Origin of the sequence: Pseudomonas japonica (genome assembly GCF_013522925.1) — a bacterium.
Lineage (GTDB): Bacteria > Pseudomonadota > Gammaproteobacteria > Pseudomonadales > Pseudomonadaceae > Aquipseudomonas > Aquipseudomonas japonica_A.
This window is the reverse complement of sequence record NZ_JAAMQU010000012.1, coordinates 114,159-210,540: the sequence shown is the minus strand read 5'-3', so window position 1 is coordinate 210,540 and position 96,382 is coordinate 114,159. Positions and strand designations below refer to the sequence as shown.

Annotated in this window: 93 protein-coding genes, 5 tRNA genes and 4 pseudogenes (1 of these 102 running past the window's edge); 42 read left to right on the top strand and 60 right to left on the bottom strand. The window is 61.0% G+C overall.

The annotated features are described in order from the left end of the window. Nucleotides 1-280 precede the first annotated feature (280 nt). Nucleotides 281-544 (top strand): hypothetical protein, encoded by a 264-nt coding sequence (locus tag G7016_RS19580; RefSeq protein WP_181117382.1) that lies wholly within the window; start codon nucleotides 281-283, stop codon nucleotides 542-544. Between the two features lie 260 nt (nucleotides 545-804). Here G7016_RS19580 and G7016_RS19575 read toward each other — a convergent pair whose 3' ends face one another. From G7016_RS19575 to G7016_RS19560, 4 genes are all read right to left on the bottom strand, one after another. Continuing rightward, on the bottom strand, nucleotides 805-1,083 hold the full coding sequence (locus G7016_RS19575; protein ID WP_181117381.1) for a hypothetical protein: 279 nt from the start codon (nucleotides 1,081-1,083) through the stop codon (nucleotides 805-807). 28 nt (nucleotides 1,084-1,111) lie between these two features. After that, nucleotides 1,112-1,495: a hypothetical protein gene (locus G7016_RS19570; protein WP_181117380.1), complete on the bottom strand. Its 384-nt coding sequence runs from the start codon at nucleotides 1,493-1,495 to the stop codon at nucleotides 1,112-1,114. Nucleotides 1,496-1,585: 90 nt separating this feature from the next. Then, complete coding sequence (locus G7016_RS19565; RefSeq protein ID WP_181117379.1) at nucleotides 1,586-2,032, bottom strand: hypothetical protein; 447 nt, start codon at nucleotides 2,030-2,032, stop codon at nucleotides 1,586-1,588. Nucleotides 2,033-2,092: 60 nt separating this feature from the next. Continuing rightward, a complete protein-coding gene (locus G7016_RS19560; protein WP_181117378.1) occupies nucleotides 2,093-2,488 on the bottom strand; it encodes a DUF6957 family protein in 396 nt (131 codons plus the stop codon). A 128-nt stretch (nucleotides 2,489-2,616) separates the two neighbouring features. Here G7016_RS19560 and G7016_RS19555 point away from each other — a divergent pair, with 128 nt between their 5' ends. Then, the gene (locus G7016_RS19555; protein ID WP_181117377.1) at nucleotides 2,617-3,087 is read left to right on the top strand and encodes a helix-turn-helix domain-containing protein; all 471 of its coding nucleotides are present in this window, start codon (nucleotides 2,617-2,619) and stop codon (nucleotides 3,085-3,087) included. Between the two features lie 296 nt (nucleotides 3,088-3,383). On the opposite strand, the pseudogene tmk reads toward G7016_RS19555, so the two are convergent. From tmk to G7016_RS19505, 10 genes and pseudogenes are all read right to left on the bottom strand, one after another. Then, nucleotides 3,384-3,710, bottom strand: a pseudogene (gene tmk, locus G7016_RS19550) (dTMP kinase); the annotation flags it as partial. A gap of 10 nt (nucleotides 3,711-3,720) precedes the next feature. Continuing rightward, on the bottom strand, nucleotides 3,721-4,851 hold the full coding sequence (gene mltG, locus G7016_RS19545; protein ID WP_181117376.1) for an endolytic transglycosylase MltG: 1,131 nt from the start codon (nucleotides 4,849-4,851) through the stop codon (nucleotides 3,721-3,723). 2 nt (nucleotides 4,852-4,853) lie between these two features. Further along, complete coding sequence (gene pabC, locus G7016_RS19540; RefSeq protein WP_181117375.1) at nucleotides 4,854-5,669, bottom strand: aminodeoxychorismate lyase; 816 nt, start codon at nucleotides 5,667-5,669, stop codon at nucleotides 4,854-4,856. Next, a complete protein-coding gene (gene fabF / locus G7016_RS19535) occupies nucleotides 5,669-6,913 on the bottom strand; it encodes a beta-ketoacyl-ACP synthase II (protein WP_181117374.1) in 1,245 nt (414 codons plus the stop codon). The genes pabC and fabF overlap by 1 nt, the downstream gene beginning before the upstream one ends. Before the next feature lie 110 nt (nucleotides 6,914-7,023). Then, nucleotides 7,024-7,260 (bottom strand): acyl carrier protein, encoded by a 237-nt coding sequence (gene acpP, locus G7016_RS19530; RefSeq protein WP_004884578.1) that lies wholly within the window; start codon nucleotides 7,258-7,260, stop codon nucleotides 7,024-7,026. Nucleotides 7,261-7,453: 193 nt separating this feature from the next. Continuing rightward, nucleotides 7,454-8,194 (bottom strand): 3-oxoacyl-ACP reductase FabG, encoded by a 741-nt coding sequence (gene fabG, locus G7016_RS19525; RefSeq protein WP_181117373.1) that lies wholly within the window; start codon nucleotides 8,192-8,194, stop codon nucleotides 7,454-7,456. A 16-nt stretch (nucleotides 8,195-8,210) separates the two neighbouring features. Next, nucleotides 8,211-9,149 (bottom strand): ACP S-malonyltransferase, encoded by a 939-nt coding sequence (gene fabD, locus G7016_RS19520; protein ID WP_181117372.1) that lies wholly within the window; start codon nucleotides 9,147-9,149, stop codon nucleotides 8,211-8,213. A gap of 93 nt (nucleotides 9,150-9,242) precedes the next feature. Further along, the gene (gene plsX, locus G7016_RS19515; RefSeq protein ID WP_181117371.1) at nucleotides 9,243-10,277 is read right to left on the bottom strand and encodes a phosphate acyltransferase PlsX; all 1,035 of its coding nucleotides are present in this window, start codon (nucleotides 10,275-10,277) and stop codon (nucleotides 9,243-9,245) included. A 3-nt stretch (nucleotides 10,278-10,280) separates the two neighbouring features. Further along, the gene (gene rpmF / locus G7016_RS19510; protein WP_168081858.1) at nucleotides 10,281-10,463 is read right to left on the bottom strand and encodes a 50S ribosomal protein L32; all 183 of its coding nucleotides are present in this window, start codon (nucleotides 10,461-10,463) and stop codon (nucleotides 10,281-10,283) included. Nucleotides 10,464-10,476: 13 nt separating this feature from the next. Next, nucleotides 10,477-11,004 (bottom strand): YceD family protein, encoded by a 528-nt coding sequence (locus tag G7016_RS19505; RefSeq protein ID WP_181117370.1) that lies wholly within the window; start codon nucleotides 11,002-11,004, stop codon nucleotides 10,477-10,479. A gap of 109 nt (nucleotides 11,005-11,113) precedes the next feature. Here G7016_RS19505 and G7016_RS19500 point away from each other — a divergent pair, with 109 nt between their 5' ends. Beyond that, nucleotides 11,114-11,692 (top strand): Maf family protein, encoded by a 579-nt coding sequence (locus G7016_RS19500; RefSeq protein ID WP_181117369.1) that lies wholly within the window; start codon nucleotides 11,114-11,116, stop codon nucleotides 11,690-11,692. Between the two features lie 81 nt (nucleotides 11,693-11,773). Here the strand turns inward: G7016_RS19500 and G7016_RS19495 are convergent, their stop codons facing one another. From G7016_RS19495 to rluC, 3 genes are read right to left on the bottom strand one after another with little or no spacing between them, the layout of a single operon-like run. Next, nucleotides 11,774-12,772, bottom strand: coding sequence for a S49 family peptidase (locus G7016_RS19495; RefSeq protein ID WP_181117368.1), 999 nt, complete (start codon nucleotides 12,770-12,772; stop codon nucleotides 11,774-11,776). 4 nt (nucleotides 12,773-12,776) lie between these two features. After that, nucleotides 12,777-13,454 (bottom strand): HAD-IA family hydrolase, encoded by a 678-nt coding sequence (locus G7016_RS19490; protein ID WP_308812194.1) that lies wholly within the window; start codon nucleotides 13,452-13,454, stop codon nucleotides 12,777-12,779. Then, nucleotides 13,447-14,403 (bottom strand): 23S rRNA pseudouridine(955/2504/2580) synthase RluC, encoded by a 957-nt coding sequence (rluC, locus tag G7016_RS19485; RefSeq protein ID WP_181117366.1) that lies wholly within the window; start codon nucleotides 14,401-14,403, stop codon nucleotides 13,447-13,449. Before rluC ends, G7016_RS19490 begins: the two co-directional genes overlap by 8 nt. A 766-nt stretch (nucleotides 14,404-15,169) precedes the next feature. On the opposite strand from rluC, the gene rne reads away from it, so the two are divergent. Next, nucleotides 15,170-18,574: a ribonuclease E gene (gene rne / locus G7016_RS19480; protein ID WP_181117365.1), complete on the top strand. Its 3,405-nt coding sequence runs from the start codon at nucleotides 15,170-15,172 to the stop codon at nucleotides 18,572-18,574. Nucleotides 18,575-18,691: 117 nt separating this feature from the next. On the opposite strand, the gene G7016_RS19475 is transcribed toward rne, so the two are convergent. The 11 genes from G7016_RS19475 to G7016_RS19425 form a co-directional block, all read right to left on the bottom strand. Further along, nucleotides 18,692-19,285 (bottom strand): nucleotidyltransferase family protein, encoded by a 594-nt coding sequence (locus G7016_RS19475; RefSeq protein WP_181117364.1) that lies wholly within the window; start codon nucleotides 19,283-19,285, stop codon nucleotides 18,692-18,694. Beyond that, nucleotides 19,282-20,232 (bottom strand): XdhC family protein, encoded by a 951-nt coding sequence (locus tag G7016_RS19470; protein WP_181117363.1) that lies wholly within the window; start codon nucleotides 20,230-20,232, stop codon nucleotides 19,282-19,284. Before G7016_RS19470 ends, G7016_RS19475 begins: the two co-directional genes overlap by 4 nt. Nucleotides 20,233-20,311: 79 nt before the next feature. After that, nucleotides 20,312-21,340, bottom strand: a complete 1,029-nt coding sequence (murB, locus tag G7016_RS19465; RefSeq protein WP_181117362.1) for a UDP-N-acetylmuramate dehydrogenase — start codon at nucleotides 21,338-21,340, stop codon at nucleotides 20,312-20,314. Further along, nucleotides 21,337-22,104, bottom strand: coding sequence for a 3-deoxy-manno-octulosonate cytidylyltransferase (gene kdsB, locus G7016_RS19460; RefSeq protein WP_181117361.1), 768 nt, complete (start codon nucleotides 22,102-22,104; stop codon nucleotides 21,337-21,339). Before kdsB ends, murB begins: the two co-directional genes overlap by 4 nt. After that, nucleotides 22,101-22,286, bottom strand: a complete 186-nt coding sequence (locus G7016_RS19455; protein WP_181117360.1) for a Trm112 family protein — start codon at nucleotides 22,284-22,286, stop codon at nucleotides 22,101-22,103. The genes kdsB and G7016_RS19455 overlap by 4 nt, the downstream gene beginning before the upstream one ends. Before the next feature lie 27 nt (nucleotides 22,287-22,313). Beyond that, nucleotides 22,314-23,321 (bottom strand): tetraacyldisaccharide 4'-kinase, encoded by a 1,008-nt coding sequence (lpxK, locus tag G7016_RS19450; RefSeq protein ID WP_181117359.1) that lies wholly within the window; start codon nucleotides 23,319-23,321, stop codon nucleotides 22,314-22,316. Continuing rightward, complete coding sequence (locus G7016_RS19445) at nucleotides 23,321-23,752, bottom strand: ExbD/TolR family protein (RefSeq protein WP_181117358.1); 432 nt, start codon at nucleotides 23,750-23,752, stop codon at nucleotides 23,321-23,323. The genes lpxK and G7016_RS19445 overlap by 1 nt, the downstream gene beginning before the upstream one ends. Then, nucleotides 23,749-24,384: a MotA/TolQ/ExbB proton channel family protein gene (locus G7016_RS19440; protein ID WP_181117357.1), complete on the bottom strand. Its 636-nt coding sequence runs from the start codon at nucleotides 24,382-24,384 to the stop codon at nucleotides 23,749-23,751. The genes G7016_RS19445 and G7016_RS19440 overlap by 4 nt, the downstream gene beginning before the upstream one ends. A gap of 64 nt (nucleotides 24,385-24,448) precedes the next feature. Continuing rightward, entirely contained in the window at nucleotides 24,449-26,695 is a 2,247-nt protein-coding gene (locus tag G7016_RS19435; protein ID WP_181117356.1) for a DNA internalization-related competence protein ComEC/Rec2, read from the bottom strand. 81 nt (nucleotides 26,696-26,776) lie between these two features. Then, nucleotides 26,777-27,556, bottom strand: a complete 780-nt coding sequence (locus G7016_RS19430; protein WP_181117355.1) for an ABC transporter permease — start codon at nucleotides 27,554-27,556, stop codon at nucleotides 26,777-26,779. After that, nucleotides 27,553-28,485: an ABC transporter ATP-binding protein gene (locus tag G7016_RS19425; protein ID WP_181117354.1), complete on the bottom strand. Its 933-nt coding sequence runs from the start codon at nucleotides 28,483-28,485 to the stop codon at nucleotides 27,553-27,555. Before G7016_RS19425 ends, G7016_RS19430 begins: the two co-directional genes overlap by 4 nt. Before the next feature lie 356 nt (nucleotides 28,486-28,841). Between G7016_RS19425 and G7016_RS19420 the strand changes: the two genes are divergently transcribed. Both G7016_RS19420 and G7016_RS19415 read left to right on the top strand, forming a co-directional pair. Further along, on the top strand, nucleotides 28,842-31,289 hold the full coding sequence (locus G7016_RS19420) for an acyl-CoA dehydrogenase (protein ID WP_181117353.1): 2,448 nt from the start codon (nucleotides 28,842-28,844) through the stop codon (nucleotides 31,287-31,289). A 66-nt stretch (nucleotides 31,290-31,355) separates the two neighbouring features. After that, nucleotides 31,356-31,766, top strand: coding sequence for a PA2817 family protein (locus tag G7016_RS19415; RefSeq protein WP_181117352.1), 411 nt, complete (start codon nucleotides 31,356-31,358; stop codon nucleotides 31,764-31,766). Between the two features lie 68 nt (nucleotides 31,767-31,834). Here G7016_RS19415 and G7016_RS19410 read toward each other — a convergent pair whose 3' ends face one another. The 5 genes from G7016_RS19410 to G7016_RS19390 form a co-directional block, all read right to left on the bottom strand. Further along, nucleotides 31,835-32,821, bottom strand: coding sequence for a zeta toxin family protein (locus G7016_RS19410; protein ID WP_181117351.1), 987 nt, complete (start codon nucleotides 32,819-32,821; stop codon nucleotides 31,835-31,837). 177 nt (nucleotides 32,822-32,998) lie between these two features. Then, nucleotides 32,999-33,074, bottom strand: a tRNA-Gly gene (locus tag G7016_RS19405). Nucleotides 33,075-33,077: 3 nt separating this feature from the next. Beyond that, nucleotides 33,078-33,153 (bottom strand) — tRNA-Glu (locus G7016_RS19400). A 92-nt stretch (nucleotides 33,154-33,245) separates the two neighbouring features. Beyond that, nucleotides 33,246-33,321, bottom strand: a tRNA-Gly gene (locus G7016_RS19395). Nucleotides 33,322-33,323: 2 nt separating this feature from the next. Beyond that, nucleotides 33,324-33,399 (bottom strand) — tRNA-Glu (locus G7016_RS19390). A gap of 306 nt (nucleotides 33,400-33,705) precedes the next feature. Between G7016_RS19390 and G7016_RS19385 the strand changes: the two genes are divergently transcribed. Then, nucleotides 33,706-34,473, top strand: coding sequence for a hypothetical protein (locus G7016_RS19385; RefSeq protein WP_181117350.1), 768 nt, complete (start codon nucleotides 33,706-33,708; stop codon nucleotides 34,471-34,473). A 33-nt stretch (nucleotides 34,474-34,506) separates the two neighbouring features. Here the strand turns inward: G7016_RS19385 and G7016_RS19380 are convergent, their stop codons facing one another. Beyond that, nucleotides 34,507-34,989 (bottom strand): GAF domain-containing protein, encoded by a 483-nt coding sequence (locus tag G7016_RS19380; RefSeq protein ID WP_181117349.1) that lies wholly within the window; start codon nucleotides 34,987-34,989, stop codon nucleotides 34,507-34,509. Continuing rightward, nucleotides 34,986-35,876: an ATP-binding protein gene (locus G7016_RS19375; protein WP_181117348.1), complete on the bottom strand. Its 891-nt coding sequence runs from the start codon at nucleotides 35,874-35,876 to the stop codon at nucleotides 34,986-34,988. The genes G7016_RS19380 and G7016_RS19375 overlap by 4 nt, the downstream gene beginning before the upstream one ends. 124 nt (nucleotides 35,877-36,000) lie before the next feature. On the opposite strand from G7016_RS19375, the gene G7016_RS19370 reads away from it, so the two are divergent. Beyond that, the gene (locus G7016_RS19370) at nucleotides 36,001-38,331 is read left to right on the top strand and encodes an ATP-binding protein (RefSeq protein ID WP_181117393.1); all 2,331 of its coding nucleotides are present in this window, start codon (nucleotides 36,001-36,003) and stop codon (nucleotides 38,329-38,331) included. On the opposite strand, the gene G7016_RS19365 is transcribed toward G7016_RS19370, so the two are convergent. Together G7016_RS19365 and msrB are read right to left on the bottom strand one after the other, a co-directional pair. Beyond that, a complete protein-coding gene (locus tag G7016_RS19365; RefSeq protein WP_181117347.1) occupies nucleotides 38,318-38,809 on the bottom strand; it encodes a glutathione peroxidase in 492 nt (163 codons plus the stop codon). The two genes, G7016_RS19370 and G7016_RS19365, sit on opposite strands and share 14 nt — an antisense overlap. Next, entirely contained in the window at nucleotides 38,809-39,216 is a 408-nt protein-coding gene (gene msrB / locus G7016_RS19360) for a peptide-methionine (R)-S-oxide reductase MsrB (protein WP_181117346.1), read from the bottom strand. Before msrB ends, G7016_RS19365 begins: the two co-directional genes overlap by 1 nt. Nucleotides 39,217-39,372: 156 nt before the next feature. Here msrB and G7016_RS19355 point away from each other — a divergent pair, with 156 nt between their 5' ends. From G7016_RS19355 to G7016_RS19345, 3 genes are all read left to right on the top strand, one after another. Next, on the top strand, nucleotides 39,373-40,584 hold the full coding sequence (locus G7016_RS19355) for a pyridoxal phosphate-dependent aminotransferase (protein WP_181117345.1): 1,212 nt from the start codon (nucleotides 39,373-39,375) through the stop codon (nucleotides 40,582-40,584). 212 nt (nucleotides 40,585-40,796) lie between these two features. Beyond that, the gene (htpX, locus tag G7016_RS19350; RefSeq protein ID WP_181117344.1) at nucleotides 40,797-41,684 is read left to right on the top strand and encodes a protease HtpX; all 888 of its coding nucleotides are present in this window, start codon (nucleotides 40,797-40,799) and stop codon (nucleotides 41,682-41,684) included. 155 nt (nucleotides 41,685-41,839) lie between these two features. After that, nucleotides 41,840-42,607: a DODA-type extradiol aromatic ring-opening family dioxygenase gene (locus G7016_RS19345; protein WP_181117343.1), complete on the top strand. Its 768-nt coding sequence runs from the start codon at nucleotides 41,840-41,842 to the stop codon at nucleotides 42,605-42,607. A 104-nt stretch (nucleotides 42,608-42,711) separates the two neighbouring features. Here G7016_RS19345 and G7016_RS19340 read toward each other — a convergent pair. Together G7016_RS19340 and G7016_RS19335 are read right to left on the bottom strand one after the other, a co-directional pair. Continuing rightward, nucleotides 42,712-44,407 (bottom strand): annotated as a pseudogene (locus G7016_RS19340) (DEAD/DEAH box helicase). A 257-nt stretch (nucleotides 44,408-44,664) separates the two neighbouring features. Next, nucleotides 44,665-45,441 carry a spermidine synthase gene (locus tag G7016_RS19335; RefSeq protein ID WP_225775012.1) on the bottom strand — a complete coding sequence of 259 codons (777 nt, stop codon included), beginning with the start codon at nucleotides 45,439-45,441 and terminating at the stop codon, nucleotides 44,665-44,667. Between the two features lie 126 nt (nucleotides 45,442-45,567). On the opposite strand from G7016_RS19335, the gene G7016_RS19330 reads away from it, so the two are divergent. Next, complete coding sequence (locus tag G7016_RS19330) at nucleotides 45,568-46,914, top strand: class II 3-deoxy-7-phosphoheptulonate synthase (RefSeq protein ID WP_181117341.1); 1,347 nt, start codon at nucleotides 45,568-45,570, stop codon at nucleotides 46,912-46,914. Here G7016_RS19330 and G7016_RS19325 read toward each other — a convergent pair. After that, nucleotides 46,895-48,121, bottom strand: coding sequence for a winged helix-turn-helix domain-containing protein (locus G7016_RS19325; protein ID WP_181117391.1), 1,227 nt, complete (start codon nucleotides 48,119-48,121; stop codon nucleotides 46,895-46,897). The two genes, G7016_RS19330 and G7016_RS19325, sit on opposite strands and share 20 nt — an antisense overlap. Nucleotides 48,122-48,235: 114 nt before the next feature. Continuing rightward, the gene (locus G7016_RS19320; RefSeq protein WP_181117340.1) at nucleotides 48,236-48,469 is read right to left on the bottom strand and encodes a DUF1127 domain-containing protein; all 234 of its coding nucleotides are present in this window, start codon (nucleotides 48,467-48,469) and stop codon (nucleotides 48,236-48,238) included. 96 nt (nucleotides 48,470-48,565) lie between these two features. Between G7016_RS19320 and G7016_RS19315 the strand changes: the two genes are divergently transcribed. Continuing rightward, entirely contained in the window at nucleotides 48,566-49,420 is an 855-nt protein-coding gene (locus tag G7016_RS19315; RefSeq protein ID WP_181117339.1) for a LysR substrate-binding domain-containing protein, read from the top strand. On the opposite strand, the gene G7016_RS19310 is transcribed toward G7016_RS19315, so the two are convergent. Further along, on the bottom strand, nucleotides 49,421-50,170 hold the full coding sequence (locus G7016_RS19310) for a sulfite exporter TauE/SafE family protein (RefSeq protein WP_181117338.1): 750 nt from the start codon (nucleotides 50,168-50,170) through the stop codon (nucleotides 49,421-49,423). 180 nt (nucleotides 50,171-50,350) lie between these two features. Here G7016_RS19310 and G7016_RS19305 point away from each other — a divergent pair, with 180 nt between their 5' ends. Next, nucleotides 50,351-50,821: a MarR family winged helix-turn-helix transcriptional regulator gene (locus G7016_RS19305; protein WP_181117337.1), complete on the top strand. Its 471-nt coding sequence runs from the start codon at nucleotides 50,351-50,353 to the stop codon at nucleotides 50,819-50,821. Between the two features lie 70 nt (nucleotides 50,822-50,891). On the opposite strand, the gene G7016_RS19300 is transcribed toward G7016_RS19305, so the two are convergent. Then, nucleotides 50,892-51,461 carry an elongation factor P gene (locus tag G7016_RS19300; RefSeq protein WP_181117336.1) on the bottom strand — a complete coding sequence of 190 codons (570 nt, stop codon included), beginning with the start codon at nucleotides 51,459-51,461 and terminating at the stop codon, nucleotides 50,892-50,894. 41 nt (nucleotides 51,462-51,502) lie between these two features. Then, nucleotides 51,503-52,633, bottom strand: coding sequence for an elongation factor P maturation arginine rhamnosyltransferase EarP (gene earP / locus G7016_RS19295; protein WP_181117335.1), 1,131 nt, complete (start codon nucleotides 52,631-52,633; stop codon nucleotides 51,503-51,505). A 132-nt stretch (nucleotides 52,634-52,765) separates the two neighbouring features. Here earP and G7016_RS19290 point away from each other — a divergent pair, with 132 nt between their 5' ends. The 3 genes from G7016_RS19290 (at nucleotide 52,766) to G7016_RS19280 (ending at nucleotide 54,199) form a co-directional block, all read left to right on the top strand. Further along, nucleotides 52,766-53,242: a hypothetical protein gene (locus G7016_RS19290; RefSeq protein WP_181117334.1), complete on the top strand. Its 477-nt coding sequence runs from the start codon at nucleotides 52,766-52,768 to the stop codon at nucleotides 53,240-53,242. After that, nucleotides 53,242-53,724 (top strand): GreA/GreB family elongation factor, encoded by a 483-nt coding sequence (locus G7016_RS19285; RefSeq protein ID WP_181117333.1) that lies wholly within the window; start codon nucleotides 53,242-53,244, stop codon nucleotides 53,722-53,724. Before G7016_RS19290 ends, G7016_RS19285 begins: the two co-directional genes overlap by 1 nt. Nucleotides 53,725-53,818: 94 nt before the next feature. Continuing rightward, nucleotides 53,819-54,199: a hypothetical protein gene (locus G7016_RS19280; protein ID WP_181117332.1), complete on the top strand. Its 381-nt coding sequence runs from the start codon at nucleotides 53,819-53,821 to the stop codon at nucleotides 54,197-54,199. 55 nt (nucleotides 54,200-54,254) lie between these two features. Here the strand turns inward: G7016_RS19280 and G7016_RS19275 are convergent. Then, a tRNA-Ser gene (locus G7016_RS19275) sits at nucleotides 54,255-54,344 on the bottom strand. Nucleotides 54,345-54,541: 197 nt separating this feature from the next. Between G7016_RS19275 and G7016_RS19270 the strand changes: the two genes are divergently transcribed. The 3 genes from G7016_RS19270 to G7016_RS19260 all read left to right on the top strand — a co-directional run bounded on the left by G7016_RS19270 (nucleotide 54,542) and on the right by G7016_RS19260 (nucleotide 57,058). Then, on the top strand, nucleotides 54,542-55,237 hold the full coding sequence (locus tag G7016_RS19270) for a crotonase/enoyl-CoA hydratase family protein (protein WP_181117331.1): 696 nt from the start codon (nucleotides 54,542-54,544) through the stop codon (nucleotides 55,235-55,237). 81 nt (nucleotides 55,238-55,318) lie between these two features. After that, on the top strand, nucleotides 55,319-56,056 hold the full coding sequence (locus G7016_RS19265; RefSeq protein WP_181117330.1) for a lysophospholipid acyltransferase family protein: 738 nt from the start codon (nucleotides 55,319-55,321) through the stop codon (nucleotides 56,054-56,056). 30 nt (nucleotides 56,057-56,086) lie between these two features. After that, entirely contained in the window at nucleotides 56,087-57,058 is a 972-nt protein-coding gene (locus G7016_RS19260) for a magnesium and cobalt transport protein CorA (RefSeq protein ID WP_181117329.1), read from the top strand. Nucleotides 57,059-57,140: 82 nt separating this feature from the next. Here the strand turns inward: G7016_RS19260 and G7016_RS19255 are convergent, their stop codons facing one another. From G7016_RS19255 to G7016_RS19230, 6 genes are all read right to left on the bottom strand, one after another. Further along, a complete protein-coding gene (locus G7016_RS19255) occupies nucleotides 57,141-57,875 on the bottom strand; it encodes an amidotransferase (RefSeq protein ID WP_181117328.1) in 735 nt (244 codons plus the stop codon). A 496-nt stretch (nucleotides 57,876-58,371) separates the two neighbouring features. Then, on the bottom strand, nucleotides 58,372-59,193 hold the full coding sequence (locus G7016_RS19250) for a transglutaminase family protein (protein WP_181117327.1): 822 nt from the start codon (nucleotides 59,191-59,193) through the stop codon (nucleotides 58,372-58,374). Continuing rightward, nucleotides 59,190-60,140 (bottom strand): alpha-E domain-containing protein, encoded by a 951-nt coding sequence (locus G7016_RS19245; protein ID WP_181117326.1) that lies wholly within the window; start codon nucleotides 60,138-60,140, stop codon nucleotides 59,190-59,192. The genes G7016_RS19250 and G7016_RS19245 overlap by 4 nt, the downstream gene beginning before the upstream one ends. After that, a complete protein-coding gene (locus tag G7016_RS19240; RefSeq protein WP_181117325.1) occupies nucleotides 60,130-61,563 on the bottom strand; it encodes a circularly permuted type 2 ATP-grasp protein in 1,434 nt (477 codons plus the stop codon). Before G7016_RS19240 ends, G7016_RS19245 begins: the two co-directional genes overlap by 11 nt. Nucleotides 61,564-61,896: 333 nt before the next feature. Next, nucleotides 61,897-62,238 (bottom strand): ribonuclease E inhibitor RraB, encoded by a 342-nt coding sequence (locus G7016_RS19235; RefSeq protein ID WP_181117324.1) that lies wholly within the window; start codon nucleotides 62,236-62,238, stop codon nucleotides 61,897-61,899. A gap of 99 nt (nucleotides 62,239-62,337) precedes the next feature. Then, nucleotides 62,338-62,574, bottom strand: a complete 237-nt coding sequence (locus tag G7016_RS19230; RefSeq protein WP_181117323.1) for a hypothetical protein — start codon at nucleotides 62,572-62,574, stop codon at nucleotides 62,338-62,340. 184 nt (nucleotides 62,575-62,758) lie between these two features. Here G7016_RS19230 and G7016_RS19225 point away from each other — a divergent pair, with 184 nt between their 5' ends. The 4 genes from G7016_RS19225 (at nucleotide 62,759) to G7016_RS19210 (ending at nucleotide 69,456) form a co-directional block, all read left to right on the top strand. Then, on the top strand, nucleotides 62,759-65,290 hold the full coding sequence (locus tag G7016_RS19225; protein ID WP_181117322.1) for a penicillin acylase family protein: 2,532 nt from the start codon (nucleotides 62,759-62,761) through the stop codon (nucleotides 65,288-65,290). 306 nt (nucleotides 65,291-65,596) lie between these two features. Beyond that, a complete protein-coding gene (locus G7016_RS19220; protein ID WP_181117321.1) occupies nucleotides 65,597-66,343 on the top strand; it encodes a gluconate 2-dehydrogenase subunit 3 family protein in 747 nt (248 codons plus the stop codon). A gap of 2 nt (nucleotides 66,344-66,345) precedes the next feature. Next, the gene (locus G7016_RS19215) at nucleotides 66,346-68,133 is read left to right on the top strand and encodes a GMC family oxidoreductase (protein WP_181117320.1); all 1,788 of its coding nucleotides are present in this window, start codon (nucleotides 66,346-66,348) and stop codon (nucleotides 68,131-68,133) included. A gap of 6 nt (nucleotides 68,134-68,139) precedes the next feature. Beyond that, a complete protein-coding gene (locus tag G7016_RS19210; RefSeq protein ID WP_181117319.1) occupies nucleotides 68,140-69,456 on the top strand; it encodes a cytochrome c in 1,317 nt (438 codons plus the stop codon). A 60-nt stretch (nucleotides 69,457-69,516) separates the two neighbouring features. On the opposite strand, the pseudogene G7016_RS19205 reads toward G7016_RS19210, so the two are convergent. Beyond that, nucleotides 69,517-70,903, bottom strand: a pseudogene (locus G7016_RS19205) (IS3 family transposase). 275 nt (nucleotides 70,904-71,178) lie between these two features. On the opposite strand from G7016_RS19205, the pseudogene G7016_RS19200 reads away from it, so the two are divergent. After that, nucleotides 71,179-71,358, top strand: a pseudogene (locus G7016_RS19200) (ligase-associated DNA damage response exonuclease); the annotation flags it as partial. Here the strand turns inward: G7016_RS19200 and G7016_RS19195 are convergent. Then, nucleotides 71,343-72,452 carry a DegT/DnrJ/EryC1/StrS family aminotransferase gene (locus tag G7016_RS19195; protein WP_181117318.1) on the bottom strand — a complete coding sequence of 370 codons (1,110 nt, stop codon included), beginning with the start codon at nucleotides 72,450-72,452 and terminating at the stop codon, nucleotides 71,343-71,345. The pseudogene G7016_RS19200 and the gene G7016_RS19195 overlap by 16 nt on opposite strands. Beyond that, on the bottom strand, nucleotides 72,449-73,720 hold the full coding sequence (locus tag G7016_RS19190) for a hypothetical protein (protein ID WP_181117317.1): 1,272 nt from the start codon (nucleotides 73,718-73,720) through the stop codon (nucleotides 72,449-72,451). The genes G7016_RS19195 and G7016_RS19190 overlap by 4 nt, the downstream gene beginning before the upstream one ends. A gap of 537 nt (nucleotides 73,721-74,257) precedes the next feature. Between G7016_RS19190 and G7016_RS19185 the strand changes: the two genes are divergently transcribed. From G7016_RS19185 to pdeM, 12 genes are all read left to right on the top strand, one after another. Beyond that, complete coding sequence (locus G7016_RS19185; protein WP_181117316.1) at nucleotides 74,258-75,355, top strand: nucleotidyltransferase domain-containing protein; 1,098 nt, start codon at nucleotides 74,258-74,260, stop codon at nucleotides 75,353-75,355. Then, on the top strand, nucleotides 75,349-76,026 hold the full coding sequence (locus G7016_RS19180; protein ID WP_181117315.1) for a dTMP kinase: 678 nt from the start codon (nucleotides 75,349-75,351) through the stop codon (nucleotides 76,024-76,026). Before G7016_RS19185 ends, G7016_RS19180 begins: the two co-directional genes overlap by 7 nt. Beyond that, complete coding sequence (locus G7016_RS19175) at nucleotides 76,016-77,299, top strand: hypothetical protein (RefSeq protein ID WP_181117314.1); 1,284 nt, start codon at nucleotides 76,016-76,018, stop codon at nucleotides 77,297-77,299. The genes G7016_RS19180 and G7016_RS19175 overlap by 11 nt, the downstream gene beginning before the upstream one ends. Before the next feature lie 255 nt (nucleotides 77,300-77,554). Continuing rightward, the gene (locus G7016_RS19170) at nucleotides 77,555-78,571 is read left to right on the top strand and encodes a ligase-associated DNA damage response exonuclease (RefSeq protein ID WP_181117313.1); all 1,017 of its coding nucleotides are present in this window, start codon (nucleotides 77,555-77,557) and stop codon (nucleotides 78,569-78,571) included. Continuing rightward, complete coding sequence (locus G7016_RS19165; protein ID WP_181117312.1) at nucleotides 78,568-80,226, top strand: ATP-dependent DNA ligase; 1,659 nt, start codon at nucleotides 78,568-78,570, stop codon at nucleotides 80,224-80,226. Before G7016_RS19170 ends, G7016_RS19165 begins: the two co-directional genes overlap by 4 nt. A 235-nt stretch (nucleotides 80,227-80,461) precedes the next feature. Then, nucleotides 80,462-81,241 (top strand): transporter substrate-binding domain-containing protein, encoded by a 780-nt coding sequence (locus G7016_RS19160; protein ID WP_181117311.1) that lies wholly within the window; start codon nucleotides 80,462-80,464, stop codon nucleotides 81,239-81,241. A gap of 97 nt (nucleotides 81,242-81,338) precedes the next feature. Beyond that, entirely contained in the window at nucleotides 81,339-82,067 is a 729-nt protein-coding gene (locus tag G7016_RS19155) for an ABC transporter permease (RefSeq protein ID WP_181117310.1), read from the top strand. Next, nucleotides 82,064-82,807: an ABC transporter permease gene (locus tag G7016_RS19150; RefSeq protein ID WP_375139707.1), complete on the top strand. Its 744-nt coding sequence runs from the start codon at nucleotides 82,064-82,066 to the stop codon at nucleotides 82,805-82,807. The genes G7016_RS19155 and G7016_RS19150 overlap by 4 nt, the downstream gene beginning before the upstream one ends. 9 nt (nucleotides 82,808-82,816) lie before the next feature. After that, a complete protein-coding gene (locus G7016_RS19145) occupies nucleotides 82,817-83,932 on the top strand; it encodes a succinylglutamate desuccinylase/aspartoacylase family protein (protein ID WP_181117309.1) in 1,116 nt (371 codons plus the stop codon). A gap of 13 nt (nucleotides 83,933-83,945) precedes the next feature. Then, nucleotides 83,946-84,710, top strand: a complete 765-nt coding sequence (locus G7016_RS19140; RefSeq protein ID WP_181117308.1) for an ABC transporter ATP-binding protein — start codon at nucleotides 83,946-83,948, stop codon at nucleotides 84,708-84,710. A gap of 64 nt (nucleotides 84,711-84,774) precedes the next feature. Then, on the top strand, nucleotides 84,775-87,255 hold the full coding sequence (locus G7016_RS19135) for a ligase-associated DNA damage response DEXH box helicase (RefSeq protein WP_181117307.1): 2,481 nt from the start codon (nucleotides 84,775-84,777) through the stop codon (nucleotides 87,253-87,255). Then, on the top strand, nucleotides 87,252-87,911 hold the full coding sequence (gene pdeM, locus G7016_RS19130; RefSeq protein WP_181117306.1) for a ligase-associated DNA damage response endonuclease PdeM: 660 nt from the start codon (nucleotides 87,252-87,254) through the stop codon (nucleotides 87,909-87,911). Before G7016_RS19135 ends, pdeM begins: the two co-directional genes overlap by 4 nt. A gap of 22 nt (nucleotides 87,912-87,933) precedes the next feature. On the opposite strand, the gene G7016_RS19125 is transcribed toward pdeM, so the two are convergent. From G7016_RS19125 to dcd, 3 genes are all read right to left on the bottom strand, one after another. Further along, complete coding sequence (locus tag G7016_RS19125; protein WP_375139185.1) at nucleotides 87,934-88,737, bottom strand: transporter substrate-binding domain-containing protein; 804 nt, start codon at nucleotides 88,735-88,737, stop codon at nucleotides 87,934-87,936. Between the two features lie 92 nt (nucleotides 88,738-88,829). Then, complete coding sequence (locus G7016_RS19120; RefSeq protein WP_181117304.1) at nucleotides 88,830-89,039, bottom strand: hypothetical protein; 210 nt, start codon at nucleotides 89,037-89,039, stop codon at nucleotides 88,830-88,832. Between the two features lie 109 nt (nucleotides 89,040-89,148). After that, the gene (gene dcd / locus G7016_RS19115; RefSeq protein WP_181117303.1) at nucleotides 89,149-89,715 is read right to left on the bottom strand and encodes a dCTP deaminase; all 567 of its coding nucleotides are present in this window, start codon (nucleotides 89,713-89,715) and stop codon (nucleotides 89,149-89,151) included. 303 nt (nucleotides 89,716-90,018) lie between these two features. Here dcd and G7016_RS19110 point away from each other — a divergent pair, with 303 nt between their 5' ends. Next, nucleotides 90,019-90,228 (top strand): cold-shock protein, encoded by a 210-nt coding sequence (locus G7016_RS19110; RefSeq protein WP_181117302.1) that lies wholly within the window; start codon nucleotides 90,019-90,021, stop codon nucleotides 90,226-90,228. An 83-nt stretch (nucleotides 90,229-90,311) separates the two neighbouring features. On the opposite strand, the gene apbC is transcribed toward G7016_RS19110, so the two are convergent. Further along, nucleotides 90,312-91,406, bottom strand: a complete 1,095-nt coding sequence (gene apbC, locus G7016_RS19105) for an iron-sulfur cluster carrier protein ApbC (protein ID WP_181117301.1) — start codon at nucleotides 91,404-91,406, stop codon at nucleotides 90,312-90,314. Between the two features lie 125 nt (nucleotides 91,407-91,531). Here apbC and metG point away from each other — a divergent pair, with 125 nt between their 5' ends. The 3 genes from metG to G7016_RS19090 all read left to right on the top strand — a co-directional run bounded on the left by metG (nucleotide 91,532) and on the right by G7016_RS19090 (nucleotide 94,532). Then, complete coding sequence (gene metG / locus G7016_RS19100) at nucleotides 91,532-93,571, top strand: methionine--tRNA ligase (RefSeq protein ID WP_181117300.1); 2,040 nt, start codon at nucleotides 91,532-91,534, stop codon at nucleotides 93,569-93,571. Between the two features lie 21 nt (nucleotides 93,572-93,592). After that, on the top strand, nucleotides 93,593-94,231 hold the full coding sequence (nth, locus tag G7016_RS19095) for an endonuclease III (protein ID WP_181117299.1): 639 nt from the start codon (nucleotides 93,593-93,595) through the stop codon (nucleotides 94,229-94,231). Nucleotides 94,232-94,349: 118 nt separating this feature from the next. Further along, the gene (locus G7016_RS19090) at nucleotides 94,350-94,532 is read left to right on the top strand and encodes a PA3496 family putative envelope integrity protein (RefSeq protein WP_181117298.1); all 183 of its coding nucleotides are present in this window, start codon (nucleotides 94,350-94,352) and stop codon (nucleotides 94,530-94,532) included. Nucleotides 94,533-94,606: 74 nt separating this feature from the next. On the opposite strand, the gene G7016_RS19085 is transcribed toward G7016_RS19090, so the two are convergent. Then, complete coding sequence (locus G7016_RS19085; protein WP_181117297.1) at nucleotides 94,607-95,239, bottom strand: response regulator transcription factor; 633 nt, start codon at nucleotides 95,237-95,239, stop codon at nucleotides 94,607-94,609. A 382-nt stretch (nucleotides 95,240-95,621) separates the two neighbouring features. On the opposite strand from G7016_RS19085, the gene G7016_RS19080 reads away from it, so the two are divergent. Beyond that, nucleotides 95,622-96,143 carry a hypothetical protein gene (locus tag G7016_RS19080; RefSeq protein WP_181117296.1) on the top strand — a complete coding sequence of 174 codons (522 nt, stop codon included), beginning with the start codon at nucleotides 95,622-95,624 and terminating at the stop codon, nucleotides 96,141-96,143. Nucleotides 96,144-96,191: 48 nt separating this feature from the next. Here G7016_RS19080 and G7016_RS19075 read toward each other — a convergent pair whose 3' ends face one another. Further along, nucleotides 96,192-96,382: the 3' end of an argininosuccinate synthase gene (locus G7016_RS19075; RefSeq protein ID WP_181117295.1), read on the bottom strand. Its footprint extends 1,027 nt past the window's final position; the window shows 191 of its 1,218 coding nt (coding positions 1,028-1,218); the start codon falls outside the window, past its right edge; the stop codon is at nucleotides 96,192-96,194.

The window sequence follows — 96,382 nt, the reverse complement described above, 5'->3', positions numbered from 1 at the left end:
CTCCCCCCCTAACCCATCTTATCCTGCGAAACTTGCAAGGTTTGAATCGACAGCCTAAGCGATCAGGGGTTGGATAAACTAAAAGCGGGCTAACTCACTACTGGCTTTTCACGTTGCGACCATTCCTCACCAGTGAGATTTCAAAAGTCTCACTGGTGAGGAATGACTCAAGGATTATTCTTGCTGGCCTCTTGAACTCTTTCCAAAATTCGTTAAGAATCATTGCGCGCACGACGCCCACGATTATCGAAATAGGAAAACACTTTGCTTTGGGGCAGTCATGAGATTTCTTGTAAGTTACGTCAGCTTTGATATCACTGTGAAGTCAATGGATCTGGGCGACAGTTCGACAATGAGTATGATCAAACACGAAATCATCGACACCCGCGCCTACGCATACATTGGATGCAGCTCCATCAGGGATATCGAGGCTGCTTATGAAGGGTGGCGAAATTACGTGGAAAGCGATGATGAAATTACGTCGCCGAAGCAGAAAATCAAGGTATTAATGGTTGAACCCATCAAGATACCCTGGGCTGCCTGAGGGCATGAAGAATATCCACCGCCCGCTGTGACGCGCAGCGGTGGATGCCGTACCTTAATTTATTGAGAATACCTGAACTCCTCCCCTATATATTCACTCATCCTCAGGTAACAACGGCTTATCAATGTCGTATTCGACGTCCTTGACCAAATCTAGAGCGCGCATAACCAGCGCCTGATTTATCGGCTTGACTATCCCTAACCGAACGAGGTCTTCGCAGCTGAAACATCCCAGGATATCGAGATGAATATTGCTCGGGATCATGGGAAATCTTCCTCTTCTTCACCGAGCTCAAGATCCGTCCAACCTAGATATATTCTGCGGCAAGGCTTCATGACAACAAGGCCCTGTGCGAAGAGCATCCTTGGTATCTGATACATTAAACCCGCATTCTCCCAGGCCTCGTCGACCGTATCCTTTGCGGACGCGACGAATACGGCGAGATCAAAATCTTGAGTAGCAACGAACGGGCCTGCTCGGTCATACCCCTCGTAAATACCTGAGGCAATCGTCAGAACCTCGCCTTTTTTGATGAGCATGTCTTTATCCTAAGCTGCGACTAGGGCGTCATTGGAGCTTGTGCGGGGACAAATGGTGCTGCCCATTCGACAGGTGCAGGAATTCACGCAGGCTCGCCCGGCCATTTTCGCGCTGAAATGTAGCAATGACATAGCGCGAATTCTCGGTAGTCATCACCCAGAAACGCCCTTCTTTCTCGATTGACACTACGTCTGATGTACGGATCAAATGGCCATCTTCAAAAAAGCCATTTGCCTTGCGGCGCACATGACCAAACACAACGCCAACACCAGTGCGCGAGGTAATGAACACCCCGCAGAGGTAAGCAGTGATGGGAGCAGAGAATGTCTGTTCTTTGGCCTTGACCAGGCGTCTGAGGTCGAACCATGAGTGGCGCTTGCTGTAAAACATCAAATCGATGACGTTATCCATGTCTTACTCCTTGTGAAGCTCTAGCGGCTAATACCAGGATTTCGCCACGGCACCATCGATTCTGGTAGCGTGGCGAAAATGTGGTATGAGTCAGCTCCCTCGAATCATGCTGGAGAGGAAAATCGGTCGTAAATTTGCTAGCAAATCGGGCCGGAAGCCAGGCTGATGAGAGTTGTGATACACCGCGCCACCCTCGACCTCAAGCAAACACGCTGTGCACCCATTGACGTCTTCGCCGATGGTGATCTTCGTGACCGTCTCCATATTCCAGCGTCCACGCTTATTCATCCAGGAAGGCGTGACAACACAGATCTCAGTGATAGCGATGTTGGCGTCCTGGGAGATCAACATGCGTTGGAGCTCCTGTTCTCCCTCGACCATCCACGCAAGCTCGGCGCTTCGACCATTCTCTTCACCACGGACAGTAAGATGGTACCAATGTGTTTTCAGCAGACGTGAAACGGCACGCCACTGCGCTACCCCTTCTCCAAACATGCCAGGAATGCCGATGAGATCGCCGTCTTGTGTTCTGAACATTTGGTGCCCCAAATTTCCTAAGCCGATACACCGGCCCAGAAGTTAACCAATGAGTGATTCTTAGGAGATGGAAAATATCGCTCCGATGGACGCAGGTTTGCGTTGACCTGGCCCAAGCAATACGTAAACCGTGTTCCGCGTGGCGAATAGGAAGCCTTCTTTGAACGTGGTGCCCATACTTGAGCGCACCCAGTGACCGGCCTCGAATCTTCTCTGCTCGTCGTGCACGACTTTGTGGGCAAACAGGAACATGGGTTGGCAGCCAGCGGCGATCACCTTGGCTCGCTCGGCGTCGGTGACGATGGCGTCCAGGATGATCCATTCTTGAACGGCGCATAGGGGCAACCACTTATACCGTCGCCGAGCCGCAACAAGCACCTCATCGAGAGACAGTTCGGAGCCAGCCAGGGCAATCCCCTCTTGCCCGAAAAGCCCAGCTTCGACCCCTCTTTCCATCCGTTGCATCCCCGCAAATAATTACGCATGAATTGACAATCCAACCCTGGAGCGCCACCAATATAACTATAGCTCTTTGCATGGCGGCAGGCAAACGCGGCATATCGTTCGCTTTTAGGGAGCTTTCGATGTCGCTGCGTCATTCCTTTGCAGCATGCCTCCAGTTGCTACGCACTCGTAAAGGGCTGTTCCAGGAGGACATCGCCAATTTCGGCGATTCTGTCTCTCAGCCCTACGTGAGTAAGTTAGAACTTGGTAAGAGTGTGGTGAGCCTAGACACGAGCTATCAGATAGCAGCCGCGTTGAAGGTGGAGCCGATCACCCTCCTAGCCCTGGCGGTTGCCTCTTATGATCAAAAAACAGCTAGGGAAATGCTCCTAGCTTCTCTTGCAGAGCTGGACGCCCTGGAGCTCGCGGATGCAACTCTGCCAAGAGAGCCGGCGGAATTGACGCGGCCAGGCACAGAGTCCGCCAGAGTGAAATGGAAAGCCGTTCAGGACTTGAAGAAAAGAGGATTTACCCCGGCTCAGGCAGTGAGGGAGCTGGGAATACCAGAAAGCACCCTGCGGCGGCTGTGGCACCAAACGAATCAGGGCTGAAATCAAACCTGTGGCGCAGCTGAAAATAGGGCGAAGCAGGGATGATGTAAACCGGTAAATGCCCGTTTTCATTGGATTTCCACTGATTTTGCTTCTAGCGAGATACCCAGGGCGCCCTGCAGGATGCTTTAAGGTTTACATTTTGAAGTTGATGGTCGATTGCTGCCTTGGGTTTACATTTTTAGCTTCCAAGGTCGGGAAAAAGAATCGAGAAAGGTGCGCGAATTGAGCTACAGCCCTTGTGAAATGGGCTACGCTGTAAAAAGGCCGTAGATCGTAGAAACGAGTGCTGCAGGTTTACCTAGACTTGGCACCCTAAATAATGAAGCGGTGAAGCGATCACACAGCACCACCGCGCCCCGCGCCAACGCCGGGCGGATGACCTGCTCGATATGCTGGGCCCGTGCGGCGAACATCAGCAGCAGCTCGGTATCCACCGCCATGGGTTCTTCGCTGGGCGCCAGCAATAGCTCACGGATGCGTTCGGCAAGCGGGGTGCCACCGGGCTCGCGGGTAAGCTGCACGTCTTTTGCGGCGTCACGCAGGCGGGCGGCAATATAATCGCGGTTGGTGCTTTTGCCGGCACCTTCCGGCCCTTCCAGGGTGATGAACAGACCGCTCACTCAGGCTTCCTCATGGTTGTTGCGTTTCTTCGGCGGGGGCAGCCATCGCTGGGGCGGCCGGGGCGTCGGCGCCCGGAACACCCTCCCCTGCTCCTGCAGGAACGGCCGTGGGACCGGGGCTGGAGCGATAGTCTGCACGCCGCTTGAGCTGGTATTGGCGCACAGCCTGGTTGTGCGCTTCGATATCATCGGAGAACACGTGGCTACCGTCGCCTTTGGCGACGAAATACAGGCTGCTCCCGGCCGTGGGGTTCAGCGCGGCGCGAATGGCTTCGCGACCCACCATCGAAATCGGCGTTGGCGGCAGCCCGGGATTCAGGTACGTGTTGTAGGGGCTGGGTTCGCGCAGGTCGGCGCGGGTGATCCGCCCCGTGTAGCGCTCGCCCATGCCGTAGATGACCGTGGGGTCGGTTTGCAGCAGCATGCCAGCGGCCAGCCTGCGCACAAACACGCCGGCTATTTCCCCGCGCTCTTGAGGCACGCCTGTTTCCTTTTCGATCAGCGATGCCATGACCAGCGCCTGGTAAGGCTCGGTGTAGGGCAAGTCGCCTGCGCGGGCCTGCCACTCCTGAGCCAGTACCGTATCGAGGCGATCGAACGCCTGCTCCAGCAGTTGGGCGTCGCTCATCCCCTTCACGTATTTGTAGGTGTCCGGAAAGAACCGCCCCTCGGGAAACACGCCGGGGTGGCCGAGTTTGGCCATCACCTGCTCATCGGTAAGCCCTTCCAGCGTTTGCTTGAGCTTTTCCTGGCGATCCAGCGCGGCGCGCACCTGGCGGAACGTCCAGCCTTCGACAAGCGTAAGGCTGTACTGCACCACCTCGCCACGCTGCCACAGGCTGAGCATTTCCCGCACCGTGGTGGTGGGCCCCAGGCGGTATTCGCCGGTGTGCAGCGGTTGGCTATCCAGGTTGAACCGCCAGTACAGCCGAGCCCAGAACGCGCCCTTGAGCGCGCCCTGATCTTCGAGGCGGTTGAGCATGCCGCCTGGCGATGCGCCAAGGGGTACGTCGATCAACTGTTCCGCCGGCAATGACAGCGGTTGGTCCAGCACGGCCTGGACACGCCAGACGGCCAGCCCCATGGCGATGCCAGCGAGGATGACCAGGGTTTCGATCAGCAGCAGGAGTTTGCGTAGCACTGTCAGATATCCAGAAGTTCGCAGGCCATCTGCTGAAGTTTACGGGTGCGGGGCCCTGCCGGCCAAGCAAGCTGTGCATAGCGGCGGACCGGCCAGATGCCATAGACGCTGTTACACATGAACACTTCGCTGGCACTTGCCAGGCGCTCGAGGGGAATGTCCTCGACAACCACTGGCCGGTCGCTCGCCATGGCCTGGGCAATCAGCTCCGCCCGCAGGGTGCCAGCAACGCCGCAACGGGTGAGGCCTGGAGTAACCAGCCGCCCCTCGCACACCATGAACAGGTTACTGAACACGCCTTCGATCAGCCGGCCACTGGTATCGCGCATCAAACCCTCGGCGTAATTGGTGCCTTGCCATTCGGCGCGGGCCAGTACCTGCTCCAGGCGGTTGAGGTGCTTGAGGCCAGCCAGCAAGGGCTGTTCGGCCAGCCGAGTGTTGCACGGGTACAGTGCGATACCCTCGGCTTGCCGTTGCACGGGGTACTCCGGGAGCGGGCTGCTCTGGAGAATACGCCGCGCTGGCGCATCAGGGTCGCCCGCATAGCCGCGTGCGCTATCGCCTCGGGTAATGATGAGCTTGAGTACGCCATCGCCCAGTTGGCCGCCATAGGCGTGCAGCTCAGCGCGCAGCGTTGGCTCATCAAAAGGTAGCCCCAGGCGCGCGCAGCCATGGGCCAGGCGCTCCAGGTGCCGCTCCAGCAGTTTCGGCCGGCCGGCCCGCACCCGAAGGGTTTCGAACAGGCCGTCGCCGTATGCCAGGCCACGGTTGCCCAGGCCGATCGCACTGGCTGGCCGGCCATCGACCCAGGCTTCCATTACTCGCTGAACCGGCGGAACACCAGAGAGCCGTTGGTACCGCCAAAGCCGAAGGAGTTCGACAGCACGACATCGATCGGCATTTCCCGCGCTTCGTGCGGCACGAAGTCCAGATCGCAATCGTCGTCCGGCTCATCGAGGTTGATGGTCGGCGGCGCCACCTGATCACGAATCGCGAGCACGCTGAAGATGGCCTCGACCGCACCCGCCGCGCCCAGCAAATGGCCGGTCATGGACTTGGTGGAACTGACCGCCAGCTTGTAGGCGTGCCCGCCGAACACCGACTTGATCGCCCGTACTTCGGCGAGGTCGCCGGCGGAGGTAGAGGTGCCGTGGGCATTGATGTATTGCACTGCGTCGGGCGCCAGGCCGGCGTCCTTGAGGGCATTGACCATGCAACGGGCCGCGCCCGCGCCGTCTTCGGGTGGGGAGGTCATATGGAAGGCGTCGCCACTGGTGCCGAAGCCAACCAGTTCGGCATAGATCCGCGCCCCGCGCGCCCGGGCATGCTCAAGCTCTTCGAGCACGAGCGCACCGGCACCGTCGGACAGCACAAAACCATCCCGCCCCTTGTCCCACGGCCGGCTGGCGCGCGTGGGCTCATCGTTGCGCGTGGACAGTGCCCGCGCCGCGCCGAAGCCACCCATGCCCAGGCCGCAGGCGGCCATTTCGGCGCCGCCGGCGATCATTACGTCCGCTTCGCCATAGGCGATGTTGCGGGCCGCCATGCCAATGCAGTGGGTACCCGTGGTGCACGCCGTGGACACGGCGTAGTTTGGCCCCTGAACGCCCAGGTGGATCGACAGGAAGCCTGAAATCATGTTGATGATCGAGCCAGGCACGAAGAACGGAGAAATCCGCCGCGGCCCCTGCTCGTGAAGCGTACGGCTGGTGTCCTCGATGTTGGTGAGGCCACCGATACCCGAGCCCATGGCAACGCCAATGCGCTCACGGTTGCTGTCGTCGATGTTCAGCCCCGCATCGCGCACAGCCTGAAAGCCAGCGGCCAGACCATACTGAATGAACAGGTCAAGCTTGCGGGCCTCTTTGGGCGAGAGATACTGCGCCACATCGAATGCCTTGACCGAGCCGCCAAACCGAGTGGAAAACGCTGACAGGTCGGTATGCTCGATCGGACCGATGCCGCTTTGGCCGGCCAGAATGCCTTGCCAGGTACTTGGCACGTCAACGCCCAATGGCGACAACATGCCCATTCCAGTGACCACGACGCGTCTACGCGACACAGTGTTCTCCTTAATACTTTGTTTCAACCTCTTGCCCTATTTAAAGAAAAAACCGCACGCCCATTGAAGGCAGTGCGGTTTTCTCTGACAAGAAGCGTCGAATACGGCAATCAGGCCTGGTGGCTGTTGACGTAGTCGATGGCTGCTTGAACGGTGGTGATCTTCTCGGCTTCTTCGTCTGGAATCTCGGTTTCGAATTCTTCTTCCAGTGCCATTACCAGCTCAACGGTGTCAAGAGAATCAGCGCCCAGGTCTTCAACGAAGCTGGCGGTGTTAACGACTTCTTCTTCTTTGACGCCCAGCTGCTCGGCAACGATTTTCTTGACGCGTTCTTCGATGGTGCTCATACCTGGTTTTCACTCCTAGTGGATAGTCTGGCAACTGGCCGGTGTGTAAGTTTATAGGAAGGCACTCGCATTTCAAGTTGAATGCGACCCCACCAAACGCCGGCCGGCGACCTCTATAATCTGGATGCAGCTTTATAACGGATTTTGGGGCATTACGTATGACATTTTTTCCGCGGTGCCCCATTGAGCTGGATCACATGTACATGCCGCCGTTGACCGGAACGGTCGCGCCGGTGACATAAGCAGCGCCATCGGAAGCCAGGAAGCTGACCACCTTGGCGATTTCCTCAGCCTGGCCCAAACGGCCCAGGGGGATCTGAGTCAACAGGCCTTCACGCTGCGCCTCTGGAAGCTCGCGGGTCATGTCGGTATCGATGAAGCCCGGGGTGACCGAGTTCACCGTAATGCCCCGAGAGCCCACTTCACGCGCCAGCGCTCGGCTGAAACCTTCCAGGCCAGCCTTGGCTGCGGCATAGTTTACTTGCCCGGCGTTGCCCATGGCACCCACCACCGAGCCGATGCTGATGATGCGGCCCCAGCGAGCCTTGGTCATGCCACGCAGCACTGCCTTGGACAGGCGGAACAGACTGTTCAGGTTGGTATCGACCACGTCGAACCATTCGTCGTCTTTCATGCGCAACATCAGGTTGTCGCGGGTGATCCCGGCATTGTTGACCAGGATGGCCGGCGCGCCGAAACGCTCCGAAATGGTGGCCAGCGCGGCAGCGACCGATTCGTCGTTGCACACGTTGAGCTCCAGGCCCACGCCTTCGATATTGTGTTCCTTGAGGGTGGCGCTGATGCGCTCGGCCCCCGAGGCACTGGTTGCAGTGCCGATGACCACGGCGCCCTGGCGGCCCAACTCGAGGGCGATCGCCTGGCCAATGCCACGACTCGCACCGGTCACCAGTGCCACTTTACCTTGCAGGCTCATGCCAGCTTCTCCTGTTTCAAGCCAAGGCCGCGCGAGCGGCGGCGAAGGCATCGGGGGTATCCAGATTGTAGGTTTCTATGCCGTCGGCGCAGCGCTTGTTCAGGCCGGACAACACCTTGCCCGGGCCGCACTCAACCAGTTGCCTGGCACCTTGCTGAGCCAGCAGCGCAACGGATTCCACCCAGCGAACCGGCATGTACAGCTGAGCCAGGAGGTTGTGCTTCAGATCCTCCAGCGTAGCCGGAACGGTAGCGGTCACGTTTTGTACCAGCGAAATCTTCGGCGCCTGCCAGTTGATGGCGGCCACGGATTCGGCGAAGCGCTCGGCCGCAGGCTTCATCAATGCGCAGTGCGATGGCACGCTCACGGGCAGCGGCAGGGCACGCTTGGCTCCGCGTGCCTTGCAGGCTTCGATGGCACGCGCGACAGCGGCCGCGCTACCGGCAATCACGACCTGGCCCGGCGAGTTGAAATTCACCGCGCTTACCACGTCACCGTTCGCCGCTTCGGCGCACGCCGCGATAACGTCTTCGTCTTTGAGGCCCAGCACAGCGGCCATACCGCCCTGCCCGGCCGGCACGGCTTCCTGCATGAGCTGGCCCCGACGCTCGACCAGCCGAACCGCGTCGGCCAGGCCCACGCTACCAGCTGCCACCAATGCGCTGTACTCGCCCAGGCTATGGCCGGCCACGTAGGCCGGCAGTGCGCCGCCTTCAGCCTGCCATACGCGCCACAGCGCGATGGATGCGGTAAGGATCGCCGGCTGGGTTTTGTCGGTCTGGTTCAGTTGCTCGGCGGGCCCCTGCTGGGTCAACGCCCAGAGGTCATAGCCAAGGGCCTCGGACGCCTCCTTGAAGGTTTCGCCAATCAACGGGTGCTGCCCGGCCTGGTCGGCGAGCATGCCGAGTGACTGGGAGCCCTGCCCAGGAAAGACGAATGCGAGGGTTGCAGACATTGAACGCGCCCTTATCGATGCAGTGGTCGAAAATGCTCCCGGCCATGGCCGGAAACGAAAATCCAGTGTTGGATGATAACCGGAACCGCCCGGTCACATTCTATCGCCGTCTTCCTGCTTGGGTGAAAGTACAGCGGCGAGCCCCTGGCCGAGCTGACGTGGCAGGTTGCTTTCCACTTGCTGCAGGGCGCGCTCGATTGCGGCTTTCAAGCCCTGTACACCGGCCGCGCCATGGCTTTTTACGACAATGCCTTGCAAGCCCAGGAAACTGGCGCCGTTGTGCCGCGCCGGAACCAGCTCTTCGCGTAACCGCCGCAGGGCCGGGAGGGCGACCGCGCCCGCCAGCCTGGCAAACAGCCCGCCACTGAACTGTGCTTCGATACGCTCGCCGATCATGCTGGCCAGCCCCTCGCTGGCCTTGAGCAATACATTGCCAACGAAGCCGTCGCACACCACCACATCGGCCTCACCGCGGTACACGCCGTCACCTTCAATGTAACCAATGTAGTTGAGCCCGGCCTTTTGCAATAGCCGCGCTGCTGCCTTGACCTGCTGGTTGCCCTTGATGTCCTCGGTGCCCACATTGAGCAATGCCACCCGAGGGCGTATCACGCCTTGGGCCTGGGCAGCCAATGCCCCCATATGGGCGAACTGGTACAGGTGCTCGGCGTCGCAATCCACGTTGGCGCCCAGGTCCAGCACCTGGCAATGGCCTGTGCGCGTGGGGATTGCCGCAACCATGGCGGGGCGGGTCACGCCGGGCAGTGTTTTAAGCACATGGCAGGACAGCGCCATGAGCGCACCGGTATTGCCGGCGCTTACCACTGCGTGCACACGGTCGTCCCGCAGCGCTTGCAGCGCAATGCGCATGGAAGCGTCCGGCTTGCCGCGCAACGCCTGGGACGGCTTGTCACTCATGCCGATCACTTCGGTAGCAGGCAGAATCTGAAGGCGAGAACGATCGACACCCCGATGGGTGGTGAGGATTTCTTCAAGGAGCTTGGGTTGACCAACGAGGGTCAGGTACAGCGAGGGGTGTTCGGACAGGCAGGCGACACAGGCCTGAACAATGCTGCGGGGACCGAAGTCCCCGCCCATTGCGTCGATCGCGATGATCTGAGCGGACAAGGATTACTCGTCAGCGCCCTTGTCGATCACTTTGCGGCCACGGTAAACGCCTTCAGGCGAAACGTGGTGGCGCAGGTGAACTTCACCGGTGGTTTTTTCAACGGACAGTGCGTTCGGCTCGAGAGCGTCGTGCGAACGGCGCATGTCGCGGGCAGAGCGGGATTTTTTGTTCTGCTGAACAGCCATAATTGATTAACTCCTAAACGTTTGGGTCACGCTTTAACTGCGCCAATACACTGAACGGGTTGGACCGCGTTACCTCGTCCTCGCTCGGCTCGGGCTCTTCGAGACCCGCCGGCTGCTGGCATTCTTCCGGATGATGAGCGGGAATGATCGGCAGCGCGAGAAGAAGCTCCTCTTCGATCACATCCCGCAGGTCCAGAGGACCTTCGCCCAGTTCCAGCACGTCATAACCTTTCGGTAACGATTGGGTATTCGCACCCTCCTTCACCACGGCGTATGTACATTCGCTGTGGATCGGGAGGGTGACCAGCTCAAGACAGCGCTGGCAAACCATCTTGACCTCGACACTCAGATCACTGCGCATGAGCACGGTGTGATCTTCGTCTCGCTCGAAGATGAATTTACCCTGGACCGTACCGACATCATCGGAAAGCAGGTCGCAAAGTCTCTCCAAACTGGCAAGAGGCAGGCTACCGTTTAAGGCAGCGCCGCGATCGGCCAATTTGCGCGGGTCAACGTGAGGTGGAATCGGGTCATTCAACATAGGCGCGACATTCTAGGGATGCCCCCTTGCTGTGTCAAAGGAAATTAGGCCATCGGCAGCGCAGCGGCGCAGGCGTAGAATCACGGCCTTTATTATGGAGAGACCACCCGTGCGGCCATTGATTCTGGCGTCCAGCTCCACCTACCGACACGCCCTGCTGAGCCGCCTGGGCCTGCCTTTCGAGAGCGAGGCACCCAACCTCGACGAACGGCGCCTGGACGGCGAGCCTGCTCGCGAGCTGGTGCGGCGGCTGGCCGAGGCCAAGGCCAGGGCGCTAGCCACGCGACACCCCGCACACCTGATCATCGGCTCCGATCAGGTGGCCGTACTGGGTGACCGGATACTGGGCAAGCCGGGCGGTTTTGAACAGGCACTGGAACAACTGACCGCCGCCAGCGGCCGGCGAGTGACCTTCCTGACCGGCCTGGCCCTGCTCGATAGCCATACCGGCCAATGCCAGGTGGACGTGGTGCCGTTCTCGGTCAACATGCGCCAGCTGGACCGAAGCGCCCTTACCCGCTACCTCCAGGCCGAGCAACCCTACGATTGCGCCGGCAGCTTCAAGGCAGAGGGCCTTGGCGTGAGCCTGTTCGAAAGCACCGAAGGGCCGGACGCCACCAGCCTGGTTGGCCTGCCGCTGATCCGCCTGGTGGCGATGCTGGCGCAGGCTGGGGTGGTGGTGCCTTAACAAGCTACAAGCTACAAGCTACAAGCATGCTGCGTTCAGCTTGCGGCTTGCGGCTTGCAGCTTAAAGCTTGCCGCTTACGGCTAGCGAAGCGTCGGGCCGGCGAAGCCCATCCAGAGGGCCATCTCGCTGGCCACGCTGGCGCCGAGCTTTTTCGAGAAACGGTCCAGCGGGGATTCTTCGACGGTGAAGTCCACCAGGTCCTTGGCGTGTACGATTTCCCGCGCCACGTAGCTGCTGCTGGCCAGGCCGTCGATCAGCCCCAGTTCCAGTGCCTGTTCGCCGGACCAGATCAGCCCTGAGAACAGTTCCGGGTGATCCTTGTCTTTCAGGCGGTCGCCCCGCCCGGCCTTCACCTGAGCGATGAACTGCCGATGGGTGGTATCCAGCACGCCCTGCCAGAAGCGGGTCTCCGACTCCTTGGCCGGCTGGAAGGGATCGAGGAAGGCTTTATGCTCGCCGGAGCTGTACGGCCGGCGCTCCACGCCGAGCTTCTCCATGGTGCCAACAAAGCCATAGCCCGCCGCCGTAACGCCGATGGAACCCACCAGGCTTGCCTTGTCGGCATAGATTTCGTCCGCGGCGCTGGCAATGTAATAGGCCCCGGATGCACCGAGGTCAGCGATCACCGCGTACACCTTGATATCAGGGTGCAAGCCACGCAACCGGCGGATTTCGTCGTACACGTAGCCGCTTTGCACAGGGCTGCCGCCCGGGCTGTTGATGCGCAGCACCACGCCTTTCACCTTCGAGTCTTCAAAGGCAGCGCGCAGGCTGGTCACGATGTTGTCAGCGCTGGCGTCTTCCTTGTCGGCGATCATGCCCTTGATGTCGATCAGTGCGGTGTAACTGCTGGCGGTACCGGCGCTTTTCTCCAGCTTGGCGAGCGGCGAGAAAAGAAACAGCATGCCCAGCAAATAAAGGAAGGTCAGGCTTTTGAAGAAGATACCCCAGCGCCTGGCGCGCCGCTGTTCCTGCACACTGGCGAGCAGGGTTTTCTCCAGCAGCTTCCAGCTACGGTCGTCGGAACTGCGAGGGCCCGGCTCTTCTTCGGCGGAGGGCGCTTTCCATTGGTCTGACATCCGTTCATTCACCTTTCGAGGACAAGGGTTCGCCAGGGCTCAGCCAGGCGGTCAATTGAGCAAAGCGTTCCACGGCCAGCACCGGTTCGTACGCCATCAGCGCATCGAGCTCGATGGCGCCATAGCCTACCGCGACACACGGCATACCCGCGTTGCGAGCCATCTGCAGGTCGAATGCCGAGTCGCCGATCATCAACGCACGCTCAGGCCGCACGCCGCAGTAAGTGAGGATTTCTTCGAGCATCAGCGGGTGGGGCTTGCTTCGCGTTTCGTCGGCTGCCCGGGTAATGTCGAAGAAGCTCTCCAGCGAATGCCCCTTCAATACCCGGTCAAGGCCGCGGCGCGCCTTCCCTGTGGCCACGGCCAGCCGGTAGCCCGCCTGCCGAAACAGTTCCAGCCCCTCAGCCACCCCGGGAAAGAGCGGCGACGGGGAGGCTTCGAGGGCAATGTAACGTTGGGCATATTGATCGCGAAAGGCGAGCACTTCAGCCTCGCCAAGGCGGGGATACAAGGCCTGAATCGCCTCCGGCAGCCCCAGCCCGATGATGCCTTTGACCTGCGTGGCGTCTCGCGGCAAGAGCCCGCAGGCGACGGCCGCATGCTGCATGGCATCGACGATGCGGCCAATGGAATCAGCTAGCGTTCCATCCCAATCGAAAATCAGCAGATCGTAATCAGGCACTGGCCAGGCGCTCCACCGCGGCGGCCCACAACTCGTCCACGGGGGCTTGTACGTCCAGGCGGCTGCCATCAGGAAGGGTCAGAGACAGCGCATAGGCATGCAGGAACAGCCGCTTGCCGCCCAGATCGCGCAATTCCCGGGTGAAATCCTCGTCGCCGTATTTGGCGTCCCCGGCGATGCAGTGGCCGGCATGCAGCGCGTGCACGCGAATCTGGTGAGTGCGCCCGGTCACCGGCCGCGCCTCCACTAACGTAGCGAATTCGCCGAAGCGGCGCAGCACCTTGAACAACGTCAAGGCCTCCTTGCCCTCGGGATTGACCTCCACCATGCGCTCGCCGGAGCGCAGGTTGCTTTTGAGCAACGGCGCATTCACTTGCTTCTTGCTGGTAGGCCAGTGGCCGCGCACCAGCGCCATGTAGCGCTTGTCCACGCCATCGCCGCGCAGCGCCTCGTGCAGATGGCGCAACATGCTGCGCTTCTTGGCGATCATCAGCAGCCCGGAGGTGTCCCGGTCCAGCCGGTGCACCAGTTCGAGCTCCTTGGCGTCCGGGCGCAGCTGACGGAAGGCCTCGATTACCCCGAAGCTGAGCCCGCTGCCGCCATGAACGGCAATGCCGGCAGGCTTGTTGAGGATGATCAGGCCCTTGTCTTCGTGCACGATGGCGGCCTCGAGGCGCTGCAGCAGCCCCTGGGCAACTGGCACCGGGGCGTCACGCTCGGGCAGCCGGAGCGGCGGCACACGCACGATATCGCCGGCCTGCAGCTTGTATTCGGGCTTGATACGGCCTTTATTGACGCGTACTTCGCCCTTGCGCAGGATGCGATAAACCAGCGTGCGAGGTACGCCCTTGAGCGCCGTGATAAGAAAATTGTCGATGCGTTGGCCGGCAAGTTCCGGCGCAACTTCAAGCAACTGAACGCCCGAAGTTGGAGGAGAGGTCGTGGTCATGGCGCGGATAATATCAATTTTTCAGCCATTTGAAGCACTTAATGTTTGCTGCTATAGTCCCGAGCGCCGCCATAAGCGGCCGGGGAGTGACAGACGGTAAACGACCGCCGCTTACCCAGATGTTCACCGAGGACGCGAGGCCGTCCGACGGGGCTTACACCGCGCGACGAACCTACGGTTCGCACAAGGCGCAGCCTGGCAAGAACGAGTTGAATCCAACAGGGCGGTCTTATCGTGCCCTGGGTGTTCGAATCCTGCGGCTTATATACGAGCGCAGCCGTTTTATCGGGCAATGGTGCAGGCTTCGGAAATACAAGCCTTGATTTTTTTAGCGTGCGACAGCCAACCGGCGTCGTGATAAATGCCAACCCGTTGCGGATTCAGCGCGCGGCAGCACCCGAATTATCAGGGATACGTGTAGGGTGGAGATGCACAGGTAGCGTGCCGTGTGGCACCGAGCCCGCCAGTGGCAGCCAGAGTGTCAGCGTTCATACGGGTACTTTCCGTACGGGCCTGGCCAGAACTGGCCCGCGGCACGGCCGGCCCAGATGCCCTCGAGGGCGTCCACGACGCACTACCCGATTCCTCCTCCTGACTGAGTGCTTTTGACACCACACAAAGGCAGGACGCGGCGCCATGACACAGGCAAAAAGCCTGAGCGCTGGCAGGGAAGCCCCCTCAGGCCTCTCTCGCACCTGAACACCGACCGTGAGAAGTCGTGTGTGCCGAACGCCGTTTCCGGCAGCCCGGAAACCGACGGTACTACATGAAAAGAATGCTGATTAACGCAACTCAACCCGAAGAGTTGCGTGTAGCCCTGGTAGATGGCCAACGCCTCTATGACCTGGATATCGAATCCGGCGCGCGCGAGCAGAAAAAGGCCAACATCTACAAAGGCCGCATCACCCGTATCGAGCCCAGCCTCGAAGCCGCCTTCGTGGACTTCGGCTCCGAGCGCCACGGCTTCCTGCCCCTCAAGGAAATCTCCCGCGAATACTTCAAGAAGGCTCCCGAAGGGCGAGTCAATATCAAGGAAGTATTGAGCGAAGGCCAGGAAGTCATCGTTCAGGTCGAAAAGGAAGAGCGTGGCAACAAGGGCGCCGCCCTCACCACATTCATCAGCCTGGCCGGTCGCTATCTGGTGCTGATGCCCAACAACCCCCGCGCCGGTGGCATCTCGCGCCGCATCGAGGGTGAAGAGCGCAACGAACTGCGCGAGGCCCTCAACGGCCTGGTCGCCCCCGCCGACATGGGCCTGATCGTTCGCACCGCCGGCCTTGGCCGCAGCAGCGAAGAAATGCAGTGGGACCTCGACTACCTGCTGCAACTGTGGACCGCGATCAAGGAAGCTTCCCTGGACCGCTCCGCGCCTTTCCTGATCTACCAGGAAAGCAACGTGATCATCCGTGCCATCCGCGATTACCTGCGCCAGGACATCGGCGAAGTGCTGATCGACAGCGTTGAAGCGCAGGAAGAAGCCCTGACCTTCATCCGCCAGGTGATGCCGCAGTACGCCAGCAAGATCAAGCTCTACGAAGACAGCGTGCCGTTGTTCAACCGCTTCCAGATCGAAAGCCAGATCGAGACCGCCTTCCAGCGCGTGGTCGACCTGCCTTCCGGCGGCTCCATCGTGATCGACCCGACCGAAGCCCTGGTGTCCATCGACATCAACTCCGCTCGCGCGACCAAGGGTAGCGATATCGAAGAAACCGCCCTGCAGACCAACCTGGAAGCGGCCGAAGAAATCGCCCGCCAGCTGCGCCTGCGTGATATCGGCGGCCTGATCGTCATCGACTTCATCGACATGACCCCGGCCAAGAACCAGCGCGCCGTTGAAGAGCGTGTACGCGAATGCCTCGAAGCCGACCGCGCGCGCGTTCAGGTAGGCCGCATCTCCCGTTTCGGCCTGCTGGAAATGTCCCGCCAGCGCCTGCGCCCTTCCCTGGGTGAAAGCAGCGGCATCGTTTGCCCACGGTGCAGCGGTACCGGCATCATCCGCGACGTGGAATCGCTGTCCCTGGCCATCCTGCGCCTGATCGAGGAAGAAGCCCTCAAGGACCGCACCGCCGAAGTACGTGCCCAGGTGCCGATCCCGGTGGCGGCCTTCCTGCTCAACGAAAAACGCAACTCGATCACCAAGATCGAACTGCGCACCCGTGCCCGGATCATCATCCTGCCGAACGATCACCTCGAAACGCCGCACTTTGAAGTGCAGCGCCTGCGTGACGACAACCCGGAAGTGCTGAACGCGCAGTCGAGCTACGAGATTGCCGCCGCCGAAACCGAGGAAGTGCAACCGGTTGCCGCTACCCGCACCCTCGTTCGCCAGGAAGCTGCAGTCAAAACCGCCCCAGCCCGTGCCAACGCGCCGATGCCAGCCAGCGAAGAGCCCGCCCCTGCGGCTGCGGCTGTGGCACCTCAGCCAAGCACTGCGCCGGCCACCGCCGAACCGAGCCTGTTCAAGGGCCTGGTGAAGTCGTTGGTAAGCCTGTTCGCTGGCAAGGAGGAGCCTGCTGCCCCGGTAGCCGCCGTTGCCGCGCCCAAGCCTGCTACCGAGCGTGGCGGGCGTAACGAAGAGCGCCGTAACGGGCGCCAGCAGAGCCGCAACCGCAACGGCCGCCGCGACGAAGAGCGCAAGCCACGCGAGGAGCGTGCACCACGTGAAGAACGCGCCCCCCGTGAGGAACGCGCACCGCGCGAACTGCGTGAAGATACCCCTGCCGTAGCGCGCGAAGAGCGCCCGGCCCGCCCGCCACGCGAAGCACGCGCCCCGCGTGAGGATCGCCGCCCGCGCGAAGATCGCCCGGTACGTGAGCTTCGCGAAGCCCTGGACGCACCAGCTGCACCTCGTGAAGAGCGCCCGGCCCGTGAAGAACGCGCCGAACGCCCCGCTCGCGAAGAACGCGCCCCACGCGAACTGCGTGAACCGCGTGAAGAACGCGCCCCGCGCGAAGAACGTGCGCCACGTGAAGAACGTGCGCCACGTGAAGAGCGTGCCCCACGTGAGGAACGCGCCCCACGTGAAGAGCGCCAACCGCGCCCTGCCCGTGAGGAGCAACCTGCTCAGGAGCCGACTACGGCCGAAGACGCGGTATTGAACGAAGAACTGCAAGACGACAACCAGGAAGGCAACGACGGTGAGCGTCCGCGCCGCCGTTCGCGTGGCCAGCGCCGCCGTAGCAACCGCCGTGAGCGTCAGCGTGACGCCAACGGCGAACTGATCGGCGGTGAAGGCGACGACGCCGAAGGCAACGAAACCTCGGCATCGACCGAAACCAACGAAGCCACCGGTGTTACCGCCGCAGTTGCGGCAGCCGTGGTTGTGGAGGGCGTGATCAGCCAGGCGGCCGAGGCCCAGGCCCATCACCAGGCCGAACAAGCCACCGCCAGCGTTGCACCGGAAGCCGCAACAGCTGCCCCGGAAATCGTTGCCACCCCGACCGAACAGGCAGCGTCCATCGTGCCTGAGCCGTTGGAGCGCCTGGTAGAAGCACCTGCGGTCGAAGCCGCTGTTGAAACGGCGCCCGAGCCGCTTCCTGAGGCAGAGGCAGCACCGATTGTGGAGCAACCGGTTCAACACGTAGAGGTGCCAACGGCGACCGAAGCGGCTGAACTGCCTGTGCCGCCAGTCGCTGACGAACCCGTGCATGTAGCGCCTGTCCAGGCCCCGGCTGCGCCAGAAGCCTTCACTGAGGCTACCCCTGCCGCCGAAGCGCCTGTAGTCGAAGCGCCTGCCCCGGCTCCGGTGGTGCTGTCCAATGGCCGCGCGCCGAATGACCCGCGTGAAGTGCGCCGTCGCAAGCGCGAAGCCGAACTGGCCGCTGCGGCTGCTCGTGAAGCCGAAGAAGCCGCGCAGCTGGCCAACGCCAATGCGCTGGCCCAGGCCGAAGCACCGGTTGAAGTTGAAGTATCGGCACCGGTAGTGGTCGAGCCTGCGCCAGCAGCCGAAACCGAAACCGAAACCGCGACCGCTGCTCAAGCAACGCCGGCAGCAGAGCCCGCTACGGCACCCGCTACGGCTCCCGCTACGGCGCCTCAGGCCGAGCCTGAAGCCGCCAGCGAGCCAGTGCCAGCTCCGGTAATCGATGAAAACGTGCAAAGCGCTGAAGAAGTGGCTGGTACGGTCGAGGAAACCGAAGCGCAGAACAAGGAGCCCAAGCCTCTGGCCTGAGCCCCTTGACTAAAAAAGCCCCTGTCATCGCAAGGTGACAGGGGCTTTTTTTTATGACGTAGGGACGGTACAACCGAGCATGTGCGCTGGCTATGGTTGGGGGCTGTCGCCGCCCTCCTACAGGGCCAGATCCTCGGGAAGGTCTACATCTCGCAGCACGCCGGGATCGTCCACCTCTATCAGCGTCACCCTGCCCTGCTGCAGCAAACCTCGCCCGCCCTGGTCTCCGCTCAGAGCCATCAGCGCCTGGGCATACGTCGCGTCGAAGCCCACGGGATGGCCCCGCTTGCCCTCATGCAAAGGAACCACAGCATGGCCGGCGGTCATGGCGTCAGCGACGCGGGAATGAGTTTGAGCACGTATCCATGGCATGTCACCGAGGGCTACCAGCCAGCCAGCGGCACCGGCACGGGCACGCACGGCGGCACTGAGGCTGTCGCCCATACCGGCCGAGGGCACCACAAGGGTATCGAAGCCATGGTTGGCAGCCAGCGCTGCCATCTCGCCAAGGCGTTCGCTGCCTTGGCGCAGCACCAGCAATCGCTCACCGGCCCATTGGCTGAACGCCGACAAACTGTGTGCCAATACCGCCTGCTCACTGCCATCCAGCCCGATGCAGGGGGCCAGCAGCTTGTTGGCTTCACGCCCCGCTTGCTCGGCAAAGCGGCGACCGTAGCCCGCGGCGAGCACCACGGCACATACCCCCCTCATGCGGCCTGGTTCTTGATGGCAACAACTTGAGCCATCAGCGACAGCGCGATTTCCGCCGGTGTGTGGCTACCGATGGGCAAGCCGATCGGGCCATGCAGGCGGGCCAGGGAAGCGCTGCTTACGCCAAGGCAGGCAAGGTTTTGCTTGCGCTTCTCACTGTTCACCCGCGAGCCCAACGCGCCCACGTAGAAGGCTTTGGAATCCAATGCCGTCAGCAACGCCATGTCATCCAGGCGCGGGTCATGGGTCAGCGCCACGATCGCGGTGCGTTCGTCGGGGTGAATCGCCAATACCGCGTCGTCAGGCATGCCCGGGACGAAGCGCGCCTGCGACGCCTCCCATCCTTGGCTGAATTCGGTGCGGGGGTCGCAGATAAGTACTTCGAAATCCAGCAGGCCAGCAATGTCAGCCACGCAACGAGATAGCTGGCCAGCCCCGATCAGCAGCATGCGCCAGCGTGGCCCGTAAACGGCGCGTAGCAGTTGACCGTCGAAGTGCTGGGACGTTTCACGGTCGGCCGTTTCAAGGCGAACAGCGCCGCTGGCCAGGTCCAGTTCGCGGGCAACTATCTCATGGTTGGCACAGCGCGCCAGCAGCTCGTCGACCCATCCTGCATCCTGTACCCACTCCTCGGTAAGGCGCAGCGTGCCGCCGCAAGGCAGGCCAAAGCGCGCTGCTTCCTCCTTGGTAACACCATAGGTAACCAGCTGGACCTCGGGCCCTTCGCGCTGCAGGCGCCCGTCATGCAGGCGGCCAATCAGGTCGTCCTCGATACAGCCGCCGGACACCGAACCGCTGACAACACCATCATCGCGCAGGGCAAGCATGGCGCCCGGTGGGCGTGGCGCGCTGCCCCAGGTTTGTACCACGGTATAGAGCACTACGGCCCGGCCTTCCGCCAGCCAGCCCTGCATGTCCCGCAACACGCCAAGATCGACGCTGTTCATTGCTTACCCCTTCACCGCTACCATTACCTGTGCGCTCGCGAACGAGTACAGGTATCGGACGGCAACGCAGCGGCGTGGTTCAGGTGGCAGGGAGCACATTAGGCTCCATTTCCAACGTAACGCCAAAGCGATCGTGAATGTCAGCCTGGATATCGCGGGCCAGGGCCAATAGCTCTTGGCCCGTCGCGGCGCCATGATTGACCAGCACCAGGGCCTGATCCTTGTGCACTGCGGCGTCGCCACGCCGATAGCCCTTCCAGCCAGCCTGCTCGATCAGCCATCCGGCCGCCAGTTTCACCTGGCCATCGGGCTGAGGGTAACCGACCATCGCGGGCCAGCGTTGCTGCAAGGCTGCCGCCTGCGCCTGGGCCACTACAGGGTTTTTGAAGAAGCTGCCGGCATTGCCAAGCACGGCCGGGTCCGGGAGTTTTTCCCGGCGGATCGCGCAGATTGCGTCACTGACGGCTTGCGGGCTGGGCGCCGTGATGCCCTGCTCGGCCAGGCGCTTGCGAACCGGCCCGTATTCGAGATGTAACGGCGCCTCGCGATCCAGCCAAAAGCGTACCCGCAAGATCACCCAACGCCCGGGTTGCTGCTTGAACACGCTGTCCCGGTAGCCGAAACGGCAGGCTTCCACGCTGAAATCCTGCAGCTGGCCAGTATGGCGGTCCAGCGCGGTGAGCCCGGCGAAGACGTCCTTCACTTCTACGCCATAGGCGCCCACGTTCTGCATCGGCGCGGCGCCTACAGTGCCAGGGATAAGGCTGAGGTTTTCCATCCCACCCAGGCCCTGCTGGAGGGTCCAGCACACGAAGTCGTGCCAAGGTTCGCCCGCCTCGGCCTCGATCATCACCCGGCTGCCGTGTGTTTCGAGCAACCGTCGGCCGCGGGTGGCCATGCGCACTACCAGCCCGGGTACGTCCTGAAGCAGCAGTACATTACTGCCGCCCCCCAGCAGGTGAACGGGCAGGTGTCGTTGCTCGGCGTACGCCAGCGCGGCGATCAAGCCAGCATCGTCGGCCACCTCCGCAAACTGTGCTGCGCGCACGTCCACACCAAAGGTGTTGTAAGGCTTGAGCGATACGGCTTCGCGAATCGCCGGGGTCATCCGGCCTCCAGCAGGCGTCGCACCCGCTCCAGGTCTTCGGGGGTGTCTACACCTGGCGGCGGCGCGATGGACGCCTCCTCCACGTGGATACGCACGCCATGCCAAAGCGCCCGGAGCTGTTCCAGGGATTCGGTCTTCTCCAGCCAGCAGGGGCCCCACTGCACGAAATCCTGGAGGAAGCCGGCGCGGTACGCATAGATGCCGATATGCCGCTGATACGGTACGCCTTCAGGCAGCTCGTTGGGCCGCTGGGCCAGCGCATCCCGTGCCCAAGGCAAGGGTGCCCGGCTGAAGGTGAGGGCCAGGCCAGTAATGTCGGCCACCACTTTCACCACATTGGGGTTGAACAGCTGGGCCGCTTCGAGCAGCGGCTCGCTGAGCGTGGCCATGCGTGCCTGGGTGTTGGCCGCAAGGTTGCCAGCCACCTGATTGATCACCACCGGCGGGATCAGCGGTTCGTCACCCTGCACGTTCACCACGATAGCGTCGTCGGCCAGCCCCAGACGGGCAGCCACTTCGGCCAGGCGATCGGTGCCCGACTCATGGTCGGAGCGGGTCATGACCACTTCTGCGCCAAAGGCTTCACAGGCTGCCTGGATACGCGCGTCGTCGGTAGCGACCACCACCCGCGCCGCCTTGCTTTGCCTGGCCTGTTCCCATACGTGCCGGATCATCGGCTTGCCGGCGATCTCCTGCAACGGCTTGCCGGGGAAACGGGTAGAGGCGTAACGGGCAGGAATGACAACCGTGAACGCCGTGGTCATTTTTCGAGGCGCTCGTCGTCGGTAAGGGTGCGGGCCTCGCTTTCGAGCATTACCGGGATACCGTCGCGAATGGGATACGCCACGCCGGCGCCCTTGCTGATCAGTTCGGTCTTGTCCTCGCTCAGCTTGAGCGGGCCCTTGCAGATAGGGCAGGCGAGAATGTCGAGCAGTTTGGTGTCCATAAGGGTCCTTGCATCAAGGGGCAGGCTTCAGGCGCCTGGCTGGCCCACCAGGCGAGCCAGGCAGGCATCGAACCAGGCCACGAAGGCTGGAGAAGGTTGCGCATCCACCGCCAGGTACCACCAGTTACTGCGGGCGAAACCCTGGCATTTTACCGCGTCCTTTTCGGTCATCAGTACCGGCAGGGAAGGTTCGAATGTCAGTTGCTCGGCACTGTAGGTGGCATGGTCGGCGAAGGCATGCTCGGTCGGGCGCCAGTTTAGCGCTTCGAGGGTAGAGAAGAAACGCCGGGGGTTGCCGATGCCGGCGACCGCGTGCACGGCCTGCCCCGGCGGGAAATGATCGAGGCCAACCCGCTCGCCGGACGCCACGTTGACCAGCGCGGTGGGCTGCAAGGTCATGCCATAGCCGAGGCTTGAATCCCCTTGTTGACCGTTGCACAGCACCGCGTCTACCTCAGCGAGCCGCTCGGGTGGCTCACGCAGGGGCCCCGCCGGAAGGCAGCGACGATTGCCCAGGCCGCGGGCGGCGTCGATCAATACCAGTTCAAGGTCGCGGGCCAGGCGGTAGTGCTGCAACCCGTCGTCACACAGGATCAGGTCCAGCGGGTGCTCGGCGAGCAGGGCCCGGGCCGCCTGAGCGCGGTCTGGATCGATGGCCAGCGGTACCCCGCTGCGCTGCACGATAAGCAGCGGTTCATCCCCTGCCACGGCTGCTGCATCGCCAGCCCTTACCTGCCAGGGAAACTGTGGCGGGCGCGCACCGTACCCGCGGCTGATCACCCCCACGCGCAGGCCTGCCTGGCGGCAATGGTCGATCAACCAGAGGATCATCGGCGTTTTACCGGTACCCCCTACGGTGATATTGCCCACTACCACCACGGGAACGGGGGCTTTCCACCCCGGGCGGGTGCCGTCCTTGAACGCTTGGCGGCGGCGACCGGCCACTCGCCGGTAAAGCGCTTCCAGCGGCGCGAGCAGCGATAGCCCGGGATGGCCTTCGTACCACGCCGCGAGCAGGCGATCAGACAATGCCATCAGTGAGCCGCCTGCGCCTCGACCGTAGTCATGCTGAGGCGGCTGAAGCCAAGCTTGCCCGCAGCGTCCATCGCGGTGATCACCGCCTGATGGGGGGTTTTCCCATCGGCGCTGATAGACAACGGTAGGCTGGTATCGCCGCCGGATTCTGCCTGCAGCGCCGTCAGCAAGGTGTCCAGGTCACTTTTTGGCAGCACGTGTTTATTGATGGCGTAGTTGCCGTCAGCGCTGATCGCGATGTCCAGCCGCTTGGGTGGGTTCTCTTCCGGCGCGCCGTTCACGGCCTGTGGAAGCTCCACATGCAGGGCTGTCTCGCGGGTGAAGGTGGTGGTCACCACAAAGAACAGCAGCAGGATGAACACCACATCGATCAGTGACGTGAGGTTGATCTCGATGTCTTCGCGGCGCCGGCGGCTTCGGCGGAACTTCACGCCCGGGCCCCCTCGATGTCAACTTCGCGGTCGCCGTGCAACACCTCCACCAGCTTGATGGCGTCCTGCTCCATGCGTACCACCAATTCGTCGATCCGGCGTTGCAACAAGCGGTGGAAGAATACCGCCGGGATCGCTACGAACAGCCCGGAAGCGGTGGTGATCAGGGCCTTGGAGATACCGCCTGCCAGCACCGTGGCGTTAGTGGCGTTACCGCTGGCATTGAACGCGCTGAAAATATCGATCATCCCCAGCACTGTGCCCAGCAAACCGAGCAGCGGCGCCATGGCGGCGATGGTACCGAGCGCGCCCACATACCGTTCCAGCTCGTGGATTACGCTATTGGCGGCTTCCTCGATGCATTCTTTCATGATGTCCCGGCCGTGGCGGGAATTGGCCAGCCCGGCAGCAAGCACTTCGCCCAAGGGAGAATTGGCGCGCAACTCCTTGAGCTTTTCGCTGTTGAGTTGCTTGTCCTTGATCCACTTCCATACCTGCGCCACCAGATTGGGCGGGGTGACCCTGCTGGTGCGCAGTGTCCAAAGGCGCTCGGCAACGATCGCAAGCGCCGCGACGGAGCTCAGAATAATCGGCAACATCATCCAGCCACCGGCTTTTACCAATTCCCACACAGTGCGGCACCTCTCGAACAAATTCGGCAACTCTATCACAACCGCCCGCACACAGGCCGGCAGCCTATCGCCCATCCTCAGCAGCGTCACTGCGCCACAAACGCGGCCGCGCGCGCCACGTTACAGGCGTGGCATCCCGCCCCAGTACCCACTCGACAGCGCCTGCGCGGGCACTGTCGAACGGTACGATGCCCCGCTGCGCCAGCCGCTCGGACACTTCCGGGTGGGGATGACCGAAGCGGTTGTTCCAGCCCCGGGAGATCAATACGCCCGCTGGTGTCAGTGCATCGAGGAACGCAGCCGAGCTCGACGTGCGGCTACCGTGATGGGGCGCCTGAAGCCACTTCACATTTAGCCCGGGCCAGGCCGCAAGCAGTGCCCGCTCGGCCTGGCTGTCGATATCGCCGGTGAGCAGCAGCCGCTCGCCGTTGGCTTCGATCAACAACACACAGGACGCCGGGTTGGGGCTTTGGGCACGGGGCCAGCGCCAGGGTTCGAAACGTACCCCATCCCACTCCCAAGGCTGCGCGCCTTCGCAGGGTTGACCTTGCCAGCGCCGAGGGGCGGCGCTGGGCTCGCCAACCAGCACGCGTGTTGGCAGCAGCTCGCGGATGACGGACTCCGCGCCGCCGCTGTGGTCGGCATGGTCGTGGCTGATGATCAGGGTATCCAGCCGGCGCACCCCGAGGCGGCGCACACTCGGTACCACGATGCGTTCGCCGGCATCTCCCGCGCGGTAGGCCGGCCCGGCATCGAACAGCAGGGCGTGGTGGCGGGTGCGTACCAGGATGGACAAGCCCTGCCCCACATCAAGCTGCACCACCTGCGCCTGCCCCCAGGAGGGCCTTGGCAGTGGTGCGAAAGCCAGCTGCAGAATGAGCGGCGCCCCAAGCCAGCGCAGGGGACCCCCAGCCGGCAACAAAAGCAGCACCGCACCGCACGCTGCCAGCAGCCAGGCCCATGACGGCACGCGAGGCGCAAGCCAGGGCGGCGACATTTCAGCCGCCACGGCCAGAACGCCGAGCAACCCTTCAAGCGCGCCAGCCGCGCACCACAACAGGAACTCGCCCACCCCTGGCAACCACACCCCGAGGGTGCCGGCCAACGCCAACGGCAACACGATAAAGCTGATCCAGGGCACGGCAAGCAAGTTGACCAGAGGCCCACTGAAGCTGATGCCCAAGCCCAGCGCACTCATGACCACGGCTAGCCCCAGCGCCACCAGCCACTGCGCGCGCCACCATGCTCGCCACCAGGGCCAGCCCCCCAGCCGCCCGGAGAACCCGAGCAGCAGTACCGCCACCGCGGCGAACGACAACCAGAAACCAGGCGTGAGGCTGGCCATGGGGTTGATCAGCAGGACGGCTACCAATGCCAACAGCAGCGGCGTGAAAACCCCCATATGCCGGTAACGCCAGCGCCAAAGCAACGTGATACAGATCATCACGCAAGCGCGCTGCACCGGCACCTCGAACCCAGCGAGCAGGCCGTAGCACAGGCCGGCGCCCGCCGCGCCAACGCACGCACATGGCAACCAGGGCAACGGGCGCGGCCACGCACCCAGCCGAGCCAGCCCCGCCACCAGCCCGTATACCAGCCCGGCGAGCAAGCCTACGTGTTGCCCGGATATAACGAACAGGTGGACGGTACCGGTGGCCTGCAGCACCCGCCATTGCTGTGGGCGCAACCCGGAATCGTCTCCGAGCACCAACGCTACCAACAATGGCGCCAGCGCATGGCCCGACGACGACAACATCTTCTCCCGGACCACCTCACGGAAGCTTGGGCTGGCGGCCTCCATACGGTGACCGTCCTTTGCATGGGCGGTGGCGCCAATGCCTTGGGCGAACAGCCAGGCTTCGTAATCGAAACCGCCAGGGTTGACCACCCCGCGAGGGCGATCCAGCGACAACGCCAGCCGCCAGCGATCCCCGCTGCGCACGTCCGCGCCGTCGGGCCAGTTCACCCGGATAAGCCCGGGCAACTCACCACGGCGTGAAACCGCATCGCGCAGCTCGAAGCGAACGCCTGTTGCGGTGGATACCGGCAGGCCCACGACCCGCCCCTCGACCCAGACTGTTCGGCCGTCAAGACGTGGATCGAGTTGATCGGCGCTGATGCGCAAGGCACAGAACAGTGCCCACGCCAGCCCGGCGAGTGACAGCCCGGCATATCGGCCAGCCCGCCCGGGGTGGAACGCGAGCACTAAACCCGCCACGGCCAGGCTCGCCACCAGCCAACCCGGCGGCACACCAGGCCACCAGCGGGCCCCTAGCACACCTGTTACAAAAGCCAACAGCGCTGCTCGCATACCCCCCTCCCTGGCGGCCCGGCGCAGTATGGCCGGGCAAGGCTACCAGGGGGGAAATGGACCGTTACCGGGTATTTGGCGTCAGGTGCGCATGCCTCGGCCGCTGACCAGCAAACGGGCGCAGCAGAGGTAAAGCACAACTGTGGCCACGCACATGAAGGTCAACGCAGTGCCAATCTGGATGTCCGACACGCCCAATATGCCGTAGCGGAACGAGTTCACCATGTGCAGCACCGGGTTGGCCAGCGACAGGGTCTGCCAGATCGGCGGCAGCAGGTTGATGGAGTAGAACACCCCGCCCAGGTAGGTCAGGGGTGTGAGCACGAAGGTTGGGATGATCGAGATATCGTCGAAGTTGCGAGCGAACACTGCGTTGACGAAGCCCAGCAAGGAGAAGATGGTCGCGGTCAGCACCACTACCACGATGGTCACGCCAAGGTGATGCACGTGCAAGTCGGTAAAGAACAGCGACAGCAGTGTGACGATCAACCCTACCGCCAGCCCTCGCAGCACGCCGCCGAGGGTATAGCCCACGAGGATGGTATGAGGGGACACCGGCGACACCATCAGCTCTTCGATGGAGCGCTGGAACTTGGCGCCGAAGAAACTCGATACCACGTTGCCATAGGAGTTGGTGATCACCGACATCATGATCAACCCGGGAACGATGTATTGCATGTAGGTAAACCCGCCCATGCCGCCAATCTGGCGGCCGATCAGGTTTCCGAAGATCACGAAGTACAACACCATGGTAATCGCTGGCGGCAGCAGGGTTTGTGGCCAGATCCGCATGAAGCGGCGAACTTCCCTGTAAACGATGGTATTGAGGGCAACCAGGTTGGGCGACAGTTCGGTACTCATACGGCCACCTTCGCCAGGTTCTTTTCAACCAGGGACACGAACAACTCCTCTAGCCGGTTGGTCTTGTTACGCAGGCTCAGCACTTCGATCTGGCGCAGGGCAAGTTGGCCGAACAGCGCGGTAATACCTGCCTTTTTATCGACCTGCACTTCCAGGGTATGGGGATCAAGCAGGCGGCACGGGTAACCGACGAGTTCCGGCGCTTTATCCAGGTTCTGCCCTAGGTCCAGCACGAAGGTTTCGACGGTGAGCTTGCCCAGCAACTTGCGCATGCTGGTGTTCTCGGCAATGGTCCCGTGATCGATGATGCCGATGTGACGGCAGAGCTGCTCAGCCTCTTCAAGGTAGTGCGTGGTAAGAATGATGGTGATGCCCTTGCGGTTGAGCTCGGTGAGGAACGTCCACATGGACCGGCGCAGCTCGATGTCCACACCCGCGGTGGGCTCATCGAGGATCAACAGGCGAGGTTCATGAATCAACGCCCGGGCAATCATCAGCCGGCGCTTCATGCCGCCCGACAGCGAACGCGACGGCGCGTCCCGCTTCTCCCACAACCCCAGTTGGGTCAGGTACTGCTCGGCACGCTCCTTGGCGACCTTCGGCGCAATGCCGTAATAGCCGGCCTGGGTCACCACGATGTCGAAGGTTTTCTCGAACTGGTTGAAGTTGAATTCCTGTGGCACCACGCCAATGGAGCGCTTCAGCCGTGCCGGATCACGGTCCAGGTCGTGACCGAACACATTCACCGTGCCGCTGGTTTTGTTCACCAGGGTGGACAGGATGCCGATGGTGGTGGATTTACCCGCGCCGTTGGGGCCGAGCAATGCGAAAAAGTCGCCTTCGGCAACATCCAGATCGATCCCCTTGAGGGCCTGGAAGCCGTTGCCATAGGTCTTGGTTAGCTGCCGGATGGACAGTGCGGAACTCATGACAGATCAATACCGATAATAAGGTGGCCGGAAAGTTAAGGGCCACCGAGGTGAATTACAATGTCTGGCGTTCGCTTTCATGCTGCCGACGTGCGGTGCATGCGTACAGTGAAGCGCGTCGATAGTCATTATCAGGGCAGGTCATTGCCCTGCCCATCTGCTTCAACCGACCGGCCACACCGCCGTTAAGTTTCGCCGGCGCGCCGGGCGCCTACTACGAACTCAGCGTTCACAGCAGGGTCACTACAGGCACAGCCCGGCAGCGAAGCGGCCCGGCAAGATCGAGGCCGTGCCGGCTTCATCGCGCGGATCGCGCGGTGCGCTCAAGCCCGGCCCCACCATCCGGAGAGAAACGTATGTGGGTGTTCGGTGTGTTGATTCTGTTGTGCGGCATCATCTGGCTTTGCCATAGGCGAGTGTCGCCCTTGCCCGTTCTGGGCATTGCCGCCGTTTATGTGCTGGGGCTTGGCCTGTTTACCGATACGCCTGGCGTTATGTTGGCTGTTCTGTGGCTGCTGCTGGCGGCGGTCACGGCGTTTGTCATCTTGCATGGCCTGCGCCGCCAATGGTTCACCAAGCCCATGTTCGCCTGGGTGAAGCGCACCCTGCCGCCCATGTCCAGCACCGAGCGGGAGGCCATCGAAGCTGGCACCGTATGGTGGGACGGGGAGTTGTTCAGCGGCCGGCCCGACTGGCATACCCTGCTCAACTACTCGCCTTCCGTGCTCACCGCCGAGGAACAAGCTTTTATCGATGGGCCGACCGAGGCCTTGTGCGCCATGGTCAACGACTGGCAGGTGGGCCAAGACATGGACCTCTCGCCCGAAGCATGGGCCTATATCAAGCAGAACGGGTTCTTTGCCCTGATCATTCCCAAGGAATACGGCGGCAAGGGCTTTTCGGCCTATGCGCACTCGCAGGTGGCGATGAAGCTGGCGACCCGAAGTGGCGACCTCGCCTCCACCGTGATGGTGCCCAACTCGCTTGGCCCGGCAGAGTTGCTGCTGCATTACGGCACCGAGGAGCAGCGCAACCATTACTTGCCGCGCCTGGCCAAGGGTGAAGAGATCCCCTGCTTCGCCCTCACCGGCCCCCTTGCCGGCTCGGATGCTGGCGCCATGCCGGACGTTGGCATCGTTTGCCGGGGGCATTGGCAAGGCGAGGAAGTGTTGGGCCTGCGCCTGACCTGGGAAAAGCGCTACATCACCCTCGGCCCGGTCGCCACCTTGCTGGGCCTGGCGTTCAAGGCCTACGACCCCGACCATTTGTTGGGCGACAAGGAGGAACTGGGCATCAGCCTGGCGCTGATCCCCACCGACACGCCCGGCGTGAATATCGGCCGACGGCATGTGCCACTGGGCGCTGCCTTTATGAACGGCCCCAACAGCGGCAAGGACGTGTTTGTGCCACTGAGCGCGCTGATCGGCGGCCCGGCCATGCTGGGCAAAGGCTGGATGATGCTGATGAACTGCCTGTCGGTGGGCCGCTCCATCTCGCTGCCTGCCGTAGGTACTGGCGTGGCGAAATACAGCAGCCTGGTCACGGGGCGCTATGCAAGCATTCGCGAGCAATTCAATGTGCCACTGGCCGCGTTCGAAGGTATTCAGGAATCGCTCGCGCGCATTGGCGGCAACGCCTGGCTGATGGACAGCGCCCGCATCCTCACCGCCCGCGCGGTAGACCTTGGCGAAAAGCCCTCGGTGCTCTCGGCGATTCTTAAGTACCACCTCACCGAACGCGGCCGCGAATCCCTCACCCACGCCATGGACGTGCACGGCGGCAAGGGCATCATTGCCGGCCCGAGCAATTACCTGGCGCGTAACTGGGCCGGCGCGCCTATCTATATCACCGTGGAAGGGGCCAACATCCTCTCCCGTAACCTGATGATCTTCGGCCAGGGCGCCATCCGCTGCCATCCGTTCGTGCTCAAGGAAATGGCGCTGGCCAGCCAGGGCGATAGCCATCAGGCACTCGAAGCGTTCGACCGCGTCTTGCTTGATCACTTGGGCTTTGCGGTGGGCAATGCCGCCAGCACACTCATGCTAGGCCTGGGTGTTGGGCATTTGGAACGCCACCCTGGCGATCGCCTGAGCCAAGGCTACTTCCGCGCGCTGGATCGGCTTGCCGCAGCCTTCGCCATGCTGGCGGACCTTAGCATGATGCTGCTGGGCGGCAGCCTCAAGCGCAAAGAGCGCCTCTCCGCGCGGCTGGGTGACGTGTTGAGCTACCTCTACCTCGGCTCGGCCGCGCTCAAGCGCTACCACGATGAGCAATCCCCCGAGCACCTGCAGCCGCTACTGCGTTGGGCCATGGAAGAAAGCCTGGGCAAGGCCGAAGCCGCGCTCGCCGGCGTGCTGGCGAATTTCCCCAACCGCCTGCTGGGTAACCTGCTTACGCTGGTGGTATTCCCGCTCGGCCGCCGCCACCCCGGCCCGGATGATCGACTGGAAGCCGAAGTGGCCGGCATTCTTGGGCGCAGCGAAGAGGACCCGGCCCTGGCCGCCCTGCTCGAGGGCTGCTACCGCCCCGAAAACCCGAGCGACCCCGTGGGCGGCTTGCGTGCCACATGGCAACTGCTGGCCAAGGCAGCACCCGTGCAGCGCAAACTGCATGCGGCGCTAAAAGGTGGGCAAGTGTCGGCGGCGCCAGGCCAGACAGCCATAGAGGCTGCGGTGGAACAGGGCGTGCTCCAATTGGCCGAAGGCGAAGTGTTACGCCAGGCCGAAGCTGCTCGCCGGAAAGTGATCGACGTGGATGACTTCGCCCCTGAAGCCCTCAGTCGCACCGACCGGCAGGTGCGCTGAACCGCCCCGGGACAACAGGCGCGGCGGCGCTTATACTGCCGCGCTTTTCCAGACAGGAGCCCTCCCGTGGCCAATCCGATCATCGAGCATCATCTGGCACTGCTGCGCCACCTGCGTGGAATCCTCGTGGCCCTGGGCGAAGCCGAGCAAGTGCCTGAAGAAAGCCATGCCCTTTTCGTGGAACGGTTCGATGAACTGATCGAAGCCCTCATCGACGAGGCACCGGAGAATTTCTACCTGGGCCAGGACCTGCTCTGCCAGGTGTTCACCCGCTATCCGCAGATTGCCCACTTGGTGCCACGCGACTTGCTGTGGTTCTTCGGTGGGGACTGCCTGCACTACATGCCTGATGACGAGATCGACTTGTATCAGCAGTTGGAAGACCGCCGCCACGAAGCGGACGCGAACGATGAACCGTTCGACTGGAATCAGGAAAAGCAGTTGCTGGCAATGTCGGAGAACGGCCCGAAGCACTGACAACCACCAGGCGCAGGGACCCGGGGCGAGCCTCTGACCGCCCCAGTTCTGGCCTGGTAATGCCCTGGTTATGGGTAGATGTACTTCATCACATACAAGCTCAACTCCCGGAACACCTCGCTGGGCACATTGGGCATCAGTGCCTGCGCGCGCTCCATTGTCTTGCAATTGTATTTGACCATTTCCTCACGCACCTGCGCATCGATCATCCCGGCATTCACCACCTGCGCATACTGAAGATAGGAGCATGGGAAGTTCGCCGAGGCGTTTCGGCGGATCTCGAAATATGGATTAAGGCGCGGCAAGCTGGTGAAGGGCTGGTCGTAGTATTGCGCTTGGGGGGTAAGCTCCGTGGGGGATGTACATTCGCTATGGCAGAGCGGCTTGCTCTCCATCCCGGTCTCGATGCCACGGTGATACAGCGTGATCTCGGAGCCAGGCACCTGCGTACAGGCGTTTTCGAATGCATCAAGGATGGCCCGGGCATTGAGTTGAGAGGCTTCTATCGCTGACAGCGTCAAAACCCGCTCGACTTCATCGCTTGCAACGCTGTTCACAAAGCGATCCAAGGTCGCCCAATGGCTGAATTCTTTCTGGCAAGCGATCATATGCACTTCAAACTGGTAACCCGCCTTGACCGCATCAGCCGGAAAATCAGCAAATTTGGCACTATCGAGAGCAGTTTCCATAATGATGTTGTAGCGATTTTCAAGGGCATGGTCTAACACCCTATTGCCCAAGTCCCACACAAATTTATTGGTATGCTCGTACACATGGCGAATACCATGATCTTTCATACGCTCATATTGAGGATGGTGTTTGCGAAATGAGGGAAGGTAGAGGCTTACATGGTTTTCGTAGCGGCCGCTGGGTAACAGCTTGTTTTCGAGCAGATACGTCTTACCCGAGCCTTGAGTGCCCGCCACGACCAGAATCTTCGGGCTAGGCTCACACTCCAGGCACTCGGCGTCACGCGCTTTAGCGAACAATGATTCGCTAAGGGTGGCGAATGCCTTGTCCAGGTCAGCTTTGGTATGGGAGTAAAGAGAGTTCATGCTGCCGGTCCTTGATAGCGCCGAAAGTGGCGAACCGACAACTTAAGGGGGGTGCCAGCGGGTTTGGCGGTAGTTACGTATGCCCCAATTGGCATCGACCAAAAATCGCAGGCATGAAAAAAGGGCCCGAAGGCCCTTTTTCTGTAGGTCAGCCCATGAACATGGCCAACCTGAATTTGGAGCGGGAAACGAGACTCGAACTCGCGACCCCGACCTTGGCAAGGTCGTGCTCTACCAACTGAGCTATTCCCGCAAATGGCGTCCCCTAGGGGACTCGAACCCCTGTTACCGCCGTGAAAGGGCGGTGTCCTAGGCCACTAGACGAAGGGGACAACTGCCCGAAACAACCTTCGGTCATTTCAGCAACCGCGACCACAAGGGCCTCGGATTTTACTGATACCGCCTGAGCCGTATCAAAGTAAACTGGAGCGGGAAACGAGACTCGAACTCGCGACCCCGACCTTGGCAAGGTCGTGCTCTACCAACTGAGCTATTCCCGCAATGGCGTCCCCTAGGGGACTCGAACCCCTGTTACCGCCGTGAAAGGGCGGTGTCCTAGGCCACTAGACGAAGGGGACACACTACAACATTCACTCCCTGCTGCGGTTGGCTAAGTGCTTTACGCTGCAAGTGGCGCGCATTCTAGGGGCGGTTTTGATACCCGTCAACCCCTCCGGAAAAAATTATTCAAATCAAAGGGTTCGACTCGGTTGCCGGGCCCTTGTTGCTCGTCGTACGGCGCTTTCACCCTCTTGGCGGGGCTATGCCGGGCAATGCGCCACGCGCATAATCGACGCCTCGGCAAAGCTCGTGGGGGGGCAGCCCTGTCACCCCTCCCAGGCAGCCACTACACTCAAGCCATTGCTTTAGACGAGGTTAGCCCCGTGACACACATGATGATCGCCGCGATTGTGATAGCGGGCATTGCGATACTCATTGCCATTGGCTTCCTTAACAACATGGTAGAAGCCAACAAGGCAGAGAAGGTACGCCTGGGCCATGAGTTCAAGGACCGCTTGCGCCGCTGCGCGGAAATCAACGAACGCTTCCCCGGCCAGCTCACCACGCCAGAGCTGAAGATGCTGATGCTCCGGCTCGAACATAACGTGGTCAAGCGGGCACTTGCACTGAACAAGGGCAACCTTGACCTGAAAGAACGGCTTGCCGAGCTTGACCTCGATATGGGCAAGGAAGAACTCGAGATCAAGAACCCCGTGATCTCGATCACCACCGAATCCCAGGCCAAGGATGTGAGCTTCCTGATCGAGGCGTTGCATCATCAAATCCTGCGCGCGGCTCAGGAAGGCATTTTCAAACCGGGCGAATCCCGTCATTGGGCAGGGGTGATCCGCGGGTTGCTGGTGAAGCTGCACCTGGAGTTCTTCAATAACCTGGGGCAGCAAGCCTTTCAGGACGGCGACCCCGGCCATGCCCGCCTGGCCTACGAGCGCGCCGTGCAGTACCTGAAAAAACAGCCCGATCCTTCCCTGTACAGCGAAGAACTGGCCTATGCGCAGAAAATGGTAGCGCGCGCCGATGCACTGGTATTGAACAAGATCCAGGCCCATGACGGTGACGTGAACGAGCTCACCGCCGGGCTGAAGGAAACCGAAGAACAGACCGAGTGGAAGAAAAAGGCCCTCTACGACTGAGAAGGCCATGAGCGGGCTGCCGCCCCCTGAGTATCAGAGGTCGGTAGCCTGCAGGAAAATTTCCGCCAGCCGCTCGATACCCGCTTGATCCTCTACGCTGAAACGCCCCACCGAGGGGCTGTCCAGGTCCAGCACCCCAATCAGCCTGCCCTCCTTCACGAGCGGAACCACCAGCTCGCTGTTCGACGCGCTGTCGCAGGCAATATGGCCAGGGAATGCATGCACATCCTCCACGCGCTGGGTGATACGCGTGGTCGCAGCGGCGCCGCAGACACCTTTGCTGAAGGGTATACGCACGCAGGCGACCTTGCCCTGGAACGGGCCGAGTACGAGCTCCTCGTTACGGTTGAGGTAGAACCCTGCCCAGTTCAGGTCGCCCAACTCGCTGTACAGGAATGCCGACATTTGCGCGGCGTTGGCGATGAAATCCCGTTCCCCGGCCAACAGCGCCTCAAGTTGCGCGCATAACAAGGCATAGCCGTGAAGGCCATCTCCGGTGGATTGCAGATCGATCATTGCTCAGGCTCCAGCATTTGCAGGCCCACCCACTGGCGGGCAAATTGATAGGCGCAACGCCCGTTTCGGTTGCCCCGCGAGGTGGCAAAGCGGACCGCGAGCACGTCGAACGCCGCATCTCGCTGCCAGCTCAGCCCCGCGCGGGCGGCCAATTGATTGACCCAATGCTCTACCACGTTCAGGTAGTGCTCCTGGGTGAAGGGGTAGAACGACAGCCACAGGCCGAAACGGTCGGACAGTGCGATCTTGTCCTCCACGGCTTCGCTGGGATGCAGCTCGCCTTCCACCCGTGTCCAGTTATCGTTGTCGCTCTGTTTTTCCGGCACCAGGTGCCGCCGGTTCGACGTGGCGTACAGCAGCACGTTTTCAGGCGCCTGTTCGAGCGAACCATCAAGCACGCTCTTGAGCACACGATAATCACCTTCGCCGGCTTCGAACGACAGGTCGTCGCAGAACAGTACGAAGCGCTGCGGTGGTTTGCGCAGCTGCTCGACCACGCGCGGCAGGTCTGCCAGGTGATCGCGCTCGATCTCGATCAGCCGCAACCCATGGCCGGCAAACTCCGCCAGCAAGGCCCTCACCAACGAAGACTTGCCGGTGCCGCGCGAGCCCCACAGCAACGCATGGTTGGCTGGCAGCCCTTCAAGCAACTGGCGCGTGTTGCGTTCCAACTGGTTGCGCTGGTTGTCCACCCCTTGCAGGTCGCTCAAGCGGATATCCAGGCTCACCTCTAGGGGCAGCAAATAGCCTTCGCGGCCGTCCCGTTGCCAGCGCGCCGCGAGCGTGTTCGCCCAATCGATGTGCGGCCGTGGGGCCGGCAACAAGGGTTCCAGGCGGGCCAGCACCCCTTCGGCGCGTTCCAGGAACGCAGATAAACGTGAGTCCACAGCTTCACCTCGGCGCTTACAAGCGCTATACAGGATGCAGGATGCGCCCATGTGCCACAGGGCCGGGGACCGACCCATTGACTATGCTGGGGGATGCATCATCAAGGAAAACAGCCCGATGCCCATGAGCATCAAGTTCAACCAGCGACTGTCCTATAAACAGGCCCGGCTTACGGTGTTGCTGGGCCTGATACTGGGCACGCTCTTGAGCGTGGTGCAAATTTCCCTCGATTATGCCAGCAGCCGCGACCTGCTCAAACGCCAGATCGCCTCCTTGCTGGAGGTGAGCCAGAACCCTGCCTCGCGAATCGCCTACAACATCGACCGGGAACTTGCCCTGGAGTTGACCCGCGGGCTGTTGCGATCCGAGTCGATCGTCGGTGCGCGCATCACCGACAACGAAGGCATATTGCTGGCGGCCGTCGAGCGTCCGAAGGCCCAAACCCCCCACCGGTTCATCACCGATGCTTTGTTCGGGCGAAGCCTGGAGATTGATACCACCCTGTTTCTCGAGCACCTGCCCGAAGAAAAGCTGGGCACCCTGAGCGTAGCCATTGACACCGCCGCATTGGGGGGTCGATTCATCGACCGGGCAGAGGTCACGCTCATCAGTGGTTTTTTGCGGACCATGCTGTTCACCGCCATTTTGTTGGTGGTGTTTTATTTCATGCTCACCAAACCACTGGTAACAGTAGTGGGCCACCTGAGCCGCGCCAGCCCAGGGGCGGCGGACCCGCAACACTTGCCCTGCCCCCGCGGCCACGAGCGCGACGAAATTGGCGTACTGGTGAGGGTGGCCAACCAGCAGCTGGATCGCACGGCGGTGGAAATTCGGCAACGGCGGGCGGCCGAGGATCGGCTGACCGCCTACCTGGATGAGCTCGAGAGCATTGTGGCCGCGCGTACCACCGAACTGGAAGCCAGCAACCAGCGCCTCAGCCAATCGAACCGGGAACTGGACGAGGCTCGGCGTACGGCGTTGGAAATGGCCCAGGCCCGCTCGGCATTCCTGGCCAATATGAGCCACGAAATCCGCACCCCGCTCAATGGCCTGCTGGGCATGATCGCGCTTACGCTGGACAGCCCGCTCACGGCGGAACAACGTCAGCAGCTGGCTATCGCCCATGATTCGGGAAAAGTACTGGTAGAGCTGCTTAACGATATTCTCGACTTGTCAAAGTTCGATGCCGGGCAACTGGAGCTGGAGGAACTACCGTTCGACCTGTCGGTGCTGGCCGAAGACACCGCCAACCTGTTCAGCCAGAACGCCGCGCCTGAGGTGGAGCTTACCTGCCTGGTGCAGCCGGGCTTTCCCGCCATGGTGTTGGGCGACCCGATGCGCATTCGCCAGATCATCAGCAACCTGCTCTCGAACGCGCTCAAGTTCACTCGCCACGGGCGGGTCGACGTACGCCTGCAGACGGTGGGCGAGTACATCCGTATCGAGGTTCGAGATACCGGGATCGGTATTGCGCCAGAAGCTCAGCACAAGATTTTCAAGCCGTTCACCCAGGCGGGCGCCGCGATCACTCGGCAGTTCGGCGGCACCGGCCTGGGGCTGGCGCTCACCAGCAACCTTTGTAAGGCCATGCAGGGCCGGCTGAGTATCAGCTCCAGGGCGGGCGTGGGCAGCCGCTTTTACGCCGACCTCCCGCTGACGATACACACCGCCGCCTACCCCGCTCCACAGTTGCGGGGGAAAGTGTGGGCCGTATGTGATGCCGGCACCGGGCTGGCTGAGCTGTTGGATGAATACCTCCCGCGGTGGGGGCTGGAGTATCAGCGCTTCAACAGCCATGAAAGCCTGGAGAACATACAGCCGGACCTGCTGATCACCGACTGCCTGGAATGTCTCTCCAGGCTTCGCCCTGCCGTGGCGGCGCCGTTGCTGCTGGTAACGGCTTATGGGAATTTCCTGCCGATGGAACAGGCTGCGGCCCTTATGCCCATACAACAGCTGGCCCGCCCGCTGGCACGTCAGGGGCTGCTGGAGATCATGCGCAGCCATCTGGACGAGCAACCTCCCGGCTTGCCGGGCCCCGCCACCCCTGAGGGGAGCGCACCGCGTCAGGCGCGGATACTTCTGGTGGAGGACAACCCCGTCAACCAACTGGTGGCCAAGGGAATGTTGAGCAAGCTGGGCTGCGAAGTGGAGGTAGCGATCAATGGCGCCGAAGGGTTGAGCGCGCTGGAGCGACAACCGTTCGACCTGGTGTTGATGGACTGCAACATGCCGGTGATGGACGGCTATGAGGCGAGCCGGCGCATCCGTGAAAGCGGCCGGTGGCCGGGCCTGCCGATCATTGCACTCACCGCCAACGCCATGCCCGAGGAACGGGAACGCTGCAAGGCGGCGGGAATGTCGGACTACCTCTCCAAGCCCTTCCGACGGGAAGAGCTGATCGGCCTGATCGACCACTGGGTCTCGGCGCCGCACGCTCCTACGAACGGCTGAGCAATGCCTGAATATCTGCCTCGAGCTTATCCGGCCGGGTGGCCGGGGCGTAGCGCTTTACCTGCTGGCCGGAGGCGCCCACCAGGAACTTGGTGAAATTCCACTTGATGGCCTTGCTCCCCAGAAGGCCAGGGGCCTGTTGCTTCAGCGCAAGGAACAACGGATGTGCCTGAGGGCCGTTCACGTCAACCTTGCGGAACAACGGAAAGGTCACGCCGAAGTTAAGCTCGCAGAACTGTGAAATCTCCGCTTCGGCGCCCGGCTCCTGGCCGCCGAACTGGTTACAAGGGAACCCCAGCACCATCAGCCCTTGATCCTTGTAGCGCTGCCACAGCTGCTCCAGCCCCTGATATTGCGGAGTGAAGCCACACTTGCTAGCGGTATTGACCACCAGCCAGGCCCGCGCAGGAAGGTCCGCGAGCGTTTTCGTGCCTCCGGCAATCAGTTCGCAAGGAACGTTCAGCAGCGGCGAGCCCATTACACCCGCTCCCCTTCAGTGGTCACCAACTGCAGGCATACGGAGTTGATGCAGTAGCGCAGGCCGGTAGGCGGCGGGCCATCGGGGAACACATGGCCCAGGTGGGCATCGCAGGTGGAGCAACGCACTTCGGTGCGAATCATCCCGTGGGTGGTATCGCGCAGCTCGACCATCGCCTGGTCGCCGATGGGCTCATAGAAGCTGGGCCAGCCGCAGCCTGAGTCGAACTTGGTGCTTGAGTCGAACAGAGGCGCTTCACAGCAGATGCAGTGGTAGATGCCGGCCGTTTTAGTGGCATTGTACTTGCCCGTGAACGGGCGCTCGGTACCGGCCAGGCGGCATACGCGGTATTGCTCTGGGTCGAGCATCTCGCGCCATTCTTCCAGGGTTTTATCAATCTTTTGCATGGCTTTACCTCGGCTACGGAAAATCCGCCGGAGGTGGCTTTTCCGTGATGGGGACGGCACGTATCATTGCGCCTTCAATCGTTGTCAGTCTGTCACCGGCGCTTCGCGCATTCAAACTCATTTCGGCGCCGCCCGGCCACTCTTCGGGATCTCATCATGCAGTTCAGCAAATCGAACAAACTCGCCAATGTCTGCTATGACATCCGTGGGCCGGTGCTCAAGCACGCCAAGCGGCTGGAAGAAGAAGGCCATCGCATCCTGAAGCTGAATATCGGCAACCCGGCGCCGTTCGGCTTCGAAGCGCCTGAGGAAATCCTCCAGGACGTGATCCGCAACCTCCCTACCGCCCAAGGGTACAGCGACTCCAAGGGCCTGTTCAGCGCGCGCAAGGCGGTGATGCAGTACTACCAGCAAAAGCAGGTAGAAGGCGTGGGGATCGAGGACATCTACCTGGGCAATGGTGTGTCCGAGCTGATCGTGATGTCCATGCAGGCCCTGCTGAACAATGGCGATGAGGTGCTGATACCGGCGCCGGATTACCCGCTCTGGACCGCCGCCGTGAGCCTGGCCGGTGGCCACGCCGTGCATTACCTGTGCGACGAACAGGCCAACTGGTGGCCAGACCTGGAAGACATCAAGGCCAAGATCACCCCGAACACCAAGGCCATGGTGATCATCAACCCCAACAACCCCACCGGGGCCGTGTATTCGAAAGAAGTGCTGCTGGGCATGCTGGAACTGGCTCGCCAGCACAACCTGGTGGTGTTCTCGGACGAGATCTACGACAAAATCCTTTACGACGAAGCCGTGCATATCAGCAGCGCTTCGCTGGCCCCGGACCTGCTGTGCCTGACCTTCAATGGCCTGTCCAAATCCTACCGGGTAGCAGGCTTCCGCTCGGGCTGGATGGCCATTTCCGGGCCCAAGCAGCACGCTCAGAGCTACATCGAGGGCCTGGACATCCTTGCGAACATGCGCCTGTGTGCCAACGTGCCCAGCCAGCATGCCATCCAGACCGCACTGGGGGGTTACCAGAGCATCAACGACCTGGTGCTGCCGCCGGGCCGCCTGCTCGAGCAACGCAACCGCACGTGGGAATTGCTCAATGACATCCCAGGCGTGAGCTGCGTGAAGCCCATGGGCGCGCTTTATGCCTTCCCGCGGATCGACCCCAAGGTATGCCCGATCCTCAACGATGAAAAGTTCGTGCTGGACCTGCTGCTGTCAGAGAAATTGCTCGTGGTTCAGGGCACGGCCTTCAACTGGCCATGGCCTGATCACTTCCGTGTGGTCACCCTGCCGAGGGTAGACGATCTCGAACAAGCCATTGGCCGCATCGGCAGCTTCCTGCGCACCTACCGCCAGTGACAGCGCCGGGGGTGGGCGGCCACTCACCCCCGTGCCAGAGCCCGCGCCCTCCCCCCGCTTCGCTGGCCTACCGAGTGTCGAGGAAGTCGACGCAACGTGTAGGAAACTTCTGAAGACACAGTTTGAAATAGTCGTTCTGTTGAATCGCCGGAGGGGGCGCCTTATATAGCCGACTACGCTTCACTTCAATCCGTCAGGAGTAACTCGACACCATGATGCGCATTCTGCTGTTTGTGGCCACCAACCTTGCGGTGGTGCTGATTGCCAGCATCACCCTGAGCCTTTTCGGCTTCAACGGCTTCATGGCGGCAAACGGGGTAGACCTCAACCTCGGCCAGCTGCTGATCTTCTGCGCGGTCTTCGGCTTTGCCGGCTCGCTGTTCTCGCTGTTCATTTCCAAATGGATGGCGCGCACCAGCACTGGCACCCAGGTGATTACCCAACCGCGCACTCGCCACGAACAGTGGCTGTTGCAAACCGTGGAGCAGCTGTCCCGCGAAGCCGGCATCAAAATGCCCGAAGTGGGGATTTTTCCCGCCTACGAGGCCAACGCCTTCGCTACCGGCTGGAACCGCAACGATGCCCTGGTCGCGGTAAGCCAAGGCCTGCTCGAGCGGTTTTCCCCGGACGAAGTGCGCGCGGTACTGGCCCACGAGATCGGCCATGTGGCAAACGGCGACATGGTCACCCTCGCATTGGTACAGGGCGTGGTGAACACCTTCGTGATGTTCTTCGCGCGGATCATCGGCAACTTCGTCGACAAGGTCATCTTCAAGAACGAAGAAGGCCAAGGCATGGCGTACTACATCGCAACCATCTTCGCCGAGCTGGTACTGGGTATCCTGGCCAGCATCATCGTGATGTGGTTCTCGCGGCGCCGGGAGTTCCGCGCCGATGACGCCGGTGCCCGCCTCGCCGGCACCGGTGCGATGATCAATGCGCTGCACCGCCTGCGGGCCGAGCAGGGCGTGGCGGTCACCATGCCAAGCACCCTCACGGCCTTTGGTATCAATGGCGGCCTCAAGCATGGCCTGGCCGGCCTGTTCATGAGCCACCCGCCTCTCGAGGAACGGATCGACGCCTTGCGTCGGCGCGGGTAACCCACCAGAGGGCGACGAAAGTCGCCCTCTTCGTTTGTGCCGCGCACGTCGCGCATGCGCCTATGAATTCGATTGATTCATGCGAAAAAACCCGTTGGATTTCTACCCCTGGGCTCGATGAAGATAGCGCATTACTGATTATCCACGAGGCCGCCATGCTGCCCAGTCTGTTCATCTCCCACGGTTCCCCCATGCTGGCGCTCGAGCCTGGCGCCAGCGGGCCGGCCCTGCGCAAGCTTGCCGCCGCGCTGCCAAGGCCCAAGGCCATAGTGGTGGTATCCGCCCACTGGGAGAGCCCTACCCTGCAGGTAAGCAGCCACCCTGCTCCGCCTACGTGGCACGACTTCGGAGGCTTTCCCCGCCCGCTCTACGAGCTGCAATACCCCGCTGCCGGAGAACCGGAGCTTGCAGCCAAGATAATGGCTCAACTTATCGAGAAAGGGCTGCCTGCCACCCTGGACCCACAACGGCCATTCGACCACGGTGTATGGGTGCCGCTGCGGCTGATGTACCCGGAAGCAGACATCCCCGTGGTGCAGGTTTCACTGCCGAGCGAGTACGGGCCTGCGCTGCAGGTCGCGGTAGGTAAGGCGTTGGCCTCGCTTCGAGAGCAGGGCCTGCTGCTGATCGGTTCGGGCAGCATTACCCATAACCTTCGTGAGTTGGACCGTCAGGCAGAGGACGAAGCCGCTACACCTTGGGCATTGGCGTTCAGGGACTGGATTGCGGGCAAGCTCGGCAGCGGAGAGACAGAAGCATTGCTGGATTACCGCCGCCAGGCACCGCATGCCGTGCGCAACCACCCGAGCGAGGAACACCTGTTACCGCTGTACTTCGCGCTGGGGGCGGGCGAGCGCTTCAGCATCGTGCATCAGGGCTTTACCCTTGGGGCGTTGGGGATGGATGTGTATCGGTTTGATTGAAGCGTCGCCTGCCCCTTCGCGAGCTTCGCCTATCTCCTACGACCGGGCTCTGAAAACAAAAACCCCCGCACTCAGGCGGGGGTTTTTGTTACAGCAGGCGCGGCTCAGTCTTCGCGATAACGGCGCAGTTTCAGCTGCTTGCCGGCAACGCGGGTGTCCTTGAGCTTGGCCAGCAGGCGGTCGAGGCCGTCTTCCGGCAGCTCAACCAGGCTGAAGCTGTCACGCACCTGAATGCGGCCGATGGTTTCGCGCACCAGGCCGCCCTCGTTGAGGATGGCGCCCAGCAGGTTTTTCGCGGCGATACCGTCGCGAGCACCCAGTGCGGTACGGCAGCGAACGCGGCCTTCGCCCAGTGGCATCGGGGCGCGGCGCTCGTGGCGCTCACCGCTACGTTCACCGGTGCGCTCGCGCTGTGCGGCTGCGGTCGGCACCAGCGGCTGGTCACGCTCAACGGTCGCCAGGTCCAGTGCCTGGCCATTGGTGGCCTTGCTCAGGAGTGCGGCGGCCAGGGCGCGCGGGCTGCAACCGATATCCGCGGTAAGGCGGTCGAGCAGGTCGCCATGGCTAGCTTCGGCGTCGGCCACCAGCGGCGCGATGCTGTTGGTCAGCTTCTTGATGCGGGCATCCAGTACCGCCTGGGCGCCTGGCAGGCGCACTTCGGTAACCTTCTGGCCGGTCACACGCTCGATCACCTGCAGCATGCGACGCTCGCGTGGGGTAACCAGCAGCAGCGCGCGGCCTTCGCGACCGGCGCGGCCAGTACGGCCGATACGGTGAACGTAGGACTCGGGGTCGTACGGCATGTCCACGTTGAACACGTGGGTGATGCGCGGTACGTCCAGGCCACGGGCAGCGACGTCGGTGGCGACGACGATGTCCAGACGGCCATCCTTGAGCGAGTCGATCACGCGCTCACGCTGGTTCTGGGCGATGTCACCGTTAAGCGCAGCAGCCTTGTAGCCTTTGGCTTCCAACGCGCTGGCCAGGTCCAGAGTGGCCTGTTTGGTACGAACGAAGGCGATCAGCGCATCGAACTCTTCCACTTCCAGCAGGCGCAGCACGGCGGCTGCCTTCTGATCGGCATGAACCAGCAGGTAAGCCTGCTCGATCGCCGAAACGGTCTGGGTCTTGGTCTGGATCTTGACGTGCTTGGGGTCTTTGAGGTGACGCTCGGCGATGGCCCGGATGGAGGCCGGCAGCGTTGCCGAGAACAGCACGGTCTGGCGGGTTTCCGGCATGGCATCGAAGATCACTTCGAGGTCATCCATGAAGCCCAGCTTGAGCATTTCGTCAGCTTCGTCGAGCACCAGGTGGTTGACGGTGGCCAACACTTTTTCGTCGCGGCGCAGGTGGTCGCACAGGCGGCCAGGGGTCGCTACAACGATTTGAGCGCCGTTGCGAATGGCTTTGAGCTGCGGGCCCATCGGGGCACCGCCATATACTGCTACAACGTTCACGCCAGGCATTTGCTTGGCATAGGTTTCGAACGCTGTAGCCACTTGCAGCGCCAACTCACGGGTTGGCGCCAGGATCAGGGCTTGCGGCTCGCGTTTGCTCGGGTCGATACGGGACAGGATCGGCAGAGCGAACGCGGCGGTTTTGCCGGTACCGGTCTGCGCCTGGCCGATCATGTCATGACCGGCGAGGATGATCGGAATCGATTGCTGCTGGATCGCGGAGGGTTCTTCGTACCCTGTGGCGATAACGGCTGCAACGATGCTTGGATGGAGTTCGAGCGCGGCGAAGCCGCCGGATTCCTGGGTCATGGGTCTGCCTCTAAGTGCATCCGCAAAGACCCATGCTCCAAAGTTGCGCATGCCGTAAGACTTCGAGAGTCACCCTGGCAACTTTGGCGGCGGGGATTTGCGAAAACGATTGATGAATGAATCGTCAGGAGAGCCCGCTAGCGCGGACGTCAGCCGAAGCTGTCTTCGGAGAATGCTACCTAAACGTGGCCCGTTAAAAGGCCGGCGCGCATCATACCTGAAAAGCGCCCTTGCGGGGGAGTTTTTTCTCAGGCAAGACAGCGCTGCCTCGCCTGTGGCCATTGGCTTTGCTCAAGAGGCCGGTCGTAGCGCCTTCAAGAGGCTTTCAAGCGAGTAACCCAGGCGCGGCGCCAGGGTTGCGCAGCGCTGGTGCAGGGCGTCGAAATCCAGTTGCTGGTCCAGGTCGGCAGGTACCAGCAGGATCACGTTCCCTTCCTTTACCGGCAGCTCCCAATAGTGGCGGTGGTACAGGCCCCGCAACAGGGCGGCGCCTAGCGGCTTGCCGTCATCGCTGGCCCACTGGTTGATCACCAGCCAGCCGCCGGGGTTGAGCCGTTGCTGGCATTGCTCGAGAAACCGCCAGGCGAGATGAGCCACGCCCGGGCCCTGATCCGTATAAAGGTCGACGAACACAAGGTCGGCCGACTCGGCGGTAGGCAGCAGTTCGAGGGCATCGCCGATCCGGATGTACAGCCGCGGGTCGTCTGCCAGGCCCATGTACTCCATGGCAAGGCGCGGCACATCCGGGCGCAGCTCGATGCACTCCACATCCTCCAGCGGCAGGTGCGCCAGGCAGGCCTGCGTGAGGTTGCCGGCACCGAGACCAAGGAACAGCGCGGTTTCCGGAGCGTCATGACACAACGCGCCAATCAGCATGGCACGGGTGTAGTCATACTCGAGCCAGGCGGGGTCGGGCATGAACACGCAGCTTTGTTCGATGGCCGCGCCGAACTCCAGGAAGCGGTAGTCACCCACCTCCCACACGCGGACCACGCCGAAGGCGTCCTCCACTTCGGCAAGCAGGCGCTCCTCGGAAGGAGGCGGCGTGGGTTGGATCGGTTCGTCCACGGCGAGGCGTTCTTCAGGCGGAAACCGGCCATTCTCCCTGAGTCCCGGGCAATTCGCCAGCGCAGCGAACCCGGGCACTTGTGGGGTAATATCCAGCCCCCCTGTCCTTCAACCCGCGAGGTCACCATGTCCGCCCCCTGGAGCCCAGACAGCTGGCGCTCACTGCCGATCAAGCAGCAGCCCAGTTACCCTGACGCCGATCACCTGGCCAAGGTGGAACGTACCCTCGCTGGCTTCCCGCCACTGGTGTTCGCTGGCGAGGCGCGTGAATTGCGCCGACAGTTCGCTGAAGTCACCCAGGGCCGCGCGTTCCTGCTGCAAGGCGGCGATTGCGCCGAGAGCTTCGCGGAATTTTCCGCCGCCAAGATCCGCGACACCTTCAAGGTATTGCTGCAAATGGCGATCGTGATGACCTTCGCCGCTGGCTGCCCAGTGGTGAAGGTGGGGCGCATGGCCGGGCAGTTTGCCAAGCCTCGCTCGGGCAACGACGAAACCCAGGGGCTGGTGACGCTACCGGCGTACCGCGGGGACATCGTCAACGGCATCGGCTTCGATGAGCAGAGCCGCACCCCGGACCCTGAGCGGCTGATGCAGGCGTACCACCAGTCCACCGCCAGCCTTAACCTGCTGCGGGCCTTCGCCCAGGGTGGCTTTGCCGACCTGCATCAGGTGCACAAGTGGAACCTGGATTTCATCGCCAACTCCGCGCTGGCAGACAAATACCACCGCCTGGCGGACCGCATCGACGAAACCCTGGGGTTCATGCGCGCCTGCGGCCTGCACGAGTTGCCTCAGTTGCGGGAAACCAGCTTCTTCACCGCCCACGAAGCGCTGCTGCTCAACTACGAGCAAGCCTTCGTGCGCCGCGACAGCCTCACCAACGATTGGTACGACTGCTCGGCCCACATGCTGTGGATCGGCGACCGCACCCGCCAGCTGGACGGCGCCCATGTTGAATTCCTGCGGGGCGTGAACAACCCCATCGGAGTGAAAGTCGGCCCCACCATGGACCCGGACGAACTGGTACGCCTGATCGACGTGCTAAACCCGGACAACGACCCCGGCCGCTTGAACCTGATCGTGCGCATGGGCGCCGGCAAGGTGGGCGATCACTTGCCTCGCCTGCTACGGGCTGTGCAGCGCGAGGGGCGGCAGGTGCTGTGGAGCAGCGACCCGATGCACGGCAACACCATCAAGGCGAGCACAGGTTACAAGACCCGGGATTTCGCGCAAATCCTCGGCGAGGTGAAGGATTTCTTCCAAGTGCACCAGGCCGAAGGTACTTACGCGGGCGGTATCCATATCGAGATGACCGGGCAGAACGTCACCGAATGCATTGGCGGGTCACGGCCGATCACCGAAGACGCTCTGTCCGATCGCTATCACACCCATTGCGACCCCCGCTTGAACGCCGACCAGTCGCTGGAACTGGCCTTCATGATCGCCGAAACGCTCAAAGGGGTTCGTCGCTGAGTTCAAGCGCAGCCAGCAGCGCCAGCCCTTCGGGGCGTGGGCATTGGATATCCAGCGCCGCCAGGCCCAGCCAGGCGGCCAGGGCTTTCAAGGCAGCCGCCAGCGCCTGCATGGCATCATCGCCCAGCGCCGGGCCTTCCTGGTGCAAGGCGTGTACCCGCAAGCATCCATTGGCACGGTCGGCGCGAATGTCCACCCGCGCCACCAGGGCTTCCCGGTGTAAAAACGGCATCACGTAGTAGCCGTATACCCGGCGGGCCGGCGGCGTGTAGAACTCCAGCCGGTAGCGAAAGGCAAACAGCCGCTCGGCGCGGTCGCGCTCCCATATCAGCGAATCGAACGGGGATAACAGCGCGCTGACATCCACCTTGCGAGGTATTCGCGAAACCGGCAGGCACCAGGCCGGCTGCGCCCAGCCTTCCACTTCGCAACGTAACAGGCCGCCCTCTTCCTCCAGCTCCAGCAGCCGGGCCCGAGCATCGTCGGGGCCGAGCCTGAAATAGGCGCGAAGGTCCCGCTCGGTAGCAACACCGAGCGCCCGTGCGGCATGCAACAGCAGCGCGCGCTGGGCATCGGCTTCATCGGGCGTGGGTTGGGCCAGCAGCGCGGCTGGGAATACACGCTCCGGCAAATCGTACAGCCGCTCGAACCCCCGGCGCGATGCGACCGTTACTTCACCTGCCGCAAACAGCCATTCCAGGGCCATTTTCTCTTCGCTCCAGTCCCACCAAGGCCCCGCCCGCTCCTTGCGCGTGGACAGGCTGCCTGCGCCCAGCGCGCCGTTGCGCCGAACGTGGTCCAGTACTTCGGCCACCCGCCGGGGCTGTTCGGCGCCAAACCGCGCCAGCTCCCGGTAAATGCCCTCGCCACGGCGAGCACGTGCCATGCGCCAGCGCAGAAGGGGTTCCAGGCCCAGCGGCAACAGCGAAGCTTCATGCCCCCAATACTCGAACAGCTGCCGGTGCCTGCCCTTGCCCCAGGCAAGGCGATCCAAGGTCTCGCGCGAATATCCGCCCAGGCGTGAATACAGCGGCAGGTAGTGTGAGCGCGCCAGTGCATTGACCGAATCAAGCTGCAAGGCACCCAGGCGCTCAGCCATTGCCAGCAGGTGGCGGGGTTCATGTCGGCCCTGACGTGCACCGAAACCTTGGGCATGAAGTGCCAGCCGACGGGCTTCTGGCTGGCTGAATGATTCACGCGGGGGCATAGGCAATCCGAACATGCAAACTCATACCTTAGCCCAGGAACCCCTCAGCAGCTCAGACCACCGTGTGGGACCCGGCGTAGCCGGGGAATGTTCGCAAGCTGCGCCAACCCGGGCTCAATGCTTGAGCGGGTCATCCCAGAACGGCCGGTCGGCTTCGGACACGATATCGGCGCGGCTCAGCCCCAGGTCATGCAGCGCGTTGTCGCTCAACGACGCCAACTGCCGCCGCTGCTGCGCCAGTTCATGCCAACGACCAAGACGACCGAAAACACCTTTGAGCCAAGCCGTACCCAGCACGAAATGAAACGGAGACGGGTGAGCCCGTACAAAACCTTTTTGACCTTTCATCTTGTCGCCCTCCGTGAGTGATGGGCAAAGTGTCTGCCTAGCGATAAGATCAATCCAACGAATGTTTCTTATCCCTCCCATCTCAGGGTTTGATGAATGGCCACGTACCCCAGTATTGATTCGGATGTACTGCGCACCTTCGTGGCCATTGCCGACCACGGGGGGTTTACCCGCGCGGGTGAGCTGGTCAACCGCACTCAATCCGCTGTGAGCATGCAGATGAAGCGGCTGGAAGAGGATGTGCTGCAGCGACAGCTGTTCGAGCGCGACGGCCGGCAGGTTCGCCTGACCGCCGAAGGGCAGGTGCTATTGGGCTATGCCCGGCGCATTCTCAAGCTGCACAGTGAAGTGTTCAACACGCTCCGCGCACCGCATATGGTCGGCACGGTGCGCATCGGTACGCCGGATGATTACGCCATGCGGTTCTTGCCGGGCATCCTGTCGCGGTTTGCCGAGGCTTACCCGCTGGTGCAAGTGGAAGTGCATTGCGAAAGCTCCAAGGCGCTGATGAACCGCCAGGACCTGGACCTCACCATCGTGACCCGCGAACCGGGCCACGAGATCGGCCAGCTGTTGCGCCAGGAACGCTTCGTGTGGGCCGAGGCGAGCGGTTTCTCACCCCACGAGCGAGACCCGATCCCACTGGCCATGTTCAACACCGACTGTTTCTGCCGGGCCTGGGCCTGCAATGCGCTGGATACGCGCGGCAAGGCTTATCGCATTGCCTACACCAGCCCGAGCCTGGCGGCAATCATGGCCGTGGTCACCGCAGGCCTGGCGGTCACGGCACAGTTGCGCAGCCTGATCCCGGCGGACATGCGCATCCTCGGCCCGGCCGAGCAGCTGCCCGAGCTGCCGCTGGCGAATGTGATGCTGCTGCGCAATGCGAGCACCCAATCGACGGTGACCGAATCCCTGGCCGAGTTCATCGCCGAGGGCTTTCGCCTGTGATCACACCTTCATTGCCAGCATCAACGCACACAACAGCAAGAACCCGCAGAAGGCCGCGCGCAACACACGCTCGGGCAAGGCATAGGCCAGTTTCACACCCCAGCTGATGCTCAACAATCCGCCTACCGCCATCGCCAGGCCCATGGGCCAGTTCACATGGCCGTGCAACGCATAGGTCACCAGGGTAATGCCGGTACTGGGCGCGGCGAGGGCCAGCGATAGCCCTTGGGCCACTACCTGGGAGGCACCGAACACCGCCGTAAGCACCGGGGTGGCGACCACCGCCCCGCCCACCCCGAACAGCCCGCCTGCCAACCCCGCCAGCCCACCGAGCGCTGCCAGCCATGGCCAGCCATGTTTGAGCGCCTGGCTGGGCGGCGTCTGGTGCCCGAACATACGCACCAGATTCGTGAGCACCAGAAACAGCAGAAAACCAATGAAGCCTTTGCGCATCACGGCGCCATCCAGCCTTACCGCCCACAGCGACCCCAGCCAGGCGCACACCAGCCCGGCGATACCCAAGGCCACGGCGTGTCGGTGGTCGATTCGATTGCGTTGGTGATAGCGCCACAGCGCCAGCAGCACATTGGGTACCACCATCACCAGCGCGGTGCCCTGCGCCAGTTGCTGGTCCAGCCCGAACAGCAGCCCCAGCGCCGGAATCGCGATCAGCCCCCCGCCGATGCCGAACAAGCCGCCAAGCGTTCCCAATGCCGCGCCAAAGGCTACATAGCCTACCCAGTCCAACATGCCGAGCCTCCGTAAAAAACGCGCCATCGTACGGGAAATGAACATTTAACGAACTTCTGAATGCGTTCACGGTTCGAAATTTCAGGCTGCTCACGCAGTACCGATAGAGCCGACATGGATTGAATGGCACACTAAATACCAGCGCACCACTTTTATCGTCATTCGACATCAAGGATCAGCATGAAAGCCGAACATTCAACAAAACAGGCGGCCGACTCCGGCGATCACTTGCTGCTGGATAACCAGCTTTGCTTTGCCCTTTATTCAACCTCACTGCTGATGACCAAGGTCTACAAACCCCTGCTCAGCAAGCTGGGGCTTACCTACCCTCAATACCTGGCCATGCTGGTGCTGTGGGAGCGCGACGGCATGACCGTGGGCGAGATCAGTACGCGCCTGCTCACCGACCCCGGCTCCCTTACGCCCCTGCTCAAACGGCTGGAAAGCCTTGGCCTGCTCAGCCGAACCCGCAGCAAGGAAGACGAGCGCGTGGTGATCGTGAACCTGACCGACGCTGGCCGGAACCTGCGTGACGATGCGCTGGAGATACCGGCCTGTGTCTTCGGCGCGGTGGCCATGGACCCACCTGATTTGCGCAAACTGCAGGACCGCCTGCTGGAACTGCGCGGCCGGCTTCAGGATAACGTCTGAGCCCCACCCGGGCGCATCGCGCAGGCACAAAAAACCCGGCGCCTGGCCGGGTTTTTCATCGCAGCGAAGCTTACTTCGCGCGGCCCTTGTAGGAACCGCCTTCGCGCGTATCGATCTCGATCATGTCGCCGATTTCGATGAAGTCGGCTACCGACAGTTCGGTACCGTTTTTCAGCTTGGCAGGCTTCATGACCTTGCCGGACGTATCGCCACGGGCGGAACCTTCGGTGTAGTCGACCTGACGCACGATGGTGGTCGGCAGCTCTACGGATACCAGGCGGCCTTCGAAGAACACGGCTTCGCAGACGTCGGTCATGCCTTCTTCGATGAACGGCAGAACGGCCTCGATATCTTCGGCGTTCAGCTCGTACATGGTGTAGTCGGTGGTGTCCATGAAGGTGTAGCTGTCACCACTGATGAAGGACAGGGTGGCTTCCTTGCGATCCAGGATCACGTCGTCCAGCTTGTCGTCAGCCGAGTACACGGTTTCGGTCTTGTAGCCGGTCAGCAGGTTTTTCAGCTTGGTCTTCATGATCGCGCTGTTACGGCCGGACTTGGTGAATTCGGCCTTCTGCACCAGCCAAGGATCGTTGTCGATCCGCAGGACGGTACCGGGTTTGAGCTCTTTACCAGTTTTCATTACGCAATTCCGAATAGGGGTGGTGACGGTCTAGCCGCGTATCATAGCGAATTTCGGCAAAACTGCACCAGCGCCGTGGCAAGGTCCGGGCGAGCGGCCATTTGCTCGCACCATGCCCGGGCGTGGGCTTGCAGCACGTCACGGTGGGCCTCGAAGTTCACCCAGGCGGTGGCCATGTCCCCGTCCATGTTCCAGGCGCGCCACAGCCCGGACAACGCTTCGGCGGCAGCAGCGGGCAGTGCCTCGGTGTAAAGGTCGAGGAAGGCCTCGAGCTTTTCCCAGTGTGCGTATTCATCCTGCCGGTAGATGTGCCAGAGCATCGGCCGCGCTGCCCACTGGGCCCGTACGAAAGAGTCCTCCCCGCGCACGGCATTGAAGTCGCATGCCCATAACACGTGGTCGTAATCGCGCTGAGAAACGAACGGCAACACCTGGACCGTGAGCGCACCGCGCACGCAGCACTGGCCCGGTTGCAGCCGCTCCCCTGCCCAGGGCTCCAGGCTGGCCAGCACTCGCCCCTCCGGCACTAACAGATGGATGGGCTGGGCGGCCTTCGACAGTTGCGTCAACCAGCCCGGCAGGCCGTCGTTCTCGTAGGCGAACAGCGAGATAAGCCGAGCGCCAGGCGCTGGGGTTACGCCAAGGCTGCGCAGGAACTCGGCCCGTATACCCACGTCATGCTCGAACACCGCCCGGCGCGCGAGCAGGTCCGCCTCGCGCAGCAAGCCGCCGGTGTCCTGGCGAAACCCTGGGAAGAAGAAGAACTTTCTCAACCCGCCGGATTTCATCGAGGGCAGGCCGTGGCACCCACCCACCCACGGCTCGGCGCTCAGGTAATCGAGATTGACCCATAAGGTAGGGCCGGGCCGGGCCGCCAGAGCGGCTTCGTACTCCGCCGGCAGTTTGCAGCCGAATGCTTCTATCACCACCTGCGCGGCAGGGGCGCCCGGCCACGGATCGCGCCATGCACACACTTCCACGCCTTGCACCTGCTGGGCCTGGGCATGGGGATCGGCGCCCGGGCACAGCCGAGCGAACGCGCCGAGGTCGTCGATCCACAGGCGAACCTTCAGGCCGTGCTCGCCCGCCAACTGGCGGGCCAGGCGCCAGGTCACTCCGGCGTCACCGAAGTTGTCCACCACCTTGCAGAAAATATCCCAGCTGTTGTCCATTGTGCTCCTGCCGAGCAAGGCAAACCGCGAATTGTGCGGGCTGGCCTCAGGGCCGTCCACTGTAGGCAGCACGGACTGTGCCACACTATCGGCAGGTGCTTGTGCCGTCGGCAATGTTTTCGGAGACCTGAAATGCCTGTCCACCCTCCCCGCCGCACGCTCGCGGTGCGTATTCCCAGCCTTTCGCTGGTGCTGTCCATTGCACTGGGTATGTGGCTGGGCTTCCTCCTTATACTCGTGACCGGCTGGGCCGCCTGGCATTACGGCTATGCACCGCCCCTGGCCCCAAGCCCTACCGCGAGTACAGGCGCTGCTATCGCCCCGCCGCGCCCGATCGACCGCCAGCCTGGGCAGGTGCCAAAGCCAGTGCCTGCACAGCCAGGCATGCAGCCGCCTTCGGACCCGACGCCGGAGCCTGGGCCTGGAGCCGATGAGATGTTCCAGCACTATCAACAAAACCTGCACTCACAGGCGTTGCGTGACGCAGAGGCGGCAGCCCGCGCCAACCCTGCAAACCAAGCCAACCCAAAATGCCAGTTCTGGCTGGAGCAGGCACAAACGGCCGCCACCGATGACAGCCGCGAACAGGTGGCGAGGTTCTGCAACTGATGGACAAAGCTAACCTGCACGCGGTGATTGTGAGCGCGCTCGAACGCGACCTGGCGGTGGCCCAGCGCGCGGCGCAAACCGCCTATGAAGCGGCAACCCATGAAGAAAACGTCGCCGAAAACAAATACGACACCCTGGGCCTGGAGGCGTCTTATCTGGCCACGGGGCAAGCGCGGCGCATGGCCGAAATCGCCCAGGCGCTTAGCCGGGTTCGGGAGCTGCGCATCGCCGAGCACGCCCCTGAGCATGGCCTGCGTATCGGTGATTACGTGGAGCTGGAGAATGCCGAGGGCGAACTGCGCGCGCTGTTCATCGGCCCTGACGCTGCAGGCCTGGTGGTTCAGGTAGAAGGCCGAAACGTGACGGTGATCACGCCCAACGCCCCGCTCGGCCAGGCCTTGCTGCGCCACCGCGAAGGCGATGAAGTTCACCTGCACGTGGCCGGCAAGCCTCAGCACTATGTGATCACCCAGGCCGGGTGAGCACTGCCCTGCCCCTCCGTCGCCCCGACATTGACGAAGCGCCCTCATGAGCTATCACCAGAGGAAGCTTTCGTGAACGGGGCAGGAGCGCAGCATGGCCAAGATCACTATCCAGGCCGGTGACTTTCTTCAAGGCGACGGCCATTTCGAGAATGACGCCTTCACCCTCAAGACCGTGCGCAACCCTTCAGAGGGCGAGAAAATACCGCTCAGCCGGGTCGCCCGGCTTACCATCGCCAACGAGGAAACCGCGCGCCACCTGGTGCCGGCGCTGGGTTGGGGCATGGCCGGCGCCCTGGTGGCGGGGCCGGTAGGTTTCATGGCGGGGCTGTGGTTCGGCGGCAAGGAGCACGAGGTGACCTTTGTAGCCACGCTCAAGGATGGCCGCATGCTTACGGCGATTGCCAACCGGGAAACGTTCGGGCAGATCAACGATACCCTGGCCCCGAAAACGCCGCGCGACCGGCTGGCCTAGGTCAAGCCAAAAGCAAAAAGCCCCGCAAGCGTTGGCTTGCGGGGCTTTCTTTATGTGGCGGTGAGGAAGGGATTCGAACCCTTGATACAGTTTCCTGTATACACACTTTCCAGGCGTGCTCCTTCAACCACTCGGACACCTCACCGTAGCTCTTCACACCGTCAGTGTGTCGAGGCGCGCTAATGTAGTCGAAACAGAATCGGATGGCAAAGCTTTTTTTATGCTTTTCATGCGCTTACCCAAACGGCAAGCTGCGGCCGTGACTGCCAGGTCACCCGCCGCGCTTTACCGGAACGAAGGTGCCAGTTAACGTTTGCCTCCTCTCATACAAGGAACCGCTCCATGTCCGACCTGATCGACTACCGCCTCGACGAAGGCGTGGCGACGCTTACCCTTAACAACGGCAAAGTGAACGCTATTTCTCCCGCAATGATCGAGGCGTTCAATCAGGCGCTGGACCGGGCCGAAACCGACCGCGCGGTGGTAGTGATCACCGGCCAGCCCGGCATTCTTTCCGGCGGCTACGACCTCAAGGTAATGACGGCCGGCCCGCAACAGGCGGTGGAACTGGTCACCGCAGGCTCTACACTGGCACGCCGGCTGCTCGCGCACCCGCACCCCGTGGTAGTGGCGTGCACCGGCCATGCCGTGGCCAAGGGCGCCTTCCTGCTGCTGGCAGCGGACTACCGCATCGGCGTTGAAGGCCCGTTCCATATCGGCCTGAACGAAGTAATGATTGGCATGACCATGCACCACGCCGGGATCGAACTGGCGCGTGATCGCCTGCGCCGCTCGGCGTTCCACCGCTCGGTCATCTGCGCGGAGATGTTCGACCCTCAAGGCGCCTTGAGCGCGGGCTTCCTCGATGAGGTGGTAGCGCCTGAGGCTTTGGCGGCAGCGGCAACCAGGGCTGCACAGCGCCTGAAAAGCATCAACCAGCTCGCCCACCGCAACACCAAGCTCAAGGTACGCAAGGCCCTGCTCGACACCCTGGACGAAGCCATCGCGCTGGACCGTGAACAGTTCAAGGTAGGCTGAGGCAGCAACGCCCTCGATGTCATTTGCCGCTTGCAGGCCACGACCGTACACTGCGTGGCCTTTGCATCGAGAGTAGTTGGCATGCTCTACGTCGTTCGCATGGCCTTGCTGGGCCTGAATTTTCTGGTGGTAGGCGTGCTTGGCCTGCTGGTCGGGCTGGCCCGGCCGTTCAACCCGGACAACAACCGGATCTTCGCGCGGCTGTACAGCCGGCCGTCGCTGGCGCTGATGGGCCTGCGGCTGGAGGCGGACGTCACCACACTGCAGGCGCAGCCGCCAGGCTTCGTGATCATCGCCAACCACCAATCCAACTTCGATGTGTTCTTCCTTGGCTCGATCGTGCCACGCCGCATGGCCTGCATCGGAAAGAAAAGCCTGGGCTGGGTCCCCTTGTTTGGTCAGCTGTTCTGGTTGGGCGGCAACGTGCTGCTCAACCGGGACAACGCCTACCAGGCCCGAAGGGCGCTGCAAACCACCAGCCGGGTATTGCGCGATCAGCACACGTCTATCTGGATTTTCCCTGAGGGTACGCGTAACCCTGATGAGCGCCTGCTGCCGTTCAAGAAGGGCGCATTCATGATGGCGATCGACGCGGGCGTGCCGATCGTTCCGGTCTGCGCCAGCCGCTATGTGCATGCCCTGGATTTCAACCGCCGGCACAGTGGCGACATTCGGGTACGCTCACTGGCGCCAATCCCTACCCAGGGGCTTACCGCCAAGGATATTCCCGACCTGATGGCGCGCTGCGAGCACGCCATGCAGGCCTGCATCGACGAGCTGTCTCAGCTCACTGAACTGCAAGCACACGCACCACTCTGATCTGGCGACACCAGTGGAGATCCACCGATCATGGGCCGAGTCGTTGCCGCGGCGGTGTACAGCGCCGGCAAGAAAGTTACCGACATCAAAGTGGAGGATGGCCGCCAGTGGGCCTGCCAGCCTCGCCACTTCGTGTGGATCGGCCTTGAGGAGCCCGATGCCGCCACGCTGTCCTTGTTGCAAAAGCAGTTTGGCCTTCACGAGTTGGCCATAGAAGATGCGCTGGAGCGTCACAGCCGGCCCAAGCTGGAAACCTTCGGCGACGCGCTGTTCATCGTGACCTACTCACCCGTGCGGCGCGAAGGCAAGCTGGAATTCATCGAAACCCATATCTTCGCTGGCAAGGGCTACGTGATCACCTGTCGCAACGGCCATTCTGCTTCGTACGCGCTGGTACGTCAGCGCTGCGAGGCGCGCCCGATCCTGCTGGAGCATGGCGAAGATTTCGTGCTGTACGCCATCCTCGATTTTGTCAGCGAGAACTATCAGCCCGTCACCGAAAGCATCCATCAGGAAATCGAAACGCTGGAGCAGAACGTGCTGAGCCAGGCACTCAACGAGCGGGATATCCATTGCCTGCACAACCTGCGCCGGGACCTGCTGCGCATGCGCCGCTACCTGGCACCGATGGTGGAAATCAGTGAGGAACTGCAACGGCTGGATTTCCCGTTCATCGACAAGAACATGCGGCCGTACTTCCGCGATGTGCAGATCCACGTCACGCGGCAGATGGAAGATTTGACCGGCATTCGTGACATCGCCAGCCAAACCATCGAAATCGGCATGCTGCTCGAATCCGCGCGGCAAAGCGTTACCCAACGCAAGTTCGCCGCCTGGGCCGCGATCCTGGCCTTCCCTACTGCCATCGCGGGCATCTACGGCATGAACTTCCAGTACATGCCAGAGCTGAACTGGCACTACGGTTACTTCACGGTGCTGGGCGTGATCGTGGTGGGCTGTTCAGGGTTGTTCGCCAGCTTCAAGCGGTCGGGGTGGTTGTAAGCTGGTCATTCCCGGGCTACTGCCTGGTCCCACATGGTGATCGCCATCCGTTGTGTGACCAGGTAGCTGGATTGCTGCCGAATCAACCCGCCTTCTGCGCCTGTTCACGCGGCGCGGCCACGAAGCGCATCATCCATTCGGCAACGGTGGCACCGTCATGGTCGTGAGCCAGGCTGTCCATGGCCGCCTGATACACGTGTTCCCCCAGGTTCTGCTGGCGAAGGTCGAGCAGCGCGCGAGAGTAGTCGTGGACAAACTCCGGGTGGCCCTGGAAGCACAGTACCTGATCGTTGAGCTGGTAAGCGGCGTAGCGGCAGAATTCGCTGGAGGCGACCACGGTGGCCCCTTCGGGCAGTTCGGTCACCTGGTCCTGATGGCTGATGAGCAGTGTCAGGTCACCGCTGTGTGGGGTCATCCAGGGGGCCTGAGCGTGCAGCTGGTACCGGTGGCTACCCACGCCCCAACCCTGCTCTGCCCGTTGCGCGCGGCCACCCAGCAGCAGCGCCAGCAGCTGGTGGCCGAAGCAGATCCCGAGCAGTTTGTCGCCCCGCTGGTAGCGCTCGAGCAAAAACGCCTTGAGGGTTTCGATCCAGGGATCGTTGCCGAACGAGTCCGCCTTGCTGCCCGTGACCAGGTAAGCATCGTAGCGCGCGTTCTCGGGCGGATACTGCCCGTCTACCACATTGAACACGTCGAAATCCGCGGCCACCGGCTGGCGTTTGAACAGCGCCTGGAACATCGCGCCATAGCCGGTGTACTGCTCCACCAGCTCAGGGCGAATGTGGTCGGTTTCGAGGATGCAGATGCGCAACGACATGGGTATCGGTCTCGGGTCGAAACAAGCGGGATTGCTTGCCGCAAGCCTGCATGGGAACGGTAGGTAAATGCAATACCGCGGACAGACGAACGGTCAGGCGGCGAAGTGACTCTGCGCAGGCTGTCTAGGTCAACGTACTGAAACGATACGGCGAGGAGTTCCCCGGGATTTTGCAGCGAAATAGGGCAAATTCCTAGCTGATCGTGCTGGACAGCACACTGTGTGCTTCTACATTGAAAAGTGTTCCGGTCGCGCGGGCCGCTCGCCTGCGCACCGCGACCAGCCAATACGCAGTGAAGCCGCCCCAGGCAGCGGGGCTGGCGCTGGTCAACAAAAAGAAAGGCTAGATGTCATGTTCAAACATCCTAAATTTCGCCAGGCGGGACTCATTGTCTTTGCCACGACATTACTTTTGATCGTGCCCAACCTGGGGCGCTTCTTCGGCTAGCAGGCGCTAGCGGCCGCAGCCTCCGGGGGCAGCGGCCTGGCGCATCGTTCACTGTTGCTGAGTGAGTACTGCCGTCGCACGTGCGGGCGCAGGCCCGGCGGTGACCTCTACGTGCCCGCTGCTGGCTTTTATCCCGCCCGCGCGGCGCATGGCGCGCACAGGGCAGGCGTCCAGATGGTCCAGGCCTACCGCCAGCTTGAGATGCCGCTCGGGCCGCGCCAGCCCCTCGGCTACGTCGAAGCTGTACCAGGCGCCATCAAGCCAGGCCTCCGCCCAGGCATGGTCGGCAAGCTCATGGCTCCCCGGCGTATACAAATAGCCTGATACATAGCGCGCGGCGATGCCCAGCGTACGGGCACCGGCGAGAAAAGCGTGCGCCTTGTCATGACAGCCGCTACTGCGCTGCGTAAAGGCCTGGGTCGCGGTCAGCGGATGAGCCTCATTCCCTGCTGCAGCGGCCATGTGTGCACCGAGGCCATGCATCAGCTCGATCAGGGCGTTACGGTCGCGTCGATTGCCGCAGGTGGCGTGAGCGAATTCCCGCAGCCCCAGATCGGCCTCGGTCAGGCTGGTGGTTCGCAGGTAGGGCAAAGGCGACGGCCGTTCGTGTTCGGCCTCCAGGGTTTCGTTGATTTCAACCTGCCCACGGGCGCGGATCACAATTTCCCCATGGGGGTCTTCCAGGCTCAGCACGTGAAGCACATTGCCGAAAGGGTCGAGCTGCGGGCGAACGGCCCGTGGCAGGTCGAGCTGCCAGCTGAGCACCTGCTGGCGCTCGGTATCGTGCGGAGTAAGGCGCAGGTACTGAATGCTGCTGCGCACTTCGTCCTCGAAGCGATAGGTGGTTTCGTGACTGATCGTAAGCCTCATACAACCTCCAGGTAGCAGCGGTGAATGACGTTACCCAGCTCGCGTATTTCATCGATGAACTGGTTTAGCCACTCGTGCAGGCCTTCCTGCAAAATGTCGTCGATCCCGGTATAGCGCAAGCGCGCGTCCATCTCCGCAGCCGCGCGCTGCGCGGGGCGGCCATTGAGCCCCGGTAGCACCGAGAGGATCTGGTCGATTTCCTCGGTACAGGCGCGCAGCGAGCGAGGGACGTCAGCCCTGAGCAACAGCAGCTCGGCCACCGGGCGCGCCGCCGGGGCATCCCGGTAGATTTCCGTGTAGGCCTCGAACGAGGACAGCGCTCGCAGCAACGCACTCCATTGGTAGTAGCTCCAGGCCGAATCGTCTGCCACGGTGTTGAGCGCTTTGATGCTCATCATTTCGTAGCGGGCATCGAGCAGGCGCAACGTGTTGTCGGCACGCTCGAGGAAGGTGCCCAAGCGGATGAAGCGGAAGGCATCGTTGCGCATGATGGTGCCGTAGGTAGCGCCACGGAACAGGTGCGAACGCTCCTTGAGCCACTCGCAAAAGCGGCTCATGCCGTATTGCGCCAGCCCCTGGGCCGCGATCCCGCGGATTTCCAGCCAGGTGGCGTTGATGTTTTCCCACATGTCCGCGGTAATTCGCCCACGCACCGCATGGGCCGACGCCCGCGCCGCGCCCAGGCAGCTGTAGATGCTGCCGTGGTTGGTGGCATCCAGTGCAAAGAAATGCAGCAGGCGTTCGTGGTCCAGCTCACCGTGGCGCGCGAGGTAATCGTCGAGCGTGCCGGTGATCAGTAACGGCATGGCCATTTCGTCGAGGCCAGTACGGCCGTCCTGGGGCATCAATGACAGCGAATAACTCACATCGAGCATACGTGCCATGTTCTCCGCGCGCTCCAGGTAGCGCGACATCCAGTAAAGGTCTGAGGCGGTTCTACTGAGCATTGGGCAGGCTTCCTTGATCCTCGACAACCCAGGTGTCTTTGGTGCCGCCGCCCTGGGACGAATTGACCACCAGCGAGCCCTCGCGCAGGGCGACACGGGTCAGGCCGCCGGGCACCACTCGGGTTTCTTTGCCGGACAGCACGAACGGGCGCAGGTCGATATGGCGAGGGGCGATACCGTTTTCCACGAACGTGGGACAAGTTGAAAGGCTGAGGGTGGGTTGGGCGATGTACGCCGCTGGCCGCGCCTTGATGCGCGCGCGGAACGCTTCGATCTCGGCAGCGGTGGACGCCGGCCCCACCAGCATGCCGTAACCCCCAGACCCCTGGGTTTCCTTGACCACCAGCTCGGGCAAATGCGCCAGCACATGGGACAGCTCCTCCGGCTTGCGGCACTGCCAGGTGGGCACGTTCTTGAGAATCGGCTCTTCGTCCAGATAAAACCGGATCATGTCCGTCACGAACGGGTACACCGACTTGTCATCCGCCACGCCGGTACCGATGGCATTGGCCAGCACCACGTTACCGGACCGGTAGGCCACCAGCAGACCGGGCACGCCCAGCATCGAGTCGGGGTTGAAGGCGAGCGGGTCGAGGAAGGCGTCGTCCAGCCGGCGATAGATCACATCCACCTGCTGGGGGCCGTGGGTGGTGCGCATGTACACCTTCTCGTCACGAACGAAGAGGTCTGCGCCCTCGACCAGTTCCACCCCCATTTCCCGCGCCAGAAACGCGTGCTCGAAGAAGGCGCTGTTGAAGCGGCCCGGCGTGAGTACTACTACGCTGGGGTCGTCCAACGGGCTGGAGCTTTTGAGCGTGTCCAGCAGCAGGCTGGGGTAGTGATCGACCGGTGCGATCCGCTGCGCCGCGAACAGCTCGGGGAAGAGACGCATCATCATCTTGCGGTCTTCGAGCATATAGCTCACGCCGCTGGGGGTACGCAGGTTGTCTTCCAGTACGTAATAGCTGCCGTCGCCATCGCGCACCAGATCCACCCCTGAAATGTGCGAATACACGTCCCGGTGCAGATCCAGCCCTTGCATCGCCAGCTGATACTGCTCGTTGGCCAGTACCTGCTCCGCTGGTATCACGCCGGCCTTGATGATGCGCTGGTCGTGGTAAAGGTCGGCGAGGAACATGTTCAGCGCCTTCACACGCTGAATGCAGCCGCGCTCCACCACTCGCCATTCACTGGCCGGAATGCTGCGCGGGATGATATCGAAGGGGATCAGCCGCTCGGTACCTTGTTCGTCCCCATAGAGGGTGAACGTGATGCCAGCACGGTGAAACAGCAGGTCGGCTTCACGGCGCCGTTGCGACAGGAGCTCTTCGGGGGTGCGGGCAAGCCATTGGGCAAAAGCCTGATAGTGCGGGCGAACATGGCCGTCCGCGTCGTACATCTCGTCATAAAAGGTGCGGCTCATGCCGTGCTCCTTGTCACCTGGACATACCTTTGTCGCAAGCCCCGTGCCAGCACTCTGAACTTCAAGCACCACGGTACCCGCTGCGGTTACCCATTACCGCAGGGGCAAGAACCGCACTAAAACCGTGCAAGCGCAGGCTGGGGAACAAAGGCCACGCCTCACGGGGACGCAAGCCCCGTTAAAGGCTTATTGCTATGACCTATATAGTCGCTGTTGATTTCACACGCCTGGCCTATCGGCTGCAAACCTGACGCCTGTTCGGCATCTACCGCCGACACCCTTTACTTTCCCGTTCGGCCACCGTTGAGGTGGCCTTTTTTTTGGGAAATACATTTACGCTCGGTGCCCGGGTAACCTGTGCTTTACGCCCCAGCCTTCTATTTCGCCGCCAAGCGGCTCTACAACACATTCAAAGTCGTGTTCGAACTCGCCGATCCCGAACCGAGTGGCATACATCAGCTTCGACAATTCCAAGTGCCAGGCGCCATCCGGGCGCTCCATCACCTGCGCGTTGAGAGACTCGCCCCTGAACTGACCAGCGGCGGCGCGGGCGCCGTCTTCGTCAGGGAACACCGCGTAGAATTCGATGGGATGGATGGCGGCGAAGTCAAAGCCACCTTCTTTCATTTTGCGGAGCAACATCGTACTGATGTCTTCCTGGTAAACAGTGCTCATGTCTCGTCCTCCTGAAAGCGATGGATAGACTTTCCGTGTTACCGGCCACGCCGGTCACTTGCATGAAGCGTTCGAAGGTAAAAGGGGGCGTTTGCGGGTTCAGGCCTTTTCGTTGATGTCGGTGATTCTCACTCCATTCTGCTCTTCGAGCCATTTGACCGCGGGAGCCTCCACGCGGCCTTCGAAGTCGTTGAGATCCGCCTTTGCGGTAACCGGGAACAACTTTGTACGCACCGCCACAGCCGCTTCTTCAGTAGTCGGCTGGTTATCCGACGCCAGCTCCAGGCGGTCAATGATGCCCTTGTGGTCTAGGAAGGTGATCTCCCACTTTCTCATTGGTATCTCCTTCGGGCCGTGATTGTAAGGATAAGAGGCCTCGTGCCTGCCCATAGTGGACCGGGCGGCTGGCAGGGTTGTTCCGCCCGTGTTGCCCTGAAATAAAGCCGATGGGCTGGCTTGCGAACCGCCAACAGGCTAACTACCTTAAGCGCCTTTCCGATGCTTGCCCCAGGAGCCCTCCATGGCGTTGTCTGCTTTCCGCCACTTTGTACCCCGTTTCGGCCTGGCTGCGGCCATTTCTGGCGCGCTCGGGCTAGCGGGGTGCCAGACCTGGGTCGACGACCACAACAGTGAAAGCCTGCCGCCCAGCATGGGGGTGCAGCCGCTCAAAGGGCTGGGGCAAAACGTGTCAGTACGGCGCAACACCCTGGGCATGCCGCTGATCGAAAGCAGCAACTTCCATGATGCGCTGTTCGCCCTGGGCTATGTACACGCCAGCGATCGGATCAGCCAGATGGTCGGCATGCGCCTGCTGGCACAAGGGCGCCTGGCCGAAATGGTCGGGCCAGGCGCACTGGAGGCCGACCGCTTCATGCGCACCGTGGACCTCAAGCGCCGTGCCGCCGAATTGTACGCCGCCGCCTCGCCGCGCTTGCGTAACTTCTTCGAGATCTACGCACGTGGCGTGAACGCCTGGCTGTTCCGTTACAAAGACAAGCTGCCGATGGACCTTGCACAGTCTGGCTACAAGCCTGAGTACTGGAAAGGCGAGGATTCGGCCTTGGTATTCTGCCTGATGAATTTCAGCCTGCAGATGAACCTTCAGGAAGAAATCAACAGCCTCGTGCTGGCACAGAAGGTAGGTGCCGACAACCTGGCCTGGCTGTTGCCCACCTACCCCGACGAGCCGTTGCCGTTCGATGAAGCGGCCAAGCTCAAGGGGCTGGCCCTGGGTGGGCAGTTCGCCAGCCTGAGCGCCGTCAGCGAGCAGCTCGCCGGCCTCGGCCAACTGGGCGTGGCGGCGTCCAACAACTGGGCACTGGCACCGTCGCGCAGCCGCAGTGGCAAGAGCCTGTTCGCCAATGACACCCACTTGCCCATCGGCCTGCCCAGCGCGTGGAATTTCGTGCAGATCCGCGCACCGAAATTCCAGGCCGCCGGGGTGTCGCTCGCTGGGGTGCCTGCGGTGGTGGCCGGCTTCAACGGCAAGCTCGCCTGGGGCATGACCATGGTCATGGGCGATAACCAGGACGTGTTCCTGGAGCGGGTGAAGCGCGAGAACGGCGTACTGATGTACCAGGCCGACGGCAAGTGGCTGCGCGCGGCCGCACGCAACGAAACCTTCTTCATCAAGGGCCAGAGCCCTGTGCGCGAGGTGATCTACGAAACCCGCCACGGCCCATTGCTCAATACCGCGCTGGGCGAACGCAAGGTAGGCGTGCAGCCCGCACCGTTCGCCAGCGGCTACGGGCTGGCCCTGGAAACGCCAGACCTCAAGGATGACCAGTCGCTGGATGCCTTCTTCAACCTGTCACGCGCGCAATCAGTGGAAAAGGCCTTTGACAGTGCCCGGGACATCCGCGCTATCGCCTTGAACATGGTATTCGCCGATGCGAACGACATCGGCTGGCAGGTAACCGGTCGCTACCCGAACCGCAAGGATGGCAAGGGGCAGGTACCTTCGCCCGGTTGGGACAGCCGCTACGATTGGGACGGCTATGCCGACCCGATGTTGCACCCCTATGATCAAACGCCTGCCAGCGGCTGGCTGGGTACTGCTAACCAGCGCACCGCGCAGCCGGGCTATGGCATGCAGCTGTCCAGCTCCTGGTACTACTCGGAGCGCAGTGAGCGCATCGCCCAGCTGGCCGCCAACGGCAAGCAGGACGCCCGCAGCATGATCGCCTGGCAATACGACCAGACCACGCTTTTCGCCGCCAAGCTCAAGCGCATGTTCGAGGCGCCAGGTGTGGCCCAACCCCTGCAAAAAGCTATCGACGCCCTCCCCGCCGCGGACCGCGCCAAGGCACGGGAAGCGCTCAGCCGATTGATGGCCTTCGATGGTCGGCTGTCGGCGGATTCGGCCGATGCCGCCCTCTACGAGCTGTTCCTTCAGGAGAGCGCGCGCCAGACGTTCCTTGACGAGCTGGGGCCAGAAGACAGCCCCGCGTGGAAGGCCTTCGTCGCCAATGCCGACCAATCTTATTCCGCCCAGGCCGACCACCTGCTCGGCCGTGACGACAGCCCGTTCTGGGACGACACGCGCACACCTGGCAAGGAAGACAAGCCAACGATCCTGGCCCGCAGCCTGGCAGCGGCGGTAACCAGCGGCGACAGCCTGATGGGCACGGACCACAAGGCCTGGCAGTGGGGCAAGCTGCATCAATACCGCTGGACCACCGAAGGCACCAAGATGGCCCCCTGGCTGGACGCTACGCAGCGCGCCGGCCTGGCTGCCCTCGATGGCTACCTCAACCGGGGCCCCGTACCGGCCGGCGGCGATCACACCACCCTCAACGCGGCGGCCTACCACTGGGGCAGCAACTTCGATGCCTGGCTGGTGCCAGCCATGCGCATCGTGGTGGACTTCGGCCAGCCCGAGCCCATGATGGGGGTGAACAGCACCGGCCAATCCGGCAACCCGGCCAGCCCGCATTACGCCGATGGTATCCAGAACTGGCTCAAGGGCCAGTACATGACCTTCCCGATGCAGCCGCAAAACCTCGAGAAGGCCTACGGCACACAGCGGCTGACCTTGGTGCCTGTGAAGTAAGCCAAGGATGGTCGGCCCTGCCTCAGATGGGCGAAGTTCGCGAAAGTAACAAAAGTCTTTCGCGGGCTTCGCCCCCTCCTACAGCCCGCATAAAACGTGCCCTGCATCAATCCCAACGTATTGCAAGATGTAACATCGCCGCACGCATCTGCTACCATGGATCCCAACAGCGTAGCTCCCTATCGTTTTTACGATCTGCCCGCCCCAGGGCACCCCGTCCTATAAAAGCAAAAACAACGTCTCCTCGCTGACCCCGCAATCGCTTCACCGCACCTAACCGTGATCCACTCTCGAGGAGATGCCACGATGGCAACCGATAATAAAACCGGCCACTCCGACGCCAGGCGCGATTTCTTGCGCAAGTCGCTGACCCTGATTCCCGTGGTAACCCTGGCCAGCGCCGGTGTTGCCGCTCCAGTGCTGGCACAAACCCCAGCGCCAGTCCCCGCGCCGCCCAAACCGTCAACCGATGTGAACGACTACCACCCCACCTTCTTCACCCAGGAAGAATGGGCGTTCCTGAACTCGGCCGTGGCTCACCTGATTCCCAATGACGATCGAGGCCCAGGAGCTGCCGAAGCGGGGGTGCCGGAATTTATCGACCGCCAGATGAACACCCCTTACGGTAGTGGCGCGTTGTGGTTCATGCAGGGCCCTTTCCACCCGGACGCACCTGCGGAGCTGGGCTATCAACTCAAGCTCTCGCCGCAGCAGATCTACCGCCTGGGCATCCAGGAAACCGACACCTATTGCCGTAATACCTTCGGCAAGGTGTTCGCTGAACTGAACGCCGACCAGCGTGAGCAGGCACTGCAGGCGCTGGACACCAACAAGGCGCCGTTCGAGGCCCTGCCCGCCAGCACGTTCTTCAACATGCTGTGGAGCAACACCAAGGAAGGCTTTTTCTGCGACCCCATCCATGGCGGCAACAAGAACCTGGTGGGCTGGACCCTGATCAATTTCCCGGGCGCCCGCGCCGATTTCATGGATTGGGTAGAGCGCGACGAACGCTACGCCTTCCCGCCTGTTTCCATCAACGGCGCGCGGGGTTGAGCATGGCCAAGGTACTCGAGAAGAAAAACGTAGTCATCGTGGGCTTCGGCTGGACCGGCGCGATCATGGCCAAGGAGCTTACCGAAGCGGGCCTGGAGGTGGTTGCGCTGGAGCGTGGCCCCATGCGCGACACTTACCCGGACGGGGTGTACCCGCAGACCATGGACGAGTTGACGTTCAACTCGCGCAAAAAGCTGTTCATGGATATTTCCAAGGAAACCGTGACCCTGCGCCACAGCGTGAACGACGTGGCCGTGCCCTATCGGCAGTTCGGTGCTTTCCTTCCGGGCACGGGCGTAGGTGGCGCGGGGCTGCACTGGTCGGGCGTGCACTTTCGGGTAGACCCGATGGAGCTGCGGATGCGCAGTCACTATGAAGAACGCTATGGCAAGAAGTTCATCCCCGAAGGCATGACGATCCAGGACTTTGGCGTGAGCTACGAAGAGCTGGAGCCGTTCTTCGACTTCGCTGAAAAAGTATTCGGCACCTCCGGCACCGCGTGGTCGGTGAAGGGCGAGGTGGTAGGTGAAGGCAAGGGCGGCAACCGCTTCGCGCCCGACCGCTCCAACCCCTTCCCTCTGCCCGCCCAGAAAAACACCGTGTCGGCGCAATTGTTCGGCCAGGCGGCAGCGTCCCTTGGGTATCACCCTTACAACCTGCCGTCGGCCAATACCTCGGGGCCGTACATTAACCCCTACGGCGCGCAGATGGGCCCGTGCAACTTCTGCGGCTATTGCAGCGGGTATGCCTGCTACATGTATTCGAAGGCTTCGCCCAACGTGAACGTGCTGCCGGCGTTGCGCCAGGAGCCGAAGTTCGAGTTGCGCACCGAGGCCCACGTATTGCGGGTTAACCTCACCGCCGACAAAAAGCTCGCCACCGGCGTGACCTACGTTGATGCCCAGGGCCGCGAGTTCGAGCAACCGGCCGACATCGTGATCCTGGGGGCTTTCCAGTTCAATAATGTGCGCCTGATGTTGCTGTCCGGCATCGGCAAGCCCTATGACCCGAAAACCGGTGAAGGGGTGGTGGGGCGCAACTTTGCCTATCAGAACATGGGCACCGTGAAAGCGTTCTTTGCCAAGGACCAGCACCACACCAACCCCTTTATCGGGGCAGGCGGCAACGGCGTGGCCATCGACGACTTCAACGCCGACAACTTCGATCACGGCCCACATGGCTTCGTGGGCGGGTCACCCTTCTGGCTCAACCAGGCTGGCACCAAGCCAATCTCCGGGGTAATTACCCCGCCGGGTACGGCCAAATGGGGCAGCCAATGGAAAGCGGCGACAGCGGACTATTACACCCATCACCTGTCGATGGACGCCCATGGCGCGCACCAGTCCTACCGGGACAACTACCTGGACCTGGACCCCGTGTACACCGATGCCTATGGCCAGCCGCTGCTGCGCATGACGTTCGACTGGAAAGAAAACGACATCAAGATGACCCGCTTCATGGTGGACAAGCTCAGCGAGATCGCCAAAGCGATGAACCCTACGGCCATCTTTGCGCACAAGCGCGAGTTCAACAGCCACTTCGACGCCGCCACTTACCAGACCACCCACCTCAACGGTGGCGCGATCATGGGCACCGACCCCAACACCAGCGCGCTCAACCGTTACCTGCAGAGCTGGGACGTGCACAACGTGTTCGTGCCGGGCGCCTCGGCGTTTCCTCAAGGCCTGGGTTACAACCCCACCGGCCTGGTGGCGGCGCTGACGTACTGGAGCGCCCGCGCCATTCGCGAGCAGTATCTGAAAAACCCCGGCCCGTTGGTGCAGGCATAAGGAGCGATGACTATGAAAACCTTGTTCATCGCCTCCCTGGCATTGGCCAGCCTGCCCGTGTGGGCGGCTGACAACGTAGACCAAGCCCTGGTGCAGAAAGGCGAATACCTGGCCCGCGCCGGGGACTGCGTGGCGTGCCACACCGCCAAGGGCGGCAAGCCCTTCGCCGGTGGCCTGGCCATGGAAACGCCCATCGGTACGATCTACTCCACCAACATCACGCCGGACAGCAGCGGTATCGGCGGCTACTCGTTCGAAGACTTCGACCAGGCGGTTCGTCACGGCATCGGCAAGAGCGGCAGCACCTTGTACCCTGCCATGCCCTACCCGTCCTACGCCCGCGTAAGCGACAGTGACATGCAGGCGCTGTACGCCTACTTCATGCACGGTGTGCAGCCCGTAGCCCAGGCGAACAAGCCGGTGGATATTCCCTGGCCGCTGAGCATGCGCTGGCCGTTATCGATCTGGCGCGCCATGTTCGCGCCCAAGGTAGAGCCGTTCACCGTAGCGGGCGCAGCCGCCGGAACAGACGAGATCGTCAACCGTGGTGCCTACCTGGTCGAGGGCCTGGGGCATTGTGGCGCGTGCCATACGCCGCGGGCGATCACCATGCAGGAGAAAGCGCTCAGCCCCGCCGACGGCTCGGCGTTCCTCTCCGGCTCCGCGCCGCTGGAAGGCTGGATCGCCAAGAACCTGCGCGGCGATCACAAGGATGGCCTGGGCAGTTGGAGCGAAGCCGAGCTGGTAGCCTTTCTCAAGACTGGCCGCAGCGACCGCACGGCGGTGTTCGGCGGCATGAGCGATGTGGTCGAACACAGCATGCAGTACATGAACGACGCCGACCTCACCGCCATTGCCCGGTACCTGAAAACCCTGCCGCCCGTGAACCCCGACGACACGCCGCAGGTGTACGACCGCGCCGTGGGTGACGCGCTATGGAAAGGTGACGACAGCAAGCCGGGCGCGTCGGTGTACGTGGACAACTGCAGCGCCTGCCACCGCACCGATGGCAAAGGCTACACCCGCGTATTCCCCGCCCTGGCCGGCAACCCGGTGGTGCAAACCGCCGACGCCACCTCGCTGATCCACATCGTGCTGCGCGGCGGCACACTCATCCCCACACACACCGCGCCGTCCAGCTTCACCATGCCCGGCTATGCCTGGCGGCTGTCGGACCAGCAAGTGGCGGACGTGGTGACCTTCATCCGTACCAGCTGGGGCAACCAAGGCTCGCAGGTGTCGGCCAATGAGGTTAAAGACCTGCGCGAGAACGACCTGGACACCACCTCAGGGGATGATCTGGGGCAGGTATCTTCCAAATGACATAAGTGTTGGCCCTTATTCGCGAGCTTTGGCATGCGCCCATAAAGTTGGACGAGTAAATCAGGCTGCTGCGGCTTGGGTCCTGTACGCCACAGGGCTCAGGCCGTCGAGCTTCATCTTGATGCGGTAATGATTGTAATAGTGGATGTATTCCTCAATCGCCGTCCATAGCTGATCGATGCTGGTAAAGCGCTCGCGGTAGAAGAACTCCGTCTTGAGCGTGCCGAAAAAGCTTTCCATGGCCGCGTTGTCCAGGCAGTTACCTTTGCGCGACATGCTCTGTTCCAGACCCGCTGCCTGTAGCCGGTCGCGGTACTCCTGATAGCGGTAGTGCCAGCCCTGATCCGAGTGCAGCAGCGGCGTGGCACCGTCCGGCAAGCGCTTCAGAGCCTGCTCCAGCATCTGCCCCACCAGCGCGTACTGTGGGCGTTCGGCCAGCTGATAGGCCACGATCTCGCCGTTGTACAAGTCCAGCACGGGCGACAGGTATAGCTTTTCACTGCCCACCTTGAACTCGGTCACGTCGGTCACCCACTTCTGATTCGGCGCCTCGGCCTTGAAATCCCGGGCCAGCAGGTTGGGCGCGGCTACCCCTATCAGGCCGTTGTACGACTTGTACCGCTTGGGCCGTACCTTGCATTGAAGCCCCTCTCGCCCATCAGCCGGCGCACTTTCTTGCTGTTGACCAGCTGCCCGTCGTGACGCAGGGTCGCGGTCACGCGGCGGTAGCCGTATCGGCCCTTGTGCTGATCCTGAATGCTCTGGATCGCAGCTTTCAGCGGGGCGCTCATGTCCCCGGCAGCCATCGCCTTGAGTTGGTAGTAGTAGGTGCTGCGCGCCAGCCCGGCCGCCTTGAGCGGCGCATCAAGGTCAAAGTCCGACCGCAGCGCGGTGACTATCCGGGCTTTTTCTTCCCGGCTGCCGCCTGCCTTTCCTTTTCCTCCCTTAACGCCTTCAACTTTTTTAGGTAAGCGTTCTCCACCCGAGCCTGGTACAGCCTGGCCAGCAACTGGTCATGGGTCAGGTCTTCATCCTTGATCGACTCGGATGGAATGGGCGTCTGGGGTTTTGGAAATTTCGGCTTGGACATGACAACAGGCAATCCCTGGGGCCCCGGGCGCGGGGCTTCGATGGCGCTACTGTAATACTCACGCTCCCATCTGCCCACCTGGCTGGAACAGCCGAGGTTGAACAGGGCCGCGACCTCTCGAAGCGATAGGTGATCGCGCCACTTCGTTTGCAGCACCATCAGCTTGAATTCGGTGGTGTACGACTGGCGCGCACGCGGCGTGACACCCTGCTCGCCATGTTGCCTATAGGCCGCAATCCAGCGGCGCAGCAGCGTGGGATCAACGCCGAAGTCGGCGCCAACGCGGCGAAAACCGTAGGCGCCAGAGAGGAAGGCGCCGATCGCTGAAAGCTTGAACTGCGTACTGTACTTGCTCATGAACACACCCCAGAGGTTGGATGGATGTCCAACTTCTAGGGCGCGCCTCACTTCGCCCGCTTCCCACAGATTGAACTCACCGCACCACCCCCTGTGGGAGACGGGGGGCCGGCCTTCCGGCGCAGCCGAAGGCGTAGCTCGCGAAAGAAGGCTTAAGAAAACCGCTCAAGATAGGTGCCTCCCACAGGTGAGCGAGCCCCACCATAACCACCTAGTGCAACTTCCCCCAACCCCAACCGCTCTGAACAAACAAGCCCGTGTCAGCGAAGCCGCCCATGGACCTTGTTATCGCACGCCCCGAAGGCTTGTATTGCACGGCCGGTGATTTTTACATCGACCCGTGGCGGCCGGTGCCTCGCTCGGTGATCACCCATGGCCACGGGGACCATGCCCGCACGGGCAATGGGCATTACCTGGCCACTGATATCGGCGCGGGGGGTCAGGATAAAAACATCTTCAGCCCCCTATTAAATACAGAAGTTACGTGGTCAATATCTTCTTCCGAAAAATCAGGCAGACAAGGGAGGGAGGTAACTTGCCCTGCAAGCTTTTCGGCAGCTGGGCATGCCCGGGAGAAATCGGTAAACAGAGGATATCTATAGGTGGGCTTTAGGTTATATTTTACTGCATTGGTAGGCACGTTACTCTGATGGCAAAAAACTCTAAAATCTTGAACACGCCTTTCAGGCGCGTCTATAATTAGGCCCAAATTGTAAAAATTTGCAGAGGAGCTTTGAGCAACAGGTACTTCTCGGATAAAATCCGGAATATTGAGTGAATCTTTAATTTGCTGAGCGACAGCTCTCCGCGCCGAAAGCTGATCTTTTAGTCGACACAATCTATCGCTACCTAAAACGGCTTGAGGAGCACTGAGCTTGAAATTGAACCCTATATACTCCCCACCGCAATATCCGAGATGAGCGAAGGAATGCATAGCTTCATGAAAACTTCGCTCGTGAGTTAGAACAAACCCACCCTCACCGGTTGATAGCAATTTATTCTCATGAGTGCTAAAACAGCCGATATCCCCTATCGTGCCTGACAGCCTTCCGAGCTCAACTGTTCCATGAGCGTGGGCTGAATCTTCGATCAACGAGAGGCCTTGTTCAGCTATCAAGCTTAAGAATTCCCAGGTAAGAACAGGGTATCCCCATAACGCCACAGCAAGCACTGCCTTCGGCCTTTGCCTCAAGACTTTTTTTAGATCCTTGATATCAAAAAAGAAACTGCCAGGCGCAACGTCCACAAATACGGGCTTTGCCCCTATGTGAAGAATAGGCAGAATAGTAGGGATCGGCGCCAGCGCACTAACGGCCACTCGATCCCCAGGCCCTATCCCTAAAGCACGCAGAGCCATGTACACGGCGGCAGACCCAGAAGCGAGCGGAAGAGCAAATTCAACTCCAAACCAATTTCTAAGATCCGCCTCATAACAAGCAACCGCCAGCGATGTCCCCGAGATCTTTCGAGTATCAAACGCGCGCTCTAGGGATCTAAAGTACGATGCCACATGCGCATCGAAGAACTTTTCATAACTAGAACCACTCATACAACATCCCCAATAGCCATAACACGCAATAATACAGACACAAATCGGCGATGATGACTTTGCTTAAGTCTACGATAGTGAAGATCATCCTTGCTTAATAGATGATTAACTTCGATAGACTTCGTCGCCCGCGAGTCAGCCACGACGTTTGAGGATGGTTTATCAGTGACTATATGGAGGCATGAAAACCGCACCGGGACATCCAAACCTTCATTTACTCCCGCAATTTCCTTGGCAATAAAAGCGATTTCGTTATCAACAGTTTCAGCACCGAAAGCAGCAAAATGGTTTAAAAGAACATGCGTTTCCTCCACAAGCGTTGGAAGCGTAGCATGCACGGTAGCTGCTATCCTCATCTCATGCAGAGCTTCATCTGGGATGAAGGGCGGCGGTGCAGATACATCCCGCAATTTGCCCCGATCCCAAAGCAGAAAACGAGACGGGGAGACCATATCGAAAATATTTATCCGGGCGGAAATAGCACCAAGCTTGGCTATGTAAATCACCCCTTTTGCGGTGCCGATTTGCGCGCAAACCCTTGCTACGTTGCCTGCAGCACTACCCCAAAAAGAATGCTTCACCGAAACTATCCGAACTCTAAACTTGACACCAGGCAAATTTATATCCACTACTCTAAAAGACAATGCGTCATGCGAAACGACGCCAACACCGTCATGCTGAATAACATCGCGGAACGCTTTCTCACCCTCCCCTATAATATACACATCGTTACCCGAACGCGTACGCTCCAGGAAACAACCCAAACCAAGCATGTCGGAAAAGCTGCCTGCAATTTTTGGGTAATAAAAAACGCGCATTGCGGCCGCTGCTCGTGCAGCCCTTTCATATTTCGTAGCAGCCTGCCCTTTCGGGCATAGAAAAAGGATGGCAGTTTGAACTATCAATGAGTATTGGCGCAGATATTCTCTAGTTGGAGATACGCTAATAATCAGACACCTTTCACCCTCTGCTTTTTCCACTAGAGCCCAGCATGGACGTTTAAAATTTGCGGTCTTTTCATAGTTAAACGCGAGAGGCTTTAACATACTCAAGACGCTAAGCTCGTTTATTTTCAAGAAAGCATCAAAATCCTCATCAAAGAACGAGTGACACTCTATAGAAAAATCATTACACACCGCGATAGACAGGAGGGCAAATTGTTCGTTTGTGATTTTTGAGCGCACATATCTTAGAAAATTGTCACTCCCCATTGAATGGTCGTTTGGGAAAATTGGATTTACAAAGACCTGCACCATTTCACTGAACACAATTACTCCCGACGTGGCAGAGACACCGCACCGAGCGGTGGCGACACCTCCCTGTGTCATGACTATCCTTGACCAGCAGCTTACTTAAGTTTAGAGGCTACGCCCCCGCCCCCGCCGCCGCCGCCGCTTGATGTAAAGGTGAGCTTGGCGATCAACGCTTTTTGCTCTGGGACTTGCAGTACTCTGATAGGCATATACCTACTCCCGCTTTTCATGAACGCGGAATTGCGTTCCAGAAGAAAATTAGCACGCATCGTTACCAAGGGAATTGATCTGCGTCAGCTATAGCCGAGCTTTACAACGCCTCCTTATTCGAACAAGCCCTAACAGTCAAGGCCTAACAGTTCTAGTTTCCCTTATAGTTATCTGGGGAGGCGGAGCTCGCTATCCCACTGGCAACGAGAACTAATATTATCCTGACCCACGTCAACAAACTTGATAGTCGGCAATGGCACACTAGTAAATGCGTACAGCGAAGACATGTCGAGTCCCTCAATGTCGCAATGAAGCTCACAACACACCCACAGGAAACCTATAGTGACAAGCATTCACGAAAATAATCTTGACAACGCTTCACACCTGCATCAGCTGCATGGCTTCCTGCGGTCAAATTTCTTAACCAGTCACTCCCCGGAAATAGTTTTTATTTCTGGGTCGGTAGCCGAAGGCCTTTCAACCCCATCGTCGGACTACGATGTATACGCTATATATAAGGAGTGTCACGAACAGGAAGTCCTATTGAACGGTTTTGACCGTCCAATTGAAGTCACCAGCTTAAGCAGCTCAAAGCTGCTTCAAATATTTGATAAGGTCACGCGAGGTGAGGATCTATCCGCTATCTCTCCCTATGAGTTATTATTATGCCACCGGGTCCACACGGGAATTTGCCTAGAAGGTGCCGACTCATTCCAATACTTAAAGAATCAGCTTACCAAAAAAACCTTGCAAGCACGCCTGTCCGAGCTTTGCTTGATGTACACAGAAAGATCATTACAGGTATCGGTGGGTCTTCTAAAAGTCGATGATCACTCGTCAGCTGCAGTGAATGCACATCATGCCGTTAAGCAGGCTTTAAACCGGCTAATTGTTCTTGAAGGCGGAACCTCACTGTTGGAGAAATGGCAAATTGTCTACGGAAGAACGCTGCTCGGTTCGGAGCATCCCGCCCTGCGTGAGTTTATGGAACTCACATCCAATATCCCCTTAAGTGATGAGCCTTCCGTATCCAAATACCTTGCCCGAGCTTTTCGCTTTCACCAAACTATCTGTGACTACGCCTACCTTTCTCCCGGTAAATTACAAGCCTTCGACTGGTCATCCCGTCTAGCTATATCAGCGACTGTACAAGACATGATGATCCTGGAGAAATCCCCGATGCATAGGTTAATCAAGCGGGACGGAGATCTTTACCTCATGCAGGTATCCACACCTGTTCTTCAGTTACCCGAAGAGGCTGCGAAGTTGTGGGCTTTGATAGATAACTCAATGTCCGTTACAACCATCCTTGAAAATTCCGCAAGCACTATAAACATTCCCAGCGCTCTCGCGCTGCAATATTTGACGGCTATGGGTTCTGTAGGGGCGTTCATGGTACGTCAATTCGACTTCAGCCATTACCAGGGACTAACATGTTAAAAGATCAGCTTTTTATTACTTTCGAAGGTTTGGACGGTTCCGGGAAATCCAGTCTGTTTGAAATCATTGGCCCCATACTTAGAGAAAAAAGCCGTCCTCCTCTCAGGCTAGTAGATAAAAAATATCCGCCTAACTTTTCTCCATACACAGACAGCCATATTGCTTGCATTCGAAGCATTTTATGGGAATACCCTTCTGGAGCTCCGATGGGTGAGCTCGGCGACATGCTTTGGCTACACCTCCTTGCCTCATGGTTCCATGTAATAGATAACACCCAAATAAAACCGGCCCTTGCGCAAGGCGATAGCATTTTTATGGAGAGCTGGTGCTATAAATACCTTGTACGGTATAGGCTGAAGTCTGACTATATGTACAAAGCAATGCTCACAGCACTTCAAAGCCTCACGCAGCCTAACCCCGTCGTGTTTATCGACATTAAGCCCGAAGTTGCCGCAGAGCGTAAAAAGGTTTTTGGTTATTCTGAAAGTGGTGGAATGGATGGGCTGCGAGGTTCCTCAAAGAAAGATTTTATCGCATACCAAAATACTCTCAGGGACATCTATCTGGACTTGGCCGCACAACACCAATGGATAGTGATTGAGGCCGACAACAAACCCCTTTTTATAATTGCCGATGAAGTTCTGGAAAGATTGACAAGCCATGGTATTTAGCCGCTCGCAAAACCCGGGTAAGCGCTACGTAGACTTCTACCTGGAAAACATTTTTAAATTCTGCGCCAACAGATTCCTCCCCTACATCGGCCTGACTTTCGCCGGAATTCTACTCGCCCACAAAAATATCGATGAGTTTTCTTTCTTCAGCTATATATCTTCTGCATTCATATTTCCGGCTACGATAGCAACATTTATATTTTACGCGATTGGTAACCTGCCACCACCTTCAAGCACTGAGCATAGACAGCGGGTATTCAACTCGAGCTTCGCAGCAGCAATAACCTTGTCCGGCATATCATGCTTAGTTTGTACAGGAATACTTTATGCCTCTTCTGCACAGCTGGCAGCTTACGCCTCTGATTACCAAACGTCGCGCCTCTCTTGGTTTTACATAGCGTACACGTTCTTCTACATAATTAACGGCTTTTTCAACTCATATTTTGAGGCTTGGTTAAAAGACAAGACCAGCACTACTGGGCGCACATTAGGGTTTACTTTTCTAGTCGTAGTATCCTCATTCGGCTATTTTCAATGGGAGTCGCTCAACTACTCAACCAAACTAGCCGAATTGATGCTGGGCTGTGCCGTGTTTGAGTCAGCCTACTACCTATCAAGATGTCTGCGCCTAGGTCTCTTATCTAAATCTTTTGAGTACAAAATAATCAGTGACCTGCTTAGAATAGGCGCCCCAATGGGTATAGGACTGGCATTTCAACGCCTCGCTATTCTTTTAGTTAACGCTAGGCTTCTATTGATTGACAAAGACTTTGTATCCCTATACTCCATTGCAATGAGCATAGTCTCGCTATTGCTGATACCAGCTTCAGCCTTCGCACAGATTCACACCATCTATGTCACCAGAAATAAAGCTATTAAACTTGGATTTCACCCTATTGTATTATTGGCCATAAATCTCGCACCGGCAGTTTTCCTCATCATGTATTTTGGAGATGCAATTTTACCATTTTATGGACTACCTCCGGGCTTAGCCGGGCAGGTTTCTGAAGCCAGTCACGGGACAGCGCTTATCCTGGGTTCGACGGCCCCTCTCATGCTGATCACCGCGCACCTTCGCGCTAAGGGAAGCAGCCTTCGGCCGCAGATCCTGATAAATATTTCCGTCTATTGCATCTATATTCCTATTATATTTTCCGGAGCTCTCGACAACAGACCACCCACATCACTCCTTTTCGCCTATGCAATTACTTTCCTTATCTGCATGGTGTCCTTACTATGGGTGGAACGAAAGTCCTTATTTAATCTCCGGTGAGGTTACCCTACTGATTGTTCATCATTCTTGGAGCCAAGAATGGTGCTTGATATGGACTCGCCTCAGGATATCGCACCCCTTCGCTGGCGATAGCTCGTTTCGTTTGCGTGTGAATAGCCAGTTGAGCCCACGAAGCCATTCGGCTACTGGACACCTACAAGGCGCCGTGGCTCTGCTGATTCCTCCCCTGGTCGGTGCAACTTCCCCCAACCCCCACTGCTCTGAACAAACAAGCCCTTGTCAGCGAAGCCGCCCATGGACCTTGTTATCGCACGCCCCGAAGGCTTGTATTGCACGGCCGGTGATTTTTACATCGACCCGTGGCGGCCGGTGCCTCGCTCGGTGATCACCCATGGCCATGGGGACCATGCCCGCACGGGCAACGGCCATTACCTGGCGACCGATATCGGCGCCGGGATCCTTCGCTCCCGGCTGGGCACAGACATCAACCTGCAAACCCTGGCCTACGGCGAGCAGCTGGTGCACAACGGGGTCACGATCAGCCTTCATCCTGCCGGCCACGTGTTGGGTTCAGCTCAGGTGCGGCTGGAATACAAAGGCGAGGTGTGGGTCGCGTCCGGGGACTACAAGGTGGAACCGGACGGTACCTGTGCGCCCTTCGAACCGGTGCGTTGCCATACCTTCATTACCGAATCCACCTTCGGCCTGCCGATCTACCGCTGGCAGCCGCAGGCAGAGATTTTCGAGGAGGTGAACCAGTGGTGGCGTGAGAACGCAGCGTCGGGCAAGGCCAGCGTGCTGTTCTGTTATGCCTTCGGCAAGGCCCAGCGCCTGCTGCATGGCATTGATGCCAGCATCGGCCCGATCCTCACCCATGGCTCAGTCGAACCGTTGAACCGGGTGTACCGCGATGCCGGGGTGCACATTCCTCCCACCCACTACGCCGGTGACTTCAAAAAAACCGACGAGGCGCTGCGTTCGGCGCTGATCGTGGCGCCGCCCTCCGCAGGTGGCAGTACGTGGATGCGCCGCTTTGGCGACTACAGTGATGCTTTCGCCAGCGGCTGGATGCGCTTGCGCGGCACCCGTCGCCGGCGCGGTGTGGACCGGGGCTTCGTGCTCTCGGACCACGCCGACTGGCCAGGCCTGTTGTGGGCCATCGAACAAACCGGCGCACAACGGGTGATGGTGACCCATGGTTCGGTGAACGTGCTGGTGCGCTACCTGTGCGACCAAGGCCTGGATGCTCAGGGCTTTACCACCGAATACGGTGACGAGGACGAAGCCGCCACGGAGCCCCAGCCAGAATGAAAGCCTTCGCCAGCCTTTACGCCGAACTCGATGCCACCACTTCCAGCAATGCCAAGCTGGCCGCCCTGCAAGCGTACTTTGCCGAGGCCGCGCCCGAGGATGCGGCTTGGGCGGTGTATTTCCTGTCGGGCGGCCGGCCCCGCCAGCTAGTGCCTACACGCCTGTTGAGGGAGCTGGCTATCGCGCTCTCGGGCCTGCCGGAATGGTTGTTCGAAGAAAGTTACCAGGCGGTGGGCGACCTCGCCGAAACCGTGTCGCTGGTGTTACCGGATTCACCCCATAGCAGCGAAGCGGGCCTGGCGTGGTGGATGGAGCATGAGCTTTTGCCCTTGCGCGGGCTGCCCCCCGAAGAACTGACCCAACGGCTGCCGCCCCTGTGGCTTCAACTGGACCGGCAAAGCCTGATGGTGTGCCTCAAGCTGATCACCGGCAGTTTCCGGGTAGGGGTGTCCAAGCTGCTGGTCACCCGGGCGCTGGCTCAATTGGCCGGGCTGGACAGCAAGCGCGTGGCGCAGCGCCTGGTGGGCTACACCGACCTCTCCCACCGCCCTACTGCCGAGGGCTACCTCAAGCTGATCGCCGCCGAGAGCGATGACGAACATGCACAACGCGGCGGGCAGCCCTACCCCTTCTTTCTCGCTCACGCCCTGCAGCAACCGGTGGAGCAGTTCGATACCCTTCTAGGCCCATGTGACCAATGGCAAGTGGAATGGAAGTGGGATGGTATTCGCGCCCAGATAGTGAAGCGTGACGGCCACCTGTGGGTGTGGTCCCGGGGCGAAGAACTCGTCACGGATCGCTTCCCGGAGTTTCAGGCGCTCACCTGCCTCCCCGACGGCACCGTGATCGACGGAGAGATCGTGGTATGGAAAGCTTCTGAGGGCACCGAGGACGAACCGCCATCGGTGCAACCCTTCGCATTGCTGCAACAGCGCATCGGCCGTAAAACCCTGAGCCGTAAATTGCTGGACGATATCCCGGTGGCATTGCTGGCGTACGACCTGCTCGAACACGAGGGCAAGGATTGGCGCAGTCAACCACAGGCGGACCGTCGTGACATGCTCGAGCAAGTGTGTGGGCACGCGGCCAGCCCTGTGCTGCATCTGTCGCCGGTACTGCAGGGCGACAGCTGGGCCCACCTTGCCCAACAGCGCGAAGCCTCCCGGCGCCTGGGTGTGGAAGGCATGATGCTCAAGGCTCGCGATGCGCTGTACGGTGTAGGCCGCACCAAGGACATGGGCGTGTGGTGGAAGTGGAAGGTCGACCCCTTCACCGTGGACGCGGTGCTCATTTATGCCCAGGCGGGCCATGGGCGCCGCGCCAGCCTGTATACCGACTACACCTTCGCAGTGTGGGACGGCCCTCCGGGTACCGAGCGCACCCTGGTGCCCTTCGCCAAGGCGTATTCGGGGCTGACCGATGCCGAAATGCGCCAGGTGGATGCGATCATTCGTCGCACCACTGTGGAGAAGTTCGGCCCCGTGCGAAGTGTTACCCCTACCTTGGTGTTCGAGCTTGGATTTGAAGGCATCGCCCTGTCAAAACGCCACAAAAGCGGGATCGCCGTGCGTTTTCCGCGCATGCTCCGCTGGCGTCACGATAAGCCCGTGGATGAGGCCGATAGTCTCGCAACGTTACAAGACCTGTTGAGTTGAGCCCCGGCTCGCACCACAATAGCGCCGCCGAAACACTCTGCATCGTAATGGCGCAGGGCGGTTGAACCCTTCGGGGCACCGGTTCGGTCAGAACTGCGACGCAAAGGGATTGCCATGCGTCTCGGCGGCCTGCCCATCAGGGACCATGGTGCGAATATTGCTATCACAATGATGTCTGGCACTCGCCGGTAACGCTGTACCTTCTGGCAAAAACCTTCGTCTTTAAGGACCGCAAATGAAAAAAACATGGCTGACCCTTTCCGCTCTGGCGCTTTGTCTGTCTGCTGGCGGCGCAATGGCCAAGGACTATAAAGAGCTGCGTTTCGGCGTTGATCCTTCCTACGCCCCCTTCGAATCCAAGGCCGCCGATGGCAGCCTGGTGGGCTTCGACATCGACCTGGGCAATGCCATCTGCAAAGAACTGAAGGTCACCTGCAAGTGGGTTGAAAGCGACTTCGACGGGATGATCCCGGGCCTGAAAGCCAATAAGTTCGACGGCGTGATTTCTTCGATGACCGTCACTCAGGCACGTGCCAAGGCCATCGACTTCTCGAACGAGCTGTTCTCCGGCCCAACCGCTTATGTCGGCAAGAAAGGCACCACCCTCACCCTCGAAGCACTCAAGGGTAAAACCGTGGGCTACGAGCAAGGCACCATTCAGGAAGCCTACGCCAAGGCCGTGCTGGACAAGGCTGGCGTGAAAACCCAGGCCTACCAGAACCAGGATCAGGTATACGCCGACCTGGTATCGGGCCGCCTCGACGCCTCCATCCAGGACATGCTGCAAGCCGAACTGGGCTTCCTCAAGTCCCCGCAGGGCGCGGACTACGCTGTGAGCGAGCCGATCGTCAACGAAGAGCACCTGCCGGCCAAAACCGCAGTAGGCATCAAGAAAGGCAACAAGGAACTCCAAGCCCTGCTGAACAAGGGCATCGAGGCGCTGCACAAAGACGGCACCTACGAAGAGATCCAGAAGAAACACTTCGGCGACCTGAACCTGTACAGCGGTAAGTAAGCCTCCCCAAACGGCGCCCGCTCGCGCCCGCACGCTGGTTTCGGCCAGGCGTTCGGGGCGCGGGCGGGCGCCTTTATCGACTGTAAAGGGTTGATACATGCTTGATCACTTGTTGCAGAGCCTGGGGCTCTCGGCATTCAGTCTGAAAGGCTTCGGCCCCCTCCTTCTCGGGGGCACCTGGATGACTGTAAAACTCTCGTTGCTATCGCTGCTGGTGGCCGTTTCCCTCGGCCTGATCGGCGCGAGCGCGAAACTTTCCAGCGTGGCCGCCTTTCGCGTGTGCGCGCAGATCTACACCACACTGATTCGCGGTGTGCCTGACCTGGTATTGATGCTGCTGATTTTCTACAGCTTGCAGATCTGGCTCACCCTGTTCACCGACGCCATGGAGTGGGACTACATCGAGATCAACCCCTTCGCGGCTGGGGTCATTACCCTGGGCTTTATCTATGGGGCGTATTTCACCGAAACCTTCCGTGGCGCCATCCTCGCGGTACCCCGTGGCCAGCAGGAAGCGGCCACCGCTTACGGCCTGTCCCGTGGGCAGCGTTTCCGCTATGTGATCTTCCCGCAGATGATGCGTTACGCCCTGCCCGGCATTGGTAACAATTGGATGGTCATGCTCAAGGCCACCGCCCTGGTGTCGATCATTGGCCTGGCAGACCTGGTAAAAGCCGCGCAGGACGCCGGCAAGAGCACCTATCAACTGTTCTACTTCCTCGTGCTGGCCGGGCTTATCTACCTGCTGATCACCAGCGCCTCGAACTTCGTGCTGCGCCGGCTAGAGCGCCGGTTCAACGCAGGCACCCGGGAGGCCGTCCGATGATCGAGGCACTGCAGAATTACTGGGGCCCGCTGAACGAACTGATTAGCGACTATTGGCGCCCCTTCCTCTATACCGATGGCGTGAACGTGACTGGCCTTGCGATGACGCTGTGGCTGCTCAGCGCCTCCATCGCCATCGGTTTCGTGGTTTCGATTCCCTTGTCCATCGCCCGCGTGTCGCGCAAGTGCTGGATTCGCTGGCCGGTGCAGTTCTACACGTATGTATTCCGTGGAACGCCACTCTACATCCAGTTGCTGATCTGCTACACCGGCATCTACAGCCTGGAAGGCGTGCGCGATCAACCGTTGCTCAACGAGTTTTTCCGCAATGCCATGAACTGCACCATCCTGGCGTTTGCCCTGAACACCTGTGCCTACACCACAGAGATTTTCGCCGGCGCCATCCGCAGCATGGCCCACGGTGAAATCGAAGCAGCCAAGGCCTATGGCCTCAGCGGCTTCAAGCTGTATGCCCATGTGATCATGCCGTCGGTGTTGCGCCGTTCGCTGCCGTTCTACAGCAACGAAGTGATCCTGATGCTGCACTCCACCACGGTCGCCTTCACCGCCACCGTGCCGGACATCCTCAAGGTCGCGCGGGACGCCAATTCGGCCACCTACATGACCTTCGAGTCGTTCGGGATCGCGGCACTGCTGTACCTGGTTGTCACCTTTACCCTGGTTGGGCTGTTCCGCCTTGCCGAACGCCGCTGGCTGGCCTTTCTTGGCCCGGCCCGATAAGGAGATCCGATGAAACAGCAACGCCACGAATTGCTCGCTCCGCTGCCCGGCACCGCGCGGGCCATCGAGAGCTTCCATTTCGGCCCCGAAGGCCAGGGCAAGATCTACATCCAGGCGTCCCTGCACGCTGATGAGATCCCCGGCATGCTGGTAGCCTGGTACCTCAAGCAGCGCTTCAACGAACTGGAGCAGGCCGGCCGCCTGCGCCGCGAAATCGTGCTGGTTCCGGTCGCCAACCCGGTGGGCCTGGAGCAGGTCCTCATGGACACGCCCCTGGGCCGCTACGAGCTGGAAAGCGGCGAAAACTTCAACCGCAGGTTCGTGGACCTCAGCGAGCAGGTGGGCGATGAGATCGAAGCCTCGCTGAGCCAGAATGAGCAACAGAACGTACAGCTTATCCGTGATGCACTACGGCGTGGCCTGTACGCTGAACCGGCCACCACCCAGTTGCAGTCACAGCGCCTGACGTTGCAACGGTTGGCCTGCGACGCCGAAATGGTGCTGGACCTTCACTGCGACTTCGAAGCGGTCGAACACCTCTACACCACGCCTGAGGCCTGGCCCAAGGTGGAGCCGCTGGCCCGCTACCTGGGCTCCCAGGCCAACCTGCTGGCCACCGATTCGGGTGGGCAATCCTTCGACGAATGCTTCAGCCTGGTATGGCACAAGCTGAGCATGCGCTTCGCCGATCGCTTCCCCATTCCACAGGGCAGCTTCTCGGTGACCATCGAGCTGCGCGGCCAGGTGGATGTGAACCACGCACTCGCCAGCCGCGACGCTCAGGCCATCATCAGTTACCTGGAGCAGTACGGCGCCATCGACAGTACGCCCATGGACCAGCCCGAGCTGCTCTACCCCGCTACCCCGTTGGCCGGTGTGGAACCGGTGAGCACGCCGGTGGGTGGCATCCTGGTGTTCTGCTGCATGCCCGGTGAATACCTGGAAGCCGGCCAACTGATCGCCGAGATCATCGACCCGCTGACCGACCGCGTTACCCAGGTGCACAACGAAAAACCAGGGTTGCTCTACGCCCGTTCGCTGCGGCGCATGGCCACCGCCGGCATGGTGGTCGCTCGGATCGCCGGCCCCGAAGCCTACCGCAGCGGTTATCTCCTTTCTCCTTGAGGGCGCCACGCGCATGTACAAACTGACCATCGACGACCTGCACAAGCGCTACGGCGACAACGAAGTGCTCAAGGGCGTTTCGTTGAAAGCCCGCACGGGCGATGTGATCTGCCTGATCGGCGCGAGCGGCTCGGGCAAGAGCACCTTCCTGCGTTGCATCAACTTCCTGGAAACGCCCAACGCCGGCGCCATGAGCCTGGACGGCAACGTGATCGGCATGCGGGAAACCACCCACGGCCTGCACGTGGCCGACCCCGCCGAACTGCAGCGGCTACGCACTCGCCTGGCCATGGTGTTCCAGCACTTCAACCTGTGGAGCCACATGACGGTGCTGGAAAACGTCACCATGGCGCCCCGGCGGGTGTTGGGCGTGAGCAAGCAAGAGGCTGAAACCCGCGCACGCGCCTATCTGGACAAGGTCGGCCTGCCGGCCCGCGTGGCCGATCAGTACCCGGCGTTCCTCTCCGGTGGCCAGCAGCAACGTGTAGCCATCGCCCGGGCCCTGGCCATGGAGCCCGAAGTGATGCTGTTCGACGAGCCAACCTCCGCGCTGGACCCGGAACTGGTGGGTGAAGTGCTGAAGGTGATTCAGGGCCTGGCCGAGGAAGGTCGCACCATGATCATGGTGACCCACGAAATGGCGTTCGCCCGCCAGGTATCGAGCCAGGTGCTGTTCCTCCACCAGGGCCGCGTGGAAGAACAAGGCGTCCCTGCAGACGTGCTGGGCAACCCGAAAAGCGAGCGCCTGCGCCAGTTCCTCAGTGGCAACCTGAAGTAACGGTTAAACGAATCCGTTGCCGGCGTGGTCACTGAAGAAAGCCTTCGGAGCCACGCCGCCCCTCATGCCACGCCCCCCCGATTACGCCAAAGCCTGGTTCGCTGCCTGCGGCTGGAAACCTTTTCCCTTTCAGAAGGCCCTTTGGGCAGCCAGTGCCCGTGGCGAGTCCGGGCTGTTGCACGCCAGCACGGGCTCCGGCAAAACCTACGCCGTGTGGTTCGCGGCGCTGCAAGCCTTCGCTCCGGACGCACCGCCGATCACTGCCAGGCGCAAGGTGGCTGCCCCCTTGCGTGTGCTGTGGATTACCCCCATGCGAGCGCTGGCCGCCGATACGCACCGGGCCTTGCTCGCGCCTGTGGAGGCGCTGGAAATCAACTGGACCGTTGGCCTGCGCACCGGCGACACCAGCAGCGCCGAGCGCGCACGCCAAGGCCGCCGCCTGCCGAGCGCGCTGGTGACCACGCCGGAAAGCCTGACGCTGATGCTCGCCCGCGAGCAGGCGCGCGACGAGCTGGCCACCCTGGGCATGGTGGTGGTGGACGAATGGCACGAACTGCTTGGCAACAAGCGGGGCGTGCAGCTGCAACTGGCCTTGGCGCGGCTACGCCAGTGGAACCCGGCCCTGCGCATATGGGGTATCTCTGCCACCCTGGGCAACCTTGAGCATGCCCAACAGGTGTTGCTGCCCCAGGGCGGCGGTACGCGCATCGAAGGCGGCACCGCCAAAGTCATACAGGTAGACACCTTGCTCCCTGCAGCCATCGAGCGCTTCCCTTGGGCGGGGCACATGGGCCTGCGCATGCTCGATCAAGTGGTGGAGCAGTTGGAGGCAAGCCAGAGCAGCCTGGTCTTCACCAATACCCGTGCGCAATCGGAGGTGTGGTATCAGGCCATTCTCGAAGCGCGGCCTGAATGGGCCGGCCTGATCGCGCTGCATCATGGGTCGCTGTCGCGGGAAGTGCGCGAGTGGGTGGAGATGGCCCTGAAAGAGGGTCATTTGAAGGCCGTGGTGTGTACCTCCAGCCTGGACCTGGGCGTGGACTTTCTGCCCGTGGAGCGCGTGCTGCAAATTGGCTCGGCCAAAGGCGTGGCCCGGTTGATTCAACGTGCCGGGCGGTCCGGGCACGCCCCCGGGCGGCCCTCGCGGGTTACGCTGGTGCCCACCCATAGCCTGGAACTGGTGGAAGCCGCAGCGGCCCACGACGCCCTTGAAGCTCGCCGGGTCGAACCGCGCGAATCGCCCGAAAAGCCGCTGGATGTGCTGGTGCAGCACTTGGTAACCATCGCACTGGGCGGGGGCTTCGTGCCAGATAAGTTGTTGACGGAAGTGCGCAGCGCCTGGGCCTATCGCCACCTTACCGATGACGAATGGGCCTGGGCCCTGGCCTTCGTTCGCCATGGCGGCGCCAGCCTCACTGCCTATCCGGATTACCGCCGGGTGGAGCCTGATGCCGACGGTATCTGGCGGGTACCCGACGCGCGCATTGGCCGTCGTCACCGCATGGGCATCGGCACCATCGTCAGCGATGCCAGCCTGCATTTGAAATACTGGAGCAAAGGCGGCGGGGGCCGATCATTGGGCAGCGTGGAAGAGGGTTTTATCGCGCGGCTACGCCCCGGCGAGGCATTTCTCTTCGCTGGCAAGGTGCTGGAATTGGTGCGGGTCGAAAACATGACTGCCTATGTGAAGCGTGGCAGCGGCAAGAAGCCCTCCGTACCCCGCTGGAATGGCGGGCGCATGCCGCTGTCCAGCGAACTCGCCGATGCCTTGGTCGCCAAGCTGGACGATGCCAGCCAGGGCATTTACGCCAGCGCGCCGATGCGCGCGGTGCGCCCGTTGCTGGAGGTGCAGCAACAATGGTCCGCCCTCCCTACCCGACATACCCTGCTGGCCGAAAGCCTCAAGTCCCGCGAGGGCTGGCACGTGTTCCTGTACCCCTTCGCCGGGCGCCTGGTGCATTTGGGCCTGGCGAGCCTGCTGGCCTGGCGGCTTGGGCAGCAGCGGCCGATCAGTTTCTCGATCGCGGTAAATGACTACGGCCTGGAATTGCTCAGCCCCAGCGAAGTGGACTGGGCGCAGGCGCTGAGCAGCGAAGTGTTATCGCCTGCGGGGTTATTGGAGGACGCTTTGGCCAGCCTGAATGCCGGTGAGTTGGCGTTGCGACGCTTCCGTGAGATCGCGCGTATTTCCGGTTTGGTGTTCGGTGGCTACCCCGGCGCCCAGAAAAGCACCCGACAGGTGCAGGCCTCCAGCGGGCTGTTCTTCGAAGTGTTCAAGCAATATGACGCTGGCAACCTGTTGCTGACCCAGGCGCAGGAGGAGGTGCTGCGCCAAGAGCTGGATGTGGTTCGCCTGGAGCACACACTTGAGCGGATCGCCGAGCGGCAGCTGGACCTACGCACCGTGAAGCGCCCTACTCCGCTGAGTTTTCCACTGTTGGTGGAGCGGATGCGCGAAAGCATGAGCTCCGAGAAGCTGGCAGACCGTATTGCCCGCATGGTGAACGACCTTGAAAAAGCCGCCGGGCCAGAGGCACGACCATGAGCGGTGACCGCGAGTTGATAGTAGCCGGCGAGCAGTTATGGTTGCTGGGCGAGAAAGCCATCTGGTGGCCCAGCCAACGGGCGCTGCTGATCGCCGACGCCCACTTTGGCAAGGCCGCCGCCTATCGCAGCCTGGGCCAGCCAGTGCCCCATGGCACCACAGGTACCAACCTTGCGGTATTGCAGCAGCTGATCGACCGCCACCCGGTAGAGCAACTGATTTTCCTTGGGGACTTTCTTCATGGCCCGGGTTCCCACGCGGCCGGTACGTTGAACCAGTTGCGGGAATGGAGGGCGGCGAACCCGACATTGCGGATTGTGCTGATACGGGGTAACCACGACCACCGCGCCGGAGACCCACCGCCCGACCTGGGCTTTGAAGTGGTTGCCGAGCCATTACTGCTGGGCAACCTGGCCCTGCAGCATGAGCCTCACCCTCACCCGGAACGCCATGTACTGGCCGGGCACGTGCACCCGGTGTTCTTCCTCACCGGCACGGGCCGCCAGCGATTGCGGCTGCCGTGCTTTCACGTAGGCCAACAGGTCACCCTGTTACCGGCCTTTGGCGCGTTCACTGGCGGGTTCGCCGTCGATCGCAAGCCTGGAGTGAAGTTGTTTGTGGTTGGCGATGGGCAGGTGTGGCCGTTGGCGGGGTGAGCGCATAAAACCTGTATGAGCTTTATTTGCGCGCCGGCTGCCAAGGGTAATCCAGCCAGTGCTGCATACGCTGGTCGAACCGGCCGCTGGCAATTTCCAGATGCAGCCATTGATCCACATAGGCCTTCAGGGCCACGTCCTGGGGCAGCAAGGCCGCTTTCTCGGAGAAGTCGAACGGCGCATCGGGATGAACCGCACATAGCTCGGGGTGCAGCTTTTGTTGAAGGCGCGTCTCCACCGCATCCGTCATCATCAGATCAGCCTTGCCCTCTACGATCTGCTCGAAGATGGTGACGTTGTCCGGATGCACCAGGATCTGCGCCTGCTTGAGGTTGGCTCGGGCGAATTTCTCGTTGGTGCCGCCCGGGTTGACCACCGCCTTGACCTGCGGCTGGTCGATCTGGGCCAGGGTCTGATAGCGATCCTTGTTGGCACAGAGGGTGATTGGCGTCTTGCCGTCACGCTGATAGGGCAGCGAGAAAAACGCCTTTTTCTGCCGTTCCAGGTTCACCGATACGCCCGACAGTGCCACGTCGTACTTGTCCGCAGCTAGGTCCGTCATCAGCGATGGCCAGCTGGTAGGCACCACTTCCAGCTTCACCCCGAGGGAGTCGGCCAGGCCCTTCGCGATGTCCAGGTCCAGCCCGATGTACTGGCCGTTGTCGGGTGTCTTGTAGCTGAAGGGCTTGTAATCGCCAGTAGTGCCTACTCGCAGCACGCCACGATCCAGCACGGCTTGCAGATGATTGGGCGGCGGCTCGGCAGCCTGGGCGTAGGGGATGAGGGCAACGGCGAACAGGCAGGAAGCTAGGAACCGCTTGGGCAGGAGCTGAGCACGCATGGCAGGCCTTGATTGTGGTAATTGTAAAAGGGCTTCATCGCGAAGCCCTTTTACCTCAACTGGCTAGCCTGCGTAAATCACGCTACGGGCGCAGGGGGCGGTTGGTCGGGGATGGTGGGTTCACCAGGTTCGCTTGGTTGTTGAAAAGGTGTGTCAGGATCTGGCTGCCCCGGCACGCCTCCCGCCTGCATGACGGAGGGGTTGGCAAGCAGCGACCAGGCGAGCATGCCGACATGGTTCGGCCGCAGCGAGGCGAGCTTTGCACTGATGGTCGGGTCGATTTTCATAGGCACTCCTGAGCGTGGGCCCGTTTCGAAATACAAAATCGGGGAGTTCACACGGTAGAGTGACAGAACCGGGGCAAATTCCCCCGGTTCGTCGGCCCGGCGCAAGTTTTCATGTACGCGGAAGCGTAACCCCGCGTTGGCCTTGATATTTTCCGCCGCGGTCCTTGTACGAGACTTCACATTCTTCATCCGACTCAAGGAACAGCATCTGCGCCACGCCCTCGTTGGCGTAGATCTTCGCCGGCAAGGTGGTGGTGTTGGAGAACTCGAGGGTGACGTGGCCTTCCCACTCCGGTTCCAGCGGGGTCACGTTCACGATGATCCCGCAGCGGGCATAGGTGCTCTTGCCCAGGCAGATGGTCAGCACATTGCGGGGTATGCGGAAATACTCCACGGTGCGGGCCAGCGCGAACGAGTTCGGCGGGATGATGCACACGTCACTCTTGATATCCACGAAGCTCTTTTCGTCGAAATTCTTCGGGTCCACCGTGGCCGAGTTGATATTGGTGAATACCTTGAATTCGTCAGCGCAACGCACATCGTAGCCGTAGCTGGACACCCCGAAGGAAATCACCCGGTCGGCCCCTTCGCCACGCACCTGGCGCTCGACGAAAGGTTCGATCATGCCGTGGTCCTGCGCCATGCGGCGGATCCACTTGTCTGATTTGATGCTCATGGGGGGGCGTCCTGAAAGGGTAGAGATACACGTGCCGTGCATCTTACCGGGCCTGAGGCATGGGTTCAAAGCGCACCGAGGTACGATGGCACTGTCATGGCTCACTCCATTGCCCACTGCGCCTGATGAAAAGGGCATTGGCAGGCCGAGGAAAAAGGTTTAAGGTGGCGCCACTGTGCTGCTTGTGTCACCGGGAATTACTGCAGGATGTTCATCATCAAGAAGAATTTTCATGCTCTTTGCACTCAGTTCCGGCCTGGGCTGTTCCAGCGCCGCAGTTAACTTTGTCCAAGGAGATATACCATGTCCAATCGCCAAAACGGCACCGTCAAGTGGTTCAACGACGAGAAAGGCTACGGCTTCATCACCCCTGAGTCGGGTGACGACCTCTTCGTACACTTCAAAGCCATCCAGTCCGACGGCTTCAAGTCGCTGAAAGAAGGCCAAGCTGTATCCTTCGTCGCTACCCGCGGCCAGAAAGGCATGCAAGCTGAAGAAGTCACTGTTCGCTGAACACTGGCTTGAGCAACACCTCGCTTCGGTGAGGTAGCGCTAAAAAAAACCCCGCCTCGGCGGGGTTTTTTATTGCCTGGATTTCAGTCGTCAGACACGCTGATGGTCGGCAAGGGCGCGGCCTGGGCGGCCTCACGCGCAATGCGTGCGCCTACCCGACGGGCCAGGTCCTGGTAAACCATTGCGATCTGGCTGTCGGGTTCGGCGATCGCCGTGGGTTTGCCGCTGTCGGCCTGCTCGCGGATGGTCATCGACAGGGGCAGCGAAGCGAGCAGCTCCACACCGTATTCTGCCGCCAGGCGAGTACCGCCGCCTTCACCGAACAGGTGTTCGGCATGGCCGCAATTCGAGCAGATGTGCACGGCCATGTTCTCCACCACGCCCAATACCGGGATCTGCACCTTGCGGAACATTTCGACACCCTTGCGGGCGTCCAGCAAGGCCAGGTCTTGCGGCGTGGTCACGATCACCGAACCGGCCACTGGAACCTTTTGCGCGAGGGTGAGCTGGATGTCACCCGTGCCCGGAGGCATGTCGATTACCAGGTAATCCAGGTCATTCCAGGCGGTCTGGGTGATCAGCTGCAGCAAGGCGCCAGACACCATCGGCCCTCGCCACACCACCGGCGTGTTGTCATCGGTAAGAAAGGCCATGGACATGACCTCTACCCCATGGGCCATCAGCGGAACGAACCACTTCTGCTCGCGTACCTGGGGCCGCGTACCTTCAGGGATGCCAAACATCACACCTTGGCTCGGGCCGTAGATATCCGCATCGAGAATGCCCACCTTGGCCCCCTCGCGGGCAAGCGCCAGTGCCAGGTTGGCTGCGGTGGTGGATTTACCCACCCCGCCTTTGCCGGAGGCGACCGCGATGATGTTCTTCACCGTCGCCATCGCCGGAACCTGGGCCTGGGCCTTGTGCGGCTGGATGCTGGAGCGCACATTAACCCTGGCCTGGCTGACCCCTTCCAGGCCTTCGATAGCGATCTGTAGCGTTTGCGCCCAGCCCGCCTGGAACAGCCCTGCGGCGTAACCCAGGCACAGATCGACCTCCACGCGCGGGCCGTCGATACGAACCGCTTCAACGCAGCCGGCGCTGACCGGGTCCTGCTCGAGGTAAGGGTCGGTGTACTGACGCAGCACGTTTTCAATCGCTGCGCGGGTGACGATGCTCATGGCAACTCCCTGGGGCAAGGCTTTCGGATAGCCGCCTATGCTACCTGTTCGGCCCCGCTGATGAAAAAAAAACCGCGGCGCTTTATAGTGGTCGGTCTTCGTTCCAGTTCAAGTAGCCGAGCCTTATGTCCGAGCCACGCCAGATTCTCGTTACCAGCGCCCTGCCCTATGCCAATGGTTCCATCCACCTGGGCCATATGGTCGAGTACATCCAGACCGACGTCTGGGTGCGCTATCAGAAGCTGCGCGGCAACCAGTGCATCTATGTGTGCGCCGACGACGCCCACGGCTCGGCGATCATGCTGCGCGCAGAAAAGGAAGGCATCACCAACGAACAGCTGATCGACGCGGTCAAGGCCGAGCACAGCGCCGACTTCGCCGATTTCCTCGTGGAGTTCGATAATTTCCATTCCACGCACTCGGAAGAAAACCGCGAGCTGTCCAGCGAGATCTACCTGCGCCTTCGTGACGCCGGCCATATCGCCACCCGCTCGGTGACCCAGTACTTCGACCCGGAAAAAAACATGTTCCTGGCCGACCGCTTCATCAAGGGCACCTGCCCCAAGTGCGGCACGCCAGATCAATACGGCGACAACTGCGAGAAATGCGGCGCCACTTACGAGCCCACCGACCTGAAAGATCCGAAGTCGGCTATCTCCGGGGCTACCCCCGTACTTCGGGACTCGAAGCACTTCTTCTTCAAGCTGCCGGATTTCCAGGCCATGCTACAGGCCTGGACCCGCAGCGGTACCCTTCAGGACGCGGTGGCCAACAAATTGGCCGAATGGCTGGATTCGGGCCTTCAGGAGTGGGACATCTCCCGTGACGCGCCCTACTTCGGGTTCGAGATCCCAGGTGAGCCCGGCAAATACTTCTATGTATGGCTGGACGCGCCGATCGGCTACATGGCCAGTTTCAAGAACCTTTGCGCGCGGCGCCCGGAGCTGGACTTCGACGCGTTCTGGGGCAAGGATTCCACCGCCGAGCTGTACCACTTCATCGGCAAGGACATCGTCAACTTCCACGCGCTGTTCTGGCCAGCCATGCTCGAAGGCGCCGGCTTCCGCAAGCCCACTGCCGTGAGCGTGCATGGCTACCTCACCGTGAACGGGCAAAAAATGTCCAAGTCGCGCGGCACCTTCATCAAGGCTCGCACCTACCTGGAACACTTGTCGCCCGAATACCTGCGCTACTACTACGCATCCAAGCTGGGCCGCGGCGTGGACGACCTGGACATGAACCTTGAAGACTTCGTGCAAAAGGTCAATTCCGACCTGATCGGCAAGGTGGTGAACATCGCCAGCCGCTGCGCCGGGTTCATCCACAAGGGCAACGCTGGCCGCCTGGTGGCCGGCAACGCCGAACCGGAACTGACCGCCGCATTCGTGGCGGCCGCCCCAGCTATCGCGGACGCCTATGAAAACCGCGACTTCGCGCGGGCCATGCGGGAAATCATGGCGCTGGCCGATCGCGCCAATGCCTGGATCGCTGACAAGGCGCCCTGGGCCCTGGCCAAGCAGGACGGCAAACAGGCCGAGGTGCAGGCAATCTGTGCGGTTGGCGTCAATCTGTTCCGCTTGCTGATGATCTACCTAAAGCCGGTGCTGCCTACCCTGGCCGCCGATGCCGAAGCGTTTCTCAATGTGGAACCGCTTCGTTGGGACGATCACCATACCCTGCTGGCCGACCATCCGCTCAATGCTTTCAAGCCGCTGATGACGCGTATCGACCCGGCGCGGGTGGAAGCCATGGTGGAGGCCTCGCGGGAAAACCTGGCGCCTACCGCACCGGCGGCACCAACAGGCAACGGCGAGCTGGTAGCCGACCCGCTGGCTTCGGAGATCGACTTCGACGCCTTCGCTGCAGTCGATCTGCGCGTAGCGCGTATCTTGAAGGCCGAAGCGGTGGAAGGCGCGGACAAGCTGCTACGCCTTACGCTGGACCTGGGCGACGAGCAGCGGAATGTCTTCTCGGGTATCAAGAGTGCCTATCCTGATCCGGCAGCATTGGAAGGCCGCCTGACCATGATGATCGCCAACCTCAAGGCACGCAAAATGCGCTTCGGGGTGTCCGAAGGCATGGTGCTGGCGGCCGGCCCTGGCGGTTCGGAGATCTACCTGCTGAGCCCGGACAGCGGCGCCAAGCCTGGGCAGCGGATCAAATAAGTACCTGCAAGGACCCGACCGATGAATGCTGCCAAGCGGCTGGAGATTTTCCGCCGCTTTCACGAAGACAATCCTGAACCTCGGACAGAGCTGGCGTATACCACCGCGTTCGAGTTGTTGATCGCGGTCATTCTGTCGGCGCAGTCCACGGATGTGGGCGTGAACAAGGCCACGGCCCGCTTGTTTCCGGTCGCCAACACCCCCGAAGCCATTCTGGCCCTGGGGGTGGAAGGGCTTTCGGACTACATCAAGACCATCGGCCTTTACAACAGCAAGGCGAAAAACGTCATAGCAACTTGCCGCATGCTGGTCGAACAGCATGGTGGTGTAGTGCCAGAAAGCCGTGAAGCGTTGGAAGCCTTGCCAGGCGTAGGGCGCAAAACGGCGAACGTAGTACTCAACACCGCGTTCCGTCAGCTCACGATGGCGGTGGACACCCATATATTCCGGGTGAGCAACCGCACGCGCATAGCCCCTGGTAAAAACGTGGTCGAGGTAGAAATGGCACTACTGCGGCATGTGCCAAAACCCTACCTGCTTGACGCCCACCACTGGCTCATCCTCCACGGGCGTTACGTTTGTCAGGCCCGCAAGCCTCGTTGCGGTAGCTGCCGTATCGAGGATCTGTGCGAGTACAAGGCAAAAACGTCCGACGATTGAAAAAACCGTTGCGGCGCTATGTTCACGATTGAAAAAATCTCTTTTACCCACCCTGGATTTGCCGATATAAGGTGCGCGAAGAGCGCCCCGTGGATGCCTGCCAGGCTGGAGTGGACGAATGACGACAGAGAAAGAAGAGCTGGAAGTGGTGGACGAAGATTTTGTTGTAATCGACGCCGATGAGGTCGAGCCGGTGGTAGAGGTAACCAAGACCAACCTGAGCAAGCGCCGGACCATCGACAATCTGCTGGAAGAGCGACGCCTGCAGAAACAGCTGGACGACTACAACTTCGATTTCTAGCCGGCTGCGAAGGCCGCTGCCTGGGGAGCCACCGCTCTGGCGGCCCCTTTACCGGGGCCCTGCCCATCGATTGGCTAACCGACGATCCCGTTGCGCTGGGCGACCTCTACCAGGTCCACCAGAGATTTGGCGTTGAGCTTCATGAGCAGCCGGGTTTTATAGGTGCTGACAGTCTTGTTGCTGAGCAGCATCGCATCGGCAATCTGCTTGTTCGTGCGCCCCCGCGCCAGTTGTTGCAAGACCATCATTTCCCGACTGGACAGCCGCTGCACTAATTCCTTCTCGCTCACGTTCCCCATATGGCTGCGAACTGGATGCAGTGCCTGGTTGGGAAAATAGCTGTAACCCGACAATACTGCCTTGATCGCGCTCAACAACTCCGTGAGATCCTGCTGTTTGCACACATAGCCCGCCGCCCCCGCCTGCATGCACCGCATCGAAAAGTGACCGGGCGCCTGGGAAGTGAGTACCAGCACACGCATGTGCGAAATTGAGCCCGCGGTAAGGCGGCTGATGACTTCCAATCCATCCAGCCTGGGGATACCAATATCCAGGATAACGATATCGGGCTGCGCTTCGCGGGCCAGTTGCAGTGCATCCGCGCCGTTGTCGGTTTCGCCGACGACATCGTAACCATGGCGTTCCATTAACATACGTACCGCCAGGCGTATCACGGGATGGTCATCCACGATGAGTACTTTGTTCATGAGCTAATCCGATTGTTACTGTTTATTGTGGAGCAAGGAAACATAGCCCAGTTTTCAGTGGCAGGTGTTACCGGAATTGCTGGTTAGTGGAGTCTAAGATTCTCCTTACATGCGTGATCGAAATATCCTACAACTAACCCCGAGCGTTCGATTCCTGGATGCGGCGTGCATGGCAATGAGTCGGGAACGTTACACGCCCCTTCCCCGGACATCAATTGCGGCGCCCGGTTTTAAGCTGTCAACCTGTTACAGGTTACCGGTTTTACGGATAACTTCGGTTAAAAGGGCATCACTTCGCTCTAGCGTTATCTAGTGCGGGAACCTGCCGGGCAAGCCCTATGCTGGTATCGAGACCGCAACGGTCGCCTTCCAAGGACAAGGAATGACCATGAATATTTCGGCCCACTCCATCAATAACCCCCTTGCACTTATCGCAGTGCTTGCCGCCACCACCGAAGCCTCTGCCCTGGCCAGCCTCCCCCTGCTCGACGTGCGCAACCAGCAGGTATTCGTCTGGTTCCTTGTAGGCTTCCCCCCGTTTCTGACCGCTCTTTTTTTCATAACCTTGAATTTCAACCGGCAGGCTTTCACAGCCGGAAACGCTGACCCGCAAGCCCGATACCAGGAAGAACCCGGCATCCCAGAAGCAGCAGCCATTGAGTGCCCCGAGACAACCGCCAAGCCTGCCCTTCCTGGCACGCCCGCCTCGCCTTCGCTTTCGCCTGCGCACAGCACTGCCGATAGTGGCCTGAAACCCGTGTCGGTCGAATTACAGATCGTGGATAACGTTGATGAACTAGAACGCAAGGCGTTGTTTACTCTGGTACAGGAATGGGCCCAAGGCACCCATGAAGAGGGGACGCAAGCGAAGCCGTGTGGCCTGATGTTGCTGAAACGAACCTGAAAAAAAACCGCGGCCCAGGCCGCGGTTCTTGTATGGCACGTACGCACCTCAACCGAGGTGGCGGCCTTTGTTTGCGGCAATCCTCATGCGCAAAGCGTTGAGCTTGATGAAGCCTGCGGCGTCCGCCTGGTTGTAGGCCCCACCGTCCTCCTCGAAGGTCGCGATGGTGGCATCGAACAGCGAATCATCGGATTTGCGACCTACAACGATGACGTTGCCTTTGTACAGCTTCAGGCGCA

Bases quoted from the DNA above. Each gene is read 5' to 3' on its own strand.
- G7016_RS19580 (WP_181117382.1), top strand. From the start codon at position 281: ATGAGATTTCTTGTAAGTTACGTCAGCTTTGATATCACTGTGAAGTCA.
- G7016_RS19575 (WP_181117381.1), bottom strand. From the start codon at position 1,083: ATGCTCATCAAAAAAGGCGAGGTTCTGACGATTGCCTCAGGTATTTAC.
- G7016_RS19570 (WP_181117380.1), bottom strand. From the start codon at position 1,495: ATGGATAACGTCATCGATTTGATGTTTTACAGCAAGCGCCACTCATGG.
- G7016_RS19565 (WP_181117379.1), bottom strand. From the start codon at position 2,032: ATGTTCAGAACACAAGACGGCGATCTCATCGGCATTCCTGGCATGTTT.
- G7016_RS19560 (WP_181117378.1), bottom strand. From the start codon at position 2,488: ATGGAAAGAGGGGTCGAAGCTGGGCTTTTCGGGCAAGAGGGGATTGCC.
- G7016_RS19555 (WP_181117377.1), top strand. From the start codon at position 2,617: ATGTCGCTGCGTCATTCCTTTGCAGCATGCCTCCAGTTGCTACGCACT.
- pabC (WP_181117375.1), bottom strand. From the start codon at position 5,669: ATGGAAGCCTGGGTCGATGGCCGGCCAGCCAGTGCGATCGGCCTGGGC.
- acpP (WP_004884578.1), bottom strand. From the start codon at position 7,260: ATGAGCACCATCGAAGAACGCGTCAAGAAAATCGTTGCCGAGCAGCTG.
- fabG (WP_181117373.1), bottom strand. From the start codon at position 8,194: ATGAGCCTGCAAGGTAAAGTGGCACTGGTGACCGGTGCGAGTCGTGGC.
- fabD (WP_181117372.1), bottom strand. From the start codon at position 9,149: ATGTCTGCAACCCTCGCATTCGTCTTTCCTGGGCAGGGCTCCCAGTCA.
- rpmF (WP_168081858.1), bottom strand. From the start codon at position 10,463: ATGGCTGTTCAGCAGAACAAAAAATCCCGCTCTGCCCGCGACATGCGC.
- G7016_RS19505 (WP_181117370.1), bottom strand. From the start codon at position 11,004: ATGTTGAATGACCCGATTCCACCTCACGTTGACCCGCGCAAATTGGCC.
- G7016_RS19495 (WP_181117368.1), bottom strand. From the start codon at position 12,772: ATGTCAGACCAATGGAAAGCGCCCTCCGCCGAAGAAGAGCCGGGCCCT.
- rluC (WP_181117366.1), bottom strand. From the start codon at position 14,403: ATGACCACGACCTCTCCTCCAACTTCGGGCGTTCAGTTGCTTGAAGTT.
- rne (WP_181117365.1), top strand. From the start codon at position 15,170: ATGAAAAGAATGCTGATTAACGCAACTCAACCCGAAGAGTTGCGTGTA.
- G7016_RS19475 (WP_181117364.1), bottom strand. From the start codon at position 19,285: ATGAGGGGGGTATGTGCCGTGGTGCTCGCCGCGGGCTACGGTCGCCGC.
- G7016_RS19470 (WP_181117363.1), bottom strand. From the start codon at position 20,232: ATGAACAGCGTCGATCTTGGCGTGTTGCGGGACATGCAGGGCTGGCTG.
- murB (WP_181117362.1), bottom strand. From the start codon at position 21,340: ATGACCCCGGCGATTCGCGAAGCCGTATCGCTCAAGCCTTACAACACC.
- kdsB (WP_181117361.1), bottom strand. From the start codon at position 22,104: ATGACCACGGCGTTCACGGTTGTCATTCCTGCCCGTTACGCCTCTACC.
- G7016_RS19455 (WP_181117360.1), bottom strand. From the start codon at position 22,286: ATGGACACCAAACTGCTCGACATTCTCGCCTGCCCTATCTGCAAGGGC.
- lpxK (WP_181117359.1), bottom strand. From the start codon at position 23,321: ATGGCATTGTCTGATCGCCTGCTCGCGGCGTGGTACGAAGGCCATCCC.
- G7016_RS19435 (WP_181117356.1), bottom strand. From the start codon at position 26,695: ATGCGAGCAGCGCTGTTGGCTTTTGTAACAGGTGTGCTAGGGGCCCGC.
- G7016_RS19430 (WP_181117355.1), bottom strand. From the start codon at position 27,556: ATGAGTACCGAACTGTCGCCCAACCTGGTTGCCCTCAATACCATCGTT.
- G7016_RS19425 (WP_181117354.1), bottom strand. From the start codon at position 28,485: ATGAGTTCCGCACTGTCCATCCGGCAGCTAACCAAGACCTATGGCAAC.
- G7016_RS19420 (WP_181117353.1), top strand. From the start codon at position 28,842: ATGTGGGTGTTCGGTGTGTTGATTCTGTTGTGCGGCATCATCTGGCTT.
- G7016_RS19410 (WP_181117351.1), bottom strand. From the start codon at position 32,821: ATGAACTCTCTTTACTCCCATACCAAAGCTGACCTGGACAAGGCATTC.
- G7016_RS19380 (WP_181117349.1), bottom strand. From the start codon at position 34,989: ATGATCGATCTGCAATCCACCGGAGATGGCCTTCACGGCTATGCCTTG.
- G7016_RS19370 (WP_181117393.1), top strand. From the start codon at position 36,001: ATGAGCATCAAGTTCAACCAGCGACTGTCCTATAAACAGGCCCGGCTT.
- G7016_RS19365 (WP_181117347.1), bottom strand. From the start codon at position 38,809: ATGGGCTCGCCGCTGCTGAACGTTCCTTGCGAACTGATTGCCGGAGGC.
- msrB (WP_181117346.1), bottom strand. From the start codon at position 39,216: ATGCAAAAGATTGATAAAACCCTGGAAGAATGGCGCGAGATGCTCGAC.
- G7016_RS19355 (WP_181117345.1), top strand. From the start codon at position 39,373: ATGCAGTTCAGCAAATCGAACAAACTCGCCAATGTCTGCTATGACATC.
- htpX (WP_181117344.1), top strand. From the start codon at position 40,797: ATGATGCGCATTCTGCTGTTTGTGGCCACCAACCTTGCGGTGGTGCTG.
- G7016_RS19345 (WP_181117343.1), top strand. From the start codon at position 41,840: ATGCTGCCCAGTCTGTTCATCTCCCACGGTTCCCCCATGCTGGCGCTC.
- G7016_RS19330 (WP_181117341.1), top strand. From the start codon at position 45,568: ATGTCCGCCCCCTGGAGCCCAGACAGCTGGCGCTCACTGCCGATCAAG.
- G7016_RS19325 (WP_181117391.1), bottom strand. From the start codon at position 48,121: ATGCCCCCGCGTGAATCATTCAGCCAGCCAGAAGCCCGTCGGCTGGCA.
- G7016_RS19320 (WP_181117340.1), bottom strand. From the start codon at position 48,469: ATGAAAGGTCAAAAAGGTTTTGTACGGGCTCACCCGTCTCCGTTTCAT.
- G7016_RS19315 (WP_181117339.1), top strand. From the start codon at position 48,566: ATGGCCACGTACCCCAGTATTGATTCGGATGTACTGCGCACCTTCGTG.
- G7016_RS19310 (WP_181117338.1), bottom strand. From the start codon at position 50,170: ATGTTGGACTGGGTAGGCTATGTAGCCTTTGGCGCGGCATTGGGAACG.
- G7016_RS19305 (WP_181117337.1), top strand. From the start codon at position 50,351: ATGAAAGCCGAACATTCAACAAAACAGGCGGCCGACTCCGGCGATCAC.
- G7016_RS19300 (WP_181117336.1), bottom strand. From the start codon at position 51,461: ATGAAAACTGGTAAAGAGCTCAAACCCGGTACCGTCCTGCGGATCGAC.
- earP (WP_181117335.1), bottom strand. From the start codon at position 52,633: ATGGACAACAGCTGGGATATTTTCTGCAAGGTGGTGGACAACTTCGGT.
- G7016_RS19290 (WP_181117334.1), top strand. From the start codon at position 52,766: ATGCCTGTCCACCCTCCCCGCCGCACGCTCGCGGTGCGTATTCCCAGC.
- G7016_RS19285 (WP_181117333.1), top strand. From the start codon at position 53,242: ATGGACAAAGCTAACCTGCACGCGGTGATTGTGAGCGCGCTCGAACGC.
- G7016_RS19280 (WP_181117332.1), top strand. From the start codon at position 53,819: ATGGCCAAGATCACTATCCAGGCCGGTGACTTTCTTCAAGGCGACGGC.
- G7016_RS19270 (WP_181117331.1), top strand. From the start codon at position 54,542: ATGTCCGACCTGATCGACTACCGCCTCGACGAAGGCGTGGCGACGCTT.
- G7016_RS19265 (WP_181117330.1), top strand. From the start codon at position 55,319: ATGCTCTACGTCGTTCGCATGGCCTTGCTGGGCCTGAATTTTCTGGTG.
- G7016_RS19260 (WP_181117329.1), top strand. From the start codon at position 56,087: ATGGGCCGAGTCGTTGCCGCGGCGGTGTACAGCGCCGGCAAGAAAGTT.
- G7016_RS19255 (WP_181117328.1), bottom strand. From the start codon at position 57,875: ATGTCGTTGCGCATCTGCATCCTCGAAACCGACCACATTCGCCCTGAG.
- G7016_RS19250 (WP_181117327.1), bottom strand. From the start codon at position 59,193: ATGAGGCTTACGATCAGTCACGAAACCACCTATCGCTTCGAGGACGAA.
- G7016_RS19245 (WP_181117326.1), bottom strand. From the start codon at position 60,140: ATGCTCAGTAGAACCGCCTCAGACCTTTACTGGATGTCGCGCTACCTG.
- G7016_RS19240 (WP_181117325.1), bottom strand. From the start codon at position 61,563: ATGAGCCGCACCTTTTATGACGAGATGTACGACGCGGACGGCCATGTT.
- G7016_RS19235 (WP_181117324.1), bottom strand. From the start codon at position 62,238: ATGAGCACTGTTTACCAGGAAGACATCAGTACGATGTTGCTCCGCAAA.
- G7016_RS19230 (WP_181117323.1), bottom strand. From the start codon at position 62,574: ATGAGAAAGTGGGAGATCACCTTCCTAGACCACAAGGGCATCATTGAC.
- G7016_RS19225 (WP_181117322.1), top strand. From the start codon at position 62,759: ATGGCGTTGTCTGCTTTCCGCCACTTTGTACCCCGTTTCGGCCTGGCT.
- G7016_RS19220 (WP_181117321.1), top strand. From the start codon at position 65,597: ATGGCAACCGATAATAAAACCGGCCACTCCGACGCCAGGCGCGATTTC.
- G7016_RS19215 (WP_181117320.1), top strand. From the start codon at position 66,346: ATGGCCAAGGTACTCGAGAAGAAAAACGTAGTCATCGTGGGCTTCGGC.
- G7016_RS19210 (WP_181117319.1), top strand. From the start codon at position 68,140: ATGACTATGAAAACCTTGTTCATCGCCTCCCTGGCATTGGCCAGCCTG.
- G7016_RS19195 (WP_181117318.1), bottom strand. From the start codon at position 72,452: ATGAGTGGTTCTAGTTATGAAAAGTTCTTCGATGCGCATGTGGCATCG.
- G7016_RS19180 (WP_181117315.1), top strand. From the start codon at position 75,349: ATGTTAAAAGATCAGCTTTTTATTACTTTCGAAGGTTTGGACGGTTCC.
- G7016_RS19175 (WP_181117314.1), top strand. From the start codon at position 76,016: ATGGTATTTAGCCGCTCGCAAAACCCGGGTAAGCGCTACGTAGACTTC.
- G7016_RS19170 (WP_181117313.1), top strand. From the start codon at position 77,555: ATGGACCTTGTTATCGCACGCCCCGAAGGCTTGTATTGCACGGCCGGT.
- G7016_RS19165 (WP_181117312.1), top strand. From the start codon at position 78,568: ATGAAAGCCTTCGCCAGCCTTTACGCCGAACTCGATGCCACCACTTCC.
- G7016_RS19160 (WP_181117311.1), top strand. From the start codon at position 80,462: ATGAAAAAAACATGGCTGACCCTTTCCGCTCTGGCGCTTTGTCTGTCT.
- G7016_RS19155 (WP_181117310.1), top strand. From the start codon at position 81,339: ATGCTTGATCACTTGTTGCAGAGCCTGGGGCTCTCGGCATTCAGTCTG.
- G7016_RS19150 (WP_375139707.1), top strand. From the start codon at position 82,064: ATGATCGAGGCACTGCAGAATTACTGGGGCCCGCTGAACGAACTGATT.
- G7016_RS19145 (WP_181117309.1), top strand. From the start codon at position 82,817: ATGAAACAGCAACGCCACGAATTGCTCGCTCCGCTGCCCGGCACCGCG.
- G7016_RS19140 (WP_181117308.1), top strand. From the start codon at position 83,946: ATGTACAAACTGACCATCGACGACCTGCACAAGCGCTACGGCGACAAC.
- G7016_RS19135 (WP_181117307.1), top strand. From the start codon at position 84,775: ATGCCACGCCCCCCCGATTACGCCAAAGCCTGGTTCGCTGCCTGCGGC.
- pdeM (WP_181117306.1), top strand. From the start codon at position 87,252: ATGAGCGGTGACCGCGAGTTGATAGTAGCCGGCGAGCAGTTATGGTTG.
- G7016_RS19120 (WP_181117304.1), bottom strand. From the start codon at position 89,039: ATGAAAATCGACCCGACCATCAGTGCAAAGCTCGCCTCGCTGCGGCCG.
- dcd (WP_181117303.1), bottom strand. From the start codon at position 89,715: ATGAGCATCAAATCAGACAAGTGGATCCGCCGCATGGCGCAGGACCAC.
- G7016_RS19110 (WP_181117302.1), top strand. From the start codon at position 90,019: ATGTCCAATCGCCAAAACGGCACCGTCAAGTGGTTCAACGACGAGAAA.
- apbC (WP_181117301.1), bottom strand. From the start codon at position 91,406: ATGAGCATCGTCACCCGCGCAGCGATTGAAAACGTGCTGCGTCAGTAC.
- metG (WP_181117300.1), top strand. From the start codon at position 91,532: ATGTCCGAGCCACGCCAGATTCTCGTTACCAGCGCCCTGCCCTATGCC.
- nth (WP_181117299.1), top strand. From the start codon at position 93,593: ATGAATGCTGCCAAGCGGCTGGAGATTTTCCGCCGCTTTCACGAAGAC.
- G7016_RS19090 (WP_181117298.1), top strand. From the start codon at position 94,350: ATGACGACAGAGAAAGAAGAGCTGGAAGTGGTGGACGAAGATTTTGTT.
- G7016_RS19085 (WP_181117297.1), bottom strand. From the start codon at position 95,239: ATGAACAAAGTACTCATCGTGGATGACCATCCCGTGATACGCCTGGCG.
- G7016_RS19080 (WP_181117296.1), top strand. From the start codon at position 95,622: ATGACCATGAATATTTCGGCCCACTCCATCAATAACCCCCTTGCACTT.